The 112087-nt window shown below is 69.1% G+C and carries 102 protein-coding genes and 1 pseudogene (2 of these 103 cut by a window edge); 43 read left to right on the forward strand and 60 right to left on the reverse strand.

The genetic code is table 11. The annotated features are described in order from the left end of the window. The 3 genes from ABE85_RS05010 to ABE85_RS05020 form a co-directional block, all read left to right on the forward strand. On the forward strand, positions 1-635 hold the 3' portion of the coding sequence (locus ABE85_RS05010; protein ID WP_067270676.1) for an ABC transporter substrate-binding protein. Its footprint begins 322 nt before the window's first position; the window shows 635 of its 957 coding nt (coding positions 323-957); its start codon lies off the left edge, out of view; its stop codon occupies positions 633-635. A gap of 15 nt (positions 636-650) precedes the next feature. Further along, a complete protein-coding gene (locus ABE85_RS05015; protein ID WP_067270679.1) occupies positions 651-1526 on the forward strand; it encodes a helix-turn-helix transcriptional regulator in 876 nt (291 codons plus the stop codon). Between the two features lie 191 nt (positions 1527-1717). Beyond that, entirely contained in the window at positions 1718-2458 is a 741-nt protein-coding gene (locus tag ABE85_RS05020) for an SDR family NAD(P)-dependent oxidoreductase (RefSeq protein WP_067281906.1), read from the forward strand. Between the two features lie 67 nt (positions 2459-2525). On the opposite strand, the gene ABE85_RS05025 is transcribed toward ABE85_RS05020, so the two are convergent. After that, positions 2526-3404, reverse strand: a complete 879-nt coding sequence (locus ABE85_RS05025) for an SDR family oxidoreductase (RefSeq protein ID WP_067270683.1) — start codon at positions 3402-3404, stop codon at positions 2526-2528. Positions 3405-3525: 121 nt separating this feature from the next. Here ABE85_RS05025 and ABE85_RS05030 point away from each other — a divergent pair, with 121 nt between their 5' ends. After that, positions 3526-4419, forward strand: coding sequence for a LysR family transcriptional regulator (locus ABE85_RS05030; protein WP_067270686.1), 894 nt, complete (start codon positions 3526-3528; stop codon positions 4417-4419). Between the two features lies 1 nt (position 4420). Here the strand turns inward: ABE85_RS05030 and ABE85_RS05035 are convergent, their stop codons facing one another. The 3 genes from ABE85_RS05035 to ABE85_RS05045 all read right to left on the reverse strand — a co-directional run bounded on the left by ABE85_RS05035 (position 4421) and on the right by ABE85_RS05045 (position 6707). Next, positions 4421-4639 carry a hypothetical protein gene (locus ABE85_RS05035; RefSeq protein WP_067270690.1) on the reverse strand — a complete coding sequence of 73 codons (219 nt, stop codon included), beginning with the start codon at positions 4637-4639 and terminating at the stop codon, positions 4421-4423. A 134-nt stretch (positions 4640-4773) separates the two neighbouring features. Beyond that, positions 4774-6210, reverse strand: a complete 1437-nt coding sequence (locus ABE85_RS05040; protein ID WP_067270693.1) for an MFS transporter — start codon at positions 6208-6210, stop codon at positions 4774-4776. A gap of 23 nt (positions 6211-6233) precedes the next feature. After that, a complete protein-coding gene (locus tag ABE85_RS05045; RefSeq protein WP_067270696.1) occupies positions 6234-6707 on the reverse strand; it encodes a nuclear transport factor 2 family protein in 474 nt (157 codons plus the stop codon). Between the two features lie 256 nt (positions 6708-6963). Here ABE85_RS05045 and ABE85_RS05050 point away from each other — a divergent pair, with 256 nt between their 5' ends. Further along, positions 6964-7593: a TetR/AcrR family transcriptional regulator gene (locus ABE85_RS05050; RefSeq protein ID WP_067270699.1), complete on the forward strand. Its 630-nt coding sequence runs from the start codon at positions 6964-6966 to the stop codon at positions 7591-7593. Positions 7594-7614: 21 nt separating this feature from the next. On the opposite strand, the gene ABE85_RS05055 is transcribed toward ABE85_RS05050, so the two are convergent. Next, positions 7615-8307, reverse strand: coding sequence for an aspartate/glutamate racemase family protein (locus tag ABE85_RS05055; RefSeq protein WP_067270702.1), 693 nt, complete (start codon positions 8305-8307; stop codon positions 7615-7617). Between the two features lie 132 nt (positions 8308-8439). On the opposite strand from ABE85_RS05055, the gene ABE85_RS05060 reads away from it, so the two are divergent. Next, positions 8440-9021, forward strand: a complete 582-nt coding sequence (locus tag ABE85_RS05060) for a hypothetical protein (RefSeq protein ID WP_067270705.1) — start codon at positions 8440-8442, stop codon at positions 9019-9021. Between the two features lie 95 nt (positions 9022-9116). On the opposite strand, the gene ABE85_RS05065 is transcribed toward ABE85_RS05060, so the two are convergent. After that, positions 9117-11285 carry a TonB-dependent siderophore receptor gene (locus ABE85_RS05065; protein ID WP_231993232.1) on the reverse strand — a complete coding sequence of 723 codons (2169 nt, stop codon included), beginning with the start codon at positions 11283-11285 and terminating at the stop codon, positions 9117-9119. A gap of 404 nt (positions 11286-11689) precedes the next feature. Between ABE85_RS05065 and ABE85_RS05070 the strand changes: the two genes are divergently transcribed. The 6 genes from ABE85_RS05070 (at position 11690) to ABE85_RS05095 (ending at position 22150) form a co-directional block, all read left to right on the forward strand. Beyond that, positions 11690-13873, forward strand: coding sequence for a TonB-dependent receptor (locus tag ABE85_RS05070; protein WP_067270711.1), 2184 nt, complete (start codon positions 11690-11692; stop codon positions 13871-13873). An 85-nt stretch (positions 13874-13958) separates the two neighbouring features. Then, entirely contained in the window at positions 13959-15437 is a 1479-nt protein-coding gene (locus tag ABE85_RS05075; RefSeq protein WP_067270713.1) for a hypothetical protein, read from the forward strand. A gap of 14 nt (positions 15438-15451) precedes the next feature. Next, positions 15452-18115 carry an ABC transporter substrate-binding protein gene (locus tag ABE85_RS28705; protein WP_197507202.1) on the forward strand — a complete coding sequence of 888 codons (2664 nt, stop codon included), beginning with the start codon at positions 15452-15454 and terminating at the stop codon, positions 18113-18115. Then, entirely contained in the window at positions 18112-19074 is a 963-nt protein-coding gene (locus tag ABE85_RS05085) for an ABC transporter permease (RefSeq protein ID WP_082938336.1), read from the forward strand. Before ABE85_RS28705 ends, ABE85_RS05085 begins: the two co-directional genes overlap by 4 nt. Continuing rightward, entirely contained in the window at positions 19071-20840 is a 1770-nt protein-coding gene (locus tag ABE85_RS05090; protein WP_067270716.1) for an ABC transporter ATP-binding protein, read from the forward strand. Before ABE85_RS05085 ends, ABE85_RS05090 begins: the two co-directional genes overlap by 4 nt. Before the next feature lie 215 nt (positions 20841-21055). Next, a complete protein-coding gene (locus ABE85_RS05095; RefSeq protein WP_067270718.1) occupies positions 21056-22150 on the forward strand; it encodes a hypothetical protein in 1095 nt (364 codons plus the stop codon). A 27-nt stretch (positions 22151-22177) separates the two neighbouring features. Here ABE85_RS05095 and ABE85_RS05100 read toward each other — a convergent pair whose 3' ends face one another. The 3 genes from ABE85_RS05100 to ABE85_RS05110 form a co-directional block, all read right to left on the reverse strand. Then, positions 22178-22471, reverse strand: a complete 294-nt coding sequence (locus ABE85_RS05100; RefSeq protein WP_067270722.1) for a YMGG-like glycine zipper-containing protein — start codon at positions 22469-22471, stop codon at positions 22178-22180. Positions 22472-22675: 204 nt separating this feature from the next. Further along, positions 22676-23650 (reverse strand): serine/threonine dehydratase, encoded by a 975-nt coding sequence (locus ABE85_RS05105; RefSeq protein ID WP_067270725.1) that lies wholly within the window; start codon positions 23648-23650, stop codon positions 22676-22678. Beyond that, positions 23647-24636, reverse strand: coding sequence for a nitrilase-related carbon-nitrogen hydrolase (locus tag ABE85_RS05110; RefSeq protein WP_067270728.1), 990 nt, complete (start codon positions 24634-24636; stop codon positions 23647-23649). The genes ABE85_RS05105 and ABE85_RS05110 overlap by 4 nt, the downstream gene beginning before the upstream one ends. A 76-nt stretch (positions 24637-24712) precedes the next feature. Here ABE85_RS05110 and ABE85_RS05115 point away from each other — a divergent pair, with 76 nt between their 5' ends. Together ABE85_RS05115 and ABE85_RS05120 are read left to right on the forward strand one after the other, a co-directional pair. Further along, positions 24713-25444, forward strand: a complete 732-nt coding sequence (locus ABE85_RS05115) for an IclR family transcriptional regulator (protein WP_067270731.1) — start codon at positions 24713-24715, stop codon at positions 25442-25444. A gap of 93 nt (positions 25445-25537) precedes the next feature. Further along, positions 25538-26407 (forward strand): NAD(P)H-binding protein, encoded by an 870-nt coding sequence (locus ABE85_RS05120; protein ID WP_067270734.1) that lies wholly within the window; start codon positions 25538-25540, stop codon positions 26405-26407. Here ABE85_RS05120 and ABE85_RS27365 read toward each other — a convergent pair. From ABE85_RS27365 to ABE85_RS05150, 7 genes are all read right to left on the reverse strand, one after another. Continuing rightward, on the reverse strand, positions 26352-26753 hold the full coding sequence (locus ABE85_RS27365; RefSeq protein ID WP_157521948.1) for a hypothetical protein: 402 nt from the start codon (positions 26751-26753) through the stop codon (positions 26352-26354). The two genes, ABE85_RS05120 and ABE85_RS27365, sit on opposite strands and share 56 nt — an antisense overlap. A 17-nt stretch (positions 26754-26770) precedes the next feature. After that, positions 26771-27151 (reverse strand): hypothetical protein, encoded by a 381-nt coding sequence (locus tag ABE85_RS05125; RefSeq protein WP_157521950.1) that lies wholly within the window; start codon positions 27149-27151, stop codon positions 26771-26773. Next, positions 27145-27885, reverse strand: coding sequence for a hypothetical protein (locus ABE85_RS05130; RefSeq protein ID WP_067270742.1), 741 nt, complete (start codon positions 27883-27885; stop codon positions 27145-27147). The genes ABE85_RS05125 and ABE85_RS05130 overlap by 7 nt, the downstream gene beginning before the upstream one ends. A gap of 71 nt (positions 27886-27956) precedes the next feature. Next, the gene (locus ABE85_RS05135; RefSeq protein WP_067270744.1) at positions 27957-28481 is read right to left on the reverse strand and encodes a hypothetical protein; all 525 of its coding nucleotides are present in this window, start codon (positions 28479-28481) and stop codon (positions 27957-27959) included. A 115-nt stretch (positions 28482-28596) separates the two neighbouring features. Beyond that, positions 28597-29559 (reverse strand): alpha/beta fold hydrolase, encoded by a 963-nt coding sequence (locus tag ABE85_RS05140; protein ID WP_197507203.1) that lies wholly within the window; start codon positions 29557-29559, stop codon positions 28597-28599. Positions 29560-29680: 121 nt separating this feature from the next. After that, positions 29681-31165 (reverse strand): chitosanase, encoded by a 1485-nt coding sequence (locus tag ABE85_RS28710; RefSeq protein WP_082938338.1) that lies wholly within the window; start codon positions 31163-31165, stop codon positions 29681-29683. A gap of 200 nt (positions 31166-31365) precedes the next feature. Beyond that, a complete protein-coding gene (locus ABE85_RS05150; protein WP_157521952.1) occupies positions 31366-33891 on the reverse strand; it encodes a glycosyl hydrolase family 18 protein in 2526 nt (841 codons plus the stop codon). Between the two features lie 536 nt (positions 33892-34427). Between ABE85_RS05150 and ABE85_RS05155 the strand changes: the two genes are divergently transcribed. Then, positions 34428-36620, forward strand: coding sequence for a coagulation factor 5/8 type domain-containing protein (locus tag ABE85_RS05155; protein ID WP_067270750.1), 2193 nt, complete (start codon positions 34428-34430; stop codon positions 36618-36620). Positions 36621-36769: 149 nt separating this feature from the next. Here the strand turns inward: ABE85_RS05155 and ABE85_RS05160 are convergent, their stop codons facing one another. Continuing rightward, positions 36770-37222 (reverse strand): MarR family winged helix-turn-helix transcriptional regulator, encoded by a 453-nt coding sequence (locus ABE85_RS05160; protein WP_231993233.1) that lies wholly within the window; start codon positions 37220-37222, stop codon positions 36770-36772. 77 nt (positions 37223-37299) lie between these two features. Between ABE85_RS05160 and ABE85_RS05165 the strand changes: the two genes are divergently transcribed. Then, the gene (locus ABE85_RS05165; protein WP_067270757.1) at positions 37300-38877 is read left to right on the forward strand and encodes an FAD-dependent oxidoreductase; all 1578 of its coding nucleotides are present in this window, start codon (positions 37300-37302) and stop codon (positions 38875-38877) included. A gap of 125 nt (positions 38878-39002) precedes the next feature. On the opposite strand, the gene ABE85_RS05170 is transcribed toward ABE85_RS05165, so the two are convergent. After that, the gene (locus tag ABE85_RS05170) at positions 39003-41093 is read right to left on the reverse strand and encodes a TonB-dependent siderophore receptor (protein ID WP_067270761.1); all 2091 of its coding nucleotides are present in this window, start codon (positions 41091-41093) and stop codon (positions 39003-39005) included. 292 nt (positions 41094-41385) lie between these two features. Between ABE85_RS05170 and ABE85_RS05175 the strand changes: the two genes are divergently transcribed. Genes ABE85_RS05175 through ABE85_RS05185 form a run of 3 tightly spaced genes read left to right on the forward strand, consistent with a single transcriptional unit; the run spans position 41386 to position 42956 of the window. Then, positions 41386-42084: a YafY family protein gene (locus ABE85_RS05175; RefSeq protein WP_067270764.1), complete on the forward strand. Its 699-nt coding sequence runs from the start codon at positions 41386-41388 to the stop codon at positions 42082-42084. A 48-nt stretch (positions 42085-42132) separates the two neighbouring features. Next, positions 42133-42504, forward strand: coding sequence for a VOC family protein (locus tag ABE85_RS05180; protein ID WP_067270767.1), 372 nt, complete (start codon positions 42133-42135; stop codon positions 42502-42504). Continuing rightward, positions 42501-42956: an EVE domain-containing protein gene (locus tag ABE85_RS05185; RefSeq protein WP_067270769.1), complete on the forward strand. Its 456-nt coding sequence runs from the start codon at positions 42501-42503 to the stop codon at positions 42954-42956. The genes ABE85_RS05180 and ABE85_RS05185 overlap by 4 nt, the downstream gene beginning before the upstream one ends. Positions 42957-43013: 57 nt before the next feature. Here ABE85_RS05185 and ABE85_RS26790 read toward each other — a convergent pair whose 3' ends face one another. From ABE85_RS26790 to ABE85_RS05265, 17 genes are all read right to left on the reverse strand, one after another. Further along, on the reverse strand, positions 43014-43637 hold the full coding sequence (locus tag ABE85_RS26790) for a DUF4157 domain-containing protein (RefSeq protein ID WP_197507204.1): 624 nt from the start codon (positions 43635-43637) through the stop codon (positions 43014-43016). Positions 43638-43738: 101 nt separating this feature from the next. Beyond that, complete coding sequence (locus ABE85_RS05195) at positions 43739-46483, reverse strand: putative Ig domain-containing protein (RefSeq protein WP_067270772.1); 2745 nt, start codon at positions 46481-46483, stop codon at positions 43739-43741. A 5-nt stretch (positions 46484-46488) separates the two neighbouring features. Next, a complete protein-coding gene (locus ABE85_RS05200) occupies positions 46489-47889 on the reverse strand; it encodes an ATP-binding protein (RefSeq protein WP_067270776.1) in 1401 nt (466 codons plus the stop codon). After that, a complete protein-coding gene (locus ABE85_RS05205; protein WP_067270780.1) occupies positions 47873-49882 on the reverse strand; it encodes a contractile injection system tape measure protein in 2010 nt (669 codons plus the stop codon). Before ABE85_RS05205 ends, ABE85_RS05200 begins: the two co-directional genes overlap by 17 nt. Beyond that, on the reverse strand, positions 49875-52685 hold the full coding sequence (locus tag ABE85_RS05210; RefSeq protein ID WP_067270783.1) for a hypothetical protein: 2811 nt from the start codon (positions 52683-52685) through the stop codon (positions 49875-49877). The genes ABE85_RS05205 and ABE85_RS05210 overlap by 8 nt, the downstream gene beginning before the upstream one ends. Before the next feature lie 37 nt (positions 52686-52722). Further along, a complete protein-coding gene (locus ABE85_RS05215) occupies positions 52723-53523 on the reverse strand; it encodes a hypothetical protein (protein ID WP_067270787.1) in 801 nt (266 codons plus the stop codon). Then, positions 53520-57404 (reverse strand): hypothetical protein, encoded by a 3885-nt coding sequence (locus ABE85_RS05220; RefSeq protein WP_067270789.1) that lies wholly within the window; start codon positions 57402-57404, stop codon positions 53520-53522. The genes ABE85_RS05215 and ABE85_RS05220 overlap by 4 nt, the downstream gene beginning before the upstream one ends. After that, on the reverse strand, positions 57401-57871 hold the full coding sequence (locus ABE85_RS05225) for a GPW/gp25 family protein (RefSeq protein ID WP_067270793.1): 471 nt from the start codon (positions 57869-57871) through the stop codon (positions 57401-57403). Before ABE85_RS05225 ends, ABE85_RS05220 begins: the two co-directional genes overlap by 4 nt. Before the next feature lies 1 nt (position 57872). Then, a complete protein-coding gene (locus tag ABE85_RS05230) occupies positions 57873-58172 on the reverse strand; it encodes a PAAR domain-containing protein (protein WP_197507205.1) in 300 nt (99 codons plus the stop codon). Positions 58173-58191: 19 nt separating this feature from the next. Further along, complete coding sequence (gene vgrG, locus ABE85_RS05235; RefSeq protein WP_067270797.1) at positions 58192-59985, reverse strand: type VI secretion system tip protein VgrG; 1794 nt, start codon at positions 59983-59985, stop codon at positions 58192-58194. A gap of 1 nt (position 59986) precedes the next feature. Continuing rightward, positions 59987-60751 carry a LysM domain-containing protein gene (locus ABE85_RS05240; RefSeq protein ID WP_082938339.1) on the reverse strand — a complete coding sequence of 255 codons (765 nt, stop codon included), beginning with the start codon at positions 60749-60751 and terminating at the stop codon, positions 59987-59989. A gap of 1 nt (position 60752) precedes the next feature. After that, positions 60753-60920: a DUF5908 family protein gene (locus ABE85_RS27370; protein WP_157521954.1), complete on the reverse strand. Its 168-nt coding sequence runs from the start codon at positions 60918-60920 to the stop codon at positions 60753-60755. 61 nt (positions 60921-60981) lie between these two features. Then, on the reverse strand, positions 60982-61563 hold the full coding sequence (locus ABE85_RS05245) for a phage tail protein (RefSeq protein WP_082938340.1): 582 nt from the start codon (positions 61561-61563) through the stop codon (positions 60982-60984). Next, positions 61563-62021: a phage tail protein gene (locus ABE85_RS05250; protein ID WP_067270800.1), complete on the reverse strand. Its 459-nt coding sequence runs from the start codon at positions 62019-62021 to the stop codon at positions 61563-61565. Before ABE85_RS05250 ends, ABE85_RS05245 begins: the two co-directional genes overlap by 1 nt. Positions 62022-62125: 104 nt before the next feature. Further along, positions 62126-63742: a phage tail sheath C-terminal domain-containing protein gene (locus ABE85_RS05255; protein WP_067270804.1), complete on the reverse strand. Its 1617-nt coding sequence runs from the start codon at positions 63740-63742 to the stop codon at positions 62126-62128. 18 nt (positions 63743-63760) lie between these two features. Beyond that, positions 63761-64660 (reverse strand): hypothetical protein, encoded by a 900-nt coding sequence (locus ABE85_RS05260; RefSeq protein ID WP_067270806.1) that lies wholly within the window; start codon positions 64658-64660, stop codon positions 63761-63763. A 16-nt stretch (positions 64661-64676) separates the two neighbouring features. After that, on the reverse strand, positions 64677-65249 hold the full coding sequence (locus ABE85_RS05265; protein ID WP_067270810.1) for a DUF4255 domain-containing protein: 573 nt from the start codon (positions 65247-65249) through the stop codon (positions 64677-64679). 284 nt (positions 65250-65533) lie between these two features. On the opposite strand from ABE85_RS05265, the gene ABE85_RS05270 reads away from it, so the two are divergent. The 6 genes and pseudogenes from ABE85_RS05270 (at position 65534) to ABE85_RS05290 (ending at position 75127) form a co-directional block, all read left to right on the forward strand. Beyond that, entirely contained in the window at positions 65534-69166 is a 3633-nt protein-coding gene (locus ABE85_RS05270; RefSeq protein ID WP_067270812.1) for a winged helix-turn-helix domain-containing protein, read from the forward strand. Then, complete coding sequence (locus ABE85_RS05275; protein ID WP_067270814.1) at positions 69163-69663, forward strand: hypothetical protein; 501 nt, start codon at positions 69163-69165, stop codon at positions 69661-69663. The genes ABE85_RS05270 and ABE85_RS05275 overlap by 4 nt, the downstream gene beginning before the upstream one ends. A 287-nt stretch (positions 69664-69950) precedes the next feature. Beyond that, positions 69951-70111 (forward strand): annotated as a pseudogene (locus ABE85_RS28275) (IS481 family transposase); the annotation flags it as partial. A gap of 208 nt (positions 70112-70319) precedes the next feature. Beyond that, positions 70320-71057 (forward strand): hypothetical protein, encoded by a 738-nt coding sequence (locus ABE85_RS05280; RefSeq protein ID WP_067270817.1) that lies wholly within the window; start codon positions 70320-70322, stop codon positions 71055-71057. 259 nt (positions 71058-71316) lie between these two features. Continuing rightward, positions 71317-73077: a winged helix-turn-helix domain-containing protein gene (locus tag ABE85_RS05285; protein ID WP_067270821.1), complete on the forward strand. Its 1761-nt coding sequence runs from the start codon at positions 71317-71319 to the stop codon at positions 73075-73077. Positions 73078-73192: 115 nt separating this feature from the next. Then, positions 73193-75127: a hypothetical protein gene (locus ABE85_RS05290; protein WP_157521960.1), complete on the forward strand. Its 1935-nt coding sequence runs from the start codon at positions 73193-73195 to the stop codon at positions 75125-75127. On the opposite strand, the gene ABE85_RS05295 is transcribed toward ABE85_RS05290, so the two are convergent. The 7 genes from ABE85_RS05295 to ABE85_RS05325 all read right to left on the reverse strand — a co-directional run bounded on the left by ABE85_RS05295 (position 75066) and on the right by ABE85_RS05325 (position 79761). Then, positions 75066-75566, reverse strand: coding sequence for a GAF domain-containing protein (locus ABE85_RS05295; RefSeq protein WP_067270826.1), 501 nt, complete (start codon positions 75564-75566; stop codon positions 75066-75068). The genes ABE85_RS05290 and ABE85_RS05295 overlap by 62 nt on opposite strands. Then, positions 75563-76795, reverse strand: coding sequence for an EAL domain-containing protein (locus ABE85_RS05300; RefSeq protein WP_067270828.1), 1233 nt, complete (start codon positions 76793-76795; stop codon positions 75563-75565). The genes ABE85_RS05295 and ABE85_RS05300 overlap by 4 nt, the downstream gene beginning before the upstream one ends. A 140-nt stretch (positions 76796-76935) precedes the next feature. Next, on the reverse strand, positions 76936-77343 hold the full coding sequence (locus tag ABE85_RS05305; protein ID WP_197507207.1) for a nuclear transport factor 2 family protein: 408 nt from the start codon (positions 77341-77343) through the stop codon (positions 76936-76938). A 2-nt stretch (positions 77344-77345) separates the two neighbouring features. Next, positions 77346-77642, reverse strand: a complete 297-nt coding sequence (locus ABE85_RS05310; RefSeq protein WP_067270830.1) for a nucleotidyltransferase family protein — start codon at positions 77640-77642, stop codon at positions 77346-77348. Positions 77643-77699: 57 nt separating this feature from the next. Beyond that, positions 77700-78317, reverse strand: coding sequence for a hypothetical protein (locus tag ABE85_RS05315; protein ID WP_157521962.1), 618 nt, complete (start codon positions 78315-78317; stop codon positions 77700-77702). Between the two features lie 100 nt (positions 78318-78417). Next, a complete protein-coding gene (locus ABE85_RS05320) occupies positions 78418-79161 on the reverse strand; it encodes a DUF695 domain-containing protein (protein WP_067270834.1) in 744 nt (247 codons plus the stop codon). 147 nt (positions 79162-79308) lie between these two features. After that, positions 79309-79761 (reverse strand): ester cyclase, encoded by a 453-nt coding sequence (locus tag ABE85_RS05325; protein WP_067270835.1) that lies wholly within the window; start codon positions 79759-79761, stop codon positions 79309-79311. Positions 79762-80010: 249 nt separating this feature from the next. On the opposite strand from ABE85_RS05325, the gene ABE85_RS05330 reads away from it, so the two are divergent. The 7 genes from ABE85_RS05330 (at position 80011) to ABE85_RS05360 (ending at position 84704) form a co-directional block, all read left to right on the forward strand. Next, entirely contained in the window at positions 80011-80748 is a 738-nt protein-coding gene (locus ABE85_RS05330) for a 2OG-Fe(II) oxygenase (RefSeq protein ID WP_067270838.1), read from the forward strand. A gap of 4 nt (positions 80749-80752) precedes the next feature. Beyond that, complete coding sequence (alkB, locus tag ABE85_RS05335) at positions 80753-81427, forward strand: DNA oxidative demethylase AlkB (RefSeq protein ID WP_067270842.1); 675 nt, start codon at positions 80753-80755, stop codon at positions 81425-81427. Between the two features lie 125 nt (positions 81428-81552). After that, positions 81553-82656 carry a bifunctional DNA-binding transcriptional regulator/O6-methylguanine-DNA methyltransferase Ada gene (gene ada / locus ABE85_RS05340; protein ID WP_067270846.1) on the forward strand — a complete coding sequence of 368 codons (1104 nt, stop codon included), beginning with the start codon at positions 81553-81555 and terminating at the stop codon, positions 82654-82656. Continuing rightward, positions 82653-83291, forward strand: a complete 639-nt coding sequence (locus tag ABE85_RS05345; RefSeq protein WP_067270849.1) for a 2OG-Fe(II) oxygenase — start codon at positions 82653-82655, stop codon at positions 83289-83291. Before ada ends, ABE85_RS05345 begins: the two co-directional genes overlap by 4 nt. Positions 83292-83368: 77 nt before the next feature. Then, positions 83369-83812 (forward strand): hypothetical protein, encoded by a 444-nt coding sequence (locus ABE85_RS27380; RefSeq protein ID WP_067270852.1) that lies wholly within the window; start codon positions 83369-83371, stop codon positions 83810-83812. Positions 83813-83869: 57 nt separating this feature from the next. After that, a complete protein-coding gene (locus tag ABE85_RS05355; RefSeq protein WP_067270856.1) occupies positions 83870-84313 on the forward strand; it encodes a hypothetical protein in 444 nt (147 codons plus the stop codon). Positions 84314-84368: 55 nt separating this feature from the next. Next, on the forward strand, positions 84369-84704 hold the full coding sequence (locus ABE85_RS05360) for a YciI family protein (protein ID WP_067270859.1): 336 nt from the start codon (positions 84369-84371) through the stop codon (positions 84702-84704). A 132-nt stretch (positions 84705-84836) separates the two neighbouring features. Here the strand turns inward: ABE85_RS05360 and ABE85_RS05365 are convergent, their stop codons facing one another. Genes ABE85_RS05365 through truD form a run of 3 tightly spaced genes read right to left on the reverse strand, consistent with a single transcriptional unit; the run spans position 84837 to position 86683 of the window. After that, positions 84837-85232, reverse strand: coding sequence for a hypothetical protein (locus tag ABE85_RS05365; RefSeq protein ID WP_067270863.1), 396 nt, complete (start codon positions 85230-85232; stop codon positions 84837-84839). Between the two features lie 31 nt (positions 85233-85263). Further along, entirely contained in the window at positions 85264-85632 is a 369-nt protein-coding gene (locus ABE85_RS05370; protein WP_067270866.1) for a glyoxalase superfamily protein, read from the reverse strand. A 37-nt stretch (positions 85633-85669) separates the two neighbouring features. Next, complete coding sequence (gene truD, locus ABE85_RS05375) at positions 85670-86683, reverse strand: tRNA pseudouridine(13) synthase TruD (protein WP_067270870.1); 1014 nt, start codon at positions 86681-86683, stop codon at positions 85670-85672. A 92-nt stretch (positions 86684-86775) separates the two neighbouring features. On the opposite strand from truD, the gene ABE85_RS05380 reads away from it, so the two are divergent. Then, the gene (locus ABE85_RS05380; protein WP_067270873.1) at positions 86776-87273 is read left to right on the forward strand and encodes an HD domain-containing protein; all 498 of its coding nucleotides are present in this window, start codon (positions 86776-86778) and stop codon (positions 87271-87273) included. Positions 87274-87312: 39 nt separating this feature from the next. Here the strand turns inward: ABE85_RS05380 and ABE85_RS05385 are convergent, their stop codons facing one another. The 6 genes from ABE85_RS05385 to ABE85_RS05410 form a co-directional block, all read right to left on the reverse strand. After that, positions 87313-87582 carry a hypothetical protein gene (locus ABE85_RS05385; RefSeq protein WP_067270877.1) on the reverse strand — a complete coding sequence of 90 codons (270 nt, stop codon included), beginning with the start codon at positions 87580-87582 and terminating at the stop codon, positions 87313-87315. Positions 87583-87627: 45 nt separating this feature from the next. Continuing rightward, entirely contained in the window at positions 87628-88434 is an 807-nt protein-coding gene (locus tag ABE85_RS05390; protein WP_082938345.1) for a DUF4349 domain-containing protein, read from the reverse strand. Between the two features lie 166 nt (positions 88435-88600). After that, positions 88601-89317: a hypothetical protein gene (locus ABE85_RS05395; RefSeq protein WP_067270886.1), complete on the reverse strand. Its 717-nt coding sequence runs from the start codon at positions 89315-89317 to the stop codon at positions 88601-88603. A gap of 83 nt (positions 89318-89400) precedes the next feature. After that, entirely contained in the window at positions 89401-92427 is a 3027-nt protein-coding gene (locus ABE85_RS05400; RefSeq protein WP_067270890.1) for a serine/threonine-protein kinase, read from the reverse strand. A 41-nt stretch (positions 92428-92468) separates the two neighbouring features. Continuing rightward, a complete protein-coding gene (locus ABE85_RS05405; RefSeq protein ID WP_067270893.1) occupies positions 92469-93023 on the reverse strand; it encodes an ECF-type sigma factor in 555 nt (184 codons plus the stop codon). 109 nt (positions 93024-93132) lie between these two features. Beyond that, positions 93133-93930 (reverse strand): hypothetical protein, encoded by a 798-nt coding sequence (locus ABE85_RS05410; protein ID WP_067270897.1) that lies wholly within the window; start codon positions 93928-93930, stop codon positions 93133-93135. 250 nt (positions 93931-94180) lie between these two features. Between ABE85_RS05410 and ABE85_RS05415 the strand changes: the two genes are divergently transcribed. Together ABE85_RS05415 and ABE85_RS28280 are read left to right on the forward strand one after the other, a co-directional pair. Then, a complete protein-coding gene (locus ABE85_RS05415; protein WP_067270899.1) occupies positions 94181-96667 on the forward strand; it encodes a hypothetical protein in 2487 nt (828 codons plus the stop codon). 20 nt (positions 96668-96687) lie between these two features. Further along, a complete protein-coding gene (locus tag ABE85_RS28280) occupies positions 96688-98088 on the forward strand; it encodes a CapA family protein (protein WP_231993234.1) in 1401 nt (466 codons plus the stop codon). Positions 98089-98090: 2 nt separating this feature from the next. On the opposite strand, the gene ABE85_RS05425 is transcribed toward ABE85_RS28280, so the two are convergent. From ABE85_RS05425 to ABE85_RS05435, 3 genes are all read right to left on the reverse strand, one after another. Continuing rightward, complete coding sequence (locus tag ABE85_RS05425) at positions 98091-98519, reverse strand: hypothetical protein (protein ID WP_157521964.1); 429 nt, start codon at positions 98517-98519, stop codon at positions 98091-98093. Between the two features lie 184 nt (positions 98520-98703). After that, complete coding sequence (gene trhA, locus ABE85_RS05430; RefSeq protein ID WP_067281943.1) at positions 98704-99375, reverse strand: PAQR family membrane homeostasis protein TrhA; 672 nt, start codon at positions 99373-99375, stop codon at positions 98704-98706. Between the two features lie 114 nt (positions 99376-99489). Further along, positions 99490-100020 (reverse strand): hypothetical protein, encoded by a 531-nt coding sequence (locus ABE85_RS05435; protein WP_157521966.1) that lies wholly within the window; start codon positions 100018-100020, stop codon positions 99490-99492. Here ABE85_RS05435 and ABE85_RS05440 point away from each other — a divergent pair. After that, positions 100000-100362: a 5-carboxymethyl-2-hydroxymuconate Delta-isomerase gene (locus tag ABE85_RS05440; protein WP_067270911.1), complete on the forward strand. Its 363-nt coding sequence runs from the start codon at positions 100000-100002 to the stop codon at positions 100360-100362. The two genes, ABE85_RS05435 and ABE85_RS05440, sit on opposite strands and share 21 nt — an antisense overlap. 16 nt (positions 100363-100378) lie before the next feature. On the opposite strand, the gene ABE85_RS05445 is transcribed toward ABE85_RS05440, so the two are convergent. The 4 genes from ABE85_RS05445 to ABE85_RS05460 all read right to left on the reverse strand — a co-directional run bounded on the left by ABE85_RS05445 (position 100379) and on the right by ABE85_RS05460 (position 103696). Next, positions 100379-101560: a serine hydrolase gene (locus ABE85_RS05445; RefSeq protein WP_157521968.1), complete on the reverse strand. Its 1182-nt coding sequence runs from the start codon at positions 101558-101560 to the stop codon at positions 100379-100381. A gap of 51 nt (positions 101561-101611) precedes the next feature. Further along, on the reverse strand, positions 101612-102106 hold the full coding sequence (locus tag ABE85_RS05450; protein WP_067270914.1) for a GNAT family N-acetyltransferase: 495 nt from the start codon (positions 102104-102106) through the stop codon (positions 101612-101614). Positions 102107-102153: 47 nt separating this feature from the next. Next, on the reverse strand, positions 102154-102552 hold the full coding sequence (locus tag ABE85_RS05455; protein WP_067270916.1) for a RidA family protein: 399 nt from the start codon (positions 102550-102552) through the stop codon (positions 102154-102156). 109 nt (positions 102553-102661) lie between these two features. After that, entirely contained in the window at positions 102662-103696 is a 1035-nt protein-coding gene (locus ABE85_RS05460; RefSeq protein ID WP_082938346.1) for a S41 family peptidase, read from the reverse strand. A 295-nt stretch (positions 103697-103991) separates the two neighbouring features. On the opposite strand from ABE85_RS05460, the gene ABE85_RS05465 reads away from it, so the two are divergent. From ABE85_RS05465 to ABE85_RS05485, 5 genes are all read left to right on the forward strand, one after another. After that, positions 103992-105161 carry a hypothetical protein gene (locus ABE85_RS05465; protein WP_067270920.1) on the forward strand — a complete coding sequence of 390 codons (1170 nt, stop codon included), beginning with the start codon at positions 103992-103994 and terminating at the stop codon, positions 105159-105161. Between the two features lie 86 nt (positions 105162-105247). After that, positions 105248-106309, forward strand: a complete 1062-nt coding sequence (locus ABE85_RS05470; protein ID WP_067270923.1) for a cyclopropane-fatty-acyl-phospholipid synthase family protein — start codon at positions 105248-105250, stop codon at positions 106307-106309. 10 nt (positions 106310-106319) lie between these two features. After that, positions 106320-107165 (forward strand): DUF1295 domain-containing protein, encoded by an 846-nt coding sequence (locus ABE85_RS05475; protein WP_067270926.1) that lies wholly within the window; start codon positions 106320-106322, stop codon positions 107163-107165. Continuing rightward, positions 107162-107845: a DUF6134 family protein gene (locus ABE85_RS05480; RefSeq protein ID WP_067281952.1), complete on the forward strand. Its 684-nt coding sequence runs from the start codon at positions 107162-107164 to the stop codon at positions 107843-107845. The genes ABE85_RS05475 and ABE85_RS05480 overlap by 4 nt, the downstream gene beginning before the upstream one ends. A 13-nt stretch (positions 107846-107858) precedes the next feature. After that, positions 107859-108350 (forward strand): DUF2177 family protein, encoded by a 492-nt coding sequence (locus tag ABE85_RS05485; protein WP_067270930.1) that lies wholly within the window; start codon positions 107859-107861, stop codon positions 108348-108350. Here the strand turns inward: ABE85_RS05485 and ABE85_RS05490 are convergent. Together ABE85_RS05490 and ABE85_RS05495 are read right to left on the reverse strand one after the other, a co-directional pair. Beyond that, positions 108313-109035 (reverse strand): ChrR family anti-sigma-E factor, encoded by a 723-nt coding sequence (locus tag ABE85_RS05490; RefSeq protein WP_231993235.1) that lies wholly within the window; start codon positions 109033-109035, stop codon positions 108313-108315. The two genes, ABE85_RS05485 and ABE85_RS05490, sit on opposite strands and share 38 nt — an antisense overlap. Continuing rightward, positions 109035-109628 carry a sigma-70 family RNA polymerase sigma factor gene (locus ABE85_RS05495; RefSeq protein WP_067270937.1) on the reverse strand — a complete coding sequence of 198 codons (594 nt, stop codon included), beginning with the start codon at positions 109626-109628 and terminating at the stop codon, positions 109035-109037. Before ABE85_RS05495 ends, ABE85_RS05490 begins: the two co-directional genes overlap by 1 nt. A 317-nt stretch (positions 109629-109945) precedes the next feature. Here ABE85_RS05495 and ABE85_RS05500 point away from each other — a divergent pair, with 317 nt between their 5' ends. Both ABE85_RS05500 and ABE85_RS05505 read left to right on the forward strand, forming a co-directional pair. After that, a complete protein-coding gene (locus tag ABE85_RS05500) occupies positions 109946-111340 on the forward strand; it encodes an NAD(P)/FAD-dependent oxidoreductase (protein ID WP_197507209.1) in 1395 nt (464 codons plus the stop codon). Further along, positions 111337-112087 carry the 5' portion of a DUF1365 domain-containing protein gene (locus tag ABE85_RS05505; protein ID WP_067270940.1) on the forward strand. It continues 242 nt past the right edge of the window, so only the first 751 of its 993 coding nucleotides appear in the window; the start codon lies at positions 111337-111339; its stop codon lies off the right edge, out of view. The genes ABE85_RS05500 and ABE85_RS05505 overlap by 4 nt, the downstream gene beginning before the upstream one ends.

Raw genomic sequence — 112087 nt, forward strand, 5'->3', positions numbered from 1 at the left:
CCTTCGCCGTGAACCGCTCCGATGCCTACGGCACGGCGGTGCTGGTGCGGCCGGACTCGCCGTTCAAGACGGCCGCCGACCTCAAGGGCAAGTCCATCGGCACGAACCGCGGCTCGATCGGGCACTTCATCGCGCTGAAGGCGCTGGCGTCGGCGGGGCTCAAGCCGGACGACGCGCAGGTCCGCTTCCTGCCGCCTGCGGAGGCGAAGCTCGCATTGACGCAGGGCTCGCTGGACGCGTGGGCGACGTGGGAGCCCTACACCGCGCTCGCGGAAACCGCGGGTCACGCCCGCGTGCTGGTGAGCGGGCGAGGGCAGTGGTCCGGGCTCAGCTTCCTGGCGGCGACCGACAAGGCGCTTGCAACCAAACGCGAGGCGCTGGCCGACCTGGCGCAGCGCGTGAAGCGCGCTCAGGCCTGGTCCTATCAGCACGTGCCGGAGTTCTCCGCGGCGCTGGCACGCATCATCGGCATCCCCGTCGAGGCCGCGCGCCTGCAGTTCGAGCGCCGCGCCACGCGCTGGATCGCGCTCGACGACCAGGTGCTCGCGGACCAGCAGCGCAGCGCGGATTTCTATCTGAGCGTGGGGCTGCTGAAACAGCGCCTGGATGTGAGACCGACCATCACGCTGGTGTGAGCGTCAGAATGCGGCATGCAACCAGCTGCCGAACTCCCTGAGAACCTGCTGAGCGTGACCAGCGCCAGCCGCACGTGGGCGGGCGTGAACGTCATCGCGGCGGAATTCGTCTGTGCCGGACGGGTCATGTATCAGGTGCCTCACCAGGAAGAGGCGCGACTCGGCATGATCTACGAGGAAGTGGGCACCCATCGTTCCGAGCCTCGATTGAATCGGGATGCCGCGTGTCCGGTCGACTACAAGCCGCGGCAGATCAACTATGTGCCCGCGGGGATGACGATCTGGGGATTCAGCGAGGACGCGCGACACGTCAAGGACGTGAGGCTGGGTTTCGACGTGGCCGCGCTCAGCGAACGCTGCCACCTGTCGCACACCGGCGGACTGGCGCAGACGCCGCTCCTGCGTTTCTCGGACGAGCGGATCATGACCTTGATGAAGCTGCTGGCCGATGCCGTCCCCGATCCCGATCCTTCGGTCCAGCTGTACGGGGATGCGCTCGTCACCGCGCTCGCGGTCCGCTTCCTCGGCCGGACGGACCCTCGCGGCGCGAAGGCGGGATCGAAGCTGTCGCCGCTCCAGTTGAGGGACGCCTTGAGCTTCCTCGAAGCCCACATGCCGCAGCGCGTGGAACTGGCCGCCTTGGCGAAGCTCGCGGGCCTGTCACCGTCGCACTACAACCGGGCGTTCAAGGCATCCACGGGTCTCGCCCCTTACCAGTGGCAGCTGCAGGCGCGGATCCAGCGTGCCCAGGCGCTGATGCTGGACAGCGCCGGCTCCCTGGAGGACATCGCCGAAGCGACCGGGTTTGCCGATGCGGTGCACTTCGGGCGGACCTTCCGCCGGTTGACCGGAGCGACGCCGTCGGCGTGGCGGAAGGACCGTCTCAGCTGACGCGCTGATCCACGATCCTTCGCGTCGATCTGCGACATCGGGCGACACCGGGTGACGAGCAATTCCAGGCGGATTCGAGCAATCGCGATCATTGTCCCGACGGCCCACGCGGTCGACACTTTTCCTTTGTCGGCGGAGACGACGGCGGGTATTCCATCCGCCGCCGGCCCGACTGAATCGAAGGAATGGACATGATCGACTTGAAGGGAAAGCGCGCGTTGGTGACCGGCGGATCGCGGGGCATAGGCGCGGCCATCGCCACGGCCCTGGCGGAGAACGGCGCCGAAGTGGCTTTCACTTATCGGCATTCGGCCGACAAGGCGCTGGCGCTGGCGCGCGCCATCGAGGGCACGGGACGTCGCGCCGTGGCGATCCAGGCCGACAGCGCGGATCCCGAGGCAATCACGCGCTCGGTGCGCGAGGCCGTCGCGGCGCTGGGCGGGATCGACATCCTCGTCAACAGCGCCGCCATCGGCCACAACGGTCTGATCGCCGATCTGGACCTGGGCGACTACCAGACCCTGATGGACACCAACGTGCGCGCCCCCGTGCTGTATGCCCAGGCCGTGATCCCGCATCTCGCCGAAGGCGGTCGGATCGTCTCGATCGGATCGGGGCTGGCGGAGCGGGTGCCGTTCCCCGGCGTCACCGCCTACGCGATGACGAAGGCGGCGCTGCTTGCCTTCACTCGCGGCCTGTCGCGCGAGCTGGGTCCGAAAGGCATCACGGTGAACATCGTCCATCCGGGATCCACCGACACGGACGCCAATCCCGCGGACGGCCCGGCCGCCGATTTCCAGCGCGGCATGACCTCGCTGGGTCGCTTCGGCCAGCCGAAGGAAATCGCAAACGCGGTGGTCTTCCTTGCCAGTCCCGCAGCGAGCGTGATCACGGGCGCGTCGCTGGTCGCGGACGCCGGGGCGATCGCCTGATTTCGCGAAACGGGGGGCGCCGTTCACCGCACCTGCTGGAACTCGATGGCGACGGGTCATCTCTCGTTCATTCGGCAGACCTGTCTGCGGCCTTCGACTCGAACTTCGCCAGCTCGCTGTCCGTGAAGTCCGCCGACAGGGCGACGGCCTGCTGCCTTTCCAATTCCGCGAGACGTGTCGACAGCGCCTGCCTGACATTCGCGTACGAGTCCGCGCCCAGCACCAGGCGTCGGGGCAGCGGGTCGCGACGATCGACGATCTCCAGCATCGACGTCGTCATCCGGTCCGGGTCGCCTTTGATGACCCAGCTGCCATCGAGCCCGTCGCGCAGCTGCTGCACCGGCGTGTCTTGGTAGGCCGGCGTGGGCGCCGTCTTCACGAGGTTGGTCCCGAACTCCGTGCGGGCCGGCCCGGGCTCCACGAGCGTGATCTCGATGCCGAACGAGGCGACCTCCTGGCACACCGCCTCCACGAAACCTTCCACGCCCCACTTGGTCGCGTGATACAGGCTGAAGCCGGGATAGGCGCATTGGCCGCCTTCGCTCGAGATCTGCAGGACGCGTCCGCCGCCTTGCGCACGCAGGTGCGGCAGCGCCGAGCGGATCAGCGCGATGGCGCCGATGAGGTTCACGTCGATGATGTCGCGCAGCTGGCGATCGTCCGTTTCCTCGGCCGCGCCGAAGACGCCGTAGCCCGCGTTGCTGACCAGGATGTCGATGCGCCCCGCGCGCTGGAACGCGTCGTCCACGGCGCCGCGGACTGCGGCCGGATCCTTGAGCTCGAGGGCCACGATCCGCAGACGCTCCGGATGATTCGCGCGCAGATCGGGCAGGGCATTGGCGTTGCGGCTCGTGCCGATGACTTGATCGCCGCGTGACAGCGCCTTCTCGGCCAGCAGCCGGCCGATGCCGCTGGATACGCCGGTGATGAACCAGGTCTTGCTCATGCTTCGTTCCTGAAAGAATGGGATGGCCTTCAGCGTAGGTCCGCGTGCCTCCCGGATTGACCTGCCTCCGCGAACAGGCTGATGAAACCAGGCCATCAATCCCGCAGGAGTCTTCAACGACATGCCCCGTCCTTCCTTCAACGACCTGAACGCGTTCGTCCTGGTGGCGACGCACCGCAACTTCCGGCGCGCGGCGGAGGAGGTCGGGGTGGCGCCTTCCACGCTCAGCCACGCGATGAAGTCGCTGGAGAAGAGCCTGGGCGTGCGCCTGCTCAACCGGACCACGCGCAGCGTCGCGCTGACCGAGGCCGGCGAGCGGCTCTTCACCCGGCTGACGCCGGTGCTGGAAGACGTGGACGCCGCGCTGGCGGAGGCGTCCGCCACGCGCGGCGTGCCGGCCGGGACCGTGCGCCTCAATGCGCCGGAGACGGCGGCCTGGCTCCTGGTGCGGGAGGTGGTGCCGTGGGTGCTGGACCGGTTCGTCGACGTGTCGGTGGACCTGGTCACCGAGGGCCGCTTCGTGGACATCGTCGAGGCCGGCTTCGATGCCGGCGTGCGTCTGGGCGAGTCGGTGCCGCAGGACATGGTGGCGGTGAGATTCGGCGGCGACATCCGCTTCGTGACCGTCGCGTCGCCCAACTACCTGAAACGGGCGGGCCCGCCGACCTCGCCGCAGGACCTGCAGCGTCACGCCGGCATCCGGCACCGGATGCCGAGCGGCAAGCTGTACCGCTGGGAGTTCGAGCGCCGCGGCGAGAAGCTCGCCATCGATGTCCCGGGTCGCCTGACCCTGAACAGCATCGCGCTGATGGTGGAAGCGGCGCTCGAGGACCGGGGCATCGCGTATGTGCCGGAACCCGCGGTGGCGCCTTATCTCCGCAGCGGACGGCTGGAGACGGTCCTGGACGACTGGTGCCCGCCGGGGCCAGGTCTTGTCCTCTACTACCCGGGCCATCGGCAGGTGCCGTCGGCGCTCCAGGCGTTCATCCAGGTCCTGCGCGAGCGGCTGCCGTAGCTCAGTGCGGATCGGGGCGCCGGCGCGGGTCCCTGCGGGCCTGTGGCCTGGCGCTGCCATGCCAGGCGAGGGCGGCGCTGCAGGCCAGCAGCAGCGCCGATCCCAGGAAGTTGCCCAAGGCCTCTTCCGGCTGCGACGGTTGGAGTTCCCATCCCACCCGCGCATTCCACACCGCGATCGCCGCCAAGGCCACCGCCGCCACCGTGTGCGTGACTCGCATCCCGACTCCTCGTTCTTGTCAGGAAATCGTAGCCGGGAAATGTTCGGTAGCGAACATAGGACGTGGCGAAGTGGCCTCGTGGCTCCCCGGATCGAGGGGGATGGACCGCCGGCGAACACGCGGGAGGCGCCCCTTCAGGTCGACGCGAGCCTCGCCGCGACGCGAGCGCTCGACCTCGAAGCAACGATCGAGAAGATCGCCGCCACGCTCAGGCTGGCCCCGATGCACAGCATGGCGACCATCAGCGCCCGGGCCATGGACGCCGCACCCGGTGACGTGCCCGCGACGCTGAAGAACACGCCGCCGATGACTGCCACGCCGAGCGCCGCACTGATCTGCAAGGCTGAATTCGTGATGCCGGCGATCATCCCGGAACCGGTCGCCGGCGCGCGATTGATGATGGCGCGGACGAGCGTCGGCAACGCCCACCCTTGACCGAAGCCCAGCAGTCCGACCGCGGCGATCAGCGGACCTTGAGCCGGCATCTGTCCGGGCGTCGCCGCCACCAGCACGGCGAGGAGCACGCACCCGGCCACTTCGAGCAGCATGCCGATGGCGGGCATCCGGTCGCCGAAGACGCGGGTGGCCAGCGGCGTCGTCAACGGCCCGATGAAGGCGCCGACACCGAACGGCAGGAACACCAGCCCCGTCGCCAGGGGGCTCAAGCCGATCGCCGACTGCAGGTAGACGGAGAACACCAGGAAGAAGGCGGAGACGACGTAGAAGAAGAGCACGCCCGTGAGGCCGCTCATCAAGCCAGGCATGCGCACGAGGTCGACGCTGACGAGCGGAACGCCGCCCCGGCGTGCGAAGGCCTTCTCGTATTGCCAGAAGCAGAAGCCGGCGAGCGGACACGCGATCAGCATCGCGCAGGCCCACCAGGGCCAGCCCCGCTCACGCCCTTCGACCAGCGGCACGATCAGCAGGCCCAGCGTGAGCGCGCACAGCAGCACGCCGATCCGGTCGATGGGCGCCGGGCTGTCGCCGCGGACGTCGGGCAGCAAGGGCAGGCCGAAGATCAGGACCGCGACCACCACGGGCAGGTTGATGAGGAAGATGATTCGCCACTCGAGGTGGAGGATGTCCGCGGAGATCAACGCACCGCCCAGCGCCTGCGCGGCGACCGCCGCCAGCCCGACCGCCGCGCCGTAAAGGCCCAGCGCGCGTGAACGCTCCTGCTCCGGGAAGAGGGCGTGGATGGAGGCCAGCCCCTGCGGCGCCATGGCGGCGGCGCTAAGGCCTTGAAGCACCCGCCCGATGATCAGCATGGCGGGCGACGTTGCGAGGCCGCACATCACCGACGTCAGTCCGAAGCCGGTGATGCCGATCAGGAAGATCCGGCGCCGGCCGAAGAGGTCGCCCAGCCGTCCTCCGGTGATGAGGAAGACCGCATACGCCGCGGCATAGCCGGAGATCACGAGTTGCAGTTCTGCAGCGCTTGTTTGGAGCGTGCCTTGGATGGACGGCAGGGCGACATTCACGATGAAGAAGTCCAGCGGAGGCAGGAACGCCCCCACCAGCAACACCGCGAACGCCGACCACCGACGCGTGGCGGAGGTCGTCGTTTGCATGAGCTTGATGGCCGCGGTTCGGATCAGGCCGGGCGGCCGAAACGTTCTGTTCCCATGATGGGGACCCAGTTCTGGAGCGGGACGGCGTAGTGCATGGTGAAGGTGCGCTCCAGGAAAGCCCAGCGGCCGTCGCGCCGCTGATAGACGTCGCGGTACTGGCCGCTCACCTGCAGCGGCCCCTGGTCGACGTCGTAGAAGATGCAGTCCGCGGCGACCAGACCGTGGCCGTTGTCGCCGTCCACGGTGATCAGCGCATTCGCCATCCAGTGATGCATGTGGGGCATGCGTTTCATGTTGACGCTCGCCTGCGCCAGGATGGCCTCGAGTCCCTCGGCGTTGCCGTTCGCGCCCAGGAGCAGTCGCGACTCGGGATGCCAGAGGGTCGCCAGCAGTTCCTCGTTCATGGTGTCGAACGCCTCGGCGTAGTTGGCGATCAGCGCATCGATCGCGAAGCGGCTTTCGATCGCATCCAGGCGTGCTTCAAGTTCTTTGGACATGGGGGCTCCTGATTGAATACCGATTGGTACAAAAATAGAGAAAAAAATGCGAGGTCGTGTGAACACCTCGCCTGCGCTGATTTACGTATCGAGCGGTACAAATATAAGGCAGCGTCGAAGGCCGTGTCAACGGACTTGTGCGCGACGCGTCGTCGTGCGGAAGCGTATTGAGGACGACGGCATGGGGCGGAGGGCCGTGTGTTGTCCGATGATTGTGTATCGATTAGTATGTATCTTTTGACTGTGGGAGATCTCCATGGCTCAGCGGGGCCGACCACGCACCTTCGACCGCGATGCGGCGGTCACTTCGGCGATGCACCTGTTCTGGGAGCACGGCTTTGAATCGACGTCCTTGTCGCAGCTGAAGGCGGCGATGGGCGAGGGGATCTCCGCGCCCAGCTTCTACGCGGCCTTCGAGTCCAAGGAGGCGCTGTACAAGGAGGCCCTGGAGCGGTACATGGCGATCTACGGCAACCTGACCCGGAGCCTGCATGACACGTCGGTCCCGCCGCGGGAGGGCGTGTTCCTGGCGCTGCAACGGTCGGCGAAGATGCAGACGGAGAGCGGGCATCCGAAGGGCTGCATGGTGGCGCTGGGCGTCGTCGGCGCCGCCTCCACGGGCAGCGAGGCCGTCACCCAGCTGCTGCGGGAGGTGCGCAGTCGCACCCGCGCCGGCTTCCGCGCCTGCGTGGAGCGGGGCATCAAGAGCGGGGAGCTGCGCGACACCACGGATCCGGCGTCGCTGGCCATCGCGTTCGACAGCTTCTTCCAGGGCCTGTCGGTGCTCGCCCGCGATCGCGTCCGGCACGCCGTCATCGAGAAGGCCGTGACCGAGGCGATGGGGATGTGGGATGCCGCGACGGATCGGGCGACTCCGGCCCGATAGCGCGTGAAGCGAGGCGCCCGGTCAGGGCGCCAGCGCCAGCTCGATCGCGGACTCGCAGTGGATCAGCGTCGTGTCGAAGACCGGCACGGACACGTTGCCGGCGTCGAGCAGCATCCCGACCTCCGTGCAGCCGAGGATCATGCAATCCGCGCCGCCACTCACCAGGTGGCGCGCGACGTCCTCGAACCTCGATCGGCTGGGGCTCGTCGTGATGTCCTTGCAGAGCTCGTCGTAGATGATGCGATGCACGTCCGCGCGATCGTCGTCGTCGGGAATCAGGGGCTGCAGCCCGGCCGCCTTGAGGCGATCGACGTAGAAGCTCTGCTCCATCGTGAACGCCGTCGCGATGAGACCTGGTGTCTTGAGCGCGGACTTCCTGATGCGATCCGCCGTGGCGTCCGCGATGTGCAGCAATGGGATACCCACGCCAGCCATCATCTGGTCGGCCAGCTTGTGCATCGTGTTCGTGGCCAGGACGATGAAGTCGGCGCCGGCGCGTTCCAGGGCCTTGGCCTCCGCGTTCAGGATCTCGCCGGCTTCGTCCCAGCGTCCCTTGGCCTGCAGTTGCTCGATCGTCGCGAAATCGAGCGACCTGATGAGCAGCTCCGGGGAGTGCAGGCCGCCGAGACGCCGACGCGTGATCTCGCACAGCTGGCGGTAGTAGATCTGCGTCGAGGCCGCTGACATGCCGCCGAGGATTCCAATGAGCTTCATGGCGGTTCGGGTCGAATGTGGTTGCTGGGGTGGATGAGAGGCCAGCGTAGCACCCGGGCTCAGCCAGGCAACTCGGAGATGCGCGCAATCTACTAGTTGGTAGATAATGCAGTCAAGCCACGAGGATTCCCCATGACCGGCATCCGAGCACTTCCATCGACGCCTTACGTTCCGCCTACCGCCGCGAGGCCCGGCAGCGGGGCGCTGGCGAGCGCGACTGCAGCTGCGGCTGACTTCCCGACCGTGATGCGGGATCACCACAAGAAGCTGATATCGCCGACGGAGCCCACCAAGGCGCGCCCCAGGCCGGAGACGGACCTGCTCGCGACGATGTCGCGCCGGCCGGACATCGAAGCGATGATCGAACGGCAGCATGCGGCCAGGAAGGCGTCGTTGTGCGCCAAGGGTCCGGCCGTCGCGAGAGGTGATGACGACGATGCCGATCTCTGCGACGAGCACCACGAAGATCCGCCCGCGTGGCGGGTGGATCCCTGTGGGCACGGTCCTGTCCATGGCGCGCCGGTCGAATGCGCACCCATGGCGGAACCCAAGGCAACGCTGGTCACGAATTTCGTCCTTTGGTATCCGTTCGAAGCGGCTCGAACCACCCTGTCGACGGTCAAGGCTCAGCCGCGGCGCAGGCGCAGGCCGGCTTCGGCCGAGCAACATCGTGTTGATCAGCAGCAGGCAGAGGTGGACGAGGGCGAGACCTGACTGCGGGAGAAGGCGGAGGCCCTCGGTCGGACTCCCTCTCCCGCTTGCGGGAGAGGGCAGGGGTGAGGGCCAGCAGCCTCACGCAGGAACCGACTTCAGAGTTCGATCTTCGCGTTGATCCCCAGCGTCCGCGGCGCACCGACGAACGTGTACCCCGACGCCAGGAACCCCCAGTAGTTCCGGTTGAACACGTTGTCCACGCCCGCGCGCAGCGTCACCGGGTGGCTGGCGACGCGCGTCTGGTAGCTCACGCCCAGGTTGACCAGCGAGTAGCTCGGCAGCCGGTACTTGTTGCTGGCGTCCGCCGTGAGGCCGTCGAAGTAGTGCACTTCGGCATTCGCGCTCAAGCCGTCAACACCTGGCACCTTCTGAGTGACGCCGACTGACGCCTGCCACTTCGGGATGCCCTCCAGGCGGTTGCCTTCAAGGCTCGGATCGGTCCGGCGGTAGGTGCCGGTTGTGTAGGCGGCGCTCGCGGTCACGCGCGTTCCCGTGTCCACGTTGACGTAGCCGTTCAGCTCTGCCCCGCGCAGCCGCACCTGACCGTTGGAGACATAGTAGTTCTGTGCGTTCGCGTACTCCGCGCCGCGGTCGATCTCGAACAGCGCGCCCGTCACGCCCCAGCCGCGGCCGTCGTGCTTGGCGCCCACCTCGTACTGCTTGCTCTTCAGCGGCGCCAGCACCTCGTCGGCGTTCGCGTAGGTCGTGCCGACCGTGCTGCCTTGCTCGAGCGCCTCCACATAGCTCGCGTACACCAGCGTGTCCGCGCGCGGACGGAACATCACCGCCACCGTCGGCGTGACCGGCGTCTTCTTGTACTGGTTGGTCACCGCGCCGGCGGTGTTGTACGAGGTCTGGTCGTAGTCCGAGTAGCGCAGGCCCAGCAGCACCGACCACTGGTCCGAGAACGCCACCGTGTCGCTGGCGAAGACCGCCTTCTGCGCCGAGTGGTAGTTGTGATACTGCAGCGAGTCGTCGTAGCTGCCGTTCCACGGCAGCGGCGTGATCGGCTGGTAGAGGTTCTCGTCGCCGATCGGCGTGTAGAGCGACTTGGGCACCGTCTGCTTGTTCAAGCCCTGCCACGCCAGACCCGCCGTCACCTGGTGCTGGATGCCGGCCGTCGTGAAGCTGCCTTCGAGCAGCGCCTGCGCCTGCTCGTAGGTCGCCGCGCCTTGCGCCTTGTTCAGGTAGACCGTGTAGTCGCCGGACTCGTTGAGCAGGCCCATCCACTGGCCCGAGTAGCGGCGGCGATCCTGGCTGCGGCTGACGTCCACCTTGGCCGTCCACGTCGGATCGATCTTCCACTGCAGGCCCGTGGACACGAAGAACACGTTGGAGTTGAAGAAGGTCGTGTCGTGCGCGTTCAGGTCCTTGCGGCCGCTCGGTGCCTTCGGGATCTGCGTGCCGGTGAAGTCGTCCAGGAAGAAGTCCTGCACGCCGCCCTGGACCCGACGTGATTGATAGATCGCGTCCGCGGTCCAGGTCAGCGACGAGGTGAGCCTGGCATCCACCGAAACCGAACCCGAGTTGCGCTGCACCTGCGCGCCGTTGTAGGTCTCGCCCTGCTCGTGCGTGAGGTTGAGGCGATAGCCGTAGCGATCGGCATCTCCGTCGCCGAAGCCGACGCGGCCGCCCGCGTCGACGTGCTCGCTGAAGACGCCGTCGGACCGGTAGCCCACGTCGACGCTCAGCAGCGGCTTGTCCGTCGGCTTCTTGGTGACGAAGTTGATGATGCCGCCCGGCGCGCCGAAGCCGTACATGAAGCCCGACGAGCCCTTGAGCAGCTGCACCGACTCGAAGGTCTCGATCGGCAGCTCGACCGTGGTCATGAAGAACGGCAGGCCGTTGATCTTGTAGCCGTTGTAATCGTCCAGCGGAATGCCGCGTACGTTGATCGAATACGCGTTGAATGAATACGTGTCGCCCAGCGACATCACCGACGCATCGTTGGCGAAGACCTTGCCCAGCGACTTCACCTGGCGCGCGTCGAGGTCCTCCGCATCGACCTGGCGGACGGAGAAGGGCGTCTCCAGTTCAGACCTGGCACCGAGCGCGCCGGCGCCCAGCGAGCGCGTGCGCGTGCCTTGCACCGTCACGGTGGAGAGCGCCGTGCCAGCGCTGCTGCTTGTCCCTGCGGCGCTGGAGGCGTCGGGCGTGTTCTGAGCGCCCGTCGCGACGTCGGCGCCGGGCTGGGCCGACGCGCTACCGACCGTGCCGAACGAACCGGCGAGAAGGCTGGCGACCGCGAGGGAAACTGCTTTCAAATGGGCTTGCATTATTCTCAGGCGTTAATAAGACGTGAATATGTGCGATTACTGCAAAATGCTTTGCGGCTCACGTTTCACTCTATTCAGACGCTTGAAAATCCAGAGAAACCTTTCGGCGTATCGATATTCGATCGAGGGTGGTGGAACTGCGCTAGCCCCAGGGGAAATGAGCCGCAGAGCGCCCTGGGCCGCCGCTTGTGCGTATATCGATGCGCCGATTCCTTCGTCGCACGGAATCAGCGCGATTCCTAAAGTCGCCGCTGGCCCGGAAATACAACGGCCACCTTCGCCGCCCGCCACGGATGTGCACGGACCGGCCGGAGTCAGATCAACAAATGAAGAAGATCGGGATCGGTATGCGAGTGGGTAAACACGTGGGTGTGCGAAATGAATTGAAAGCGGTGTCGGCGGCCGTGCTGGCGGTGCTGGGCAGTTCGGCGATGGCGCAGGGCGCGCCCGCCGCCGCGGCCTCGGCGGCCACGCTGGACCGCGTCGAGGTGACCGCGCAGCGACGCGTCGAATCGGCGCAGGAGGTGGGCGTGGCGATTAGCGTGCTGTCCGGCGACGAGCTGCGCGCCAAGGGAATCACCAGCGTCAACAAGCTGCAGAACGAGATCCCCAGCCTGGAGATCGAGCCCGCCTTCGGCAGCGGCCAGCCGCAGTTCCGCATCCGCGGCATCGGCTTCCAGGACTACGGCAGCAACAACTCCTCGCCGGTCGGCGTCTACCTGGACGAGGTGTCCTTCGCCTTCCCGGTTCAGACGCAAGGCCTGCTGTTCGACCTCGAACGCGTCGAGGTGCTGCGCGGTCCGCAGGGCACGCTCTACGGCAAGAACACCACCGGCGGCGCGATCAACTTCGTGTCCAAGGCGCCGACGAAGCAGACCGAGTTCGGCGGCTCCGTCGGCATCGGCTCCTTCGGCGCGAAGACGGCGCAGGGCTTCGTCTCCGGCGCGCTCGGCGACACGGTGCGCGGCCGGCTCTCCGCCGCCACCGAGCAGGACGGCGGCTGGCAGCGCAACCGGACCACGGGTCAGAAGCTCGGCGACAAGAACATCAGCGCGCTGCGCGGCCAGCTCGAATGGGACGTGACCCGCGACCTGACCGCGAAGCTCAGCATCAACCACAACGTCGACAAGTCCGATGTCCAGGGGCTCTACCTCTTCACGGCGCGACCCACGTACGGCTTCGCCGCCGACACGAACCGCCGCGCGACCGGCTGGGGCTTCGCGAGCGACTTCGCCGCGCTGGTCGGCGAATCGGCCGACGCCAAGCCGCACAAGGACAACAGCGCCACCAACGTCGCACTGACCTTGAACTGGGACCTGGGCGCCACGCAGCTGACGAGCATCACCGCGCACCAGCGCTTCGATCGCAAGGAACTCGCGGACTGGGACGGCACCGAGATCAACCACTCCGACGTGTTCTGGAAGGACAAGGCGACCACGCTGAGCCAGGAGTTGCGCCTCGCGTCAAAGGGCACGGGCAGCTTCAACTGGGTCGGCGGCGTGTACGCGTCGCGCGAGAAGCTCAGCGAGGACTGGACCACCGACTTCCGCCGCGACTACGGCCTGATCACGCGAACGCGCTACGACCAGACCGGCCGCACCTGGGCCGTGTTCGGGCAGGTGGACCAGGCGCTGAGCAGCGATCTGAAGCTGGTCGCCGGCCTGCGCCAGGAGCATGAGAAGCGCGCCATCGACGACTTCAGCACCAACACCACGCCGGTCATCGCCGGGCTGGGCGTCAACGGCGCGGCGCAGTCGCTGTCGAAGAACAACACCTCGGGCAAGCTGGCGCTGGAATACACGCCGGCGGCGGGGCAGCTGCTGTACGGCTCGATCAGCCGCGGCGTGAAGTCCGGCGGCATCACCGCGCACAACACCTTCAACACGCTGGCGCTGGAGCCGTTCCAGCCCGAGAAGCTGCTGGCCTTCGAGCTCGGCTACAAGGCCGACCTGAGCCGCAGCCTGCGCGTCAACACGGCGATCTTCCATTACGACTACCGCGACCAGCAGTTCCAGGACGTGACCACGACCGCCACCGGCGCGCTGGTCGGCAAGATCATCAACATCGACAAGTCCAAGGTCGACGGCGGCGAGGTCGAGGTGCAGTGGCGTCCGCTGGCGGGGCTCAGCATCGGGCAGGCGCTGGGCTACAAGCGCGCGAAGTTCGACCGCTTCAACTCGCCGCTGCTGGGCGACCTGTCCGGTCGCGACCAGTTCCTGCCCAAGGTCAGCTACGGCGGCAACGTCGCGTATGCGTGGACGGCGGCCAGCTTCGACTGGCGCGTCGCGGCGGACTACAGCTATCACGCGAAGTACCCGTCGTGGCTGAACCTGCTCAACGTCGACGGCGGCAAGACCTACGACATCCCGAGCTACTGGCTCGCCAACGCGCGGGTGGAGGTGGCGCCGGTGAGCTCGCCGTGGTCGCTGCAGCTCGGCGTGCAGAACCTGTTCGACAAGCAGTACGACCTGACGCGCAACTTCTTCGGCAACCGGCCGAGCACGAAGGACGATTTGAATGTCGCCGCAGCGGGCGCCCCGAGGACAGTGACACTCACTCTGAGCTACAACTACTAGATCGCGGCCACGACCCCGCTTCGGATGCATCGCTGCACCTGAATCGGGGCGCGGCAAGGGTGTTGCTGTTCAGGGAAGGATCGTCATGCTGCTGAATGACGAATTGGGGAATCCGTTCCGTGCGGGGTCTGCGGACGTGCGCGCGGGGATCAACGATTTCATCGGGGGTCTGCTCGCGTACGAGACGCGCGCGGAGGGCATCCTGGCCGCCGCGCAGGCGCATCCGGATACCGTGCTGGCGCAGGTCTACGCGGGCTGGTTGTGGATGTTCCTGGAGTCACCCCAGGGACCGCCGCAGGCGCGGCCGTTCCTGCAGGCCGCCGAGCGGGCGCTGCGCGATCAACCCTCCGCCAGTGCCTCCGATGGCGCCGCCGCGTCGCCGGAGGCTCGCGCGGCCGCGGAGCGCGAGGCCCGGCACGTGAAGCTGCTGGCGCATTGGGTCGACGGCGACGTGCCCGCCGCGCAGCGCGAGGCCGATGCCTTGATCGAGCGCTTCCCGCGCGATCTGCTCGTGGTGAAGCTGCGCCAGTACTTCGCTTTCAACCGGGGCGACTCGCCGGCGATGCTGCGCGCGATCCTGCGCGTGCTGCCGCAGCATGCAGAGAACGCCTATGCGCATGGCATGGCCGCCTTCGCGTATGAGCAGTGCCACCTGCTGGAGGAAGCCGAAGCGGCCGCGCGTCGCGCGCTGGCGCTGCGGGCCGACGAGCGCGAGCCGTGGGCGCAGCACGCGCTTGCGCATGTGCTGCTGACGACCGGCCGGATCGAGGAGGGCACCCGCCTGCTCGAAGGCTGGCGCCCGGGCTGGACCGGCTTGAACTCGTTCATGTCCACGCATCTGGCCTGGCATCTGGCGCTGTTCTACCTCGCGCGCGGACGAGACGAGGAAGCACTCGCGCTCTACGACGGCGCGGTGTGGGGCGTGTCGAGGAGCTACTCGCAGGACCAGGCCGGCGCGGTGCAGTTGCTCGCGCGCCTGGAGTGGTGCGGCGTCGACGTCGGCGACCGGTGGTCGGAACTGGCCGGCTTCATCGCTGAACGCGGCATCGACACGGTCGAGCCCTTCCTGACGCTGCTGTATCTCTACGGCCTGGCGCGTGCCGCGCGGCCCGAAGCGGAGGCGCTGCTGGCGGCGGTGCGCGAGGCCGACCACGGTCGCCGCGCCGTGTGGGCCGACGTCGTCTGGCCCGCGGCGAACGGTCTGGTCGCGCATGCGCGCGGTGAGCCGGAGCGCGCCTGGCACCCGCTGAGCCAGGCGCTGCCCGGCCTCGTGCACATCGGCGGCAGCCACGCGCAGCGCGACCTGTTCGCGCTGCTGCACGTCGACGCCGCCACGCATGCCGGCGAGCTGGTCGATGCGCAGCAGGCGCTGGAAGCGAAGCGGCGCGTCGATCCGGATGAAGTGGCGATCAACCGCCGGCTCGCCGGGATCTATCGACAGCTCGATCTGCCAACGCTGGCGGACGAGGCGCGGCGGCGCGTGGCCCGAGTGACCAGAGAGACCCGAGTGACGGGAGTGACGGGAGTGACCGGAGTGACGGCAGAATCCGGTCCGCGCGCATGACGATGGGAGAGGGGATGACTTCAATGTTCGGGAACTGGGCCTCGCGAGCGAGCGCGGTGATCGCGATCGTGCTGATCGCGTTCTCGGGCGTGTTCCTCGGTACGTTCCCCGGCGCGCTCGCCGCGGCGCCCGCCGAGCGCGAAGTCCGCGTCGCGATGCAGCTGGAACCGCCCATCCTCGATCCCTCGTCGGGCGCCGCGGCGCCGATCGGCGAGCTGGTCTACGGCAACCTCTTCGAAGGCCTGCTCACCCTGGGCGAAGACGGTCAACCCAAGCCGCGCCTGGCCGCGAGCTGGGAGGTGCTGGACAACGGCTTGCACTACCGCTTCCAGCTGCATGACGGCGTGCGCTTCCATGACGGCACGGCGTTCGATGCGAGCGTCGCGAAGTTCGCGATCGATCGGGCGCGTGCGCCGGATTCGCCCAATCCGCAGCGCACGTCGCTGGCCGCGATCACGCGCGTGGCCGCGAGCAGCCCGCTCGTGCTCGACATCTGGCTGCGCGAGCGCTCGGGCCGCCTGCCGATCGCGCTGTCCAGCGCCGCGCTGGTGATGGTCGCGCCCGCCACCGCGGACAGCAACCGCACGGCGCCGGTCGGCACCGGGCCTTGGCGCTTCGAGCAGTGGCGCCGCGGTGACTCGGTGACCTTGCGTCGCAATGCCGACTACTGGGGGGCGGTCTCAGGATCGACGTCGAACCTCGAGCGCCTGCGCTACCGCTTCATCGCCGATCCGACCGCGGCGTATGCGGCGCTGATGGCCGGCGACGTCGACCTGTTCTCCAACTTCCCGTCGCCGGAGAACCTCGCGCAGTTCCACGCGGACCGCCGTTTCGCCGTCGAGATCGGCAGCAGCGAGGGCGAGACCATCCTCGCCTTCAACCATCGCAACCCGCTGCTGGCGCAACTCCCCGTGCGGCGCGCGATCTCCCACGCGATCGACCGGAAGGCGCTGATCGACGGCGCGATGTTCGGCTACGGCGAGCCGATCGGCAGCCACTTCCCGCCGCGCAATGCGGCCTACGTGGACCTGACGGCGGTGTCGAACTACGACCCGGTGCGCGCGCGGGCGGTGCTCGCGGAGGCGGGCATCGCGCCGTCGACCATCCCGCCGCTGCGGATGAAGCTGCCGCCGACCTCCTACGCGCGGCGTTGCGGCGAGATCCTCGCGGCGCAGCTCGCGGCGATCGGCCTGCGGGTGCAGATCCAGAACCTCGAGTGGGCGCAGTGGCTGGACCAGGTCTACACGCGGCATGACTTCGACCTCAGCGTCATCGTCCATGCGGAGCCGCAGGACTACGACATCTACGGCCGCGAGGGCTACTACTTCGGTTATCGCAGCCCGGCCTACCAGGCGCTGCTGCGCGGGCTCGACTCGACCACCGACCCGGCGGAGCAACGCCAGCGGCTCCAGGCGATCCAGCGCCAGCTCAGCGACGACGCGGTCAACGGCTTCCTGTTCCAGTACCCGCGGCTGCTGGTGCGTCGCGCGGACCTGCAGGGGCTGCGCATCAGCGGCATCGGCAACGTGGAGTTCGGACAGGCGTCCTTCGATGGCACCGGCACGACACGGGCGACCGGAGCGACCGGAGCGACCGGAGCGAGCGATGCCGCAGGAGGAGGGGCGGGCGCGTCGACCGTCGCACGTTGGCCTTTCCTCGCCATCGGACTCCTGGGCGCGGCGCTGGCGGCGGCGTGGCTCGTGTGGGTCGGTCGCCGCTGCGATCCGGGCTGGCTGGCGGCGCGCGGCGTGAGCCTCGCGCTGACCCTGGTCCTCGCGAGCTTCGTCGTGTTCGCGCTCGTGCAGTTGGCGCCGGGCGATCCGGCGCGGCAGATCCTCGGCCTTCAGGCCGATGAGGCGACGGTGGCGTCGTTGCGTCGGGAGCTCGGCCTTGATGCGCCATGGCCCAGCCGCTACCTCGACTGGGTCACCGGGCTGCTGCGCGGCGACTTCGGCAACAGCATCACCTATCGCGTGCCGGTCGTGGGCCTGCTGCTGGAGCGCCTGCCCTTGAGCGTGCCGCTGGCGCTGTACGCGCTGCTGCTGGCCATCGCGATCGCGGCGCCCGCGGGGCTGGGCGCGGCGTGGCGTCCCGGCAGCCGGCTGGACCGCCTCATCGACCAGCTCAGCCAGCTCGGCCTCGCGGTGCCGAACTTCTGGCTCGGCCTGCTGCTGAGCCTCGTCTTCGCCGTCGGCCTGCGATGGGTGCCCGCCGGCGGCTTCGAGGGCTGGGGTCAGGGCTTGTCCTCCGGACTCGCGGCGCTGACGCTGCCGGCCATCGCGCTCGCCTTGCCGCAGGCGGCCATCCTGGCGCGCGTGCTGCGCGGCAGTCTGCTCGACCTCGGCGGCGAGGACTTCCTGCGCACCGCGCGCGCCAAGGGCGCCGGCGACTGGCGCGTGCTGTGGCGCCACGCGCTGCCCAACGCGGCGCTGCCGTTGCTCACGCTGCTGGGCCTGCAACTCTCCTTCCTGCTGGCGGGGTCCGTGATCATCGAGAACGTCTTCTTCCTGCCCGGCCTGGGACGGCTGCTGTTCCAGGCCGTCGCGCAGCGCGACCTCGTGCTGGTGCAGAGCGTGGTGCTGCTGCTGGTCGCGACAGTGGTGCTGCTGTCCTTCGTCGTCGACCTCAGCGGCCGCGCCGCCGATCCGCGCCTGTCGCGCGCGGGAGGCCGGTCATGAGCGGGCGCTCCTCCGTCGTGCCGGCGGCAGGTCCGGACGCCGGTCCGGATGGCCGCTCGGACAACACCCCGGATGGCCGCCCGGGGAGCGGCACGGACGGCGGCACGGACAGCGACGCCCGGACTCGACTGGGCAGCCGGCTGCTCGCCGGTCTGGTGCTGAGCGCCGTGCTGTCCGCGCTGGCGTTGCTGTCGCTGTGGTGGACGCCTTGGGACCCCGCCGCGCTGGACCTGCCCGCGCGCCTGCAGGGGCCGTCGTGGACGCACTGGCTGGGTACCGACGCGCTGGGCCGCGATGTGCTGTCGCAGCTGATGCGCGGCGGTGCGACCTCGCTGGGCGTGTCGCTCGTGGCGGTGGCGCTGGGCGCCGGTGTCGGCGTGCCGCTGGGTCTGTGGGCGGCGGCGCGCGGCGGTGTGGTCGACGAGCTGCTGATGCGCGGCAACGACCTCGTCTTCGCGTTCCCGTCGCTGCTGCTGGCCGTGCTGCTGAGCACCACGCTCGGGCCGGGTGCGATCAACGCGATCCTGGCGGTGGGAGTGTTCAACATTCCCGTCTTCGCACGCCTCACGCGCGGTGCTGCGCTCCCGCTGTGGCAGCGCGAGTTCACGCTGGCCGCGCGCGTGGCGGGCAAGGGCGCGTGGCGCATCTCGATCGAACACGTGCTGCCCAATCTCGCCGGACTGCTGCTGGTGCAACTGAGCATCCAGCTCGCGCTCGGCCTGCTGGCGGAGACGGGGCTGTCCTACCTGGGCCTGGGCACGCAGCCGCCGCAGCCGAGCTGGGGCCGCATGCTGGCCGATGCGCAGACGCTGACGGCGCTCGCGCCCACGCTGGCGGTGTTTCCCGGCCTGGCGGTGGCGCTGTCGGCGCTGGCCTTCCAACTGCTGGGGGACGGATTGCGCGAGCGCTTGAACCCGCGACTCGCCCGCCTGGGTCGATTGGATCGGACTTTCCCATGACGGCGACGCTTTCTTCGACCCTCGATCCGGCCGCCGCCGCCGCCGCGTTGCTGCGCGTGCGCGACCTCTCGCTACGCGCTGGCGAGCGTCGCCTGCTGTTCGTGCCCGAGCTGGACGTGGCCGCCGGCGAGATCGTCGGCCTGGTCGGCGAATCCGGCTCCGGTAAGTCGCTGACGGCGTTGGCCTTGCTGGGCTTGCTGCCGCCGGAGTTGTCGCGGCGCGGCGCACTGCATCTGGAAGGCGTCGACCTCGCCGCACTCGACGAGGCTGGCTGGCGGCGGGTGCGCGGCGCTCGCGTGGGGTTGGTGTTCCAGGAGCCGATGACGGCGCTGAATCCGCTGATGCCCATCGGCGCGCAGATCGAGGAAGCGCTGCGCCTGCACGGCCGAGGCAACGCCGCCGAGCGGCGCGCGGAGGTCGACCGGTTGCTGGTGCGCGTCGGTCTCAGGACCTCAGGCGATGGCGCGGACGAAGCGACGGGCGTGGACGCGCGTCGTTATCCGCATGAGCTTTCCGGCGGTCAGCGCCAGCGCGTCGCCATCGCGATCGCGGTGGCCTGCCGACCTCGGCTGCTGATCGCCGACGAACCCACCACCGCGCTCGACGTCCGCAGCCAGGCGCAGATCCTCGATCTGCTGCGGCGTCTGGTGCGGGAGGACGGCTGCGGACTGCTGCTCATCACGCACGACCTCGGCGTGGTCGCGGAGATGGCGGACCGGCTGGTCGTGCTGCGGCAAGGCGAGGTGCAGGAGCAGGGACCGCTGCGGCAACTGCTCGATCCGCCGCGTCATCCGTACACGCGGGCGTTGGTCGAGCAATCACGGTTGAGTCCGGCGTTGCCTCGTGCGGCGGCACCGCCGGGTGAGGGGACTGCCGCGGCCGCTGGCCCTCACCCCCACCCTCTCCCGCAAGCGGGAGAGGGAGTAAGACAGCGCGGCGAGGCCGTCGTGCCCTTGCTGTCGTTGCGCGAGATCGTGTGCGAGTACCCGGCTGCCGATCGCAGCTTCTTCCGCCCGGGCCGGCGCGTGCGGGCCGTCGATCAGGTGAGTCTGGACGTGCTGCCGGGCGAGCGGGTCGGTCTGGTCGGCGAGTCGGGCAGCGGCAAGTCCACGCTGCTGCGCACGGTGCTCGGCCTGCAACGTCCGGCGTCGGGCGAGGTCCGCCTGGCCGGCGAGCGCTTCACCGGCGCGGAGACGGCCTTGCGCCGCCGCGTGCAGATCGTGTTCCAGGATCCTTATGGCAGCTTCGATCCGCGCTGGCGCGTGGAGCGGATCCTCGCGGAACCCTTGCATCTGCTGCGACCGGCGCTCGGCGGGACGCAGGCGCGCGAGCGCGCCGTCGAGCTGCTGCGGCAGGTGGGGCTGGAGGCGGACGCGCTGCGGCGCTTCCCGCACGAGTTCTCCGGCGGGCAGCGCCAGCGGCTCGCCATCGCGCGGGCGCTGATGGTCGAGCCCGACCTGCTGGTGCTGGACGAGGCGGTCTCGGCGCTGGACGTGTCCTTGCGGGCGCAAGTCCTGACCCTGCTGGAGCGCCTGTGCCGCGAGCGCGGCGTCGCCACGCTGTTCGTCACGCACGACCTGGCGGTGGTGCGCGCGGTCACGGATCGCGTGATCGTGCTGCAGCAAGGCCGCGTGGTGGAGGAGGGCGCCACCGCCGAGGTCTTCGCCGCGCCGCGTCATGCGTACACCCAGGCGCTGCTCGCGGCGGCGCCGGATCTGGACCGGGCGCTGGCGGCGAGGCGCCGCGCGGAGGCCGACGCCGCGTAGGCGCCGCGGCGGCACATCGCGCCAAATGGGTCGCCAATGGGTCGCCAAATGAGGCGCCGCGTGGGGCGTCACGGGGCCTCACATGACGTCACCTCACGCGGTGACGGCATTGCCACACGGACGCCACGGCACGCTCCTATACTCCGCGCCCAACACGCCAAAGCGGTCCCATCCGAAGGACTGCGGCGTCGGGAATATCAACGGGAGAGGAACCCATGATTTCAGCGAAGCGCACCCCTGCCGCCATCCTGGTGGCGATCTCGTCCCTCATCGTCGCGGCCTGCGGCGGCGGTGGCGAGGCCGGCTCGGACAAGGCCTCCGCGATGGCGGACAAGACGGGCCGGGCCCAGTCGGTCGAGCCGGTGCTCAGCACCAACCAGCAGATCTTCGAATCCTTCATCCTGGTGCCCAGCGAGGGCAGCTTCTTCCTGCACTGGAACCTGCCTTACGCCGGCGCCACCAGCCCCAGCGTGAACTACGCGTTCTCGGACTACGGCCTGCTGACGGCGTCGCCGCTGACGAACGGTCCGCAGCTCAGCGCGCAGAGCTCCCCCCAGAACATCACCACCACGCTGGGCTTGCCCACGCCGGGCGTGACGCGCGTGCTGAAGAACGGCGCCGTGATCGTCGCGGGCACGGTGAACCGGGTGTCGTACGTCGACGCCGACGTGCGCGTGGACACGCTCTCCGCGGACAACACCACGGTGGCCTTCTCCGAGATCCGCAGCAACTACGAGACCGTGCCGCTGACCGGCACCATCGCCTCGACGCCGGCGGACTTCGCGCACTTCCACAACTCGTTCTTCTCGAACGCGACCATCCTCGAAGCGACGGCGACTTACCTGCCCGGCGCCGCCTACCTCAAGTTCGCGCAGACCAACAAGGGCGACCGCTACAACGCCTTCGACTGCACGACGGCGACCACCGGCGCCAACGTCTCGCCGTGCCGCACCGGCACGACGCTGACGGCCGCGCTGACCGCCGGCATCGTGTCCAACAGCGACGGCACCACCTACCGCCTGGCAAACGGCAGCATCACTGTGGTCGACGGCGTGTCCGTCTGGGTGGCCACCAATCCGCGTCCGCAGTCGGCCACGCTGAGCGCGACGGTGCAGTACCGCGTCTACTTCGCGCTCAACGGCAACGTCTACACCGGTGCACTGACCAAGGACGGCGCGGTGCTGGGCGGCAGCGCCTACGTGTCGAATCCGGCCGGCACCACGGCCGTCGACCGGCTCACCTTCCTGCCCTTCGACATCCGCCTGAACAAGGCCGCGCACGACAGCATCGTGGCGGCGATGAAGATCTGAGGATGATTTGAAGGGAGCGCCACGCCGTCAGCGGACGGCGTGACGACGACCGTCGTTGTCGACCCAGTAGCGGCCGCCGTTGCCGTCCGAGTAGACCTCGCGCTCGCGGCCGTCGACGACCAGGCGTCCGATGACGGCGCCCGCGACGGCGCCGACCACCGCCCCCGTCACCGCGTTGCCGCCGGTCACCGCGCCGATGACCGCGCCGCCGACGGCGCCGACCCCGGCGTTGCGCACATCCCGGTTGTCCGAGGCGCAGCCGACCGTCAGGGCGGCACAGGCAGCGACCAGCGCCGCGCTTCTGAAGAATGACGTGTTCATGGGAACCTCCAACGCTATGGGTTGATTCGATGCCGCAGCGTGCCGTCCCATTGCTCGATGTTCATCGAACGTCGGGGACCGCAACGCCTGCGGGCGCTTGTTCCGGGGATACGGCAAGCGTCGTGCCGTGCGCCGTGATTCCGTTGAAAGGCCCCGCGCAGCGGCGTTTCGAGCCCGTGTGCGCGACGTGAAGCGGGGACCCGCTCAGAACACGGCGGGTGCCACGTTCGCGCCGCAGAGGACCAGGCAGACGTGGGCGCCAAGGCGGAGTTGGAGATCACCGCTTCGAACGGCGGCGAGCGGCACTGCCGCGGCCGGCTCGACCATCAGCCGGCACTCTTCCCACAAGGCCCGTTGAGCGGACAGGATGTCCTGTTCCGACACGAGGCTGGTGACGATGTCGTGGCCGCTGAGGACGCGGAACGGCGTCCGGCCGAGTTCGCGGCAACCCAGCGCGTCGGCCGCGATGCCGCCGGTCTTCACGGCCACCGGACCGCCCGCGCCGAGTGCGGAGTTCAAGGTCGGGCACAGCTCGGGTTCCGCGCCGACGACCAGGGTGGTGTCGCCGAACCATCCCGAGACGCCGCCGATGAGGCCGCCCCCGCCGACGGCGACCACGACGGCGTCGGGCACGCCGATCTGCTCCTCGATCTCCTTGGCCAGGGTGCCTTGCCCGGCCAGGGTGTCCGCGTGATCGAAGGCATGGATGGACAGGGCGCCGGTCTCCTGACTGCGGCGCTCGGACGCTTCCAGCGCCTCCACGTACACGTCCCCGTGCTCGATGACCGTGGCGCCGAAAGCGATCAGGCGGTCCCGCTTGAACTGCGAGGTCACGCGGGGCACGTAGACCTCGCAGGGCACGCCGAAGCGCTGCGCCGCGTAAGCCAGGGCGGCGCCATGATTGCCGCCGGACGCGCAGACCAGCCCGGCCGCGGGAATCCGCGCCTCAGCCAGACGGTTGAACACGCCCCGGGGTTTGAATGAGCCGGTGCGTTGCAGCTGCTCCAGCTTGAGCGTCAGCTGATACGGCGATCCCAGCGAACCGGCGGGCAGGGTGACGCAGGGCGTGCGGACGATGAAGGGCGCGATGCGCTCGTGTGCGGCGGCAATCCGCTCGCGCCAGCCGGACGAGAAGGAAGAGGAGGACGCGGGGGACGCGGGGGACGAAGTCGGGTTCATGCGAAGGGTCCTCCATTCGTCGTGACAGGTGCCTGGACGCGCTCATTGACGAACAGCTGGAAGACGTCCGGACGGGCGTAGTGACCCGTGACGTCCAGGTCGTACTTGCCGCGCACGATGTCCTCGCGGTCGATGGTGGCCAGGAGCACGGCTTCGCCTTCGAAGTCCGGACCTGCCAGGAAGTTGCCGAAGGGATCGACGATGCAGCTGCCTCCGCGGCTGAAGGGCTGGGTCGGGTCCGCGGTCCCGACACTGCCGACGCCGCCGGCGCTGCCGACGTTCGAGGCGATCGCGGCGTTCACGTACCCGGCGGGATAGTCCGCCGCGGTGGCGTACTGGTTGGCGCTCAGGACGAAGCAGCGTCCCTCGATGGCGATGTGCTGCATCGAGGCCGGCCACGAGTCCCGCCCGTCGAGCGTGGGCGCGCAGTACAGCTCGATGCCCTTGGCATACATGGCGGTGCGCAGCAGGGGCATGTAGTTCTCCCAGCAGATCACCGCGCCCAGCTTGCCGAGGTCGGTCTCGTAGACCGGCAGGGTGGAGCCATCGCCGAAGCCCCACACCGTGCGCTCGCTGCCGGTGGGCATCAGCTTGCGGTGCTTGCCGAGGAAGTTGCCGTGCCTGTCGAAGAAGACGACGGTGCAGTACAGCGTGCCGCCGGCGCGCTCGATCACGCCGGTGACCAGGTGGACGCCCAGGCCCTTGGCGAGCGCGGCGAGTTCGTCGATGAAGGGGCCGGGCACGTCGATCGCGTTCTGGTGGTAGCGCAGGAACTCGTCGCGGCCCTGAGGGCTTCTTCCGCCGACGAAGGCGCCGAAGGTGCTGCCTTTCGGATACGTGCCCAGCATGGCCTCGGGAAAGACGACCAGCGAGGCGCCCTGGCTCCGCGCCTGATCGGCCAGGCCTTTCATGCGGCGCAGGGTCTGCTCGTTGTCGAAGGCGACGGCTGCCGACTGCACGACGGCTGCGGTGAATGGTTTTTGCATGGTATCTATAGTGAACCAGTGGTATAAATAACGTACTTCACGGATCCGGATTATGCATACCGACGACGAGTCTTCAATGGCGCGCGATGAAAAGCCGCTGGTCAACACCGTCAGCCACGCCGTGCTGATGCTGGAAGCCTTCAGCGCCCAGCCGGTGCAGGGCCTCAATGAACTGAGCCGGGCCGTGGGCATTCCGCGGGCGAGCGCGCTGCGCATCCTGCGGACCCTCATGGCCCACGGCATCGTGGGCCGGGCGGAGACCAAGTACCGGCTGACGCGACGCCTGATGGAACTCGGCGCGTCGGCCGGCTCGCCGCAGGCCATGCAGACGGCAGTGGCGGAGGTGCTGCAGGCGCTGGTCGCGAAGACGGGCGAGACCTGTCACTTCGCGCAGCTGGCCGGCGCTCAGGTGGTGTACGTGGCCAAGCAGGATTCCCCGCATCCGATCCGGATGAACAGCCACGTCGGCTGGCACGGGCCGGTGCATGCGACGGCCGTCGGGAAGGTGCTGCTGGCGCTCAAGCCCGCGGCGGAGGTGCGTGCGCTGCTTCCCGGCAAGCTCGAGAGATTCACGACCAGGACCATCGTCTCGAAACCGAAGTTGCTGGACGAGCTGTCGCGGATCGCCAGCCAGGGTCATGCGGTCGACGACGAGGAGCTGATCGACGGCCTGCGATGCGTGGCGGTCGCCGTGCCGCAGGCGGGGGGCGCGATCTCGGTGGCTGCGCCGGCGAGCCGGATGGACGACAAGCGCCTGATCGCCGTCGTGAGACAGATTCAGGCCACAGTGAAGGATTGGCGGCCGTAGCGGCGTCGCGCACAGTCGGTGTCCGGGCAACGCGTTTGCCCCGATCGGATCGGGCCGCTCCACGGTGGACGGCCGTCGGAAAGGAACACGACGATGATGATCATCATGGGTGCGTTCGGGCATGTGGGATCCGAGGTGGTGAAAGCCCTGCTTCGAGAGGAGCAGGACGTCATCGTCGTGACGCATGACCCGGGGCACGCGTGGCGATGGGAAGGGACCGGCGCGCAGGTCGCGCTGGCGGACGTGAACGATCCCGATGCCTTGCGCGCCGTGTTCAAGGAGGGGCGGCGGGCCTTCCTCCTCAACCCGCCGGCGGCGGTGGACGGGGACACCGACAAGACCGAGCGGCGCACGGTGGCTCGCCTCCTCGAGGCCTTGCAGGGCAGCGGCCTCGAGAAGGTGGTGGCCGAGTCCACCAGCGGCGCCCGCCCCGGCGAGCGCCTGGGCGACCTGAACGTGCTGTGGGAGCTCGAGGAACGGCTGCAGCATCAGCCGATTCCCGCGGCGATCAATCGGGCCGGGTTCTACATGTGCAACTGGGATGCGCAGCTCGACGCGGTGCGGGAGTCGGGAGATCTCGTCTCGCTGTTTCCCGCCGATCTGCGATTGCCGATGGCCGCCCCGCGCGATCTCGGCGAGATCGCGGCGCGCCGGCTGATGTCATCGCTCGACGATGTCGGCGTCCAGCACGTGGAGGGCCCTGAGCGCTACAGCGCGAACGACGTCGCCGCCGCCTTCGCCGCGGCGTTGCAGCGGGACGTCCGCGTGGTCGTCACGCCGCGCGAGCAGTGGGAGGCGTCGTTCCGCGGACTGGGCTTCTCGCAGGCCGCGGCGGAGTCCTACGCGCGGATGACCGGCGCCACGCTGGACGGCCTCGATCTGCCCGAGGTGTCCATCAAGGGACGCGTCACGATCGACGAGTACGTTCGCGATCTGGTGGAGGCGACGCGTCCGTCGGTGTGAGCAGCGTGGAGGGTAACGCCTCCAGTGCGTGACGTGCGAGGACACGAAGCGGAATCCAGGCCGGGTGCTGCATGGCAGCGAGGTTCGACGCCCGGTCTGAACCCGCGGGCAGTGTCGTCGCGGGCACCGCATCGAGCGCGCAGACGAGGGCTGAAATCCAGGCTTCCTGCTCGGCGTCGAGGTGACCTTTTCCAACGAGGTATCGGCCAGCCTGCACCTCATCCTTGAGCTCCCAGGCGACGTTGAAGTCGCCTACGGATTCGCATTGCTTCTCAGCTGCGGAGGCGAGGACGGCAAGCGCGTCGGCGAAGACGCGGTAAGCGTCGGGGAAGGTGTCGTCGGACATGCGCGATCATTCCTTGCTCACAAGCAGCGTCCCTGTACCGTGCATGCCGCGATCAGGAAAAGCACTGGTGCCACCGCGCCGGCGAAAGCCGAGAGGGTCAATGCCGCGGCGATCTTTCCCGGCAAGGACCAGCCTCGTAGCAGCGTCCGCATGAGGACGGACGTTCCCAGCAAGGGAGCGGCATACGCCGCCGCGAACGTCGGGAAATGAATCAGGCCGTCGTTGGGCGTAACCGCCCGCATCGCGACGTAGAGCACTGTTGTCGAAGCGAGCAGCGCGGCCATTGAAACGGCGCAGTACGCCTGCAGCGTGGAGTCGCGCATCCCGAACCATGCCAGGCCGATCATCGCGATCGCGAGCGGCACGAAAAAGAAGAGTTGCGCCCGAAGCATCAGCAACCGACCGACGTCAGATACGTCGTCGGCGCGTTCTTGCCGGGCTTGGCCTGGCTCGACAGCACCAGAGCGGAATTCAACGCATTCGGCCCGCCGATGTAGAACAGGAAATCTGGCCGCCCATCGCCGTCGAAATCGCCCAGCGCGTCGATCCGCACCTCCCAACCGTAGCCGCCGAGGTCGTACTCAAAACGTTGGCCGCCGACTTCCAGCGTGAACTGCGTGCCCTCGCCATACGGACGGCCGTCGGTCGTCCGGAATCCGTTCTGCAGCGTGAAGGCGTAGGGCAGTTCGCCGAGCTTGAGCTGGAAGCGGTAGCCCAGTTCCGGCACGAGGCTCGTCGTCCCGTTCTTGAATCGATGCAGCGGCACGACGCCGGCCTTCAGGCGCGATCCGGGGATCCGGACGTACAGGTCCCCGAGGTCGGAGATGCCGGATCGATCGCCGAGGTCGAACGACTCGGCCTGTTCTGCGATCTGCCGGTGGGCCAGGATGGGCTTCAGGGCGGACCTGGCCTCGGCGGGCTGGAGCGGCTGGAGCGTCATCGTGGCGGACTTGGGGTCGAGGCTCATCGACACCCAGCCGTCCATCGGCCACTTCGCGACGGGGATCTTCTCGAATGGCGGCGGCACCAGATGGCTGCCCACATCGCCGCGCCATTCGCCGTGCTGCAGCATCACGCCGGGCGGCGACAGCGCGGGCTCCGCGGCGTGGACCGCCGTGACCGCGGCGATCACTCCGACGCTCCATGCGAGGCATCGCAGCTGATGGCGACGAACGGGTGAAGGCAGGAGTCGAGAGAGGCGGTTCATAGGGTCCTGGGACGCTGACGTTCAGTGGTCAGGCGCCCTGTATTGTCTGACGGCGGACGCTTTCCATTGAGCTGCAACAGGATCGTTTCGTCCGGCGACACGAGGTCGAAGCGACCATCGGAGCGGGGATGGATTTCTCCGGAGAGCAGGCGGACGACGTCGCTTCCGATCGCAAGCCAAGCTTCCACGATGGCTCCTGCGGGGTCCCGTTGGACGCTCACTGTCACGGTGCCCGTCGGCAGTACCTCAAGCACACGGGTCCGGAAAATGTGGCCGGGCTTTTCCGGCTCCGGTGCCATCGGCGCTTCGGACCTCTCGAGAAAGAGGCCGTACTCGCGCCCGTCGCCGTGGTTGAATTCGGAAAGCAGTCGGTAGACGGTGCCGCCGCTGGTCTCCACGTCGATCGCCACGAACTGCCAGAACGGAACGTCCTCGTGCGTCCAGACGACGGGCGACTTTCCTGCAAGGTCGCTGACGACGGACTCGTCCATCGCCACGTCTTCGCCGCCGTTCAGTGCCATCTCATGCCCTGTCCATCGGGTGATGTGGGTGCCGGCTAGTTGCGTCAGAGTCTCAAAGTGAATCAAGGATGCGTTCGACGTTGGGATGGCTGTCGAGTGTATCGACGGCCTTGCCCTACCGTTGCCTCTCCAGGAACTGCCCCACATCCTTCGCCGACTGCTCCGGAATCTCCCGCTGCGGCAGGTGCCCGACGTTCGGGTACACGATCAACTTCGCGCCCGGGATCGCCGCGGCGAAGCGGCGCGAATGCTCGACCGGGATCAGCGGGTCGAAGTCGCCGTGCAGCACCAGCGTCGGCACCTTCACGGTGGCGAGCAGCTCCTTGGTCGCCGTCGCATGACTAGCGGGCGAGGCCGACATCAGGATGTCCCGATGACCCGGATAGCGCTGGTAGCGCGCCCAGCGATCGATCACCGCGTCGGTGATCAGTGCCTTGTCATGAACCTGCGCGGTCAGGCCCTGCTTGATCAGCGGACGGTTGTCGATGCTGGCCAGCAAGTCCCGACCCCACTTGTATTGCAGCAGCCGGAAGGCGAGCGAAGGACTTGCACCAGTGGCATCGCTGGGCCAGCCGGCCGCGGACACCAGCACCAGTGCCTGCACGCGCTCGGGCGCCGCCAGCGCGAGCTTCCACGCCACGCCGCCGCCCATCGAGTTGCCCGCCACGGCGAAGCGCTTCACGCCGATCTTGTCGGCGAAGCCCAGCACGATCGCGGTGACCGCGCCGCCATCGAGCACGAACCCGGCCGGCGCGGCCGTCAGGCCGTGACCCGGAAGGTCCAGGCTGATGATGCGCCACTTGTCGCGCAGCACGGGCGACCAGCCTTCCCAGGTGGCATAGGAATCGCCGTAGCCATGCAGGAGCAGCAGCACCGGCGCATCGGGCGGACCTTCGTCGCGGTAGTGCAGTCGCAGGCCTGGGCTGACCTCGACGTAGCGTTCATGGGCAGTCTGGAACTCGCGCTCCAGTTGCTCGGCGGGCAGGTCGGGCGCGCGCAGCGACCACCAGGCGATCGCCGCGAGCGCGACCAGCGCCAGCAGCACGATGAGGACGGTGTAGGAAAGGATCTTCAGCAAGGCGGCACTCCACTAGGAGGCGAGAGCCTAACCATCTAAGCGCCCCTCGCGCCACCGCCCCTTGGACGCATGCCGCATATGCAGATGCGGACGGCGTCCTTGGGGCGGTGTCAGGCCTCGATCACTTGATCGAGAAGCTGTCCCCGTACACCTTCCAGTTCAGCGGCGTCTTCAGGTCCAGGTTCCCCGCCTTGAGCCACACGCGCTGCGCGGTCTCCACGCGGGTCACGTCGCTGTGCGCCTCTTCGGTCTTCATCGCGGCCATGCGGGCGTCGAGGAAGGCGTTGAGGTAGGCGACTTCATTGCCGCCCTGCGCCGGCGTCTTGGCTTTCGCCATCGCCGCCTTGCGGATGCCGCCGAAGCTCACGCCGCTGTTGCCCGGGCCGTGCATCACGATCGCGTCGTAGTAGATGAACTGGCCCAGCGCCTTCAGCCCGTCGTTCTTGGCCTGCTGCACCGAGGGGTTGAAGTAGACGCGGTCGCGCTCGTGGTCCTGCGCCTGCTGGAACAGCGTGTCGCTCGCGGCCGTCTTCCAGTCGCCCTGGAAGTTGGGATCGAGGCCCGCATGCGAGTCGCTGCCGTTGACCGAGCGCAGCGCGTTCAGGTACTTCGCCAGCACGTTGTTCGGCTTGACCGAGTTGTAGTACTGCACCAGCTCCAGCATGTCGCCGGTGCCCGAACAGAACCCGATGATGCCGGCCGTGTAGCCGCGACCGTCGCGGATGTCCTGGATGTAGCGGTACTGCGCCTTCCAGTCCAGCGACGAGTTCTCCGCGCTGGAGACGATCTGCATCGCGATGTCCTTGACCTTGGGGTCGGACAGGCCGGCCGACGGCGCCGGAGCGGGCGCCGGAGCCGGTGCGGGAGCCGGCGCAGGAGCAGGAGCAGGTGAAGGCGCGGGCGCCGGCGAAGGGGCCGGTGCCGGCGACGGTGCGGGCGCGGGAGCGCCGACCGCCTTCAGCTTCCAGCGCTGGTTCGCGCCACCGGTGCAGTCCCACTGCTGGATCGCGCCGCCCGCGGCCGTCGAATGGTCCTTCACGTCGACGCACTTGCCGCTGTGGCGCGCCTTCAGCGTGTAGCCGTCGGCGGACGGCGCGACCAGGAAACGCTGGTTGTCGGTCGGCGCCGTCGCCCATTGCTGGATCAGCGCGCCGTTGCCGGTGGAGACGTCGGTCACGTCCAGCGACTTGCCGCTGGCCACGTTGACCAGGCGGTAGCTGCCGCCGGTGTCGGCGCGCAGCTCGAAGCGCTGCGAGGTCGACGTGCCGCAGCGGTTCTGCTGCGGCTTCGTGCCGTTGGCGCCGACGTTGCCGGCGATGTCCAGGCACAGGCCCGACTCGCCGGATTCGATGGTGTAGATGCCGGCCGCGACGGTGACCGCGCCGGCGGCGAGGGCGCGCGCGTCCGGCGCGTTCTCGCTGGCGGCGGCATCGGCGGCCGAGGCCGCCTCGGCGGCGGACTGGGCGAAAACGCTCTTGCCGGCGTCGTCACCGTCACCGCCGCCGCAGGCGGTCAGGCAGGCGCTGGCGACCGCGAGCAGCGCGGGCAGGGCCAGGACACTCGAAGCACGCGGTGGCCGCGGAGCGGCGGGGAAGCGATGGTTCATGGCGGAGGTTCCGGAAAGAGGGGGGAGGTGCCGGCAGGACCCGCCGCGTCACCGCGGGCTCGGCGCCCGGGTGCCGCGGACAGGTCTTGCCGGCGGGGGTGGCGCGCGTCGGTCGACGCGCGCCGGGTCGGGCGTACCGGATGGGCGCGCCCGGGGTGCGGATCGGACGACGCCCCGAGGGGCGCGTCATCCCCGCGGACTTACTTCCACTCGGAAGACTGCAGCAGCGGATCCGCCGTCAGGCCGAACGACGAACCGACCTTCTGGCCGACGGTGCCAGGTGTTGCCAGCGGCGCGGAGCCGCAGGTGCCGCCGCCCGTCTTGATGATGGCCCACAGCATCGCGCCGTCCCGCGCATTGCGGTTGGACGCGCTGCCGTTCAGCACCGCGGTCGTGTAGCGCTGCACCGAGTACGGCTGGTTGAGGTTGGCGCCGTACTGGCTCTTCAGGTTGCGCGAACCGGTGCACTGCGCGTCGGCGTCGTTGACCACCAGCAGACCGCCGGCCCAGCCTTCAGGCGACGGCTCCAGGCCGATGGACACGATGGTCTTGGCCGGGAACAGCGAGCGGTAGTCGTTGTACGCGGTCACGCCGTCGTAGTTCTCGAAGCGCGCGTCGTAGCTCATCACGTTGACCATGTCGAGCATGTTGGCCACGGCCGGGAACTTGCGCACCACCGCGCGCTCGCGTCCGGCGTTGCCGCCCCAGAACGACAGCCGGCCCGAGCAGCTCGGATCGGCCGAGGTCGCCGAGGTGCAGTCCGCGCCCGTCGACCAGCCGGCCAGCGTCAGCACGCGACCGTTGCCGGCGATGTCCACCGCGCGGCGCAGCGCCTTGATGACGTTGGCGTAGCGGTCGACGTCGCCGTCGGTCTCGTAGTCCACGTCCAGGCCGTCGAAGCCCAGCTCCGACTGGATCTTCGCCAGCGCGTTGATGGTCGGTCCGTTGCCGGCCGCGCCTTCCGCGGCCAGCGTGCCCCAGTTGTTGTAGGTCGCGCCGCCGACGGCCAGGATGACCTTCTGGTTGCGCTGGTGCAGCACGTCGATCGCGGCCTTGATGTCACGCGGCGTCGCGTTGAAGTTGATGCCGGTGCCCGAGAAGGTGTTGGCCGACAGCCCCGCCCACGAGAAGGCCGGATCCGCGAAGGACACCATCACGTGGGTGTAGGTGGCCGGCGTGCGCGCGAACTTGCTGGCCTTGTAGACGTCGTTGGCGGATTTGCCGGTGGCGTCGAACCAGTTGTCGCTCCAGGTCGGGTAGTAGCCGACGTAGACGCGGCGCGTCTGCACGGCCTTCAGCGCTTCGGGCAGCGTCAGCGCGCCGCCGGGCGAAGGCGCCGGCGCGGGGCTGGGCGACGGCGCAGGCGAGGGTGACGGAGCCGGGGACGGTGCGGGAGAAGGCGAGGGAGCCGGCGACGGCGCCGGTGTCGGAGCGGGCGCAGGCGCCGGCGAGCCGCCGCAGCTCGCCGAGGTCGGCGTCCACAGCGACGGCGTCGAGGCCGGGTTCCAGCCGGTGCCGACCCACGCGGTGTGGGTCACCAGCGCCTTGTAGGTCTTGCCTTGATAGCTGACCACCTGGCCGGCGGTGAAGGTCTTGCCTTCGGCCCAGGCCACGCAGGTGCCGGGGTTCGGCGCGGGAGCGGGCGATGGGCTAGGCGCGGGGCTCGGGCTCGGAGCCGGCGTGGGGGAGGGGGCAGGAGCCGGCGGCTGCGGGGCCGGCGGCGGAGTGGGCGTGCCGCTCTTCGCCGCGGCGAAGGCCTGCCAGTATTCGTAGTCGCGCGTGTTGGCGCGGCTGTATTCACCCAGGGCGCCGTTGCCCACGCGGTCGCGCTGCGCGGCCCAGTAGGACAGCAGGCCCACGCCCTTCTGCCTGGCGAAGTTGGCCACCGTCACCGCATCCGCCGGGGTGAAGGTCTCGGACGCCACGTCGTTCTGGCCGATCATCGGCGTGATGCCGATCATGGCCCACAGCTGCGCGTCGGTCTTGGCCGGATACAGCGACTTCAGCTGCGCCACGGTCTGCGTGGCGGCGGAGATGGCCAGGTCGCCCATCTTCTTGCCGCCGCTGTAGTAGCTGCCGTAGTCCATCGTCATCAGGTTGACGATGCTGATCTTCACGCCCGACTGCGACGCGCCGCGCAGCAGCTCGACCGCTTCGCGCTGCAGGCCGCCGGTGTCGTTGGCGTTGACGTAGGGCACCACCGGCAGCGTGAACGAGGTGTACAGGTCCGGATAGATCGATTGCAACTGCAGGATCGCGGCGTTGCGCACGCCGTTCAGGCGCGTGTCGCCGAGCTGGCCGCCTTCGATGTCCCAGTCGATGGAGCGCGTGCCGTTGGCGTCGATCAGGCGGCGCAGCTGCGCGACCAGGTCGTTCACCGAGCAGGTCGATTCCAGGTAGGTGCCGTTGGCGCCGCCGAAGGACAGGATCACCCGGCCGCCGGCCTTGATGTAGGCCTTGATGTCGGCCTGGAAGCTGGGGTTGCTGACGGTCGTTTCCAGACCGCCGCCCACCGTGCAGCCGCCGCCCGACACGCCGAAGGCCAGCGTCACCGCGTCGATGCCGGCCTTGGACTTGGCTTCGCTCAGCGTCTTGATGCCGTAGGACCCGCTACCGAATCCCCAGGTGAAGAAGTAGGGCGCGACGATCGTGCCCGCCTGGGCCTGCGATCCCGCGGCCAGCAGCGCGGCGGCCAGCGCCACCGCCTTGATTTGTCCAGTACGCATGTGAAATCACTCCTGCTGTCCTCGCACCGGTGGGCGTGCGGGCTTGTTGTTCGCGATAAAACCACCATGAAACCAGTGGCGGAATGTAGGAACAGCAGGAGCCGGGTGCTGTGACAAGCAGTATGCGAAGGCGGTATCGAACTGTGTCTGATACTGCAAAACATCGCCAGCCGTCAGCGCTGATGTCAGACCTGAGGCTCGAATATGGGACGGCGGCACCTGAGCGGTGCATTCACGCCGACGAGCGGCGGAAGCCATTGATGTGTAAGGGATTGAAGACCATCCGACGAACGGCGGATCAGGCCGATTCTCGTGTGGCGGATCTTCCTACCTCTTTAGGGCGGAGAATTGACAGGTTTGAAAACATTTGTTCCGGGCCGGTCTGTCATGAGCGGGGGAATGAGAGGGGGAGGAAAGGGGAAATCGGGTGGGAATGGGGTATTCCCGACCGTCGAGCGGAAACAGCCGGACACGGTCGGAGTATTCAACTGGTATTTCTTCTTCCTAGACTCGCGCCACTTTCAGGAGGATTCGTCATGGCATGGAATCAGGAACGGGCGTGGCCCGTGCACGCGCTGGTCGCGGCGGGCTGGATCGCCGCGCTGACGCTGTCGGCGCAGGACGCCGACGCGGCCACGCTGCGCGCGGTGGCCAACAACAACTTCGTGAGCGCGACGGCGACCGGCACGTCCTACCTCACCGCGACGGCGGGCGCGGCGCAGAGCTGGGAGCAGTTCGACGTCGTCAACAACGGCAACGGCACGGTGTCCTTCCGGGCGCGCATCAGCGGGAACTTCGTCTCCGCCGACCTCAACCTGACGCAGCCCAACACCGGCCGCCTGATCGCCAACCGGCGCACCGCCGACGCATGGGAGCAGTTCACCGTGGTGCCGCAGTCCAACGGGACGGTGGCGCTGCGCTCGGCGGCCAACGGGCAGTACGTCTCCGCCGACCTGAACCTCGGCGGCGTGCTCGTGGCCAACCGCAACGCGGTCCAGGCCTGGGAGCAGTTCGTCATCGCCGACCAGCCGACGACACCGCCGCCGACCAATCCGCCGCCGACGACCGGCACGCCGCCGGACTTCGGGTCCAGCGTGCACATCGTCAGCCCGACCACGCCCAACCTGCAGGGCGTGATCGACGGCATCTACAACGCGCAGCAGCCCAATCACTTCGGTCCGCGCCGTGACGCCATCCTGCTGACGCCGGGCACCTACAACAACCTGCGCATCCCGGTGGGCTTCTACACGCAGGTGCTGGGCCTGGGCAGCCATCCGGACCAGGTCCACGTCAACGGCGACCTGCGCTCCAACGCCTTCCTGGGCGGCGACAACGCGACGCAGAATTTCTGGCGCGGGGCGGAGAACTTCTCGGTCACGCCGAGCCTGGGCATCGGCAACAACACGATGCAGTGGGCGGTCTCGCAGGCGATCCCGTTCCGGCGCATGCATGTGCGCGGCAACATCAAGCTCAACCAGAACGGCGGCTGGTCCAGCGGCGGCTGGTTCTCCGACGTGCTGGTGGACGGGCAGGTCAACTCCGCCAGCCAGCAGCAATGGATCTCGCGCAACAGCCAGTGGGGCAGCTGGACGGGCTCCAACTGGAACATGGTGTTCGTCGGCGTGCCCAACGCGCCGGCGGGGAGCTTCCCGACCGCGGGCCAGCGCTACACCAAGATCGCGCAGACGCCGGTGATCCGGGAGAAGCCGTTCCTCTTCATCGACACCGACGGCAGCTACGCCGTGCGCGTGCCCGCGCTGCGCCAGAACAGCAGCGGCATCTCCTGGAACAACGGCGGCGCGACGCCGGGTCGCACGGTGCCCATCGGGCAGTTCTACATCGCCAAGCCGGGCGACACCGCCGCCGCGATCAACACGCAGCTGGCGGCCGGCAGGCACCTGCTGTTCACACCTGGCACCTACGTGCTGACGCAGCCGCTGCGGGTCAACAACCCGGACACGGTGGTGCTGGGCATCGGCTTCCCGACGCTGCGCTCGGACAACGGCCAGCCGCTGATGCAGACGGCGGACGTGGACGGCCTGACGATTTCAGGCCTGTTCTTCGACGCGGGCGCGACGGAGTCCGGCGTGCTGCTGGAGGTCGGCCCGAACGGCGCCGCCGCCAACCACGCGGCCAATCCGACGGTGCTGCACGACCTGTTCTTCCGCATCGGCGGCGCGGCCGCGGGCAAGGTCCGCATTGCGCTGAGCGTGAACGCGAACAACACCATCGTCGATCACACCTGGCTCTGGCGCGCCGACCACGGCGCCGGCGTGGGCTGGACGCAGAACCCGTCGGAGAACGGCCTCTGGGTCAACGGCAACGACGTGACCATGTACGGGCTGTTCGTCGAGCACTTCCAGAAGCATCAGGTGGTCTGGAACGGCAACGGCGGCCGGGTGTACTTCTATCAATCGGAGATCCCGTACGACCCGCAGAGCCAGGCCGGCTGGAACAGCCCGACGGGCCGCGGCTGGGCCTCGTACAAGGTGGCCGACAACGTCACCAGCCATGAGGCCTGGGGCCTGGGCGTCTACAGCGTGTTCACCAACGGCGGCATCCTGCTGGACCGCGCGATCGAGGCGCCGGTCAACGGCAACGTGCGCTTCCACAACATGATCTCGGTCTGCCTGGGCAACAACGGCGGGATCGTGCACGTGATCAACAACACCGGCGCGCAGACCGGCTGCAACGCGTCGTTCACGCCGACGGTGACGAACTTTCCCTGAGCCACCCTGAAGAACCGCCTGGGCCTTGCCTGCTCCCTCTCCCGCTTGCGGGAGAGGGTGGGGGGTGAGGGCCAGCGGCCTCGGCAGTCAACGATCGCCGACAGACGCCCGCAGGATGCGAGTCCTGCGGGCGTCTTGCGTTCCGGGCTTCAGCGCGACTCGGTCGCGCCCTCCAGCGCGTCGACGAACTTCGTCATCAGATGCACGAGGTCGTCGAGCTCCTCCTTGCTCCACTCGCCGAAGATCTCCCGGCCCATGCGCTGGCGCGCCGTGTCGATGCGATCGGTCATGGCCTGACCCTCGGCCGTGACGACGGCCTCGCGCACGCGGCTGTCCTGCGCGCTCTTCTGGCGGCTGACCAGGTTCAAGGACTCCAGCTTCGCCACCTGGCGGCTCACCGTCGTGTAGTCGCGCCCCACGCGCTCGGACAGGTCGACCACGCCGATCGGGCCCAGACGCTCGATGCCCACGAGCAGCGGGAACAGCGCCCGGTCCAGCAGCACGCCCGCTTCCTCGATCAGACGCTCGTCGTTGCGCGGGCGGTTCATCACGCTCGCGATGCGGATCAGCGCGCCGTGCAGCGCCTTCAGTTGGGTCGACATATGTGCATCTTGCACATTCTTTCGAGCCGGCATACCATCCCTTCAGTTATGTGCAAACTACACTCAATTGGAGCGACATGAACGAATCCATCCTCCCTGGCGCCTTGCCCGGCACCTTGCCTGACACCACCCAGGTCCTCATCGTCGGCGCCGGCGCGGCGGGCCTGACGCTCGCCATCGACCTCGCCCGTCGGGGTGTCGATTTTCAACTGATCGAGCAGGCATCCCAGCCTTTCCACGGTTCGCGCGGCAAAGGCATCCAGCCGCGCACGCAGGAGGTGCTGGAAGACCTCGGCCTGCTGGAGCGGCTGGTGGCGACCGGTGGGCCATATCCGCCGCAGCGTCACCATGCGGCGGACGGCAGTGTCACCGAGACGGCCTTCGAGACCTCGCCGCCGACGTCGGCCGAGCCGCATCAGATGGCGCTCATGGTGCCGCAGTTCCTCACCGAGGCGGCGATGCGCGAGCGGCTGGCGGAACTCGGCCATGCGCCGCGCTATGGATGCGCGCTGGTGGACTTCGAGCAGGACGAGGAGGGCGTCACCGCACGGGTGGCCGTCGGAGCCGACGGGAACGGCGGGGCCGTCCGCCAGAAGCGGATCCGCGCGCGCTACCTCGTCGGCGCCGATGGCGGTCGGAGCGACGTGCGCAAGCAGCTGGGCATCGAGTTCCCGGGCAAGACGCTCGGCGTGCGCGCCGTGGTGGCGGACGTGACCCTGACCGGATTGCCGCGCGATGCGTGGCACCAGTTCAACGACGGATCGATGGCGCGGCAGCTCGCGCTCTGTCCGCTGGCGGGGACGGCGCTGTTCCAGCTGCAGGCGCCGGTGCCGCTGGAGGGCGAGGTCGACCTCGGCGTCGACGGGCTCAACGCGATGGTGAAGGACCGCTCGGGCCGCGACGACATCCGCATCGAGGCCGTGTATTGGGCCTCCGCCTACAACATGAACGCGCGTCTGGCCGATCGCTATCGGGTGGGTCGGGTGTTCCTCGTCGGCGACGCCGCGCACATCCATCCGCCGACGGGCGGGCAGGGCCTCAACACCAGCGTCCAGGATGCCTACAACCTGGGCTGGAAGCTGGGCGCCGTGCTGCGCGGCGCGCCGGATGCGCTGCTCGACACGTATGAGGAAGAGCGCCGGCCGGTCGCCGAGGGCGTGCTGAAGCTGTCGTCCCGTCTGCTCGACGCAGCCAAGCGCGGAGACAACCGGCGTGGTCGCGACGTGCACCAGCTCGACATCGGGTATCCGGACTCCTCGCTCGCGCTGGAAGCGCCGGCGCGTGAGCGCGGCCTGCTGGCCGGCGACCGCGCACCCGATGCGCGCCTGCGTGGCGCAGCGGGGCAGGGCTCGCGGTTGTTCGAGCTGTTCAGGGGGCCGCAGTGGACGCTGCTGGCGTACGGGACGTCACGGACGGCGTTGAACTCGCTCGGCCTCGTGCCGGCGAGAGCCGGCCTGCGCATCCACGCGATCGGCGAGGCCGGCGATGGCGGCGACTACGTCGATGAGCACGGCGATCTCCGTAACGCCTACGCGCCGCAAGTCGGCGACTGGATCCTGGTGCGGCCGGATGGCTACGTCGCCGCGATCGTGGGGGAGGGGGCGCTCGATGCGCTGGAGCGGTTCATGGCTGCTTGCGGTCTGCAGCGCCCCTGAGTCGGGCCAGGGGCAAGCCGAAGGAGAGGGCTGAACGGCTGGCAAAAAAAGACCCGAGCCTCGGCCCGGGTCATGAATTGCAGGAGCTTCAGGAACCTCTCAGACGCGCGTCGAGCGCGCGTCGATCAGAGCTTGTAGTCCAGCGACACGCCGTAGTTGCGCGGTGCGCCGTAGATGGCGCCGTAGGCCAGGCCGCCGATGTACTTCTTGTCGAAGAGGTTGTTGACGTTGGCACGCAGCGTGGCGGCCTTGGACAGCTCGTAGGACGCGAAGGCGTTGGCCACGACGTAGGCGCCTTGCGTGGCGCTGCCGATCTTGCTCACCGCGGACTGCCAGCGGCCGCCCAGGCCGACACGCAGCGCCGGCAGCATAGTCACGCGGGTGTCCGCGCGGAAGTTCACCGTGTGGCGCGGCACCCATTCGTAGATGTCGTTGCCGTCCGGGCCGGTCAGGATCAGTCGGGTGTAGCCCAGGGTGAGCTTGGTGTCCTTGCCGACGCGTCCGGTGGCTTCCACTTCCCAGCCTTTGGACTTCACGTCCTTGGGCTCGTACCAGCTCTGTCCGTTGTTGGCGCCGCCGACGAACGTGCCGCCGAAGGTCGCGAGCCCCTCCTGCTTGGCCGTGAACACCGCCGCCGTCGTCAGCAGGGCCTTGTCCAGCCATTCCGCCTTGACGCCGGCCTCGGCGTTGACGCCCTTCATCGGCGCGAGCTGGTCGCCGCGGATGTCCGACTGCTCCTGCGCCTGGAAGATGTCCGAATAGGACACGTAGGTCATCAGGTCCGGCGTGATGTCGTAGGTGACGCCGACGTAGGGGCTGACCTTCTGCGTCTTCGGGTCCAGCAGCTGTCCGCTGCTGCCGTAGCGCGAGCCCCCCTCGCGGACGAGACGCGCGGCGTTCACGCCGAGCACCGTCTTCAGCGCGTCGGTCAGCGACAGGCGCGTCGCGCCGTAGAGGCGGGTCAGCGTCTGCCCGCCGCTGGTGGCCGGGGCGCGGGCGCCCCAGGCGGGTTCCGGGTACACGTCGCCGCCGTAGGGGAAGGCGGGCAGCGGCAGGAAGTTGTTGCTGAGCGCCGTGTAGGTGTCGGTCTCGTTCGTGGACTTGGAGCGGCTGGCGCCGAACTGCACCGTGTGCGCGCGGCCGAAGGCGTTGAACTGGCCCGTGACGTTGCCGTCCAGGATGCGGTCGTCCGTGCTGCCCTGGCTGCGATACGGCCAGCCGATCAGGCCGGTGTCGTCGGCGTTCAGCACGCCGGTCTGCGAGTAGGCATACAGCAGCCGCGTCGCCTCGTTGCTGTGGCGGTAGTTGTAGGTGAGCTTGGCTTCCCAGTCCTTGCCCAGCTGATGCGTGTACTCGGCGAAGGCGTTGTAGGACTTGGTGTTCCAGTAGGTCCACTTCTGCGAGGTCGACGAGCCCACCGGGAACTCCGCCTGCGAGCCGTCCGAGCGCAGCAGCGTCAGCGAGCCCCACATCGGCGAGTCCTGCTTCGCGTCCACGGCGGTGATGCCCACGGTCAGCACGCCGTTCGTGCCGATCTGGCCGTCGACGACGCCGTAGACCGAGGTGCGCTTGTCCTTGAGGTCGCGCAGGTAGGAATCCTTGTCCTCGGTCGCCACGACGAAGCGGCCGGCCCACGAGCCGTCTTCCGTCAGCACCTTGTTGTAGTCCAGCGCCGCGCGCTTCTTGCCGTAGGAGCCGAAGCTGACGTTGAACTCGCCGCTGTCCTCGTTCTTCGGGCGCTTGCGGATGTAGTTGATCGTGCCCGAGGAGTTGCCCACGCCGGTCAGCAGGCCGTTGGCGCCGCGGATCAGCTCGATGCGCTCGAACAGGAAGGTGTCCTCCTTGCCGACCACCGTGCCCCAGGAGTTCGTCATCCCCAGGCCGTCGACCTGGGTCAGCTGGATCTCGAAGCCGCGGGCGTTGAAGGTCGCCCGGTTGGTCTCGTACTGCTCGACGTTGATGCCGGTGGCCAGCGCCAGCGCGTCGTTGCTGCCGGTCACGCCGAAGTTGGCCATGTCTTCCTGGTCGATCGAGCTGATCGTCTGCGGCGTGTCCTTGATGTCCATCGGCAGGCCGGTCGCGCCCTTGGAGACGCGGTTCGCGCGCTTGCCGGTCACGACGATCTTGTCGAGCGTCGCGTCCTGGGCGTAGGCCAGGTCGCCGATCGCGAGGGACGCCGCCAGGGCGCACGCGGTCATCAGGAATTGCTGCTTCATCGAGGTGTCCGGAAGAGGTAGGAGGTGACTTTCGGCCGGGACTCTAACGCAGGTGAGAGTGATTCGCATTAAGAGAAATGACAAAAACGAGTCACGTCGTATCGCGCGTGGTAGCGATACCACGGTGCCGCCGTGGGCGCGGCCCAAGCGGCGGGCTGGACTTGGGGCAGGTCTTGAACAGGTCTTGAATCGGAGCCACGCGTGAGCGCGTGGGGCCAGGTCTTGCTCAACTGCAAGTGGCGCGAAAGCACCTATCCTCCCGCCAATCTCCCCGACCCCCTGGAGGACTGAGTTGTCCCGTTCCGCCCGCCTGCTCGACCTGATCCAGACCTTGCGCCGCCACCGTCGCCCCGTCACCGGCGAGGCACTCGCGACCGCGTTGGACATCAGCCTGCGCACGCTCTACCGCGACATCGCGACCCTGCAATCGCAAGGCGCGCGCATCGACGGCGCGCCCGGCCTGGGTTATGTGCTGCGCGAAGGTTTCGTCCTGCCGCCGCTGATGTTCTCCGTCGACGAGGTCGAGGCGCTCGTGCTCGGCTCGCGCTGGGTGGCGGGTCGCAACGATGCGCGATTGAGCATCGCGGCGCGCGACGCGTTGGCCAAGATCGCGGCCGTGCTGCCGCCGGCCATGCGCCATGAGTTGGACAACACCTCGCTGCTCCCCGGTCCCTCGGATCCGCCGGACGTCGACCGCGACGTCCTGTCGCTGATCCGCCGCGCGATACGCCACGAGCACAAGCTGCGCATCGCCTATCGCGACCTCAAGGGCAAGGACAGCGAGCGCACGGTCTGGCCCTTCGCGCTGGGCTATTTCGACCGGGTGCAGGTGCTCGTGGCCTGGTGTGAGCTGCGCGAGGAGATCCGCAGCTTCCGCACCGATCGCGTCACCGATCCCCTGCTGATCGAAGAGCGTTATCCCGAGCGCAAGGCCGCCTTGCTGAAGGCCTGGCGGGAACGCGAGGGCATCGCTGCTGCTGACGGAAATTGACAGACCGGGTTCCTAGCATCCGCTGCATCAACCAGCCAGGAACCTGTCATGAGCCATCCCAATTTCATCCTCCTGTACGTCGCCAGCCCGGCCGAGAGCAGCGCGTTCTACACGCGCCTGCTCGGCAAGCCGCCCGTCGAGAACTCGCCCACCTTCGCGATGTTCGCGTTGGACTCCGGCGTGATGCTGGGCCTGTGGGCCTCGGCGGGCGTCGAGCCCGCGGCCACTCCCGCAGGCGGCAGCGAACTGGCCTTCGCGGTCCAGGACGCGGCCGCGGTCGACGCGCAATTCGAAGCATGGAAGACCTTCGGGCTTCCCATCCTGCAGACGCCGACTGAGATGGACTTCGGCTACACCTTCACGGCGACCGATCCCGATGGACACCGCCTGCGCGTGTTCTCGCCGGGAGCGCGGGGATGAGCGCGCTGTTCGACGAGGCAGTCGTCCGGCAGCCGCGCTCGTGGATCGCCGTCGCTTCGGCGGAGCACGTCCGCCGCGGCCGGGCCGAGGGCTTCATGCAGGTCTGCCACGGCAAGGTCGCGCCGCTGCGCCGGGTGCGGCCGGGCGACCGGGTGGCCTACTACTCGCCTGCCACGCAGATGGGCGGCAAGGACCGTCTCCAATGCTTCACCGCGCTCGGCACGGTGCGCGACGGCGACGCCTACGAGGTCGACATGGGCGGCGGCTTCCGCCCGTTCCGGCGCGATGTCGATTGGCAGGCGTCCGTCCGCGAGGCGCCGATCCAGCCGCTGCTGGATCGCCTCGCGTTCACGGCCGGGAAGTCGAACTGGGGCTACGCCTTCCGCTTCGGACTGATCGAGATCGACGCTGACGACATGGGCCTGATCGCCGCCGAGATGGCGGCGAGGTGAGCACCGGACTGACGACGGTGGGGAGCCTCGCCGAGTCCCTGAGGAGCCCGGCTTCCCTCAACCGTCGCGCCCGATGCTCAGCGCCTGGTCGCCCATCCGGTCCGCCTCCGACTCCAGCCCGACGTCGTCGTTGATGTCGACGCCCTGCATCTGCATCGTCGGCTGCACGCGCCCCTCGCGCTGCTGCACGACGTGCCAGGCCTCATGCGGGAGGTGCTGCTCCTGACCCGGGCCGAGGTGGATGTCGTTCCCCTGCGCGTAGGCGAGCGCATTCAGCTGCGCCGGCTGCGAGGAGTTCCGATGCACCCGCACGTCCGACAGGTCCGCGCCGGACAGCGACTCCAGTCCCGACTTCAGGCCGTCCGGCATGCCCGTCCGGTTCTCCTGACGCTGCACCGGCGCGGCCTTGGCCTGCGCGGTGCCGAGCTCGTCCTCATCGAGCTCGTCGGTCGCGCGCTGCGCCACCTTCGCCTGTGCCGTGCCCAGTTCCTCCTCATCGAGCCCGGTCTCGCGCTGGGCGACCGGACCGAAGGCTGCATCCATGCGCCGTCGCTGCGCCAGCTGCCGCGGCGATCCGTCCAGCATCGCGGAGAGCTCGCCGCCCTCCTGCTCGCGCCGCTGCAGGGGCGAGGCCGCCGGCGCGTGTTCGAACGCGCCGCTGTCGTTGGTCGAGTCCTTCATCAGATGCTCCTTTCGTGATGGGTCTGCGCGTGGACCTCGTCTGTACTGCACATGTACTGCACATGTACTGCGTTTGTCCTGCGCGCGTCTTCCGGCGGCGCTCAGGGCGCTTCCACCCGGGGCTTGAAGGTGACGATCAGGCCGCCCACGATCAGCACGATCATGATCACGACCAGCAAGGTGTTGCCCGTCCTCAACTGCTCCAGCACCGGGTCGCAGGAGAAGATCGCGCTGGCCACCGCCAGCGTGATCAAGGCCCCGGCCCACAGCACCACCAGGATCACGTGGCCCATCCGCCGCACCCGGCAGTTCCAGCCGTACAGCAGCATCGTCGTGCCCACGATCAGCAGCAGCGCCTCCAGCGCCAGCCGCAGCGGCATGCGCATCGGACACACGATCTTGCAGAAGCGCGTGTCCTGGTCGAGGAAGGACCAGAAGCGGTCGTCGAGCTTGCCGAGCACGCTCTCGCCCGCGCCGATGCTGGCCACCGGCACCGGCCAGAACGCCACGCCGCCGAAGGACCAGCCGACGTAGACGAGGTCCCGGTCCAGCGCGTCGAGCGAGGCCGGCGGCAGGTCCAGCTTCTTGCCGCCCGGATACACCAGCACCGGCATGATGCTGCCCACCACCGCCATGCGGTCGGTGCCCGTGAGCTCGTCGTTGAAGTCGGTGCGGTTGCGCAGCTGCATCTTGTTGACGTCCGTCGCCAGTCCCAGCGGCGTCAGGAAGCGCACCGTGACGTCGGTCGTGCCGACGTAGTCCGGCGTGGACTTGTACGAGCCCGTCGCCGCGCCGCGCTCCTTGTGGTCGCCCAGGTCGGCCGTCCCGCGCTGGTGCTCCGCGCTCTTCATGATCGCCAGCAGGTTCCTGAACCGGAACGCCGTCGCAGTCTCCCCCACCAGGTGCTGCGGAATCACGAGGTTGAGGTTGAAGGCCCGCGACGGGCGCTTCTGCATCACCGCCACGAGGCGCTGCACGTACTCGAGGTAGAAGCGCTCGAACTCCGGCGCGGCCGCCTCGCGGTCGGTCGGCTCGAAGAAGACCGTCATGCCGCCGTAGACGTAGGCCGCCTCGCGCCAGCCCGGCGGCAGCAGCATCTCGAGGTCGCCCTGCAGGTCGCGGTGGCGCAGGTCCAGCAGCTCGCCGAGCCTGGCCTCGGTGGCCTGGAACATGCGCTCGCGCGCTTCGCCCTCCAGTCGCATCAGCACGTGGAAGTCGCGCCGGTACAGCACCAGGTCGAGTCCGACGCCGTGCTGGTCCACGCGCCGCGCGAAGCCGCCGCCGGGGCTCTCGTAGCCGGTCGGCAGCAGGTACTCCCCGTTGCTGCGCAGCAGCGCGCCCATGTACTGCATGCGCGTGAACTTGTCGAAACGCACCGGGATGGGCGCGTCGCCCTCGCCGTGCATCCAGTAGGGCAGGAAGGCGTAGACGTCGTTCTCGATGGCGGGCAGGCTGCAGCCGCAGCCGTCCGCCGTGAGATTCAGCGCCTTGGCCTGCGAGACCGGATGCTCCTCGCCCGCGGCATCGGTGATCTCCTCGCGCAGCGTCGCCGGCATCAGCATGTCGAGGAAGACGTTCACCGGCAGCGTGCCGGGCGGCAGCTTCGCCGACCCCGACCCCTTGTCCTGGACCGGCGTCGGCGCCGCGGCGTGGCCGGGGATAGGCGCGCGGTCCCGGACGGCGAGGTCGTCCATGCGCGGGCAACGCTCGATCGCGGCCTTGTTCTGCTCGAGGGCGACCTCGTTGACATGCCGCAGGAAGTAGACGCATTGCCGCGCCCGCAGCGAGTCCTGGAACACCGCGCGCGTCGGATGCTCCACGTCCTTCAGCGGCATCAGCATCTCGCGCAGCTGGTCCAGCGTCGGCCCCATCACCGGCGGCTTCACCGCGAGCGCCTTCGGGCCCGGCGTTTCGCCTTCCGCCGCCGCTTCGCCCGCCGCGGCCGCCGTCATCAACGACTCGCCCGCGGAGGCCTCCGCGTTCTTGAAGATCGCGTCGAGCTTCTCCTGCGTCAGCACGTAGGTCATCGGCGGCGGCGGGTCGTCGGGCACCGTGAAGGAGGTCTGGTCCTCGGTGATGGTCTTCAGCGCATCCGGCTTGCGGGCCTTGGCCGACGTGGGGGAGCGGCCCGTCGGGACCGACGCCGCCACGGCGGGTGCCGCGGCCGCGACGGGCTTGGGATCGATGACGCGGATCTCGTACAGCGCCTGTTCGAGGTTCCTCGTCCGCGACGCGTCGGTCGCGGTGAGCAGGAAGCGGAAGCTGCCCGTCTTCGTCGGCGTGCCGGCGAGCGCGCCATCCTCCTCGACGAACATGCCTGGCGGCAGCGCGCCGTCGATGGTGATGCGGTAGGGCGGCTTGCCGCCGCGCACGAGATCACGCGCCTTGTACGGACGGTCGAGCCGGCCAGTGGGCAGCGGGATCGTCTGGTAGACCAGCCACATCGGATCGCGACCGGCAGCCGAAGCCGCCGACGCCGCCGACGCGGACGACATGGTCGCAGGCAAGGCGGCCGATGCGATCGGTTCTTCGGGCCGCGGCGGCAGGGCGCGCGGCGTCGCCACGTAGATCGTCGCGTCGGAGGCGGCGGATGCAGCGACAGACGCGGAAGCCGAGGCCGCCGTCGGCTTCGATGCAGGCGCAGATGCCGGCGGTCGCGACGGCGACTGGGCGCCTGCGTGCAGCACCAGCAGCGCCGCGGCGAGCAGCGTGCCGCCGACGAACCAGCGCACGCGGGCGCAGTGGCGGCATGGCGTGTTCGTCCGGTCGGACCCGGGCGCGTCATCGGCCCATTCGTCGACGGATCCCCGCCGACGCAGCGATTGGAAGAAGGAGCGTGTTCCCATGGCGGCTACACCGTGCGTCCTTCCTTGCGCAGTTCCTTGGCGATGCCCCGGCGCAGGTCGGCCGACAGGATGCGATCGCGTCCCGCCTGCATCGCGTTGATCGCGCCGAAGCGCACCACGTTGGCGATCGCGCCGCCGGCGAGTTCATGTCGTTCGGCGAAGTCGGCCAGGTCCACGTCCACGTCCAGCCGTCCCGTGTGCCGCACCATGCCTTCCCACAGGCGCAGGCGCTGCTCGGCGTCCGGCATCGGGAAGTACACGGCGGACTGGAAACGCCGCGCGAAGGCGTCGTCGATGTTGCCCTTGAGGTTGCTCGCCAGGATCACCGTGCCGGGGAAGTCCTCGACGCGCTGCAGCAGGTAGGACACCTCCTGGTTGGCGTGGCGGTCGTTGCTGCTCGAGGTCGCGGTCCGCTTGCCGAAGAGCGCGTCCGCCTCGTCGAAGAACAGGATCCAGCGCCGGTGCTGCGCCTGGTCGAAGACCTGCGCGAGGTTCTTCTCCGTCTCGCCGATGTACTTGGAGACCACCATCGAGAGATCGATGCGGTAGACGTCCGCGCCCACCTTGTCGCCGATCAGCGTCGCGGTCAGCGTCTTGCCCGTGCCGGGCGGTCCGAAGAACAGGCAGCGGTAGCCGGGCTTGAGCGCCTTGTCGAGCTGCCAGTCCCGCATCAGCGTCTCGCCGTGGCGGGCCCAGGTGATGATGGCCTCGACCTCGTCCATCACGTCGGGGTCGAGCACGAGGTCGTTCCAGCCGAGCTTGGTCTCGATGAGCTTGGCGGGGAACTGCGTGCTGTAGTCGGGCTTGCGGGCCTCGCCGGTGCACAGCAGGTCCAGCGTGTCCGCGCCTGCGAGCAGCGCCGATCCGTACCAGGGCTCGCCGGGCGCTTCATGCGCGAGCCGCACCAGCCCCAGCCGGCGCAGCGGCGCCGTCTCGTCGAGCATCTGCCGCAGCGCGAAGCGGCGCGCCAGGTCCTCGCCGGCGATCAGGAAGGCGGCCGTCTCCACCGTCGGCAGGAAGCCGCCGTGGTGCCGGCCCTTCCAGCCGCCGAATTCGCAGAAGCCGCGATCCAGGTTGCGGTTGCTGACGAAGAGCAGATCCATCAGCTGCGGCCGCAGATGCGGCGCGAGCGCGAGCGCGAGCACCAGCCGCTCGGCCGGGCCGAGTCCGCCTTCGTGGATCAGGCGCGTGAGGTCGTCCGCCGGCTCGGCCGACGGCGCCGGGAGCGCAGGCGGCGGCGGCAGTTCGCCGCGATCCGTTGCGCTGAGCGGCGACGCCACCGCCTCGTCCTGTCCGAAGTGCCCGGCCAGGCGCAGCTGCAGCACGCGGTCCAGCCAGTGCAGCTCGGCTTCCAGCGCGCGCGCGTTGGTCGTCGCGCGCGGCGACGGGTCAGCGCCAGTCCACATGAATCACCCTTTCCATCCACGGATGACGCACGGTCGCGTAGCCCCATGGCAATTGATCGATCAGCATGTCGAAGGGGCCGGGCTCCACCGCGAGCTGCCATGCGTCGTCGCGGCGTTCGAGCACGCCGGTGCGGCGCAGGAAGCTGCCGCGCAGCCCGTCCATCGAGGTGGTGCCCAGGATCCGCCAGTGCTGGATCACCGCAGCGATCAGGCCCTCGATCGCCTCGCGTTCGGGGTCGGACAGCTCGATCAGCCGCGGCACCGTCGTCTCCAGCGGGATGCCGCACAGCAGCTTGTTGAGCGCGAGCTCCGGCTCCGGCGCGGCGGCATGGCCGGTCGCGAGCGCCTGCAGCAGCAGCGCGCCGCGCGCGGCCGCCTCCGGTCCGGTGAAGGCGCGGTCGTCGGCGAGGCCGAGCATCGAGAACAGCCGGGGCAGATAGGGCGAGACCAGCACGAGTCCCGCGTTGCCGACGGGGATCTGCTCGGCTGAAGGATCGATGCCGGGCATCTCCGCGGGGATCGTCGACGGGCGCGCCTCCTCGGCCGCCGGCGCTGCGGGGCCCTTGCGCCACGGCAGCCGCAACGACTTCAGCGCGGCCGCCAGCACCGACGTGGCCGCGCGCACGGCACGGTCATACCAACGCGCTGCCGGCTCTGCGCCGGGCGTCGCATGCCGTTCCAGATCCTCGCGAACCTCCGCTTCGTAGCTGGCCGGATCGAAGCTCGACGTCGGATGTCGCACGGCGTGGCCGAGTGTTGCCTGCCAGAGCCGGCGCCGACGCGCCTCGATCGTGGCGCCGTCCGTTGTCGACGGAGGAGGGCGGATCGACGAGGAGAACGGACTCGCCCCGCGCGATCCCGGCGCTCCTGCCGCGAAGCCGCCGGGCCGGTCGCCGGACACGGTGCCCGACGCCACGGCGGCGATCCACGCGGCGACGGCCTCGGCCGCGGGCTCGGCCATCCACAGGCTGAGCAGACGCGGCAACAGCGGCTCGGGCAAGGCCTGCACCAGGCGCTCGCGCACGGTCGCGGTCTCGCCGACGCGCTGCAGCGTGGCGCGCAGCCAGTCGCGGTCCTCGCGCAGCAGCGGCGCCCAGGCATGCGCGACGGCGTTCAACGGATCGCTGCCGGTCGAGAAGGATGCGCCCGCGTCCAGCGCCGCGAGCAGCTGTGCGCGCAGCAGCATCAGCGCGGCAGGCCGTGGGGCGATCGCATGGTCCATCGCCTGGCCGAGCACCGACTCCCACAACGCTGCCCGCGTGCGCGGCGACCGGCCGTCGCGACGGGCCTGCGCGACGATGTCGAGCAGCCGCGCCGCCGCCGCCGGCTCGCCGGGCATGAAGGCGTGGACCAGCGTGCCCAGCAGGTGCTCGTCGAATTGCGCGGCCAGACGCTGCAGCAGCGCCGCACGGTCCGGCGCGGCGCGCAGCGCGACGACAAGCTCGCCCGCGTCCTCGCGCAGCGCGTCGCGCGCGAGGCTGACCGGATCGTCTCCGCGCCCTTGCCAGGGCAGCCGGCCGTGTCGCAGGAAATGCAGCAGCGCCTCGCGTCGCGCCTGCGGCCGCGTGCTCACGCGCAGGCCGGTCGCGCGGCCGGAGGCGCTGGTCGCGCCGGGACCGCGCAGTTCCTCCAGCACGCGGCGCAGGCGCTCGCGCAGCAGGCGTGGCGCTTCGGTCTCCCACTCGGCCTCGGGCAGTTCGCCGAGGTCGATCTCCAGTTCATCCAGACGCCAGTGCTCCTCGGGCGGGCAGCAGGCATCGAAGACTTCGTCGATCACGCGCAGCATCGGCCCTTGGACGCAGGCGAGCAGGCGCGCCTCCAACTCACCCGGCGTCATGCCGATGCCCTGGCCGAAGCCCTGGCCGATGCCATCGCCGGAGCCCGGGCCGATGCCCGGGCCGCTCCCCTGGCCGAGACGCAGGCCCGCGCCGAAGTCCGCGTCGATCGTCATGCGTTCGACGAGGTGCGAGGAGGGGCGGTCGGACTCACGCATGGCCTTGCACGATCGGCCCGTGGCCGTCGTCCTCTCCGCGTCGCCCGCTACCGCTAACGCCGCCCAAGGTCGGGTCGTCGTCGACTCCCAGGCGCTCGATCACGCGGCACGCGGTCTCGTCCGCCAGCGTCCGCGCGCGGTCGTCGCCCGGCGCTTCCGTCCAGGCCAGGCGCGCCTCCAGCCAGGCGGCATAGGTGTCTTCGAAGCGCTGCATCGGCTCGGCATCCAGCCACAGGCAGCGCAGCGTCAGGTGCGACGGGCAACTGATGCGCAGCGTCTCTTCGGCGAAGTTCCGGAACGCCGGTTGCGAGGTGCGCTGCGTCCACCCCGGCAGCACCACCGTCACGCGCAGCTGATGGAAGTCCTTCGACAGTCCCAGCCGCGCATGCGAGAGCCCGTCCTGCCGCAGCGGACGCAGCAGCACGTGCTCGACGACGTGCAGGCCTTCGCTCTCCTGGTCGAGGTGACGGAGGAACAGCCGCAGGCTGGCGGCACCGCGACGCGCGGCGGCGGCGTCGGGGAAATCGCCCAGCAACCACCATTGCCTGTTCTCGTCCGGCCCGAGGATGAGGCGGCGCGCTTCGCCGCCGCCGCCTGCGCTGCCTGCACCGCCCGTGCCGCCCGTGCCACCACGGCTGCTCGCGCTGCCGAACCCGCTAGCCACCGGCATCAACCGGAAGCGTGCGCTGTGCTGGCCGGCGCGCAGCAGCCCCGCAGGAATCGGCAGACGCAGCCAGGGCATGCGCTGCAGGTCCTCGCGCACCTGCTCGCGGCCGGCCGGCTGCACCGCGTGGCCCGCGGACGGGGCGAGGCGCACCGCCTCGTCCTGGCCGTCGAGCAGCCAGGGCTGATGCGCGGCGCCCGGCTTTGCGACGAGGGTGAAGCGCTGCTCGCGCAGCGCGCGTGTCAGCGGCCGGTCGTGCGACTGCTTGAAGCCCAGCAGCAGGCTGGCGCGGCGCTGCAGCCCGCCGCAGTTGTCCACGACGTCCCACGACGGCCGGGTCGGATCGAAGCCGCCCGCGCGGTCGCGCGTCAGCTGCACGATGTCGCGCAGCCAGGTGGCCTTGTTCTCCAGCAGCAGCGTCTCGGACTCCTCGGGGCTGAGGTGGCCGAGGAACTGCCGCATCGAGTTCTGCGTGTAGGTCTCGCCGTGCAGCGCCAGCAGGTGGTCGAGCGCGCGGTTCTTGCGCCGCGCCGAACGGTCGAAGGGCTTGTACACGGCGTCGGACACGACCTCGGGCGCCTCCTTGTAGAGCTCCTTGAGGCCCGGCACGACCTTGGGGCCGATCATCTGCGTCCACAGGCCCTGGCGCGCGCCGGGCGCGACCGAGAACAGCTCGCGCAGATGCTGCAGCTGTGCCAGGCCTTGCGCGATGGCCTGCTCCTGCATCACCAGGTAGGCCTTGAGCTGCCTGGCGCGCGCCTGGCGCTGCGCCGGCGCGGTGGTCGGCACGCCGTAGCGCCCCAGGCCGTAGATCGCGGGGAGGTGGTCCTGCACCGAGACGTAGGTGTCGAGCTTGCGGTGCACGCCGCGCGGCAGCAGCTCGGCGGCGCGCGCGGCCTGCTCGGTGAGTCCGTGCGCCCGATGGGAGCGGCCGGCCGAGCGCAGGTCCTCCAGCCGCCGGCGCAGGTCGTTCCATGCCACCGGCACGACGTTGCCGCGGCGGCGCACGCTGATCGTCGAGGGCACGTCGCGGTCGGGCAGGCGCAGCGACAGCGCCCAGTCCGGGCCGCGCCATTCGACCGAGCCCGCCGTGGCCTCGCGGCCCTCGGCCCGCAGCGCGACCACGCGGGCGTCCACGACGCCGGGCACGGACAGCACCACCGTCGTCAGGTCCGAGAGGAACAGGCGCTCGGTGGCGTAGCCCGCTTCCGGCGCCGGTGCGTCCTCGATGAAGCCGTTGCGCAGCGCCGGCCCGGTGTAGATGCGCTCCAGCGGGTGGCCTTCGCGCAGCAGCTCGTCCAGCGTGCGCGAGACCGCCGCGCGCGCGATGTGCCGCGCGCAGCGGTCGTAGACCTCGGCCAGGATGTCGACGGCGTCGCGCGGGCCGGCGACGTCGATGTCGGCCTGCAGGTCGCAGGGCACGTCGCGCATGCGGACGATGTCGGGATGCAGGTCCTCGCCGAGGTTGCGGCGCTCGAAGTAGGCGGCGCGCGCGGCGGCGATGCGCTCCGCGGCGACGTCGTCGGAGAGGGCGGGATCGCGGCGTGATCCGCCCGGCGACGACATCGCCGATCCGCTCGTCAGGCCACTCGTCAGGCCGCTCGTCGATCCGGCCATGGATCGCCCTGTGTCCTGCGTCAGCTGCAACTGCAGCCGGTACAGGCCGGTACCGGGCTCGGGCACCAGCGTCGCGTCGTCCAGGCCGGGTGTGGCGTCGAGCAGGTGGCGCCGGTAGTCCGCCGGCGTGGTCGGCCGGCAGGGGAAGACCTCCGCCGGCGGATGCAGCGACAGGGCCTCGTAGTCGATGCTGCCGTCCGGTCCGGTCAGATGGTCCGCCACCGGGAAGCCCGCGCGGTAGACGACGTCGGTGAGTCCGAAGCACAGCTGCTCCAGCATCGTGATGCCGGGGTCGTGCAGGTTGTGGTCGGTCCACACGCCGCCGCTGAGCTGCTGCAGCAGCGTGATGCCGCGGGCGCGCAGTCCGTCGAAGCCGACGTCGCGCTCCTCGTCCGTCGTCGGCGTCAGCTTGGCCGGCGTCGTCGGTGGGGGCTGCACCACCGGACGCACGACCGGTCCCGACGGATCCGACGGATCGGACGGGAAGGCCGACGTGCGCGTCGTCGCGCCGCCCGCGCTCATGGCGTGCCTCCGAGGGCGATGCCGCCTGTCCGTGCGCTCATGGCGTGGCTCCCGACATCTCCGGGTCGAACCACAGCTGCGACACGGAGGCCTGGATCACCTTGCCCTCGCCGTAGTCGCATTGCGTGCGGATCTGCAGCCGGTAGCTCGCGCGCCGGCCGTGCTTGCCCTCCCAGCGCAGCTGGATGCGATCGCAGCGGCGGCCGTACCAGGCGTGCTGGCTGCGGATCCGCTTGCGCGGCGACAGGAACTCCAGCCAGCCCGGCAGCGGGTTGTAGGTGTTCATCGCGATCGCATGCAGCATCGCGAAGCGCCCGCCGTCCTTCTGCCCGACGCCGGCCATCACCTCGAAGGCCTGGCAGCCGTTCAGCGGACCGGTCAGGTTGTGCCATTCGCCGTCGGCCTTGAGCGGCTGGCCGACATCGTCCACGCTCCGCAAGTCGCCGAGCCGCCCCGTCGACGCGACCACGCCCGCGACCTCCAGCGCCTGGCGCGGCCTCGCGGTGCCGATGCCGACGCGGCCTTCGGTGTCCAGCGCCAGCACCGGGTCCCGCGTGCCGGCGGCGCGTGCGTCGCCGTGGTGGAACAGCAGCTGGTCGCGGTCGCCGCCGTAGGCCATCGACCAGATCGCCTCGCGGCCGCTCTGCTCGCGGTAGAAGCTGATCAGCGCGTCGTGGCTGACCGGCGTGGAGACCTCGAAGCCGTTCTCCGGCGTCTTGCGGAAGCCCTCGTCGCTCATGTTGAGCGTCGAGTCGATCAGGTCGCCGAAGTGGTCGCTGGTGGGCAGCCGGCCCTCCTGGAAGAACTGCTTGAGCGTGTCGCGGTTGCGGGTCGTCATGGCGCGCCCCTGCCGATCACGAAGGCGGGCCCGGCATCCTGCCGGTCCGGTCCGCCAATGACGAAGGTGCTGCCGACGGCCAGCCGGTCGACGCCCGTCGCGCGCGGCGACACCGTCTCCGGAAAGCGGTCGACCGCGGTGAGGATGTGCTGCGGCATCGGCAGCGCGATGCTCCACGGCAGCTGCGCGCGCGCATGGGCGGCGCCCGTGGCGGGCCGCGCGCCGTCCTGGCCGGGCGGATCGGCGCCCAGCGGCGCGCGGGCGGTGTCGGCCAGCGTGTAGACGTCGCGGTCGTCGCAGGCGATGGTGATCAGCGACAGCTGCGTCACGAAGCTCACGCCTTCCAGCGCGCGCAGCCGGGCCTCCAGGTCCTCGCTGCGCACCAGCCAGTCGAAGCGCGCGCCGTAGCCGTCGTCGAACCACGGCGACAGGTAGTGGACGATGGCCTCGTTGACGCGGCGCAGCGTCGCGCCTTCATGCGCGCCGCGGGTCAGGCCGAGCGTGGCGCGCAGCTGCAGCCGGTCGTAGGCGGGATTGCGGACCTGGAAGCGCGCGAAGGGCGAGCCGATCTCCGCCAGCGCCGCGGTCATGCGGGCCAGCTCCACGGCGTTGAAGCGGGGCGCGGCGCAGGCCAGGGCGGGCAGGTTGCGCGGCAGCGTCGGGATCACCACCGCGGTCACGCCGCCGCTGCCGTCCTGCGCGGGCAGGCAGCGCGCCTTCATCACGTCGGGGAAGCGCGAGAGCAGCAGCCGCTCGACATCCCAGCCGACCGAGGCGCGCCCCTTGTGCTGCAGCCGCTCGCCGGCGCGCGTGATCATGGCCCGCTCGTCCTCCTCGCGCTGCAGGCTGAAGGAGCGCCCGACCTGCGTCACCGAGGCCAGCCCCGGCAGCGTCGCCGACGGCCGCACGATGACGCCGTCGACCAGCGGCTCCGGCGGCGCGGGCGGCGCGCTGCCGTTGCGCGGCGCGGGGACGCTCCGGCCCGTGTCCCCGGCATCGCCCGGCATCTGCCGCCGCAGCCGCACGCCCTGCGTGCGCACGGACACCAGGCCGGCGAAGCTGTCGAACTCCGCGCGCGCCGACAGCCGCAGCCAGTACAGCCCGGCCGGCATCACGGTGTGGTCGGTGCTCATGTCGCGCGGCAGGTCCAGCGTCACGATGCCGGAAGTCAGGCAGCCGTGCGTCGTGTCGCCCAGCACGCGCGAGGGCGCCAGCGGCCGCCATTCGTCGTTGGCCAGCGTCGACCACTGCACCGTGCGCGGGCGGCTGCCGTTGAGCAGGCTGCGCGCCGACGACTCGCGCAGCTGGAACAGCAGCGTCAGCACGCCGCCGGGATCGCAGGAGGACAGGCCGATGTAGAGGTTGCCGTCGGCGCCCAGGCGCGGCAGCAGGTCGTGCCCGCCGCCCGACATCGCCGAATACAGCGTCTGCAGGCCGAAGGGATGGAGGTGGAACAGCCGCTCGCCGTCGACGCCCTCGGGCGGATCGTCGTCGCGGTCGAGCGCGATGACGCTGGCGGCCTGGTAGTTCAGCGAAATGCGCTCGATCACGGGGGTGTACGGCGGATTGGGCAGCGGGCCCGGTCGCTTCGTGCGCGCGTTGGCGGCCACGGTGGCGGCCAGCTCGATCGGATAGGCCGTGTGGCCGAAGGCCGCGCGCGGGCCGCTGAGCTGCAGCCGGCACAGGCCGTTGCGCGGGATGGGCATCGTCGACCAGTCCTCGTCCGTGGCGCGGCTGAGCTTGCGCACCGAGCCGGGATCGATCTCGATGTGCTGCGTCGCGATCAGCTCGCCCGCCGGGTTGGTGCCGGCGAACAGCGGCTGGTTGGCCGAGCGGTTGGCGCAGGCCTGCCACTGGCTGTCGCGCAGCCAGGAGATCTCGGTGTTGAAGTGGCCTTGTCGCAGTTCCTTGCCGGCGGGGCCGCCGTAGCCCGCGTAGTGCGTGTCGAAGCCGCCGGGCTCGAGCGGCAGGCCGCCCCATTCGATGTCCAGCGAGAGCCGCTCCAGCGTCTTGCGCGCCGCCTCGGGCGAGCCGACGACCAGGTAGGACGACAGGCCCGGCAACGGCCCGAAGGGCGCGAAGGCCTTCGACGGATCGAGCCGGCCCAGGCTGTTGGCCAGCCGCACGTCGCGCACGCCGCGCACGCAGACGCGCAGGTCGACCTCCGCCAGCGGCAGCCGCGCGAGCAGCGAGTACGGATAGAGCCGCCCCTGCGTCGCCACTTCCAGTCGCAGCACCGGCAGCCGCGTCGGCCACTCCGCGCCATGCACCCCGGGATCGACGCCGGTGATGGCCGGCGCGTCCGCGCGCAGCCGGATCAGCAGCGAGAGACCGGCGCCGGCGGCGCGGTCGAGCCGGCTCTCGACGGTCCACCAGCCCGTCGCCGTGCTCAGGCTCAGGCGGAACGCGCCTTGCAGCAGCCGGTCGAAGATCAGCGCGCGGTGGGGCGGGCCCGAGCCGTCGAACATCGCGGGCAGGCCTTCGCCCAGCAGGCGGTGCGCGGCGTTGCGCATCGAGACCCAGTCGGTGTCGCGGAGGTCGTCGGGGGAGGGCGTCGCCGCATCCCCTCCGGCCAGCAGCCACTGCGGCACCAGATCCCCGAAGGCATCGCGGAAGGCGTCCGCGGTCTTGGCGCGCAGCACCGCGTCGCGCAGGCTGCGCAGGTCCGGCGCGGCGCCGGACGAGGTCTGGCGCAGGATCACGCGGATCTCGCGCTCGCCCTCGCGCAGCAGGAGCAGCGGCGAGGCGATGGCCAGGCCGATGCGCGCATCCTCGGCGCCCGCGCCGCCGGCCGCGCCGAACAGCGGCCAGACCGTGCGGCCGTCCGCCACCGGCCGCGCGACCTTGGCGCGGGTGACGTAGTTGAGGTCGCGCTCGGGCGCGATCAGCCGGTCCCGTTCCAGCCGCAGCGTGCGCAGGGTCTCGACCTTCGCGTCGGTGACCGTCAGCGGCCCGTCGCTGACGAAGCGCACCGGCCGGCCCGCCGCGTCCTTGCCCGCGTCGAAGGCGGTGCCCGGCGGCAGGTGCACGTCGCCCGGCGCGCGCAGGTCGCGCTGGCAGGCGAGGTAGACGGTGTCGGCCCGCGACGGCGCGGGATCGAATCCCAGGCAGTCGCGGTAGTAGAACGCGGTGTGCCGCGCGGGGAACCGGTTGACCTCCTGCTGCGCCGTCTCGCACACCTTCAGGAAGGCGACCAGCAGCGCCGCCGCGGGTTCGTGGTTGGCCGTGGCGATGCTGTCGGGCAGCAGTTCGCGCGCCAGCCGGCGCACGTCGTCCACCGCGCTGAGGAAGGCGAAGAAGCGCTCGCGCAGCCGCTCGCGGTCCTCGCGCTCGGCGTCGGGATCGGCCGGCGCCTCCTCGCCGATCTGGCGATGCCACATGCGCGAGAGCTCGCGCTCCACCGGTCCCGGCGGCCGCGGGGCGGCGGGAGTGTCCTCGCCCTGCAGGAAGCGCCGTTCCACCCAGCGCAGGTCGGCGGCGAGCTGCTGGTCGACCAGCAGGTGGATGCGCTCGCGCAGCACGCGCGGCGCGGTGTCGCTGATGCCGGCCAGCGCGCGCCACCACAGGTCCAGCCAGCCGGCCAGCGTGAGCACCTGGCGCGCCAGCTGCGGCAGCGGCGCCGAGTCCACCTCGCGCCCGAAACGCTGCTGCAGCGGCCACGGATCGACCGCGGCGATGCGCGCCATCACCAGCGTCGGATCGGTGGCGAAGAGCGTGCTCCAGTCGCCCGCGTCGTGGTCGTCGAGGTCGATGAAGCGCAGGTGGCGCGCCAGTTGCGCCGTCATCTCCACGCGCTGCTCGAAGTCCAGGTCGTCGGGGCGGAAGTAGCCCGGCGCCAGGGCCATCGGGAAGCGCTCGCGCTGTTCGGTGCCGGTGCTCATGCGACCCCCCGTCCGGCCGTTTCGCCCCTGGTCATGCCGCTCCGCGGATCGTCCATCCCCAGCACCTCGCCCTCGCGCAGGTAGAGCGGGAACACGAAGTTGTGGCGGCTGTTGCTGCTGCGCAGCGTGTAGTCGAGCTGGATGCGCAGCACGCCGTCGTACAGCCCGGAGGTGTCGATGGCGATCGCGTTGAGCGTGATGCGCGCCTCGAAGAACAGGATGGCCTGCTCGATCAGGCTGCGGATCTCCGTCAGCGTGCTGTCGTTCATCGTCTCGAAGACCATGCGCCGCAGCGGGCAGCCGTAGCTCGGGTGCATCACGCGCTCGCCGGGCGCGGTGGTGAGCAGGATGCGCAGGCTTTCCTCGACGTCGGTCACGCCCGACACCATCACGCCGCCGCGCGTGCGCCGGTCGAAGGCCGGCGGGAAGGCCCAGCCGGTGCCCAGGAAGTCGTGTTGGCCGTCCATTTCAGCCCCCGATCAGCACGGTCGGCAGGCCGATCGCGATGTTGCCGCCGTGCGCGGTGGTGTCGCCGACGCGCGCCGCCGGCTTGTTGCCGATCAGCACCGTGGCCGAGCCCTTCACGATCGCGTCCGGCGGACCGACGCAGGTCGCGTTGTCGCCCACGACCGCGGCGGGCAGCATGCCGATGAGCACCGTCGGCACGCCCGGGCCGATGACCGGGCCGCCCACGTGCGGGATGGGCGGCAGGCCGGGCGTGACCATGGGGCAGACATGCAGGTCGGTGAGGCGGGCGGCGGGTGGCACGGGGACTCCTGACTCGGTCTCAATTGATCATGACCATCGCGCCCTTGACCACGGTCTGACCCGAGGCCGAGAGTTCCGCGGAGGCGTTGCCCTTGGCGGAGAAGGCGATCTGCGCTTCGCTGTTGACGTTCAGGCCGCTGGTCTTCACGTCGGCCTTGGACGTGATGGAGACCGCGCCGACCGCGTCCAGCTTGATCTGTCCCTTGGCGGTGACGGTGATGTCCTTGGGGCTGTCGAGCGCGATGCCCGAGGGACTGAGCTCCACCGTGTTGCCGTTCTGGTCCGAGAGCAGGATGGACTTGTCCTTGTCGCTCAGCACGATGCGGTTGTTGCCCGGCGTGGTGACGGTGATGACCTTGTCCTTCTCGTCGAACTCGAGCTTGTGCTTGCAGCGCGTGACGAAGGCCTTGGTGTCGTTGGGCGCGGCCAGCGCGTAGGGCGGCGCGCGCCCGCTGCTGTAGAGGCTGCCCAGGATCACCGGATGCGAGGGGTCGCCGGCGAAGTAGCCCAGCACGACCTCGTCGCCGACCTCCGGCAGGAAGAAGGCGCCGAAGCCGCTGCTCGCGTGCGACTGCAGCAGCCGCGCCCAGACGCCTTCGGTCTCGGCCTGCAGCACCGGCACCTTGACCTGGACGCGCTGCTCGCCGGCGGGGTCGGCGTCGAGCTTCATCACCACGCCGACCTGCAGCCCCGGCACCGGCGGCAGCAGGCCGGCGGCCGGTTGCGCCGGCACGTCGGCGCGCGCGCTGAACCAGTCGGGATCGAGGCCAAAGTCCGCCTCGGTCGTCCACGCGCCGTCCTCGATGTGGTGACGCAGCCCGGTGATGAAGACCGTGCCGCTGAAGCGCTTGCCCACGCCCTGCAGATCGATGAGTCCGCCGACCTTGGCCTTGGCGCTGCCCTGGAAGCTCAGCCGGCCGCGCAGCCGCGCGAGTCCCGACTTGAGCTGCTGCGCCTTGGCCCACTGCGTCAGCATGTCGCGCGACTGCGGCGCGCCGGCCTGCATCCGGAAGCTCGCCAGGCCGATGACCTCCGACAGCGTGCTGGTGTCCAGGTCGCCCTGCACCGGCAGAGACGCCGGATCGGCGGCGGTGCCTTCCAGCGCGGCCTGCGCCTTCGGGTCCCAGGACACCGCCATCGCGCTGCCGTACTGGTGGCGCGCGTCGACGTCGCCCTCGAAGGAGATCAGGTCGATGCCGTAGGTGACCGACAGCGCCGCCTCGCCCGTGGCCTTGGGCGCGACGACGGCCAGCGTGCCGTCGTTGACGAGCACCAGCATGCCGTTCGCATCGGCCCGCGTCAGCAGGAAGTCCCAGTCGCTGCAGAAGTGCTGCACCAGCTCGGGGTGCGTGATCGTGGTCGCGTCGATGTCGGTCGACAGGCCGTGCGCGCCGGCCAGCGTGCTCATGATGTCGCTGTCGAGTTGGTCGATGTAGTTCACGTTGCGGCGGCCGACCGTCATCTTCACGGCCTTGTCGCGGCAGTCGACGACCAGGCGCGCGTCGTTGTCGCCCTCGACCCGCAGGCCGTGGCGCACGACCAGGCCTTCGAAGATGGTCTCCTCCTGCTGGCCGTAGCCGGCCTGCACCGTCAGCGCGGCGCCCGGCTTGAAGTGGGCCGCGTCGCTGAGCGGGAACTCGCGGTCCGGCATGTCGCCGTCGTTGAACACCAGCCGCGCGCTGGGCACGGTGTTGGCGGCGCGGCGCACGGTCACCGACATCAGGTCGGCGCTTTCGGGCAGGCGCTCGCCGTCGATCAGCACGCTGAGCGTGACGACGCCGACGGTGTCCTGGAGGGGGGAGACGCCGGGCATGTCAGGTCCCGATGGGGGGGAACTTCAGCACCGTCCCCGCGGGGATGTTGCGGAAGTCGGTCAGGCCGTTGTAGCGGGCCACCTTCATGAAGGCGGAGGGGCTGCCGTAGACCTCCTCGCAGACGGCGCCGAGCGAGTCGCCTTCCTTCATCGTCACCGTGCGCGTGTTGGCGGCGCTGCTGGTGCGGTTGGTGACGCGTTGTTCCTCGTGCTTGCTCATCGCGCCGACGAAGGCCAGGTCGACCTTGGCCCGCAGCGGATCGCCGCCCGGCTTGAACAGCGTGTACTGCGCCTTCAACGACTCCAGCCGGCCGAAGAAGATCAGCGTGCCCCAGAGCACGCGCACATAGGGCGGCTCGGCGCGCAGGTCCACGTATTCGTAGACCACCTTGTTGAGCTGCGCGAGCTGGCCCTTCACGTCGGGCGGCTGGCCGGAGACGGGCGGCACGACGCCGGTGCCGTCCAGCACGATGCTGAAGTTGACGCGTTCGTCGCCGACGCTGGCGAACTTCGGCTCGATGCCGGCCGAGCCCTGCGACTTGGTGGTGTCGTACTTGATGCCGAAGCTGTGGCTGACATCGGCGGGGTTGATCTGCGCCTGGAAGTTGGTGTCCTTGTCGAGCTGGACCGTGCCCACCTTGCTGAGGCTGTAGCGCGTCAGCAGCAGCCGGGTCAGCTCCGGCGAAGCGCCGTCCACGGCGGGGCCGCGGGCGGTCGACGCGGAGGCGGGCGCGTTGTTGGCCGTGGCGTTCGAGGCGGCCGCCATCTCAGCGCTCCCGCTGCGCGCGCAGCCGGTCGGTCAGCCAGGCGCGGCATTCGGCGAGCAGCTGCTCCCGCAGGCGCTGCAGGTCCCGCGGCGCGATCGCGGGCGCGGGCGGCGCCGGGGCGGGCGTCACCTGCGAGCGGATCAGCAGTTGTCTGACTTCGATGCTCATGATGGGTCTCTGTCCTGGTCGTCTCACGCGGCGTCACACCGCGGTCCGTGCACCGGGGTCGTCACACCAGTCGGCTGGAGCCGGCGTAGGCGAACTCGATGCGCTCGATGGCGACCTCGTTGCGCGTGGCCTGGAAGGCCTCCACCGACCACTTCACCGGATACGCGTTCTGCACCGACCACACCCGCAGCGGGCCGCCTTCCTCGTCGAGCAGGAAGACGTGCAGCTGCTTGGGGATGATCCGCTGCGCCAACCCGCCTTCCAGCACCGTCTGGCACCACAGCAGCAGCCGCGACTCCATGGTCGCGATGCCGCGCGAGAGCACCAGCTTCGGGTGCTTCACCGCCTTGGGCAGCAGGTGCACGAAGGCGTTCTGCCCGCCCTCGACCACGCTCTCCGTCTCCATCTCCGGCCCCAGGCCGGTGACTTCGCGGAAGGCGCCGTCCGCGTCCTTCGCGCTGGCCCCGAAGGTCACCGCGAAGTGGAAGGCCGGGGGCGGGTAGAGCGCCGCCGCCTGCGGTCCCTGCGGACCCTGGGAAGGCGGCGCCCCCGTCGCGCCTGCGGGTCGCGGCGCCGGCGCGCGGGTCACCCGCGCCGACGGTCGCGCCGCGGGCGGCAGCGGCGGGGCGGGCGGGACCGCCATCAGGCGTTGGCGATGACGAGGCCTTCGTGCGCGATCACGATGGTCTCGATCGCCACCTCGTTGCCGGTGGACTTCAGGTCGGTGCTGGTGATCTTGGTCGGCCAGGCGTTGGTCAGCGTCCACACCATCGTGGGTTTGCCGGCCTCGTCCAGGAGACTGATGGTCACCGGCTTGCGCTTGATGGTGTTCATCTTGATCTCGTTGAACCAGTCCCAGAACTTGTTGTCGCCCTTGAAGACGCCCTTCTTCATCGTGACGTCGCTGTACTTCTTCATGCCGGGCATCTTGAGCACCGAGAACGCGGGGCTGTCCCCGTGCCGGTACTCGATGGGTTGCGCTTCCACGTCCAGTCCGGACACTTCCTGGAAGGACATCACCGCCGAATCCCACTTCACTTCGAAGCGGAACTTGGGAAGTGGCCATACCGTGGCCGATTGCGCTGATCCGTCGTCTGCCATTGCCTGCCTCCACGAGGGTTAAGAGGTCGAAAACTTGAGGGGTGCGCGATGCCGCGCCGCGGGCCGGATGCCCACGATGCCGATGGCATCGGGGCTTCGTCCCGTCACGACTTCTGCATCTGCTGCTGGAAGGTGATCTCGATGAACTCGGCCGGGCGGCTGATGGCGACCAGGACGGTCACGCGCAGGATGCCCTCGAGGATGTCCTCGGGCGTCATCGTCTCGCCCAGGCCGACGTGCACGCTGAAGGCGTCGTCGGGGACCGCGCCGGCCAGGCCGCCGCGCTTCCAGATCCCGGTGAGGAAGCTGGAGATCATGCTCTTGATGGTCACCCAGGTATTGGCCACGTTGGGCTCGAACACCATGGCCTTGGAGGCCAGCCGGCAGGACTCCTCCAGCATGATCATCGTGCGGCGCACGTTGATGTAGCGCCAGTCCAGGCTGTTGCCGTCCAGGGTCCGCGCGCCCCAGACCAGCACGCCTTCGCCGATGAAGGAGCGGATCGCGTTGATCGACTTGCCTTGCGTCGTGACGTTGAGGTCTTCCTGGTCCTCGTGCGAGATGGTGACCTCGGGCGACACGACGCCGTTGAGGCTGACGTTGGCGGGCGCCTTCCAGACGCCGCGGCTGTTGTCGACCATCGTGTACACGCCGGCCATCGCGGCCGAGGGCGGCAGCAGGTTGAGCCGGTTGCGCGCCTCGGTCATCACCGTGTTGTAGAGCGGGCTCATCGAGACCAGGCTCTTGTGCAGCAGCGACTTGTGCGTCTCCACCGCGACGGCGAGCGCGGCGGGCGTCAGCGCCTTCTGCTTCTCCAGGTCGGACTTGGTGGAGGTGTTCACCATGTCCGTCACGTACTTCGTCCAGTCCTCGTCGGTCTTGACGATGTCGGCCACGGCCTGCGTCTGCTGCGCGGTGCGCGGGGGCATGGCGGGGTCGACGGCCTCGGGCAGCGACAGCTCCTGGCGCAGCAGCTGGGCCAGCAGCGCCGGGTTGGCGATGCGGGTGTAGTCCAGGTCCTTGTCCTGCACGACGGTCGTGTTGACCCACGGGTAGTAGGCCGTCGCGAAGTCCAGGAAGTTGACGCCCAGGTCGTTGCGGAAGCCCTCGATGGGATCGCCGCCCGGGTCCTTGCGGTCCAGGTAGCCGTTCCAGACGTCCAGGATGGCGATGCGGTTGCGCATGCGGCCGCCGCAATGCTGCAGCATGGCCTGCTGGACCGCGACGCAGTCGGCGCGCTTGAGCAGCACCGCGTCGGGGATGACCAGCATGGTCGGCTCCTGCTCCTTGATGAGCGTGTCGATGCCGTCGGTCAGTTGCTGTGCCTCCACCAGGCCGCCGTAGTTGCCCACGGAGACGATGTAGCAGGGGCCGCCGCCGTTCTGGAAGAAGTGCACCATGCCGTGGTACAGCAGGAAGCGGCCGCCGTCGGCGCCGTCGGCCTGCGTCAGGGCGTAGTCCTTGTCGTCGCCGCGGAAGTCGGAGCGCGTGTTGGCCGGCGCCTCGGCGATGGTCAGGTGGGGATCGGGTCCGTGGCCGAAGTAGGTGTGGTACTCCGCCATCGAGCTGATGCGCCAGGGCTTGTTCAGCAGCGACTTGCCGCCGTTCTCGGCGCGCCGGGTGTAGCCGACGAAGGCGGGCACCGCGGTGGCCACCTCGACGACCGAGTTGGGGAATGCATTCTTCTCGACGATATAGACACCGGGTGTCTTCATAGCCATGGCGGCCTCCTCTGCGGGTTAGCGATGCACGTGGATCTCGGAGACGATCGCCGGTCGGCCGGCTATCGTTTCGCGGGCGAGCAGTTGCGCCGCTGCCGTGGGCAGTCGGCGGATCAGCACCTTGTCTTGAACCTTGCCGTTGCCGCCGGCCGGGCCGGCGGTCGTTCCGTGGGCCGGGGGCTCACCGCGGCTGCGCAGCTGGAAGCGGTGCGGCGAGCGCTGCGCCAGCGGCACGCGGACCAGCGAGCGGATGGCCAGCATGGGCGTGCCGTCGTCCAGGCGCTCGGGCACGGGCGCGGTGAAGCCGGTCTCGCCGGCCAGGTCGACCACGGCGAGCGCGGGCTCGGTCCAGTCGCCCAGCAGGCAGTACTTCCAGACCGTGGCGCGCGGCGCCAGCGGCCAGCGGTAGCGGACCGGCCAGGCCGCGGGATCGCGCGACGGTCCTTGTGACGGCAGGCGCGCCAGCGGCAGGTGGATCAGCGCGAAGGGCAGCACGCGGCGGTCGTGGGGCGTGAGCAGCGCGTGGAGCTCCGGCGTGTCGAGCGCCTTGGGGCGCGCTTCCATCGTCACCGTCGTCGCGTCGTCGCCGGTCTCGACCCACAGCAGCTCGCGCGGCCGGTCGGCCGCGTCCTCGGTGCCGCAGGCGAAGTCGTCGTCGGTGGCGAAGACGCGCCAGTTCAGCGCGTGGCCGTCGTCGAAGGCGCCGGACGCGTCCTCGGCGTCGGAACGCAAACGGGCGATCGCCTCGGCGGGCCCGTGGACGCGCAGCGATCCGCCGTCGGTCCGCACCAGCGCGTCGGCGCGGCGCAGCCGCTCGGCGGTCGAGCCGGCGGGGACGAAGCGCAGTCCGCGGCAGCGGCCGTCGGCGTAGTAGCCGTGGGCGACGTCCACCTGCAGCAACGGGAAGTAGGGACCCATGTTCCGCTCCCGCCGTTCAGCCGTGGACGCCGACGGCCGGCGTGCGCACCGACGGCAGTTGCGCGTCGGGCTTGCGGGCATCGATGGAGAGCAGGCGCACGCGGTAGAGCACCGACGGCACGTAACGGCCGCCGAGCACGCCCCACAGCGTGGCCAGGTCATGGATGCTCAGCGGCTCGATGTTGAGCGTGAGCTTGTCGATGCGCGGATCCAGCCCGGGGGAGTTCTGCGGATCGAGCACCGGCGTGGCCTGGAAGCAGGCGATGGTGCTGCTGATCAGCTTGAGCGCCTCCGGGTAGGTGCTGCCGCCGTAGTTGGCCGCGAACATCATCAGCAGGTTCAGCTGGACCGGCGGCGCGGCGCGCGCCATGCGGTCGCCGCTGCCCAGCGTGTGCGACGGCATGCCGGGCACGGCGTCGCGTTCCAGGTTGACCAGGAAGGCGCAGAGCCGGTGCGCCGCGCCTGCCGCCGGGGCGCCGTCCGCTTCGTGCAGCGCGGTCACGGCGACGAGGTCCTCCGCCGACTGGTGCGAGCGGCGCAGCACGGCGTTCAGGTGGCCGGCGATGTGGAGGAGGGCGGCGTCGATCATTGGGGGGCCGGTCGGTGGAGGAGGTGGGACACCGGGGTGTCGATGCGTTGAACGATAGGAGGGCGGGACCTCGCGTCCCATCCGACGGATGCCGATGTTGGGGGCCGGGTTTTCGGAGATTCGGCTAGTCGCTCCGGCGCTAGCGCATCGCGGCCTCAACTCAAGCGCGAGTTGTCCCCTGTCAAGCTGTCAATCCTTGCGGGGTGCGGATGCACACGCGCGGGGCTGCCGCTCCTAGACTCCGCGCTCACGGTCCGAAGAGACCGGGCTCAGGAGGTGAAGCAATGGATCCGAGGATCGAGGAGGGTCCGCTGCCCGCGACGTCCGCTCGTGGGATGAAGGCGGGCGAGCCGCTGAGTTTCCTGCTCGGCGACTGGATCGTCGACGTGCCCACGCGCCGGTTGCGCCGTGATGACGAGACCGTGACGCTGGAGCCCCGCCCGATGGCGGTGCTGGCCGCGCTGTGCCGTCATCCCGGCGAGGTGGTGTCCGCGGAGGCGCTGCTGCAGGACTGCTGGCCGGAGGCCACGACGCTCGGCGACAACCCGGTGCACAAGGTGGTGGCGGGACTGCGCCGGGCCCTGGGCGACAGCGCCACGACGCCGCGCTATCTGGAGACCATCCGCAAGCAGGGCTACCGGCTGGTGGCGACCATCGGCGTGCTGTCGGCGGAAGGTCCGCGCAGCCTCGCGGGCGGCTGGCGCGGGCTGTCGCCGTTCCGCGGGCTGGAGCCGTTCGACGCGGCGCACGCGAGCGTGTTCTTCGGCCGCGACGACGCCGTCGCCGCGCTGCACGCGCGTCTGACCCGGCAATGGCGGCTGGGGCATCCGCTGGTGCTGCTGCTGGGGCCGAGCGGCTCGGGCAAGACCTCGCTGGTGCAGGCCGGGCTGATGCCGGCGCTGACGCGGCCGGCTCCGGCGGCGGCACCGGCGGCGACGCCGATGGACAGCGGCGGACTCGGCAACGGCAACGGCAACGGCAACGGCGATCGGACTAACAAAGACAGCGGAGGCAGCGGCAGCAGCAGCAGCGGCGGCAGCGGCGAGCTGCTGCGCGTCAGCGCCGCGGCGCTGGTCGACCTCGGCGCGCTGGGCGGGCTGGACGCATGGGCGGGCGTGGCGGGCGCGATGCTGGATTGGGAGTGCCAGGGCGTGCCCCTCCTGTCGGGCTACAGCATCGACACCTTGTCCGCGGACCTGCGCAGCTCTCCCAAGGACGTGCTGCGGCAACTCGCGATCGGGCTGGACGCCACGCGCGCGTTGCGCGGTGGCGCGCAGGCGCCCCCGCTGCTGGTGCTGGACCGGCTGGAGGCGATCTTCCAGGACGACGACGCGCGCACCGGCGCGTGGCTCGAGATGCTCGACCGCCTGGTGGGCAGCGGACGCATGGTGGTGCTGGCGATCTGCCGCAACGATTTCTACGCCGCGCTGGCGCGCTGGCCGTCGCTGATGCGGGGCAAGGAGGGCGGCGCCCATCTGGACCTCGCGCCGCCCGATGCGCGCGCGATCGCCCAGATGATCCGGCTGCCCGCGCGCGCCGCGGGGCTGAGCTACGGCGCGGACGAGAGCGGGCTCAACCGCCTCGACGACCGGCTGTGCATCGACGCGATGCAGGCACAGGATGCCTTGCCGCTGCTGCAGTACACGCTGCAGCAGCTCTACCTGAACCGCGCGCCGGGGGATGTGCTGGCGTGGTCCGCGTACGAGGACCTCGGCGGGCTGGAAGGGGCCATCGGCCGCCGCGCGGAATCGCTGCTCGAGGAGCTGCCGGCGCCGCAGCAGGACGCGCTGCCGCGGCTGCTGCCCCGGCTGGTCTCGCTGGGCGACGACGACGCCTCGCCGACCAGCCGCTGGCTCGCCGCGTCCGAGCTGACGGACCCGCAGGAGCAGGCGCTGGTGCGCGCCTTCGTCGACGCGCGGCTGCTGGTGGCGGACCTGGCCGGCGGCTTGAACGGCGGCATCAGGAACGACACCAATGGCGGCACCAATGGCGGTTTGAATGGCGGTTTGAACGGCGATGCACGGGGCGGCGTGAGCGGCTACCGCGTCGCGCACGAGGCGCTGCTGCGGCGCTGGCCGCGCGTGACGGCGTGGGTCGCGCAGCACCGCGTCGCGCTGACGGCGCGCGACGAACTGCGGCCGTGGGTGGCGCGATGGATGGCCGCGGACCAGGCCGGCCCGCTGCTGATGCCGCGCGGCTCGACCTTGTGGACGGCGGCGCGCGCGCTGGCGGAGGCGCCGCAGCTCTTCGGCGATCTGGAGCGCCAGTTCATCGAGCGCTCGCAGCGGCGCCTGCGCCGCCAGCGCTGGGGACTGGGCGCGGCGAGCGCGGGCGCTTTCCTGCTGGCGGGCATCGCCGGCATCGCCGCGATCGGCTACGCGCGGCAGGCCGACGTCGCGGCGGAGCGCCAGCGGCAGAGCCGGCAGCTGGCGTCCTTCATGCTGGGCGAGCTGGCGGACAAGCTGCGGCCGATGGGCCAGCTGGACGTGCTCAGCCGCATCGGCGAGCAGGGCGTGAGGCTGCTCGCGCCGGCGGAGGGCGGCCGCGAGACGCCGGGCGACGCGCTGCAGCGCGCGAAGGCGCTGGTGGTGATCGGCGAGGTCAACAGCAGCCGCGGGCAGGGCCGCACCGACATCGCCGCGGACGCGCTGCACGCGGCGCTGCATCTGCTGACGCCCCTGGATCGCGCGGCGCAGCAGGATCCGGCCGCGTATTACAAGACGCTGGGGGCGGCCTCGTTCTGGCTCGGCCAGATGGCGTTCGACGCCGGCGACCTGGAGACGGCGTCTCTCGAGATGGCGCGGTACCGCGAGGCCTCCGAGGCCTGGCGCCGGGCCTTGCCCGAGGATGGCGACGCCCAGGCCGAACTGGGGTTCGCGGTGAACAGCCTCGGCTCCATCGCCTTCCGTCGCGCGTCCTGGGATGAGGCCCAGCGCTGGTTCGAGCAAGCCCTGACCCTCAAGCTGGCGGCCTTGGCGCGCAAGCCGGGCGATGCCGATGCGCAGGAGGCGGTGGCCAGTTCGCGCCTCTGGCTGGGACGGGTGGCCCATATCCGCGGCAATCCGGTGCAGGCGCTGGCCTTGTTCGACGTCGCGCGCCAGCCCCTGGCCGCGCTGGCCGCGCGCACGCCCGATGCGCTGGTGCGTCTGCGCGAGCTGGCGGCCGTGGACGGACGTCGCGGCGATGCCCTGCGGTCGTCGGGGCGGCTGGACGAAGCGATCGAGGTGATGAGCGCGAGTGTGGCGCTGCTCCGCGACGCCGAGCGCCGCGACGCCAGCAATCGCTTCTGGCTGTCGGACCGGCAGCATGCGCAGGCCAACCTGCTGCTGCTGCGGACCGATGCGGGCTTGGACGTGCGCGAGGCGCTGGACGCGTTGCGCGCGGAAGTGCCGCTGCGGCCCGAATCCGAGCCCGGCCGCGAGTTCCTCCGGCGCGAGGTGCTGGCGCGGCTGGCGGTGGCGGAAGCGGCGATCGCCGCCCGGGTGGGCAGCACCGGGGATTTCAATCGACGTCTGGCGGCCGCCGGCGCGGAGGTCGAGGCGCTGCTCGTGTCGGCGCCGCGGCACTGGCAGAGCCTGGAGCTGTCGGCGCGGCTGGGATTGCTGTCGCTGGCCGTGCCGGTCTCCGCGGAGCGCGCGCCGCGTGTCGGGGTGGAGGTCGGGGTCGGGGTCGGGGTCAGGTCTCGCGCGAGCTGCGAGCGCCTGCGGGACGGCCTGGCCGCGGCCGTGACGGCCGGGCAGGGCGGCCTGGTGCTCGAGGCCTGGCTCGCCGCCCGGCGCTGCCTGGGCGAGAACACGGACGCGGCCGCCCTGGCGCGACTGCGCCAGGGCGGTTACGTGCCGCTCTCCCCCTTGGTTTCCACGATGGTTTCAACCAACCGATTCACTGTTTCAACCGAAAGGAATGGGTCCTCATGACTGAACTTGCAAACACCGGCACCGACACCGGCACCGACCAGGCGGCGGCTGACACCGTCCAATTCTTCGTGGTGCCGTGGGACATGACGATGAACTCGGTGGGGGAGCCGGTCACGATCACCTGCCGCTATTTCGACAAGGACTGGAAGCAGGTGGAGACGATGCCGATGACCAGCAAGCTGCAGTTCTTCCGCATCGAGCAGCGCAAGACCACGGGCCTGACCTCCGCGCCCAAGCCGCCGGTTGAACTGGACGTCACGCTGTTCTCAGGCGTGGCCAAGACACTGAAGGAGACGTGCGGCCTCAACAACTCGTTCATGGCGACGGGTCCCGATCAGGCGACCGCCATCCTCGTTCCTGTCATGAAGGACACGACGCGCGGTCTCATCCTGGTGTTCCGCTACCCCGGCACGGGCTCCGATGTCAAAGCGCTCGTGGCCACCACCGACCCCGAGATCAAGAACACCAGCAATACGTCGGCGCTGCCGACGGGCTGAGCGGCCCCTGGCAAGTCCTGACCCCGTCCGCTCTCGCTGACGTCCGTTGTCTGAAGGCGAACCCGCGGCGTTGGTCCACGAGGCGGCGCTGCACTTGACGACTCGCCCTCCCGAGAGCCGGGGTGATTCATTGCGTCGTCCATTCGTCTATTCGTTCATTCGTTCGTTCATTCGTTCATTCGTTCATTCGTTCGTTCGTTCGTTCGTTCGTTCGTTCGGACGACTGGCCTTGCTGCTCACGGCACTGTCGCTGAGCGCCTGCGCAGTGCAGAAGCAACTGCGCGTCGTTGGCCGTGCGGATCAGCCGTCTCATGACCGACCACCGCGCTGCCTTCAGATCGCGCGACGTCGCAGCCGTCTGCAAGGACCTGGGCATCCCGCATCGCTTCACGCGACCCTGTCGACCGCAGACCGACTTGGCAAGGCGCAACGCCTTGTCCAGTCGGCGCCATTGCTTCAGGACATGAGGTCTTGACGCTTCACATCCAGGGTGGATCCGGAAGGTTTCAGGAAGGACACGGCATCGCGCCGTGAATAACCTGCATCCGTCGCCTCTCTTCGCCTCGGCAGCAGCAGCGACACCACGACGCCACGTCCACCCGTCGCAGCGGGCGCAGCGTCATTCCATTCCCTGCGGCATCGACAAGGAAACTCTCATGGACAGCCAAACCATTCAGCAACAGGCCCAGACGGTCCTCAACAATCCCTACATCAGCGTTCCGACACCGGTCAGCGTGCAGTCCAACGCCACCGGCTACCACCTCTTCCACTCGATCATCAACACCGGCGACGAGCCGAGTGTCGATCAGGTCCTTCCGGGTTCGATCGTTGTCAATCCGGCCATTACAGGGTCCAGCGCGATCGTGGTCCCCTGCTCGGGCCTGGTCAACGGAAAGCCGAGTCAGCGGCTGCTGTTCTCGGCACAGGGTCCGAACGGACCTGCCCAACTGAAGACCGTCGATCTGGTGCTTCCGGGTAGCAACTCGTCCGTCGGCGATAGCGGCTCCATGATGCCGGTCCTGTCGCTCCACGTCACCGATGGCCTGCTGCCCCCGTCGGAGGACATCGCCCACAGTTGGAGCAAGCTGGGCAGGGTCGGCGTGGCGGTGCCAGGTCTTTCCCTGACGGTGGCGCCGGACTCCGCGGTGATGGGTCCGCTCGATTCCCAGAGCCAGGCAACGCTGGCCCAGGTCGGCATCGACTTCTCGAGCATCCTGAACGTGGCCAAGGTCGTGGTGCCCGCTCTTGCGTCGACGGGCTATCAGATCTACCAGGAGCTGAACAAGTCGAAGCAGGCGTCCGCGACGGCAGACGTTGACGGATGGCTGGACGTCGTGGGCTCCATCGCGAAGGCCGCGGTGCCCATTGCCGGCCAGCTGCTGCCCCTGCTCTGAGCCGCCGATTGCGCTTGAGCCCTGGGGGCCGTCGTCAGGGCCCCCAGGGCAGGCGTTCCGCCCGCCCGACTCTGAACCGCGCATCGCGGCGGCCTTGGGTCGCCACGCGAGTCCCGCGACACGGATCCGAGAAGACCGATGAAGCTGAAACGGCCCATCCGTTCGAGGAGATCACGTCTTGTCCGCTATTACGTCACCTCCTTCGAGGTCGGTCGCGACACACCCGAAAGCCCCAGGGCTTTCCTCTTCCACACGGTTTTTGCTCGATGACTGGGTCGTCGATGTGGGCGCGCATTGCATTGAGCGTCAGGGCCAGCGCATCCGGCTGGAACCGCTTCCCGTCAGCGTCCTGGCAGCGTTGTGCCGGCGCGGTGGCGACATCGTCGGCAAGCAGGAGTTGCTCGATGCCTGCTGGCCTGATGACTCATGCGGGGACAGCCCGATTCACAAGGTCATTTCCGGACTTCGCCGCGCCCTGCAGGACCCCAGCGCCAAGCCCCGCTACATCGAGACCATACGCAAGCGCGGTTACCGCCTGGTCGCTCCGGTGCATGTGCTGTCGGCAACAGGCCCACGCAGCCACCGCAGCGCGTTGCGAGGGCGTTCGCCGTTCTGCGGGCTGGCGCCGTTCGACATGTCCGACGCGGGGACCTTCTTCGGTCGGGATGCCGCCATCGCTGCCCTGCACGGGCATCTGGATGCGCAGTGCAGGACAGGGTATCCAGTGGTGACCCTTTTCGGGGCCAGCGGATCCGGAAAGACATCGGTGGTGCAGGCCGGCCTGGTGCCTGCACTGCTGGCGCAGTCCCGGCCGGAATCCGGTTCGCCCGCGCTGCGCGTGTCGTCAGTGGGCTGGGTCGATCTCGGCATGGTGTCCGGCGATGACGCCTGGATCATGCTCGCCGGCGCCTTGCTCGATTGGGAACACGACGGCACGCCCGTGCTGTCGGGCTACAGCATGACGACGCTTGCCGACAAACTGCGTCTGGCTCCGGCGGAGGTACTTCAATCCCTCGCACTGGCGTTGCACGCGATCGCCGACGCTTCGTCGAGGGTACGCCGCCCACTGCTGGTCATCGATGGCTTCGAGGCCCTGTTCGGGCGCCAGATCTTTGCCAGCCGGTTCAGCGAGACGCTGCGCGCACTGGCGGAAAGCAAGCTGTTTGCCACGCTGCTGGTTTGCCGCAGCGACGCCTACGCCACGATGGCAGACCACGACATCTGGGCGCCCGCCATGAGGCGCGGCGCGCAATTCCATCTGCCGGCACCTGACGGCGTCTCGCTCGCACAGATGGTCCGCATGCCGGCACGCGCGGCGGGACTGGCATTCGGCAGCGATGCCACGGGGCTGGTCCAGCTCGACGACATCCTGTGCGCGGACGCGCTCATGGCGAGTGAAGCGCTGCCCCTGCTCGAACATACGCTGCAGCGACTCTACGACATGCGCACCGCAGGAGACGAGCTCTCGTGGGATGCCTACATGAGGCTGGGCGGCATGGACGGCGTGATCAGCCATTACGCGGAATCTGTCTTCGCGGCGCTGCCGCAGGACAGTCAGGACGCCTGCCTGAAGCTGATGCTGCGCTCGACCTGTATTGCCGCCGAAGATGCCGAGCCGATCGGCCGCTGGGTCAACGCGGAGGACTTGTCTGACGGCGGCGAGTGCCACCTCGCCGATGTACTTGTCGATGCACGATTGCTGCTGGTGGACCGCTGCGGACCCGCCCGCAGCTATCGCCCCGCGCATCTTGCATTGCTGCGCACCTGGCCGCGCATGGTGGCCACGGTCGCGCAGCATCGGGCGGCGCTGATTGCACGTGAGGCATTGCAGCCGTGGATCCGCCACTGGAAAGACGGCGGCCGATCGAATGCGCATCTCATGCCGCGCGGAGCGCTGCTCCAGAAGATCGCTTCAGCCATGGAGGCGTCGGCCGTCCTGTTCGGCATGGACGAGCTCACGTTCGTCCGCCGTTCCACTTCCCTTTCGCGGTGGCGCAGCGGCAAGCGCCGCCGCTCCTGACCGCGCGGCATGCAGAGAGGGCGTCACACCCTTCTGCGCGGCGTGCTTGTGCGGCTGCTCCGGATCCGTCGCCACCCGGAGCAGCGATTCCCGGCGATACCACCAGGAGTTCATCATGTCTTCCAGACTGACCATGACAGACACGTTCACGGCCATTGCCGCCATCACCACGACACCGCCGCTGTCCGTCGGCGCCTTCTACAGTCCTGCAGGACCCACCCCGGGGAATGTCGGGCTCTGCCTGTCCGGCGGGGGCACGCGGGCCTGCGTCGCCGGCATGGGCCAGCTGCGCGCATTGGCGCACCTGCAGGCCAACGGTGCCAGCCTGCTGTCACAGGTCAGGGCCCTGTCGACGGTATCCGGGGGATCGTGGCTGGGCGTGCCCTACCTGTTTCTCTCGTCAGGCGGGACGAGCGAGGCCGACTACCTCGGGGTCTACAACGCAGATCAAGGGACGTTGACACCGCATGAGCTGGGAGAACTGCCCACCGGCAATGCCGGTGCGCCCATGACCTCGCGCGCCTTCTCGATCGGGGGGATCGCGGCGAAGGCCGTGATGATCTACGCCTTGGCGTGGCTCAAGTCTCCCAACGACCCGCTGCCCGCCAACATGCTCTGGCAGTCCGTGATCGCACTCAATATCCTGACTCCCCAAGGCCTGTACCTGCACGGGAGCAACTATCTGCCGAGCGACATGTTCACGGCGACCGAAGGCAGCCTGGGCGACATCAAGGAGAGAAACCCCGACCTGTCGCTGGACACGGCCTATACCTTCGCCGCCGGCGCCTCTGATACACAGAGGCCCTTCATGATCTGCAACATGGCGATGTTCGATGATTCCGGCTCGCAGCTGGTGCCGGTGCAGGCGACGGGATTCTTCAGCGGGATCGTGGGGGCGCCTGGCGTCGCCGATGCCAACGACCTCAGCGTGGGTGGCGGTGGGGTGGATTCGTTTGCCCTGAACGCCACCTTCGTCAGCGCGTCCAATGGCCTGGCGACGGTGGAACAGCTCCGTCCATGGTCGCTCACCGACATCATGGGAACCAGCAGCGCCGCGTTCGCTGCGAAGGTCCAGGAGCTGATCAGGACGTGGCAGCGGGACAAACAGGCCTTCCGTGAGTGGATGGCAGCCGAGAGCAGTGTGTTGCACGACTGGATCGACCAGCATCTGCCACCCGAGCACCAAGCGGATGCCAAGCGTCTGGCGGACGGCGATCCGATGCTCGAAGATGCATTGGACAAGCTGTCGCTGGGCAGCCTCATCCCTTCATACCCGTCCTGGCCGGTGGCCGATCCGGGAGTGAATCCCGAGCCCAATCAGTATGCCGACGGAGGCAACCTCGAAAACACCGGCTTGCCCAGCATGCTCGCGTATGAGGACATCGACAGCGTGATCGTGTGCGTGAACTCGATGCAGCCGATCACCGTTGTGAACCGCGGCGTCGCGGACGGCCAGGGCAAATGGGTGCAAGGAAGCCAGGTGCTCGTCGACGATGCGATTCCTCCGCTATTCGGGTACCGGCCGTACGACGTCGACAGCGGCTATGTGCCCTACGCTCAAGGCAAGAGCGGCATGACCGGCGACTCGCAGGCGTACGCGAACAATCAGGTCTTCGAGTCCGGCGAGTTTGCTCCCTTCCTCTCGGGTCTGCTGGCTGCGGCCAGTGCCGGGAGCAGGTCGCCCAACAAGGCGCCCGCCATCCTGGCGCAAGCCTTGGCCGTGCTCAAGAATGACTGGTTCGGGGTGCAGGCGCGAGACGGGGTGAACATCGTCTGGGTCTATCTGAACTTCAGCCACGACTGGCGCGCGCAATTCGAGAATCCGCAGACGCAGGCGCTCATCGACGCTCAAGCGCGAGATGAAACGTTCCCCAACTACAGCACTTTCTCCACCCACCTGAGCGCCCAGCAGATCAACCTGTTGGCCCATCTTTCCTCCTGGTCCCTGGTGAGTACCGAGGAGAAGGAACAGGTGTTCTCGCCGCTGTTCAGGAACGCACCGCCGCCATCTGGATCAGCCGCTCTTCCACCGCGCTCGCGGCGCCCTTGAGCATGCGGATCTGCGCGTCGTCGAAGTCGGCGTGCGGCCGATGGTCGATGACGCACAGCGAGCCCAGGCACACCCCGTTCAGGTGGATGGGCGCGCCGGCGTAGAAGCGGATGTGAGGCGCGTCCACCACGAGCGGGTTTCCCGAGAACCGCTCGTCCTGGCGGGTATCGAGGACCACCAGGGGCTCCGGCCACCACAGCACGTGGGCGCAGAAGGAGCAGCTCCGCGCGGTCTCGCGCACGGCCAGCCCGGTGATCGCCTTGAAGAACTGGCGGTCACGGTCGATGAAGGACACCGCGCTGATCGGGACCCGGAACGAGCGGGCCACCGTGAGGGTCAGCGCGTCCAGGAAGGGGTCGTGCGATTCCGACAACAGGCCATGGCGTTGCAGCGTGTCCAGCCGCCAGGCTTCATCCTCCGGATACGGCGCGCAGATCACGGCGCTTCACCGGGCGGTACGTGCACGCGCAGGTCGCCGCACAGGATCGCCGTCCGGCCCTCGAGCTCGAAGGCGATGGATCCGGTCAGGCACATCCAGCCGCCCTGCAGGGTCAGGTAGGGCCGTGTCAGCTGGACGGAGCCCGGGAAGGACACCGCGCGCCGGAAGTACTGGCGCCGCGACCAGCGGGCGCCGGAACAGTTGTGCAGGGGCTCGAACTGCTCGACGCGTTGCAGCCGCTCCCTCGCCGCATCGTCCCGGAAGGCGATGTCGTCGAGCTGCCGGCCCTGATCGTCGAGCAGGTAGCACATGGTCGCGTTGGGCGCGGACAGGAAGTCCGCGCAGGCCTCGTCCATCGGACGGCCCGCGGCCAGGGCGATGCTGGCCAGGCGAAGCCGGTCGCAGTGCAGGGCCATGGACTCCCGCCACCGGTCGTCCTTGCGGGACTGCGCGTCGTCGAAGCTGCTCCACGCGGCGTCCAGCGCCTCGCTGCCGTCCTCCGGCGCCAGGGCGGCCGGCTGCGGCCTGCCGAAGTAGTAGCCCTGGACGAAGTCGGCGTCGCAGGTGAGGGCGATGTGGGCGCCCTGCAGCGTCTCGATGCCTTCCACGAGGACCAGCGACCCGCATTCCTGCAGCAGGGACACCATGCGCTGGAGGATGCGCAGCGCCTTCGCGTCCTGCTTGGCCCGCATGAGCACGCGGCGGTCCAGCTTGACCAGGTGCGGGGCGAGGTCGAAGACGCGCTCGAAATTCGAATGCCCGGCGCCGAAGTCGTCGAGGGCGATCAGGCAGCCCTTGGCGCGCAGTTGCTGCAAGGCCGGGTAGACGCGTTCGTCCTCGAACAGCGGGGACTCCAGCACTTCGATCACGACGCGCGACGGCCGGATGCCGCTGGCGTCCAGCGCGCGTTCGATCTCATGGAGGGCGCCGGTCGACTCCAGCAGCGTCGCGGGATGGAGGTTCAGGAGCAGCCATTCGGACGCGTCGCGCTTGCCCATGGCGACGTAGGCCTGGAGATGCTGCCGCACGGCGCGGACGTCGAGGTCGGCGCGTGCGTGGTGATCGGGCAGTCCGTCGAAGAGGAGGTTGGGCGCGATGGGCCGGCCGTCGGCGTCGCTGGCGCGGAGCAGCGCTTCATGGCCGACCAGGCGGCCGTGGGTGAGGCTGAAGACCGGCTGGAACGCCGTGGCGAGCTCGCAGGACGCCAATCCTTGGGTGATGGGACTCATTGCGAGGACGCCGTGGCAGCTTTCATGCCCGCATCATCGGAGTCCTGCGGCTTCCGCGGCAGAGGGCAGTGTAGGAAGGGCGTGTCTGGCGTTTGCCTACAGCGAAGCCGGGGGCCGCGCAGCCTCATGCACCGGTCGGATCACTTCATTGGGGCGGTGGTGGGGACGGCCGTTGCCTTGGACCATACGGCCATCCAGCCGGCCGCCCGGCGCTCGTAGACATCCATGTGCCAGCAGTCGACGACCTTGCCCGACGGGAAGCTCAGTCGCGCGCGGTAGCGGAGGACGGCGAGGTCCTCGGAGGCGCGGACCTGCATGTCGCTGTGTTCCCAGCCGGAATAGAAGGGCGCCTCGGCGATCAGCGCGAGGTACTCGTCGCGGCGCAGGAGCCGGCCTGCGGGTGAGATGAGCTCGTACTCCGGCGCGTGCAGCGATTCGATGACCGGCATGTCGCGCTCGACGAGGGCGCGGGTGCGGCGGATCTCGAGGGCGGGGAAGAAGTCCTCGGGGGCGAGGGCGTTGGGGAGGGCATCGATGGATTTGCTCATCGTCAGCTTTCGACAACGACGCGAGGCCATCGCTCGCTGTAGCGCTTCGCGGCCGTCCGGTCCTTGAAGTTCTGGGCGCTGGCCCGGGTCGGGTCGGGTTGTGGCGCAAAGAAGGCCACGTCCACGTCCGACAGGGCGGACGGCTCGCGGTATCCGCTGAGGGCGTCCCACACCAGATTGCGGATGGCACCCGCCCCGATGCACCACGAGGTCAGCTGCAGCGAGCGCACTGCACGCAAGGCGCTCATCATCCAGGGACTGCCGTTGACAAGGCGTACCAGCCGCTCGGTGTCTTGCACGATGTCGTTGTTCCTCAGCCTGCACGCTCAGCCCTGTCTTGCTGCCACGGCATGACTTCACTTGCCCTTGGGCATCTCCAGGCCGAGTTGCTTGAAGGCAGCCACCAGACTGGTCCGGAAATTCTTGTGTTCTCGGGAGGGGCTGCCTCCCATCTCCGCCTTGCCCTTCCACACCAGGCGGCCGGTGGCGCGCTCGAAGATGCCGATTTCCATGTCCCCATAGGCGGCGCCCGGCTGATAGGTTCCCCAGGAGATCGGCACGACCTGCACGATGTGCGAGGCCCTTGCCAGCGTCGCGGGTGTCAGGTCACGCCGCTCCGAAGCACTCGCCGCATCGCCGTTGGCCACGAACTCCTCGTTGATGTCGGCTGTCGCCCGCCGGACGAACACGGCCATCGACGACGTGGCGCGACCCATCGCGTCCCAGTTCTGGTCCGGACGCAACAGCCGCTGGATGCTCCAATCCGACCGGGTCATGGCGCCGCTCGAGTCGACGATCACCACGAGCACGCGGGTCGCCGGCACGGTCGACGATGCCTCGATGCCAGTCACAGGCTGACCTTGCATCGATCCCCACGAGGTACAGGCGCTCAATGCCGCCAACACGAGGATCGCCGAGATGCGCTTGAGGCGACCCTGCATGCGAAAGGCAGTCTCGGCGCGGCGTTCTTTCATCGGGACACCGGGGCTTCGATCGATGGGCATGGCGTGGACGCAGTGCGTGCGAGTGGCAGTTGCGGCGATCATAGGGGCGGGCCCTGTGCCGCCATTGAGTTCAGGCGATGACGGTGCAACCCCAGCCGTCGTACTCGCCGCCATGGCGTTGCGCAGCGTCATACACCGGCTGGATCACCTCATCGATCTCCCGCATGGACGGCACGTCCACGCGCGCGAGGTGCACGCGGATCGCGTCGCGTTCGTCGTCATGCGTCGGCTCGTGCTTGAGCTGGTAGCCGAGCGGGCGCAGTTCGTCGATGAACGCGGTGGCCGAAGCCGCGTTCGGCAACCAGGCCAGGTGATCGATCTCGCGCGGCGCCGTGAGCTTGTCGCCGTTGTGCTCGAGCTGCTCGCAGACGCGGCGGTTCTGGATTCGCTCATGGTCCCAAGGGCTGGGCTGCAGGAAGTTCCTGTAGCTCGACCACTCGCGGTCCTCGCGGACGCCTTCCTGGAACTCGTAATCGGGGAAGGACTTCATCGTCGCCGCGACACGTTCCGTCCAGGTGTCGGGCGCGGAGACGTAGAAGTAGAAATCGCGGCAGCCATCCGACGTATTGCGGCCGACGTAGGCGGTGAGATCGTCGCAGAGTGCTGCTTCCAGCGCGTCCTCGATCACGATGAGCTGGTCGAATTCGGCCTGGCTGGAGAGCCCGTCATCGCGAGGCTGCCGCATGCGCAGGCGCAGGTAGGCCATGTGCGACAGCGCCGCCACCGGCGCCAAGGCTTCAGCGCCGAGGTCCACGTAGATCGAGGCCGGCTTGTCGTCGACAAGCGCGGAGTAGAAGTCCCAGTCGTCGGTCATGAGGCCGCCGTGTTGCGGAGTGAAAGTCGACGCGGATCATAGGGGTGAGGAAAACCACCTCGAATCGTCACTTGTCTGAACCGCCCGACTGACTCTGTTCTGCTCAGCCGGCCGCGCGTCCCGACTCGGGAGCGCAGCCGGCTCGAATCAGACCGTCGTCTTGATCAGCCCCAGCTGCGTCAACGCCTTCACGCCGTCATCCAGCCCGATCTCCTCGACGATCTTGCCGTCCCTGAGTCGCAGCACCGTCGTGCCGGTGAATCGCATCTTGCGCCCCGTCGCCGCCGGCAGCCCGCCGACGAGGAAGTCGTCGAACGCCGGACCGGTGTGCGTTCCGCCCCCTTCCCATCGACCGACGACATAGTCGCCCTCGGCGATCAGCTCCGCCGCGCCCCAGAAGTTCAAATCGGGGAAGGCCTCGCGGAAGTCGGTCATGAAGGCCTTGATGTCGTCCCGGCCGCGACGGGGCTCGTGGAGCGAGTAGTGCAGCAGCATGTCGGGCGATGCGATCTCGTCGACGATGGACAGATCGCAGGTCTCGCCCCAGAAGCTGGTGAACCAGCGACCGACGATGGCCTTGTTGTTTTCTTCGATGGACATGGAGAACTCCTTGGGAGTGGTGGTGGGGAATCAGTGGGGGAAGCGTAGACATCGCGAGCGATGCGAAACATCCGTTTCTTGCCACCGAATCGCCAGAATCGATGCCACTTCAGACCTGACCCCAAGACCACGCCAAAGCCCACGTCACGCCCACGCCGATGCGATCCGAATTCGACCGCAAGGATCGGAGTTTCTGAATTCCGGGGCGTTCCTAGACTGCGTCCATCCCATCGACTTGAAGGAACTGAGATGACCGATGCCACTGTCTCCGCCGCCCGCGAGAGCGTCCGATCAGGGCCGGCTTCGCGGGATTGGGGAGCGGTCGAACGCGCGCTCGACGCGGACGGCAACGCCGTCCTGCCGCGTCTGTTGACGGCGGACCAGTGCCGGCGGCTCGCGGCGCTGTACGCGCGGGAGGACGGCTTCCGATCGACCGTCGTGATGGCTCGCCACGGCTTCGGCCGTGGGGAGTACAAGTACTTCTCCTACCCGCTGCCGCCGCTGTTGCAAGATCTGCGTCACTCGCTGTATCCGATGCTGGTGCCCATCGCGAATCGCTGGAACCGGCAACTCGGAATCGACGTGAGTTATCCGGCCACGCTGACGGAGTTCCTGGACCGATGCCATCGCGCAGGACAGCAGCGGCCCACGCCGCTGATCCTGCAGTACGGGGAGGGCGACTACAACTGCCTCCACCAGGATCTCTACGGCGAGCACGTGTTCCCGTTGCAGGTCGCGATCCTGCTGTCGCAACCCGGGGAGGACTTCCATGGCGGAGAGTTCGTGATGACGGAAACGGGCTCGGACCGGCAGCGCGCGGAGGTCCTCCCGCTGACGCAGGGCGACGCCGTGGTGTTCACCGTGAACCGGCGCCCCGTCGCCGGCAAACGGGGTGGCTCTCGTGCCGTCGCCATGCGTCACGGCGTCAGCCGGATCAGCAGCGGGCGGCGTCATACGGTGGGCTTGATCTTTCACGACGCGAGGTGACGCCATGAGCACACGGGGACTGTTCGACGACATGCCCATCGATGGAGGCATCGATGGAGGCATCGATGGCAGCCAGGAGATCGGCCCACGGGCGCGCGTGCTGCGGGCATTTGCGCGGCCTGTCGCCGGCGAGTTGCTGAAGGCGATCGCCGCGGTGGAGAGGATCTCTCCGTTCCGGCATCTGGTGACGCCGGGCGGCTACACCATGTCCGTCGCGATGACCAACTGCGGCGCGCTCGGGTGGACGTCGGATCGGCGGGGGTATCGGTACTCGTCGATCGATCCCGAGACGGGGACACCTTGGCCGGCGATGCCGGACGTGATGAGGCGCCTCGCGCACGATGCCGCGGCGGCGGCGGGCTTCGAGCGCTTCGAGCCGGACGCCTGCCTGGTCAACCGCTACGTGCCCGGCGCGAAGCTGAGTCTCCATCAGGACAAGGACGAGCAGGACCTGGATGCGCCCATCGTGTCCGTGTCGCTGGGCATGCCGGCCGTCTTCCTGTTCGGCGGGCTGCGACGCGACGACCCGACCGCGAAGGTCCCGCTGTTCCACGGCGACGTGGCCGTCTGGGGCGCCGAGGACCGGCTGCGCTATCACGGCGTCATGGCGTTGAAGGACCACCCGCATCCCGATCTGGGTAGCCACCGGATCAACCTGACGTTCCGCAAGGCGGGATGAGCCGTCCGTGATCAGGCGTCGATCAGACGTCGATCAGGCCGCTGATCCGACAAGAAATTCGATCGCAAGAAACGAGGTGCCTGCGACCGGGCGCCGTTCGACACTGCGTTCACAGGATTGAGACCATGAACACCACCAAGCACCTTCTTCCCGACAACGGCACGGATGAGTACGCCAGCGAGGCGCAGCGCTGGGCTGCCGTCCAGGCGCGCGACGTCCGTGCCGATGGGCACTTCGTCTACGGCGTCCGCACGACGGGCATCTACTGCCGGCCGAGCTCCTCGGCCCGCTTGCCCAAGCGGGAGAACGTCGAGTTCTTCGACACCGAACAGGCCGCCGTGGCCGCCGGTTACCGGGCCAGTCAGCGCGCGTCCGGCGATCGGACCGCGATGGCCAGACAACACGCGGCCGCGATCGCGAAGGCCTGCCGCATGATCGAGCGCGCGGAAACGCCGCCCAGCCTCGATGAACTGGCCGGGGAAGCGGGGATGAGTCCGTTCCACTTCCATCGCATCTTCAAGGCCGAGACAGGGCTGACGCCCAAGGGCTATGCCTCGGCATTCCGCGCGAACAAGCTGCGGCAGGAGCTGGGTCAGAAGGGCGCGAAGGTGACGGCGGCCATCTACGACGCCGGCTTCAACTCCAACAGCCGCTTCTACGCGGAGGCGGACCACATGCTCGGCATGCAGGCGCGCGAGTACCGCGCCGGTGCGCCCAACATGCAGATCCGGTTCGCGGTGGCGCAATGCTCGCTCGGCGCCATCCTGGTCGCGCAGAGCCAGGTCGGCATCTGCGCCATCCTGATGGATGACGACCCGGAGCAGTTGGTGGAAGACCTGCAGGACCAGTTCCCGAAGGCGGAGCTGATCGGCGGTGATGCCGACTTCGAGCTGCTCGTGGCGCAGGTCGTCGGATTCATCGAGGCGCCGTCGCTCGGACTCAACCTGCCGCTGGACGTGCAGGGCACGGCCTTCCAGGAACGGGTCTGGCAGGCGCTGCGGGAGATTCCCCCCGGCGCCACCGTCAGCTACGCGCAGGTGGCCGCGCGCATCGGGCAACCGAAGGCGGTCCGCGCCGTCGCGCAGGCCTGCGGCGCGAATCCCCTGGCGGTCGCCATCCCTTGCCATCGCGTGGTGCGCCGCAACGGGGAGCTGTCGGGCTACCGGTGGGGCGTCGATCGCAAGCGTGAGCTGCTGCTGCGTGAAGCGGCGCCGGTCACTCAGCCATGAGCCTGGACGACGCCATCGCCCGATTGGATTGGCCGCGGATCGAGGCGCAACTGAACGAGGAGGGCTGCGCGATCCTTCCCGGTGTGCTGGATGACGACGTGATCGCCGAGCTGTTGTTGCTGCCGGCGGTGATGCCCGTATCCATCGCGGATCTGCGCCGCCGCTGCTACGAGCGCCTGGTGCCGGTCGCCAACCACTGGAACGCCCTGCGCGACGTGTCGGAGAGGTTTCCGGACACGCTCGACGAGCTCACCGCGCATCGCCACGGCGTTGCAGGCGATCAAGCGCATTCCGCCTTCACGCGTCTGGGCGCCGGCGACGATGAGGCGCTCCATCAGTTCGCGGGGAGTCCGGACGCATTTCCCTTGCAGCTCGTGGCCTTGCTCAGCGAGCCCGGGAAGGATTTCACCGGCGGCGAGTTCGTCCTGACCGAGCAGCGGCCGCGCATGCAATCGCGGCCGATGGTGTTGCCGCTGCGGCGCGGCGACCTGGCCGTCATCGCCGTGGCGCAGCGCCCGCACAAGGGGGCCAAGGGCTATTACCGCGTGAACCTCAAGCATGCGATCAGCCGGGTGCGGAGCGGCGAACGGATCGGGCTCGAACTTCTCTTCGACGACATAACGCCAGGCGTCTGACCCTGGCACCTTGCTTGCTCACTCACCGTTCCTGCCCCGGGTTCGACCGGGCACGCCCCCATCAAGGAGAACTGGACATGAGCATCACGAAGTTCACGGCCGCCTCGGCCATCGTGCTGGCCGCGGGACTCTCCAGCTGCGACCGCTCGGCCCCCACCACATCGGAACCGGCTTCCCCGACCCCAGCCGCCTCAGCGCCGGCCGCAGCCACGTCAACGGCCCCTGCAACGTCGACGGCAACGCCTGACCCCGCGCAAGCCTGGCTGGGCCGCTGGAACGGACCGGAAGGCACCTACCTGCAACTCAACGCCGCCGACGCCGGTTACGAAGTCCGCATCAAGGACCTGGACGCGGAACGGACGTTCAAGGGCGTCGGCAAGGACGGCGCCATCCAGTTCGAGCGCGATGGGAAGCAGGAGTCGATCAAGGCCACCGACGGTGATGCCACGGGCATGAAGTGGCTGGCGGGCAAGAAGACGTGTCTGACGGTTCGCACCGGGGAGGGCTACTGCCGGGACTGAGGCGCCGCCGCTTCTGTCTCCGACCGGAGCGGGTTGCTGCGGTGCTTTAATGCGTTGATGCGAATCGCTCACCGGTCCATCGTCGTCTCGCCGCTGCCGGTCGGGCAGGGGCAGCCTCTCCTGCGAGGCGCTCTGCTCGCCCTGGCGATATGCGCGGCTGGAACCTCAGTCCGCGCGGAGGGGCAGTACCCGTCCGCGCAGGACATGGTGGCGATGATCGAAGTGGTGGCCGTCGAGTGTGTGCGGCAGGACCATCTGAAGATCGAGGACGTGAATCAGATGCGGCGCAATCTTCCCCGGCACCTCCACCGGGCGACCTATGCGCAGTACCTGGCCAGCCCTGCGTACGAGCGTAGCGCGGCAGCCTTTCGCGCGGACATCGCCAAGGACGGCGTGACGAAGAAGTTCTGCGAAAGGCTGCGTGACCTGAGAACGGTCGAGCCGAACGACATCATCTTTGCCGAGCGCGGACTGGACTATCCGGACAGGCCGGAGCGCTGACCAAGGCGCGCGGCTTGCTCCCTTCGAAGCGGTTGACTTCGACAAGGAGACGTCAATGGCAAAGTTCATCACCGTGGGGTACGGCGACGAGGCCGGCTACAAGCGGACCGATGCCGCCGTGCGCGACGCGGCGCATGCGCACGACGCGCGGCTCAAGGCGGGCGGCGCGCTGATCGGCATCGCGGGCGCGCCGGTGCAGGTCCGCAACCCTGACGACTCGGGTGTTCAGACGACATCGGGCGCCTACCTGCGCAGCACCTTGCCCATCGCCGGATTTGCCGTGATCGAGGCGAGGGACCTGCAGGAAGCGATCGCGATGGTGTCGAAGGCGCCTTGCGCGGTGGCGCACGGCGTCGTGGAGATCTGGCCGCTTCAGGAGCCGCCGCATTGAGGCGGACAGCCAGGAAGAAGCGTTGCGCATCGCCTCCATGCACCCGGCCGCCACGCTGGGCGAAGCGGGCGGGTGAGCCGTCGAGCTGATTCCGATGGACTTCTACCTGAGCCGCTGAGGGCTCGCGCACGCTCAGTTGCGAAGCCAGAACCTCAGCGTCTGCGAAGCCCGGCGCTCATGGGGCGAAAGCCCCGCACGTTCCAGACGATCGAGCTCGGCGAGGATCTGCTCCGTGCCGACGAGCCAGCCCAGGTACTGCGGGAGTTGCTCCACGCTCAGCTCGTAGCGGCCGAGGAGGGGAGGAAGCACCTTGCCGAGGTCGATGTCGATCCTTGGACGGAGCACCGCGAGCAGTTGGCCAGCAAGCTCCTGAGCGGCTGAACCTTCCGGCGGCGCGGGTCCGTCCGTGAACACGCCGAGCAGGCCCTGTGCGACCGCCTCTTCCTCGACGGCGCGCAGTCGTGCGGTCAGGTATTCGAGCTGCTGAGGATCCCGATCACCAAACCGAGACGCCCTGTCGGCGATCAAGGCGGCGATCTATGCGGCGTTCATGTTGGCGTCAGGTGCTGATCGCGTTCGTGAACGTCAACCGGTTCCCGAACGGATCGTTCACCGTGACGTCCTTGGACCCCCACGGCGTCTCCTCCAGCCCGGGACGGGCGTAGCCGTACTGCCGGGCGATCAATTCCGCGTGGAAGCCTTCGATGTCGTCCGTCTCGATGCGCATCGCCGCACCCGGACAGCCGTCGCCATGGTGTTCCGAGAGGTGCAGCAGGCAGCCGTCCCGGGAGACCTGCAGGTAGAGCGGCAGTCCGGGTTCGAAGCGATGGTCCCAGTCGACCTGGAAGCCCAGGAACTGCACGCAGAACTCCAGCGCCTTGGCTTCGTCGAAGATGCGCAGGATCGGGGTGGTCTTGGCGAATTTCATGGACGTGATCTTCCTACGGCTGCAGTTGCCAACACCGTCATTCGACAGCCGCGGGCTCGTTCTCCGTATGCCGGTCGGGCTCCGTGGTGCGGAGGATCTCGTTCAGGACGGACGTCGCGTAATTCCCTGCGGGCAGGGAGAACGTGATCACCAGTTGATCGGCTTGCGGCCATTCCCAGGACATGTCCAGCGGGCTCGCCACCAGGGAGCGACGCTCCTGGTCCAGGCCGGCGTGTTCCATGCCGTCGCACAAGGTGGCGTGAGGTTCGGCCACGCCGTTCTCCAGGGCCTGCGCTTCATCGGTGGTGCTCACGCGGCCCCGTCCCCAGAGCGGTCCGGTGGGCCGGCCCGCCTCGTCCATCACGTCGCCGGGCAGGGTCTTGCCCCAGAGTCCCTGACGGATGCGCAGCGCCAGCACTTCATTGAAGACGAAGGAGCGCACCGCCGACAGGTAGATGCCTTTCTTCTTCGGATTGCGCACGCGGATCTCGCGCGCCAGCATGGCGCGGCCCTGCTCGACGTTGCCGCCCTCGAAACCGAAACGCTGGGCGCCGAAGTAGTTGGGCACGCCCTGTGACGCCACGGCTTTGAGGTTGGACTCGATGGCGTCTCGGTCGCCGGTCACGTCACGCAGCACGATGCGGAACCGGTTGCCCTGCAGATCACCGGGGCGCAGCTTCTTCACATGGCGGCTCTGGCTCAGCACCTTGAATTCGGGGTGCTGAAGCAGGGTCAGGTCTGGTGTGTCGCCCTTGGGCAGATAGATGCTGAACCACTGACGGGTGATGGCGTAGCGGTCCTTGAGGCCGGCATAGCCCACGTCCTTGTCCTCGACGCCGGCGGCCTCGGCCAGTTGCTGGGCGACGAAGGCGGTGTTGGCGCCGTTCTTTTCGATGTCGAGCCAGATGTGTTCGCCGGCACCGGAGGGCAGTTGCAGCGGCAGTTCGGTCACGACGAAATCCTCGTTGAGGAGTTTCAGCGTGGCGGTGGCGCCGCTGGCCGGATAGGCGTTCGGCCAGAGCGGCAAGGTCGTGTATTGAGCGTCGGTCATGAGTGGTGCGGATTCTCTCCTACCCGCATGCCTTGACGAGCGGCGATAGATGCGAGGTCAGTGGGGCGAGCTCGTCGCCGATACTGCGCGTCATGACGACCTCCCTCCCGCATCAAGCCCGTGCCTTCGCCGTTGCCGCGCATGGCGCGCAGAGGTACGGGGAGCATCCCTACGTGCATCACCTGGACGCCGTGGCCGCGATCGCCGAGCCGTTTGGCGAGGCCGCGGTCGTCGCCGCGTACCTGCACGACACGGTGGAAGACACGGCCGCGACGCTGACGGAAGTCACCGAGCAGTTCGGGCCTGAGATCGCCGCCTGCGTGTCCCTGCTGACCGATGAGCCCGGCGCCGACCGCAAGGAGCGCAAGGCGAAGACCTACGCGAAGCTGGCCGAGGTCACCGGCTCGCTGGAGCTGGCGTTGATCGTGAAGGCGTCGGACCGCCTGGCCAACGTGAGAGCTTCCGTGAAGGACCGCAACGAGCGCATGCTGCGGGTGTACTGCAGCGAGCATCCGACGTTCCGGAAGGCCGCTTATCGGCCGGGGCTCTGCGATGCGCTGTGGGCTGAACTGGATGCGCTGCTGAGCTGAAGTCGCGGGAACGCATCAGGGTTTCAGAGTCGCTGGTTCTCAGCGACTCAGCCAGGACGCGAGGACATCGAGGACGCCGCGCTCATCGAGCCCGAGCAGTTGCACTTCTCCGACCCGCTCCTGCTTCTGGTCGGGCAACGCTCTCCAGAGTGTGAGCCACCCCTCGCGATGGTCGCAGACCACTTCCAGTCGATCGGAACCTGTCTGGATCCGAGACCGCCAGTTCCCGAAGAAGCCCGGATGGTCTTCAAACACGAGCACCTGTCCGCCTGCGCGACGGATGCAGTCATAGAGCGCCGCTTGATCCATAGGCTGATTGTGCCGATTGGACGGAGGGTAAGCCGGGCAGGAGACTCAACGCGGCTTGCGTCGCCGCCAAAGCTTGCGACCGATCCAGAACAGCAGCCCGAGGACGACGGACCAGGGCAGCAGGTAGGCCACGCCCGTGATGGCCGACGAGATGCCCTGCGAAAGACTCCCGCCGAAGTCCGACGCGGCAAGCGAGATCGGCCGCCAGAACGACTTGTCGCGCCCGGCCTGGATGTTGATGGTGAGGATCTCCGTCTCCACGCGGCGCAGCAGGTTGGCCTGTCTGCCATCCGCGGCCTCCAGCTCGCTCTGCACCTGCGCCAGTTCGCGGGTGAGCTTGATCAGGGCATCCGCGTCGTTCCCCGGGCGCTTGCGCAAGGCTTCAAGCTCCGAGCGATAGGTGGTCAGCATGGCCTGCTTCTTCTCGACGTCCTGGATCGGTCCGGCCAGATCCTCGGTGCTCGTGGACTGACCGGTGATCTCTCCCTGTTTGCCCATCGAGGCGATCAGCTTCTGGATGCCGCTCGGCTTTGCGCGCAGGCGCAGGCTCGAGGAGGCGTACTTGCCCGTGTTGATGCGCGAGTCCAGCACCTCGCACAGATCCGCGGAGGCCTCGCGGCAGGCCGCCAGCGCCGCCTGATGAGTCGCAGCGAGCTTCTCCTCGGCGATCTCGATCTGGAGGGTGTGTTCGTACGCGAGCGTGCGGCGCGGTGCCGCAGCACCGGGAGGGCGTACCACCTCAGCCGCAGTGGTCCCTTCTCTGGCTATGACACCGGCAGGAGCAGACTCGCTCTTCGGGGAGCACCCGGTGACGACAACGAGGAACAGGCACGCGATCAGCAGACGATGCATCGGCACTCCGACGGGGAGGGACAGGGGGCGCGTTGGTGCAGGCGTCTTGCACAGCCTGAGTTCCAACTTGAGAGGCTCCGCAGTTTGCCTCACCCATTCGGGAGCCAGAGGTCTCGGCCTCTGGTCGGCTTCCGTTTCGGCACGACCCGCAGCCGTCTCATTCTGATCACCTCATCGTGCCTTGAGCCAAGGCCCGAGGGGGCGCACGCAGTCGCCAGGGCTGTGTCAGCAAGATCGCCGCCAAACCCAACGCCGCACCCGCCGGCACATCCAGCACATGGTGCTGATACGTGGTGAGTACCGAGACCCCGATCAGCACGAACCACGCATGCAGGCCCACGGCCCACCCGCCGCGCAGCACCGGCGCGAAGCGCGCCCACATCAGCACCAGCACGCCGATGTGCAGCGACGGCGCGCGGTTGTAGGGCATGTCGCAGTGGCCGAGCAGATCGAACATCACACCGAGCGCGCCTTCAGTCGCCGGCCGCTCGAACGTGAAGCGCAGCGGGAACGCCGCGTAGCAGAGCACCGACACGACGAGCACGATGAGCAGCCGCAGCACATGGCGGCGCAGCCGATCGCCGTCCGCGTCGATGAAGAACGACAGCACGAAGAAGACGCAGATCGACAGGTAGGGCACCACCGTCCAGCTCACGAAGGGGATCGCGCGTTCCCACGCGAACACACCGGCGCCCACGTCCGTCCGCAGACTGGTCAGCTGGTTGGACAGCGTGTACAGCGCGGCGTAAGCCGCCGAGGTCGCCACGGCGCAGGGCAGGGGGCGCCAGTGCAGCGGTTGCATGGCCGGTGTGGTACGGCCTTCGGATCTGGCACGGCCCTCGGATGCGGCGCGGGCTTCGGGCCACGGGATCGGATAGCTCATCGGGGATCTCCGGCGCGGATGCCTTCATCCGCCTATCCCTGATTACGAGATCCCGATCTCAAAGCGGACATCGCCGCCCCTCGTCACGGCAGTTCGACCGGCTTCCGCTGAGCGGCACGAATCGCGCGGACCTGCTCCAGCAGGCGGTTGGCCTCGGCGTCGTTGCGCAGCGCGCGTTCGGTTTGCGCCAAGGCCTCGATGGCATCGGCCAGCGCGAGACTCAGCGCCGGGTCGTAGAGCTGACGGTGCAATCGCACGGCGTCCCGCAGCAGCGGTGCCGCGGCCTCGGCCTTGCGTTGCCGGAGCAAGGCCTGACCCAGCACCAGCGTGGCGATGGCCTGGTTGTCCCGTTGGTAGTCGGCATTCCCGCGGCTGACGATGGCGGCGAGCGCCTGTCGCGCCTGCGCTTCTGCGACCTCGAGATGGCCGGCGTTCAGCTCGAGCCACGCGGACTCGGCCTGCTCCGTCACGGGCTCGCTCGCGGCGGGGGCGGGCGGCACCTTCCTCGCGGCGCGCTGCGCCTGCAGGCCCGCCAGCGCCTCGCGCGCCTGGCCGCTTGCGACCTGCCAGCGCCGCAGCGCCAGGCTGTAGAGCCTGCCCGGCGGCTTGCCGGCGGGGGTGGCCTGTCGCTGGCGCTCCAGCAAGGTCTGCGCTTCGGCCAATCGACCGAGGCTCGTCAGCGCCAACGCGCGGTCCGTCAGCACCTGCTCGTCCATGCCGTCGACCGGGTGGGGCTTGTCGAGCACTGCCACGTCATCGCTGCTGACGGCCAGCGCGGCTTGCGTCTGGCCGTAGTTCGCCAGCGCGCGCGCCTGCCACATGCGGACCCATCGACGCTGCGGAAGATCGGCCGGCGCGGTCCCGCTCCAGCGCCAGGCCGGCGCCAGCGCCGTCAGGGCGTCGCGGAAGCGCCCGCCCAGGTTGAGGAAGATCGCGAGGTGCGTCTGCGTCTCCGCCACGCGCACCGCGTTGGCGTTGCGCGCGACCTCCGCCTCCACGCCCTTGCGCATGCTGGTCTCGGCTTCGGCGTACCGGTTCAGCGCGCGCTGGGAGTGGCCGAGGAATTCGTAGAGCAGCGACAGCTCGCCGGCACCCAGCGGCGGGTTCGCTTCGCAGAGCTGGACGGCTTCGGCATAGGCCGCCTGCGCGCGCTCGAACGACCGGTCGTACAGGGCCGCGTCGCCCAGGATGTGCAGCACCAGCAGCAGGTCGGCTTTGGAGTCGCCGCGGCGGGCGATCGCCAAGGCGCGCTCGGCGAAGGCCATCGCCAGGACCGGTTCCGCGCGTCGGTTCAGCGATGCCTGGCCGATCTCCACCTGCAGCCGCGTCGGCGAGGTGCTGTCCTGTCGCGCATCCAGCAGGGCCGTGGCTTCCTTCAACAGCGCCGTCGCTTCATCCCGCTTGGTGTTGAGCGCCAACGCGTTGGCCAGCGCCGTCATCGCCAGCACCGCCTCGTCGCTGGTCGGTCCGTGCCACTCGCGCGCCACCGTCAGGCGCTGACGTTGCAGGTCGACCTCGCGCTCGTTCAAGCCCAGGTCCTGGTACATCGAGGCCAGCACCGTCAGCAAGCGCAGCCGCGCCGCCGGCGCGTCCTTGAGTTCGGCATTGATCCGGTCCGCGCCGCGGTCCAGCAACTCACGGGCGGTCGTGTCGCGGGCCTTCGCCGGATCGGCCTGGTCGGCCGTGTTCGCGCGGAACACGCCTTCCAGGAAGCCCTGCACGGCGCGCGCGGTGGCGGCCTCGGCCTGCGCGCGTTGTGTCTGCAGCCCGGCCTGGTGCGCCTGCCACAGCGCGACCGACGCGCCACCGATCAGCGCCAGTGTCGCGATGGCGCCGGCCGTGACGGGGAGCCGGTGTCGTCGCACGAGCTTGGCCATCCGATAGGCCAATCCATCAGGCCTCGCCTGGACCGGCTCTCCGTCCATCCAGCGGCGCAGGTCCTGCGCGAACGCTTCCATCGTCGGGTAGCGATCGGTGGGGGACTTCTTCAGCGCGTGGTTCAGGATCGCGTCGAGGTCGCCGCGCAACTGCCTGCGCAGCGCGCGGTCGGCGCTCGCGTCAGGCGTGCCGGCCCCGCTCGCACCGGTCGTACCGCTCGGACCGCTCGAACCGGTCACACCGATGGCACCGGCCGCACTGCCGATGCTGCTCGCCAAGGGAATCTCCGCCGCGGCGATCACCTCTTCCAGCTCGGCCGCGCTGCCGCGCTTCAGGCGATACGGCCGTGCGCCTGCGAGCACTTCATACGCGACCACGCCCATGCTGTACACATCGCTGGGCGTGCCCAGCGGGTCGCCGCGGATCTGCTCGGGGCTCGCGTAGTCCAGCGTCAGCGCGCGGCCGGAGAGCTCGGTCAGCGCGGTGCGCTCCGTGCTGTCGCCTTCGAGCAGTTTGGCGATCCCGAAGTCCAGCAGCTTCACGCTGCCATCGGGCGTCACCAGGATGTTGCTCGGCTTCAGGTCTCGATGGACGACCAGCCGCGAGTGCGCATGCCCGACCGCCGCCATCACCTGCAGCAGCAGCGCGACCCGCTCACGCACCGACAGCGCGTGCGCGCGGCAGTACGCGTCGATCGGCAGGCCGTCGACATGCTCCATCGCGAGGAAGGGCCGGCCCTGCGCGTCGACGCCGGCGTCGTACAGGCGGGCGATGTGCTCGTGCTCGAGCGTGCCGAGGATCTCCCGCTCCCTGTCCATCCGCTCGGCCAGGCTGCCGCCCCAGACGATGCGCGGCAGCTTGAGCGCGACCCGCCGGTTCATCAGGCCGTCCGCCCGTTCGGCGAGCCAGACCGTGCCCATGCCGCCGCGGCCGATCTCGGTGATCAGCCGATAGGCGCCGACACTGCTGCCCGGAAGGAGACCGTCGAAGGGCAGGGGCGTGTCGGCCGGGCCTTCCGCCGGGAACAGCCGGGGCAGCGTGTCGAGGAAGTCATCGGTCTCCACCTCGGCCTGGTGCGCGAGCAGCATGCGCAGCGTCTCGCGATGCGCGGCGTGCTCGCCGATCAGGCCCTCGAGCCAGGCCTTGCGCGAGGTCGGCGAGAGGTTGAGCGCCTCGTCCAGCAAGGCGCTGATCGCGGGCCAGTCGCCTTCGAATTTCGAGAGCATCGTCATGGGCGGGCCGTCATCGATTCATCCGACCCGCGACGGCGTCGTCAGTCCCGCAGCGCGTGCGCCAGCAGCAGCCGCGCCTTGTCCCAGTCGCGGCGCACGGTGCGGGCCGACAGGCCCAGCGCCTCGGCGATCTCCTCGTCCTCGAGGCCGCCGAAGTAGCGCATCTCGACCACGCGCCCCAGCCGCTCGTCGACGCGGCCGAGGTCCTCCAGCGCCGCATGCACGGCCAGGATCTCGTCGGACGCGGCGGGCAGGGCCCCGATGAGCTCGGAGTTCAGCGTGACCTGCTCGGCGTCGCCGCCGCGGCGGTCCGTCTTCGCCTGACGCGCCGCGTCGACGATGATCGATCGCATCACCGTGGCCGCGTAGGCCAGGAAGTGGGCGCGGTCCGAGGGCGTCAGCGACTCGCGCTGCAGGAACTTGAGGTAGCACTCGTTGACCAGCGCCGTGGTCGCCATCAGCCCGTCGCCGGAACCGCGCGAGAGGCGCCGGTGGGCGACCTGACGGAGCTCGGGATAGAGCAGCTCGAAGATCCTGTCGAACGCTTCGCGATCGCCTTCGCGCGCCTGTCCGATCAACTGCGTCACTTCCCCCATGCCGTGCTTCCGTCCAAAACCAGGTTGGTGACGGCGATGGTAGCGCGCGCTCCTGACGGTCCGGACGGCCGCACGTCCCTGAGTCCTGACGGGCTTGTGTCATCTCGTGTCACTCCGTCCGGCGTGAGGGGCGCAGCGTCCAGGGCGACGCGCCCGGAGGGGGCAGTCGAAGTCGTACGGTCGACAGCAGGCACGCGCAGGCGCAGGCGAGGGTCAAGGCCGCGATCGCTCCCGTGCGAGGAGCGAGCAGCACGAACACGGTGCCGAAGGCCGCCTTGCCGAAGAGCCCGCCCACATAGCCGCGCAGGAAGTGCGCGGCGGCGCGGTGACCGCCGTTGGCGTGCTCGGCCATGGCGACCGGACCGGTGATCAGCGGGAGCGACGACAGCAGTCCCGCCGCGAAGCCGCCCATGGCGGGACCGATGAGCGTCGCGATCGCGGTCAGCCCGCCGGCCATCGCGGCGACGAGCCACATGGAGCAGCGGGCCCGCTGGCGCGACACGATCTCCGCACCGAGTCGGGGCATCGCCACGAATGTGATCGCGCAGCTGCCGAGCGCCAGCATCAGCGCGGCGCTCAGGTCGGCGCTGGCGGCTTTCGCGGGGAGCGCCATCGCGACCGCGCCGCCCAGCCCGCAGACCAGCGCGATCGCGCCGCCGCCGTAGCGTGCGGCGCGCGCATAGCCCAGCGCGAAGACCGCCAGCATCGCGCAGGCGGCGACGCTGCCGATCGCCGCGCTGATCGCGAAGGCCATGCCCTCGTCGTGCGCCAGCCACGCCAGCGTCGGCGCGGTGATCGTCGGCAGCGCGGCGACAAGACCTGCCACCCGGCGACCGCCGTGTCGCGCCGCCGCCATCACCAGCACCACGGTGCCTGCCGTCAGCAGGCCCTTGAACAACTCGTCCATCGCGCTCGCTCCCCTTGGGGACGGCGGGAAAACACGCCGTCCTGCCCAGATGAACGAGATGGGCGGTCGAGGACGGCCACGTGTCCGGAACCTCAAGCAGGGGACAGGGATTCCGATCGTCGACGGCCGTCGGATGTCCGGCGCGTGGCCGGGACTTCGTTCAGTGAGGTAGCAGGCGCTGCGACGGTGTGACGGTGTGACGACGCGGCGCTCCCTTCCCTCGCTCCTCTCTCCTCATTGCGGAGTCGCCATGTTCAGTGTTGACTGGTTCTCGGTGGAACGGCGGCTGCATGCCGCCGCGGTCGCCGTTCTTTGCGCCCTCCTGGTCGCCTGCGGGGGCGGCGACGATCCGGCGCCCGTCGACGGCGCGGCGCCGACGGCCCCGCCCGTGGTGACGCCGCCTGTCGTCACACCGCCCGTGGTGACCCCGCCGGTGGTCGCGCCGCCGGTGCTCACCATCACGCAGCAGCCTGCCGACGCCGCGGTCATCGCGGGCGCGCAGGCGAGCTTCGTCGTCGCCGGGACCTGCAGCGCGGGCACGCTCAACATCCAGTGGCAGCGCAACACCGGCGCCGACGGGGCCTTCGTCGCGATCGCCTCGGCGACGACGCCGAGCTACGCGCTCACCAGCGCCATCGCCGACAACGGCGCGAAGTTCCGCGCGGCGCTGGACTGCGGCGGCGAGAGCGCGACCACCAGCGCGGCGGCCACGCTGAGCGTGACCAACCCCGTGGCCAGCGTGCTGTCGCCGGTGGCGGTGACCGGCCTGCGCTACCAGGCACCGATCACGTTCTCGCGGGGCATCGTCCGGGAGAGCTCGGGCAGCTACGCCTTCGTGTCGGGCAATGCGGTGCTCCGCCTGTCGGCGGATCTGCAGTCGATCACGCCGATCGCCGGCTCGGTCGCCGACACGTCGGGCACCACGGTGGACGGCCTGGGCGCCGCCGCGAAGTTCAACACCCCGTACGGCATCACGGTCGACGCCGCCGGCAACCTCTATGTCACCGAACGCTTCGGCTACGTGATCCGCCGCATCGCCACCGACGGTGCGGTGACGACGATCGCGGGCGCCGCGGGCCAGCTCGGCAGCGCCGACGGGACCGGCGCCGCGGCCCGGTTCTATCTGCCCAGCGCGATCGCGATCGGTCCGGACGGGGATCTGTACGTCGCGGACCGCAGCAATCATCTGGTCCGTCGGGTCACGACCGCCGGGGTCGTGAGCACCTATGCCGGCTCGGCGGGCCAGGCCGGTTACCTGGACGGCGCTGCCGGCGCGGCGAAGTTCTCCTACCCGTCCGGCCTCGCGGTCGGGAGCGACGGCACGGTCTATGTGTCCAGCGAGGACAGCCGCGTCCGCCGCATCCTGCGCAACGGCAGTGTCGCGGGGGCCGTCCAGACCCTGGCCGGCAGCGGCAGCGGGACGGTGTCGCCGACGATGGACGGCACGGGCACCGCGGCGATCATCGTGGCGCCGCAGCAGATGGCGATTGCCGGGACCACGCTGTACGTCCGTGACAGTGCCGGCCTGGTGCGCACGATAGACACCGCCACCGCCGTGGTCACGACGCTGGCGGGAACGGCCGGTGCGACCGTGCCCAGGGATGGGCCGAAGGGGGCCGCCACCATCGATTCGGCGTTCAACGGCGGCGGTCTGACGCCGACGGCGGACGGCGGGCTGATGCTCACGGAAACCAACCTGTTCCTGGGGGCCGTTCGCCGGATCGACGCGAGCGGCGTGGTCACCACGCTGGCCACCGCGCATCCGCTCGGCTTCAACGGCACGACGCCGGGTACCGGCGTGCTCGCGCAACTGCCGTTCGCCTGGTTCCCCGAGGACGCCATGATCGACGGGCTCAGTCACTTCAGCCGCGCGGTCGCCGTCGCGGGCGCGCCCGACGGCGGCCTGGTCGTCGGCTCGATCGCCTCGCTGCGCCGCATCGCACCGGGCGGTGCCGTCTCGCCCATCGCCGGGCTCTTTGGCTTCGGCACCTTCGACGGCATCGGCAGCGCCGCCGATGTGGTGAACGCGAGCCAGGCGATCGTGGTCGATCCGGCCGGGGTGATCTACTTCTCCGACGTGTCGACCATTCGCGCCGTCGACTCGACCCGCTCGGTGCGGACGATCGCGGGTACGCCGTCCGTCTTCGGCGATTCATCGGGGCAGGGGCAGGGCGCGGTGGACGGACCCGGCGCGACCGCGCGCTTCTCCAACGTGACAGGTCTTGCCCGTGCCGCGAATGGAGACCTGTTCGCGTCCGACTCGACGAACTGCGCCATCCGCCGCATCGACCCGGCCGGCAACGTCAGCACCTATGCCGGCGTGATGGGGGAGAAGGCCGCCACCGACGGCCCGCGGGCGACGGCGCGTTTCACGGGACCGCTCGACCTGTCGCTGTCGCCGGACGGCTCGCTGTGGCTGCTCGACGGCGGCAGGAACGAGACGCCCACGGTGCGCCGTGTCGCGCCGGACGGGACCGTCAGCTCGCTGCCCGCGAAAGTCCGGCGACTGACCGTCGACCCGGCGGGGAACATCTACGTGATCTCGGAAGGCGGCGACCTGGCGAGCCTGGATCCCGCCACCGGCGCGCTGACGGTGCTGGTCCCGCAAGGAACCCGACTCACCTTCGGCAGCGATCCGCGCGTCGGCGGCGACGCCGGCTGGGCGTTCAACGCGGTGGGGATCAAGCAACTGGTGCTGATGTCGGAGCACCAGCTGATCCGGGCGACGCTGCCGTGAGGGCTCGGTTCGATTGGCCCGTGCGTGTCGCCTTGATTGCCGGCTTGGCATCGGGTCTCGCGGTCGCCGCACAGCCGGTCGCATCGACTGCATCGGCTGTCTCGACCGAACTGCTCTGCAGCATGCGCACCAGCGGCACGACCGCGACCCTTCGCGTGGCGGCGGGCAGCGATCCGCTGGCGGCGTCGACGGTCAACGTGGGGGAAAGCTTCGAATTCCGTGCCGTCGCGTTGCGCGACGAGCCGGAGGCTGCGGCGATCGGCCGCGTCGTGGTCACGGTGCTGGGTCGCTTTGGCGCAGAGGGCGCTGCGGGCCGCGTCGTGCTCTCGCAGAGTCGATGGGCAACCACGGGCCAGGAAGTCGTCGCACAGCACGCGCGATGGCGACCGACCTTGTCGGGCTGGCAGCGCGCCTACCTGCCCGGGCTCGGACGGGAGCTGGCCTGGGGCTGCGCCCTGGTCCGACCGGGCGCGACGCCGGAAGGCTGGGATCTGGCCGACGCGACCGGCGACATCGCGATCCCCGCGATACAGCCTGCTCGCGTGGCCCGGCCGGCTCCCAGCGCGGCGGCAGTACAGATCGCGTGGATGGGCGATGTCATGCTGGCCGACGGGCCGGGCCGTGTGATCGCCCGCGGCCACGATCCCTTCGGCGCGGTCATGGGCGCGATGAAGGGCGCGGACCTGCGCATCGCCAACCTCGAGTGCGTCGTCGCCACCGGCGGCCGGCCGATCGACAAACCTTGGACCTTCCGTGCCCACCCGCGCGTGCTGGACGTGCTGCGACGCCATGTCGACGCAGTCTCGCTGGCCAACAACCATTCGGGCGACTTCGGTCCCGAGGCTTTCGCCCAGATGCTGACCCGGCTGGACCGCGCCGGCCTGCCGCACTTCGGCGGCGGGACCGACCTGCGCTCGGCGCATCGCCCCGTGATCATCGAGCGCCAGGGCTTGCGCATCGCCTTGCTGGGCTACAACGAGATGTTCCCGCGCCAGTTCGAGGCCGGTCCGGACAGCCCCGGCATCGCCTGGGCGGACGAGGAACAGATCGTCGCCGACATCGACGCGGCGAGAGCGCAGGCCGACGTCGTCATCCCCTTCATGCACTGGGGGGAGGAGCACAGCGAGACCTCGCACGCCCGTCAGCGCGCGCTGGCCCGCGTGATGATCCGGGCCGGCGCGGATGCCGTGGTCGGCACGCATCCGCATGTCCGGCAGGATACCGAGGTCATCGACGGCAAGCCGGTGATTTACAGCCTGGGCAACTTCGTCTTCGACGGCTTCAAGGACGCGGACAACAACACCGGGTCCATCCTGTGGATGACGGTCACCGCGGACGGGGTCAAGGACTGGCACCTGCAGGAGGTGCACATCGATGCGGCCGGGCGGCCGCATGCGGGGAGGGTGGCGGCGGCGCCGTGAGGTCAGGCAGGCCTGTCAGGCCCTGGTTCGCCGGCGGCATCCAGCGCTTCGGGCCAGTATTCGTGAAGATGGGTCTTGAACTGATGCCCGTCGGAATCCTCGATGGACAACAGGGTCGTCTCGGCGAGAGCACTGCCGCCATCGAGCGTGACCAGCGCGGAGTGAAGAAGACCGCCGAGCAATTCATCGATCACGGTTGCCCATGCGGCCTGATCTTCCGCCGTGCAGAGACGGGACCTCAACCGGGCCCATGCCTCGGCAGTCTCGCTCCACGGCTCGGTGCCCTGCTCAGAGGCGAGGGCGCGTTGCGCTGCGGTGAGCCAGCTGTTCTTGGCCACCGCGAGTTGCGCGAGGAATGCCGACTCGGAAGGGTGAAGGGACATCGTTGGATCTTCCGCGACCTCAATGGCCGACTCGTTGAACCCGTTCAAGACCGAAGGGTCGGCGCCGCGAGCGATCAGGAGCGCCGCGATGAAGCGGTGTTTCTCCCAACCCGGTTCTTGCGTTCAGCAACTCGGGGCGCTGCGCTGAGCAGCGCATCGCCTTCAGAGAGAGCCGCCTCGTACGCACGAACGAGCGTCACGATGGCTTCGTCATGCATGGGCAGATCGCCCCTTACGCGTAGGCGTAGAACAGCGCCGCGAAGAAGTGGCAGACGCTGCCGCCCAGCACGAACAGGTGCCAGACGAAGTGGGCGTAGCGCAGCTTGTTGTCGAGCAGGAAGACGACCGCGCCCAGCGTGTAGCTCAGGCCGCCCGCCACCAGCAGCGCAAGACCCGGCCCCGGGGTGCGCTCGACGAGCGGGCCGATCGCGAAGACGACCACCCAGCCCATGGCGAGGTAGAGCGCCGTCGACACCAGCGGATGGCGCAGGCGGTTCAGCAGCTTGATCGTGACGCCGAAGGCGGCCGCGGCCCAGACCGCGATCAGCAGCGTCACGCCGGGTCCCGATTGCAGGACGCCCAGCGTGAAGGGCGTGTAGCTGCCGGCGATGAAGACGTAGATCGCCGCATGGTCCAGGCGCATCAGCCAGGCTTTCAGTCGGCCGTTGGCCAGCTTCGCGGGCAGGGCGTGGTACAGCGTGGAGATGCCGTACAGCAGGATGCCTGTGGACGCGAAGATGGCCGCGGCCACGACGTCCGCGGCCTCGCCGTGATGCATCGCGCGGATCACGAGGATGGGCAGGGCGGCGATGGCCAGCAGCGCGCCCAGCCCGTGGCTGATGGCGTTGGCGATCTCTTCGCCCAGGGTCTGCGGGCGGTCGGCGGGGAGGGTGCGGTGCGTCATGAAGCGGGTCATGTGATCTTGCGAACGGTCCAATGATCGCTCATCGGCACCGGGTCGAGGAAGTCGGCCTGCTCCGATGCCCGACGCAGGCCCGCGACGTGATCGCGAGGCCGATCATGCCCGGTTGAATTCCTTGACCTCGACGTTGCCCGTCTGGATCCGCACGCCGGCCTGGGCATCGACCAGGAGGAACCCGTCGACGTCGTCGACCGCGATCTCGATGTCCGCACCGGACCAGGACACCGGCGCCTGGATGTACAACGGATCGATGCAGGCAATGCTCAGGAATCCGCCTCGGTCGGGCGATTGAAGGACGAGCCGGAGCGTTCGATGACTCCAGGTCATCTCCCGTAGCAGCGCATCAGCGCCTTGCCATCGCTTCAGAAGCGCGGGGATGTGCCTCAGCATGTCGTTGCGGCGATCCGGACTGCGCGGACCTGCTGGACCGGTCGACACGTGATCGGGGTTGGCCGTCGCCATCGTCTTCTCCAGGTAGCCAGCGATTGAGCGCTCGAAGTTTATGTCCGCGACCCGCAGATGGCTCCAACGTGGGCAGTGCTTCCGGGCGCAGCGCGGCGCGTCGATCGAGGTCGACCTATCATGGGCAAAACCTGGAGTTCCGCCTTGCCACATTTCATCCTTCATCACAGCGCCAACCTGAACGAACTCCACGTGGGTCGCTGCCTCACGGCAGTGAACGCCGCGCTCGCGGCGTCGGGCCACTTCGAGGAGATCGACATCAAGAGCCGGGCGTTCCAGGCGGAGCAGTTCCTCGTCGGCGTGGAGGCGCGCGGTCGCGCGTTCGTGGCCGGCACGCTCTCCGTGCTGACCGGGCGCAGCGACGACACGCGGCGCGAGATGGGCGCGATCGCCCTGAAGGCGCTGGTGTCGGCCATTGCGCCGACGTCGGAACTCCACATCCAGGTGTCCGTCGAGGTCGTCGAGATCCAGCGCGAGACCTACGCGAAGGCGGTCATCGCCGGCTGAGCGTGAGCCTCTTGTCTCAGGTGCCCAGCAGCGCCTGATACGCCTGCCGCTTGAACCTCAATCCATACGGATGGGCGTAGCCGAAGTAGCGCTGCGTGAGCAGCACCGCCGAGATGTTCAGGCGCGGATTGATCCACCACAGCGTGCCCGCGAGGCCGCCCCAGCCCACTTCCCCGATCGTCTCGGCCGGCTCCCCCGGATCTGCGAACGCGCGCACCGCCGAGCCGAGGCCGAAGACGCGGCCCGGTGTCGGCGGCGTGTCATCGAAGCGCACATGCAGCCCCGGTGCGAGCTGATTGCTGAACATCATGTCCAGCGTGGTGGGCTTGAGCAGCGTCGGACCGCCGGGGGTCAGGCTTTGCATCAGGCGGATGGAATCGTCCAGGGTGCTCACCAGCCCGCCGCCGCCGGACTCGAACGGCACGCGCTCGACATACGCGCCGGGATAGGGCTTGTCGTCGACACGAGGCAGGCCGGGCTTGTCGGGGTCGTTGAAGTCCGCGCCCTCATACAGCACCGTCAGCCGGTCGCGTTTGGCAGGCGGCACCCAGAAGTCCGTGTCCACCATGCCGAGCGGCTCGAAGATGTGCCGGGCCAGGAACTGGCCGAAGCGCTCGCCGCTCACCACCTCCACCAGGCGCCCCAGCACGTCCATGGACACCGAGTACTCCCACTGCGTGCCCGGATGGAAGAGCAGCGGCAGGTCCGCCAGCGCCTTCATCATCCCGGCCAAGTCCTTGCGACGGTCGAGGACGCCCGCACGGTTGTAGGCGTCGAACATCGGCGAGCCGGGATCGAAGACACCGTAGGTGAGGCCCGAGGTGTGCGTCAGCAGGTGGCGCGTCGTGATCGGCGAGCGGGCGGGCTCGGTGTCCGACAGGTCCCGCGCGCCGGGGCGCAGGACCCGGCGGTTGGCGAGCTCGGGGAGATGGACGTCGACGGGATCGTCCAGCCCGAGCCGTCCTTGTTCCACGAGCAGGAGCACGGCGCAGGCCGTGATCAGCTTGGTGCTGGAGAACATGCGGAAGAGGTGGTCCTCCCGCAGCGCGATGCCGGCCTCGCGGTCGGCGGCGCCGTAGCAGAAGCGGTCTACGACCGTGCGTCCGCGCAGCAGCGCGGTCGCCACGTTCGGCAGGAACTGCTGGTCGACCTCCGCGCGCAAGGAGGCGTGGAGGGCGTCGAAGGTGCTGTCCGTCATCTGGGGTTTCCGGCGTTGAAGCGGCGACTGTAAAGGCCGCCGCGGGCTCGATCACACCAGCAACAACCCCAGCACATGCTCATCGACGTAGTGCGCCTGGTCGGCGCGCTTGTAGAAGTCCCTGAGCGTGCCTTCGACGACGAACCCGAGCCGCTGGTAGAACGCCAGCGCCTGCTCGTTGTCGGTCTCCGCGTAGAGCTCGACGCGGCGGATGCCGGCGTCGCGGAAGTGGCGGAGGGCGTCGTCGATCATGGCCCGGCCAATGCCTTGTCCATGCCGACCCGGATCGACGGCCAGCGTGCCCAGCAGGAGCACGTGGCTCACGCGACCCGGATAACGCGTCGCCCGGTAGAAGCCGGCGATCGCGCCGTCCACCTCCCAGATCCAGAAGGCGCCGCTGCGCACGAGCTCATCGAAGATAGTCACGAAGGACGCGAGGTCCATCGGCTCGTAGGTCAGGTAGGGAACGACCTTCGGATGGGAGTAGATCGCGAAGACCGGTTCGAGGTCTTCGGGTCGGGCGAGGCGTCGTGCGGAGGTGGTCATCGTAGGGATTCAACCGGGGACAGTCGTTGCCCCAGTGTCCCTCAGCTTCAAGCCGTTTCAGGCAGCTTGGCGATGACCTTGATCTCGAACTGGAAGCCGGCCAGCCAGGTGACGCCGATGGCCGTGGCGGTCGGGTAGGGCGCTTCGCCCCAGAACTCCGCGGCGACTTCCCAGGCGCGCTCGAAACGGGTGTGCGGGTCCACCATGAAGACCGTCACGTCGATGACGTCCTTGAAGGTGCAGCCCGCCGCGGCGAGGATGGCGTTGAGGTTCTTGAACGCGAGGCGCACCTGGTCGTCGAGTTCGGGTTCGGGAGAGCCGTCGGCCCGGCTGCCGACCTGGCCCGACACGAAGAGCAGACCGTTGGACCGGATGGCCGGGGAGTAGCGGTGCAGTTCGTACAGGGCGTGACGGTTGGGCGGGAAGACGACGTCGCGGGTGGTCATGAAAGGCGTTCCTTCAAAGTGATGGCAGATGCAGTCACTTTAGGAATTCGCCGGTCGCCGATAAACAGGCCGTCCGCACAATCACTTTTTGTGGTCGCCAAACAATCCATCAAGGCTTGGCGGGCGCGTCCAGCGCCGCCAGTGCCCGCTCCAGCGCACCGCGCTTCTCGGGGTGCGTGGTCGTCGGCAGCAGCTGTTGGATGGCCAGTCGCTGCGCGACGGCCAGCGCCTCGGGCGCGGGCACCGCGTGGTCGGGTTCGACGCCTTTGCCTTCCCAGTTGCCGCCGATCAAGGGGTCCACCGAACGACCCGTCGGGATGAAGACCACGAGTTCCGGGCTCAGCCGGAAGATGTCGCCCGGGTGCGCACCGCCGCCCGTGGTCTCGCCCACCAGCGTGGCGCGATGGCGGAACTTCATGCCCCACGCGAAGTCCTCGGCCGCCGAGAAGGTGTTGCGCTCGGTCAGCACGTAGACCGGGCGGCGCTGGCCGTAGCGCGGGCCGGGCACCTTGGCGCTGGTCCAGTGCGTCTCGACGCGGTTGCCGGCGCGCCAGTGGATGTCGACGAGGTGCGTGGGCTTGTCGAACAGGTAGCTGGCCAGCAGCGCCACGGTCTCGGGCTCGCCGCCGCCGTTGCGGCGCAGGTCGATGATGAGCGCGTCGGACTGCGCCAGCAGGGTCATCGCCGCGGTGAGCGCCGGGCCGGCCTGGCGCGCCGGCGCGAACTGGCGCAGGTCCAGGTAGCCGATGTTGCCGCGCAGACGCTCCACGCGCGCCACGCCGTAGTTGCCGTAGCGGAAGCTCTCCGCCATCTCGGCGGCCTCGGCCTTCGCGCCGCCGGGCATCTCGGGCATGGGATCCACGCGCAGGTGCTTGTCCTGCGTGGCCTCGGCCAGCGTGGCGCTCAGCTTCCCGGCGAGCTGCCGCGCATCGGCCTCATCCGCCGCGGCGGCCTGCAGCTTGGGCTCGATGTCCTTGATGCGGTCCGGGAAGACGTAGCGCTCGCGCAGTTGCTTGGCCAGCTCGCGGGCAATCTGGGCGCGCGCGGCGGGGGCGAGGGGCTCCGCGGGCGGTCCCTCGGGCGCCGGCTGGCTCCATGCGTTCAGGCTGACCAGCAGCAGGGCAACGAGGGCGATGGGCTTCATGTCTTGGGGTTCCCGGTGATGGATGAAAGCAGCGATGAGGCGAAATTTATAAGCGCTTATGCATTCATCCGAAAGTCACGGCAGCAAGCGATCTCCCGTGCTCGGCCTGTCGGTTTCCGCCGATCGCCTGGCGGCTCGGCCGCGCGGCCTTCTTCTCGGTGTTCCTGAACCCCGAAATTGGCTTTCTTCCGATGTCGCATGTCGCGTTATCGCTCTAGATTCGGCCAGCCCATGCGTGCAATGCAGCCCGCGCCACGTGGGTGTTTCCGATTCTCAAAGCTTGGAGATCCCTGCGATGGAGCATGCCGCGAAGCCTCGATCCGCCAGCCAGAGCCATGGCCCCGCTGCCGAGCCCGTCTCCCAGGCTCGCGCGGTGGCAGGGGTTGCCGGCAGCAGTCAAGCCTCGATCGCCCAGCGCAAGCTGGCGGAGGCGATCGAGGCGAGCCCGCGCGTCGCCGGTCAGCGCTCACGGATGGCCGCGATGCAGGGCAGATCCGATGGCGGAGCCCCGCACGAAGGCCTCGCGGGCAGCGATGGCGACACCGCGCAGCGGATGGCCTCCGCCGCCGTCGTGCAACGGGAATTCGTGCTGGATCAAATGTTCACGGCCAACACCGGAGTTCTTGCCAGCTACCTGGAGGATCTCAAAGGGCTGCAGGAAATGGTGGCAGCCATCGAAACTCATCCGCTGAACAAGGCCATGCGAATCGACATTTATGTCGAGGGCGGGGTTCAGGACCAGAAGACCAAGGCGGGCTCAACCATCGTGAGTGTCATCGACGGCGAAGAGGCGCCGCTGCGTTTTCATGAAGTGCCGATGGTCAAGCAGCTCATCGACGCCAAAGACATGACGATCAAGGTGAAGATCAATGTGTCGAAGGCGGACTACGAGCTATTCGAGGAGAACGATGCGCACGATGCTCCCCAGACCACGGGCGACATGATTGCCACTCTTCTGCATGAGACCTATCTGCACGTATTGCCGGCGATGGATCACATGCTGACGCTGAAAGGCCGACACCTTGGGAAGGGTCTCGTGCTTGATTTCGGGGCGGAGGAACTGGGCGGCAGTTTGAAGAATCTGCAGGAGGCGATGACCCATGTCATGGGGGTTGATCGCTCTGCGGAGCAGCAGCACGAGAACTCCGGCAACTGGTTCAAGGTTCTGGGAAAGGTGACGGAAATACGCGATCAGCTGATTCAAGGCGATGACCAGCAGCAGTGGGACCTGGCGTATGCCATCGTCATGAGCGCCGTGAACGACGTGATGACGCACACGGCGCCGGATCCGGGCAAACTCGGGCTGCCAAACCTGACCCCGAACATGCCCCCGGAGCTCAAGCTGCAGCTTTTCACCGCGGCGGACAAGCTTGCCGAGGCCTTCAAAGAGACCTACGCGTCAAGATTCCCCGACTCAGACAGCAGCGAAGAATCGGAAAGTCACGGCTCGAACGAGGAGTTTTGAGTCCGCCTCGGTAAAAGCCTCGACGCCGGAGATCCAGATCGCCTTTGACGACGTATAGGCAGCGTCCTCCGCTTCTGGGCGCCCCCATGGATCTCGACATTTCCTCGATCGCCGTCCGGCTCGCCGAGCGCGGCCTGCTGCCGCAAGCCGCCGTTCGGCTGGGCATCCGCCGCCTGCTGCGCCAGCGGCTCGATGAATCGCATCACCACGACTACGAGACGGCCGCGGCGCTGACGCAGTCCTTCCTCGCCTCGCTGCGCGCCGCGCCGCTCGCGGTGCAGACGGAGAAGGCCAACGAGCAGCATTACGAGTTGCCCGCAGCGCTGTTCGAAGCCATGCTCGGCCCCCAGCGCAAGTACAGCTGCTGCTGGTGGCCCGAAGGCGTCGACACGCTCGAAGCGGCCGAGGAGGCAGCGCTCGAAGAGACCGTCTCCCGCGCCGGGCTTGCTGACGGGCAATCCATCTTGGAGCTCGGTTGCGGCTGGGGCTCGCTGAGCCTGTGGATGGCCGCGCGGTTTCCGGCGGCGCAGATCCTGGCGGTGTCGAACTCCGCCTCGCAGCGCGCCTTCATCGAGGGCCAGGCCCAGGCGCGCGGACTCCGCAACCTGCGCGTGATGACCTGCGACTTCAACGCGTTCGGCGAGGACGGCAGCCTCGACCGCCGCTTCGACCGCGTCGTGTCCGTCGAGATGTTCGAACACCTGCGCAACTGGCCGCGTGCGTTCCGGAAAGTCTCCGGCTGGCTGCGCGACGACGGCCGATTCTTCATGCATGTCTTCGCGCACCGCGAGGCGCCTTACACCTTCGAGGTCCGTGACGCCACCGACTGGATGAGCCAGTATTTCTTCTCCGGCGGGATGATGCCCAGCGATGACCTCGCACTGCTGTGCCAGGATGACCTCGCGCTGCAGGAGCGCTGGCGCTGGGACGGACGCCACTACGCGCGCACCGCCGCCGCGTGGCTGGAACGCTTCGACGCGCATCGCGCCGCCCTGTGGCCGGTCTTCGAGTCGGTCTACGGCGCTGCCGACGCGCCGATGTGGTGGCAACGATGGCGCCTCTTCCTGCTGTCCGTCGAGGAGCTGTTCGGCTATGACCACGGGCAGCAGTGGTGGGTCAGCCACTACCTTTTCGCGCCCAGGCGCTGAGGCCGTCGCCATGGCATTCCTCGAATCGCTGCCGGCAGTGGCCGCGCTGGGCCTCACGGGTCTGTTGATCGCCGTCGCCATCGCGGTGCCGACCTGGCTCGCGAGTCTCCCGCTGCGCGATGCAAGCCTCGCCGATCGCGTCTGGTCGGCGTTCATCGCGGTGCCCGTCGTGTTCTACGTGTGGAAGACCGGCGGCGACGCCCGCGCGAACGTCATGCTGATCATCACGCTCGCCTGGGCGGTGCGGCTTGGCGTCTATGTCACGGTTCGCAATTGGGGGCATGGGGAGGATCGCCGCTATCAGGCCATCCGCGAGCGCAACCAGCCGAACTTCGCGCTCAAGAGCCTGTGGCTCGTGTTCCTGCTTCAGGCCGTGCTGGGATGGATCGTCGGCTGGCCGATGCTGGCGGCCAGCGTGGCCGGGATGGCCGGCGCTGCCGCCGGCGAAGCGGGCAGGGCGACGTGGGGCATGTGGGACAGCCTCGGTGCCGCGCTGGCGGCCGGCGGGCTGCTGATGGAGACGGTCGCCGATGCGCAGCTCGCGCGCTTCCGTCGCGATCCGGCCCATCACGGTCAGGTGATGGACGGCGGCCTGTGGCGCTACTCGCGGCATCCCAACTACTTCGGCGAAACCTGCGTCTGGTGGGGCCTCGGCGTGATGGGGCTGGCCGCCGGCGGATGGACTTGCGCCTGGGTGCTGGTGTCCCCGTTGCTGATGACGATCCTGCTGTTGAAAGTCTCCGGTGTCTCGCTGCTGGAGAAGGACATCGGCGAGCGCCGTCCCGCCTATCGCGACTACATCGCACGCACGAGCGCCTTCATCCCGTGGCCGCCCAAGCGGGGGGCCGTGCGATGACCGCGATCTCATCGTCCCGCGCATTCCCCAAAGCCGCCGTCGTTGCGGCCTTTGTTGCCGTCGGGGCCTTAGGCGCTGTCGGGCTGGCGGCGCCGGCCAGGGCCGAGACCTGGAACTTCGAGGTGCGTCTCGACGGCAAGCCGATCGGCACGCATCGCTTCACCGTCGATGGTCCGGCCGAGGCGCGCGACGTCACGAGCAAAGCCGCCTTCGACGTCCGGCTGCTTGGCATCACTGTCTTCCGCTATCGGCACGAGGCCCGAGAGCGCTGGCGCGGCGATTGCCTGCAGGAGATCCACAGCCGCACCGATGACGACGGGAAACCCGTCGAAGTCGATCGGCGACTGGAACCCACCGCGGCCGGCGAGGCGACCTGCCTCATGAGCTACGCGTATTGGCATCCTGCGCTGGTCCGCCAGCAGCGTCTGTTGAATCCGCAGACCGGCGACGTGGACGAGGTCCGCATCGAGCGCCTGCCCGATGCCAGCATTCCCGTCGGCGGTCGCGACGTTGATGCGTCGCGTTGGCGGATCACGTCGACGTCGACGGCGACATCGGCAGGAAAGTCGCCGCCTGCCCGTCAAGTGCTCACGCTGTGGCGCGACCGCGCGGACGGACGCTGGATCGGCCTCGATGCCCAGGTGAAGGGCGACCGCCTGTTGACCTACCGCCTGCCTTGAATCGGAGATTCCCATGAGCTTTCGAGACGATCCGATCGCCACGCGCGCGCCGGCCTGGCGCTGGCCGCTGGCCTATGTGCTGACGCTCGTCGTCTTCCTGGCGATGGATGCGGTCTGGCTGAGCACCACGTCGAGCGCGCTCTATCAACCGGCCATCGGTCACCTGATGGCGCCCGTGATCGACTGGCGCGCCGTGGCCGTGTTCTATCCGCTGTACGTCGGCGGGCTGGTGTTCTTCGCCGTGGCGCCTGCGCTGAATGAAAGACGCGCCGTCGTGGCGCTCTGGCGCGGCGCGCTGTTCGGCTTCCTCGCCTATGCGACCTACGACTTCACCAACCAGGCCACGCTGCGCGACTGGCCCTGGCACATCACCGCCATCGACCTCGCCTGGGGCGCGATCGTCAGCGGCGTGTCGTCCGGTACCGGCGCGGCGATCACCGCGGCGATCACCGCGGCCATCACTGCGGCTACATCCCGACGAGCGATCCGAACCAACGGGCGATGAGCCCGTCGAAATGCAGCCGGCCTTCGACGGCCGCCACGCAGATGCACTCACAGCCGTCCTGCACCACCGGCTGATGGTGGACGTCGCCGTCGGCGAGGTCGAAGTCGCCCGGCCCGAACAGCGCGCGGCCGTCGTGGAAACGGCCATAGATGATCTGCGTCAGCTCGGTGCCGCGGTGCGTGTGCTGCGGCAGGTACTTGCCGGCACCGATGCGCAGCAGGAAGACGTTGGCCTCCGGCGCGTCCGGCACGGTCACGCGGCTCCAGCGCATGCCCGGGCCTATCCACCGCCAGCGCGTCGCGCTGCAGCCTTCCAAGGCCTTCGGCCACAGCGCACCGGCCGGCAGCGGCGGCGGGGCCGGCACCTTGCGAGGCAGCCATGTGCCGGCGGCTCTCTGGGCTCTTTCGGAGTGCTCCAGCTGGTCGATGCGGGCCAAGGTCCGCGCCAGCGCGTCCTCGTGCATCGCCGCCTCGGGTTGTTCCTCCAGCACCACGCCGCCCAGCGCGCGCAGCATCGCCACGCGCTCGCGGCAGGCCGGGCACAGCTCCAGGTGGGTGTCCGTCACCAGCCGCAGGCCGATCGGCAGCGCGCCGCTGACGAGCGACAGCAGCAGCTCGTCGGCGGGGTGGTGGCGGATGGCGAGGGGCGGCAGCATGGTCGGGGAGGGCAGCGGGATTCTGGACATCACAGATCGATCAGCCGGCGCAGGTGCGCCACGGCCAGCCGGATGCGCGACTTGACGGTGCCCAGCGGCAGGCCGAGCTCGGCCGCGATGCGGGCATGCGGTTCGTCGTCGTAGAAGGACAGGCGCAAGACCTGGGCCTGCTCGGGCGGGAGCCGGTTGAGCGCCTCGCGCACACGGCGGGACAGGCGCGTCGCGTCGGCGTGTTCGGCGACGCCGGGCTGGTCGGCCTCGAGCCGGTCGAATTCGAAACACTCGTCGCCGGCGCCGTCCAGCTGGTGGCGCCGCGCGGCGTCGATGCGCAGGCGGCGGGCGATGGTGAAGATCCAGGTCGACACCGCCGCCTGCGCGGAATCGTAGAGCGCCGCCTTGCGCCAGACCATCACCAGCGCGTCCTGCGCCAGGTCCTCGGCGGCGCCGTCCGTGCTGCCGGTGCGGATCAGGTAGCTCTTCACCCGCGGGGCGAAGTGCGAGAACAGCTGTCCGAACGCCTCCCGGTCCCGCAGCTCGGCCACGCGGTGCATCAGCGCCGGCCAGTCGTCCCCGGCCGGGGTCGGCGACGCGCTGCGGTCGGGATCGATCGGGACGATCTTCAAGTGGCGGGCTTTCGGGGCCGAGGCCCGCGTCGATCCGGCGTTGGACGCCAAGGTCGGCACGGTGGTCGGCGCACAGGGCAATGACAAGGACGCGACGCCCGGCGAAAGGGCCGGGGCCGGGGAGGGTTCGTCGCGTCTCAAGGGGCCCATGGACGCTCTTACGCGGCGAACGGCGTCCCGGATCATCGCTCGGCCCGCCGAGGAGCGCCATGCGGGCGATTCTCGCCCGGGCGATGGGGAGATCCTTCACGCGGGAGGAATCCAAAACGCGGGCGCCCGCGTAGAAGCCCGAAACCAGAATGAACAAGGACGCGCCCATGGACCGCCCCGACCACCGACCGAGCCTGCCGATGCCGCTCCTTGAGGAAGGACGCCGGTTGCGGGTGGCCGTCGTCGGCGCGGGGATCTCCGGCTTGTCCTGCGCCTGGCTGCTGTCGCAGCGGCACGACGTGCAGGTCTTCGAGGCCGACGGTCGCATCGGCGGCCACAGCCACACCGTCGACGCGCCTTGCGGCTTGCTGCAGGTGCCGGTCGACACCGGCTTCATCGTCTACAACGAGCCCGCCTATCCCAACCTGAGCGCCTTGTTCCGACACCTGGACGTGCCGACGCGGGCGTCGGACATGTCCTTCGCGGTCAGCCTGAACGACGGGGGGCTGGAATACGCGGGCACCGACCTCAACGGCCTGTTCGCGCAGCGCGGCAACCTGGTCCGCCCGCGCTTCTGGGGGATGCTGCGGGATCTGCTGCGCTTCTACCGCGAGGCGCCGCGCGATGCGGCCCAGTGCGGCGATCTGGCGCTCGACGACTACCTCGACGCGCGCGGCTACGGCCGCGCCTTCCGCGACGATCACCTGTACCCGATGGGCGCGGCGATCTGGTCCTCGGCGGCGGCGGACATCGGGCGCTATCCGGTGGCCGCGTTCGTGCGCTTCTGCGAGAACCACGGCTTGCTGAAGCTGACCGACCGACCGGTCTGGCGGACCGTCGACGGCGGCAGCCGCGAGTATGTGCGTCGGCTGACGCGCGGCTTCGAGGATCGCCTGCATCGCGACGAAGCGGTCATCGCCGTCGCCCGCGACGCCGAGGGCGTGCGGCTGCGCACGCGGCGCGGCGCCTGGACGCCGGTGTTCGATCACGTCGTGCTGGCGACGCACGCGGACCAGTCGCTGCGCATGCTGACCACGCCGACGTCGGAGGAGCGACGGCTGCTGGGCGCCTTCCCCTACACGCGCAACCTCGCGGTGCTGCATCGCGATCCGGCGCTGATGCCGCGTCGCCGGGCCGTGTGGTCGAGCTGGAACTACCTCTCGGCGCGACGTGACGATCCCTTCCAGCTGCCACCGACGGTCACGTACTGGATGAACCGGCTGCAGCCGCACCTGCCGCAGGGCCGCAGCGCGGCGCCGTTGTTCGTGTCGCTGAACCCGTCCGTGGCACCGCGCCCCGAGCACCTGATCCGCACCGACGTGTACGAACATCCCCGCTTCGATCTCGCCGCGATCGCCGCGCAACGCGAGTTGTGGTCGTTGCAGGGCCGCCAGCGCACCTGGTTCTGCGGCGCGTACTTCGGTTCCGGATTCCATGAGGACGGGCTGCAGGCGGGACTCGCCGTGGCCGAGGCCCTCGGCGGCGTGCGCCGGCCGTGGACCGTCGCCGGCGAGTCCGATCGCATCCACCTGCCGCAAACACCGCAGGCGGTGTCCGCATGAGCACGCGGCCCGATGTCGCCCTGCACTCGGCGATCTATCGCGGGCGGGTGATGCATCAGCGCCTGAAACCGCTGCGGCACCGGCTGCAGTACCGGATGTTCACGCTGCTGCTCGACATCGACGAGTTGCCGGCGCTGCACGCCCGGCTGCGCTGGTTTTCTGTCGGACGCTTCAACCTGTTCAGCTTCCGGCCGTCCGATCATGGCGACGGCACGGCCACGGACGTGCCGGGTCTGCGCGCCCACATCGACGCGCGGCTGGCGCTGGCCGGGCTCCCGATAGGCGGCGCGATCCGGCTGCTCGCGATGCCGCGCCTCCTCGGCTACGCGTTCAATCCGTTGAGCGTCTGGTTCTGCGACGGGCCCGACGGCGCCTTGCGCGCGATCGTCTACGAGGTCAACAACACCTTCGGCGAGCGGCACAGCTACCTGATCGAGGTCGACGAGGCGCAACGCACGGCGCCGCTCATCGAGCAGCGCAGCGGCAAGCGGCTGTACGTGTCGCCCTTCCTCGGCATGGCCCTGCAGTACCGCTTCCGGATCGAACCGCCGCGGGAGCGGCTTTCCATCGGCGTCAGCGTGCATGAGCGCGGCGAGGGCGTTGGAGAGGCCACCGTTGGAGACGGCGTTGGACGCAGCGCTGGAGAAGCCGATCGCACCACCGAAGGCGCGGCGGTGCTGAACGCCCGGCTCGACGCCGCCCACACACCGCTCACCGATGGCGCGCTGCTTGGTCTGCTGGTGACGC

The sequence above is a fragment of the Mitsuaria sp. 7 genome (assembly GCF_001653795.1).
In the GTDB taxonomy this organism is placed as follows: domain Bacteria; phylum Pseudomonadota; class Gammaproteobacteria; order Burkholderiales; family Burkholderiaceae_C; genus Roseateles.

Excerpts from the sequence above, each read along its gene's own strand:
- ABE85_RS05015 (WP_067270679.1), top strand. The coding sequence starts at position 651 with ATGCAACCAGCTGCCGAACTCCCTGAGAACCTGCTGAGCGTGACCAGC.
- ABE85_RS05020 (WP_067281906.1), top strand. The coding sequence starts at position 1,718 with ATGATCGACTTGAAGGGAAAGCGCGCGTTGGTGACCGGCGGATCGCGG.
- ABE85_RS05025 (WP_067270683.1), bottom strand. The coding sequence starts at position 3,404 with ATGAGCAAGACCTGGTTCATCACCGGCGTATCCAGCGGCATCGGCCGG.
- ABE85_RS05030 (WP_067270686.1), top strand. The coding sequence starts at position 3,526 with ATGCCCCGTCCTTCCTTCAACGACCTGAACGCGTTCGTCCTGGTGGCG.
- ABE85_RS05035 (WP_067270690.1), bottom strand. The coding sequence starts at position 4,639 with ATGCGAGTCACGCACACGGTGGCGGCGGTGGCCTTGGCGGCGATCGCG.
- ABE85_RS05040 (WP_067270693.1), bottom strand. The coding sequence starts at position 6,210 with ATGCAAACGACGACCTCCGCCACGCGTCGGTGGTCGGCGTTCGCGGTG.
- ABE85_RS05045 (WP_067270696.1), bottom strand. The coding sequence starts at position 6,707 with ATGTCCAAAGAACTTGAAGCACGCCTGGATGCGATCGAAAGCCGCTTC.
- ABE85_RS05050 (WP_067270699.1), top strand. The coding sequence starts at position 6,964 with ATGGCTCAGCGGGGCCGACCACGCACCTTCGACCGCGATGCGGCGGTC.
- ABE85_RS05055 (WP_067270702.1), bottom strand. The coding sequence starts at position 8,307 with ATGAAGCTCATTGGAATCCTCGGCGGCATGTCAGCGGCCTCGACGCAG.
- ABE85_RS05060 (WP_067270705.1), top strand. The coding sequence starts at position 8,440 with ATGACCGGCATCCGAGCACTTCCATCGACGCCTTACGTTCCGCCTACC.
- ABE85_RS05075 (WP_067270713.1), top strand. The coding sequence starts at position 13,959 with ATGCTGCTGAATGACGAATTGGGGAATCCGTTCCGTGCGGGGTCTGCG.
- ABE85_RS28705 (WP_197507202.1), top strand. The coding sequence starts at position 15,452 with ATGACTTCAATGTTCGGGAACTGGGCCTCGCGAGCGAGCGCGGTGATC.
- ABE85_RS05085 (WP_082938336.1), top strand. The coding sequence starts at position 18,112 with ATGAGCGGGCGCTCCTCCGTCGTGCCGGCGGCAGGTCCGGACGCCGGT.
- ABE85_RS05090 (WP_067270716.1), top strand. The coding sequence starts at position 19,071 with ATGACGGCGACGCTTTCTTCGACCCTCGATCCGGCCGCCGCCGCCGCC.
- ABE85_RS05095 (WP_067270718.1), top strand. The coding sequence starts at position 21,056 with ATGATTTCAGCGAAGCGCACCCCTGCCGCCATCCTGGTGGCGATCTCG.
- ABE85_RS05100 (WP_067270722.1), bottom strand. The coding sequence starts at position 22,471 with ATGAACACGTCATTCTTCAGAAGCGCGGCGCTGGTCGCTGCCTGTGCC.
- ABE85_RS05105 (WP_067270725.1), bottom strand. The coding sequence starts at position 23,650 with ATGAACCCGACTTCGTCCCCCGCGTCCCCCGCGTCCTCCTCTTCCTTC.
- ABE85_RS05110 (WP_067270728.1), bottom strand. The coding sequence starts at position 24,636 with ATGCAAAAACCATTCACCGCAGCCGTCGTGCAGTCGGCAGCCGTCGCC.
- ABE85_RS05115 (WP_067270731.1), top strand. The coding sequence starts at position 24,713 with ATGGCGCGCGATGAAAAGCCGCTGGTCAACACCGTCAGCCACGCCGTG.
- ABE85_RS05120 (WP_067270734.1), top strand. The coding sequence starts at position 25,538 with ATGATGATCATCATGGGTGCGTTCGGGCATGTGGGATCCGAGGTGGTG.
- ABE85_RS27365 (WP_157521948.1), bottom strand. The coding sequence starts at position 26,753 with ATGTCCGACGACACCTTCCCCGACGCTTACCGCGTCTTCGCCGACGCG.
- ABE85_RS05135 (WP_067270744.1), bottom strand. The coding sequence starts at position 28,481 with ATGGCACTGAACGGCGGCGAAGACGTGGCGATGGACGAGTCCGTCGTC.
- ABE85_RS28710 (WP_082938338.1), bottom strand. The coding sequence starts at position 31,165 with ATGAACCATCGCTTCCCCGCCGCTCCGCGGCCACCGCGTGCTTCGAGT.
- ABE85_RS05150 (WP_157521952.1), bottom strand. The coding sequence starts at position 33,891 with ATGCGTACTGGACAAATCAAGGCGGTGGCGCTGGCCGCCGCGCTGCTG.
- ABE85_RS05155 (WP_067270750.1), top strand. The coding sequence starts at position 34,428 with ATGGCATGGAATCAGGAACGGGCGTGGCCCGTGCACGCGCTGGTCGCG.
- ABE85_RS05160 (WP_231993233.1), bottom strand. The coding sequence starts at position 37,222 with ATGTCGACCCAACTGAAGGCGCTGCACGGCGCGCTGATCCGCATCGCG.
- ABE85_RS05165 (WP_067270757.1), top strand. The coding sequence starts at position 37,300 with ATGAACGAATCCATCCTCCCTGGCGCCTTGCCCGGCACCTTGCCTGAC.
- ABE85_RS05170 (WP_067270761.1), bottom strand. The coding sequence starts at position 41,093 with ATGAAGCAGCAATTCCTGATGACCGCGTGCGCCCTGGCGGCGTCCCTC.
- ABE85_RS05180 (WP_067270767.1), top strand. The coding sequence starts at position 42,133 with ATGAGCCATCCCAATTTCATCCTCCTGTACGTCGCCAGCCCGGCCGAG.
- ABE85_RS05185 (WP_067270769.1), top strand. The coding sequence starts at position 42,501 with ATGAGCGCGCTGTTCGACGAGGCAGTCGTCCGGCAGCCGCGCTCGTGG.
- ABE85_RS26790 (WP_197507204.1), bottom strand. The coding sequence starts at position 43,637 with ATGAAGGACTCGACCAACGACAGCGGCGCGTTCGAACACGCGCCGGCG.
- ABE85_RS05195 (WP_067270772.1), bottom strand. The coding sequence starts at position 46,483 with ATGGGAACACGCTCCTTCTTCCAATCGCTGCGTCGGCGGGGATCCGTC.
- ABE85_RS05200 (WP_067270776.1), bottom strand. The coding sequence starts at position 47,889 with ATGTGGACTGGCGCTGACCCGTCGCCGCGCGCGACGACCAACGCGCGC.
- ABE85_RS05205 (WP_067270780.1), bottom strand. The coding sequence starts at position 49,882 with ATGCGTGAGTCCGACCGCCCCTCCTCGCACCTCGTCGAACGCATGACG.
- ABE85_RS05210 (WP_067270783.1), bottom strand. The coding sequence starts at position 52,685 with ATGAGCGCGGGCGGCGCGACGACGCGCACGTCGGCCTTCCCGTCCGAT.
- ABE85_RS05215 (WP_067270787.1), bottom strand. The coding sequence starts at position 53,523 with ATGACGACCCGCAACCGCGACACGCTCAAGCAGTTCTTCCAGGAGGGC.
- ABE85_RS05220 (WP_067270789.1), bottom strand. The coding sequence starts at position 57,404 with ATGAGCACCGGCACCGAACAGCGCGAGCGCTTCCCGATGGCCCTGGCG.
- ABE85_RS05225 (WP_067270793.1), bottom strand. The coding sequence starts at position 57,871 with ATGGACGGCCAACACGACTTCCTGGGCACCGGCTGGGCCTTCCCGCCG.
- vgrG (WP_067270797.1), bottom strand. The coding sequence starts at position 59,985 with ATGCCCGGCGTCTCCCCCCTCCAGGACACCGTCGGCGTCGTCACGCTC.
- ABE85_RS05240 (WP_082938339.1), bottom strand. The coding sequence starts at position 60,751 with ATGGCGGCCGCCTCGAACGCCACGGCCAACAACGCGCCCGCCTCCGCG.
- ABE85_RS27370 (WP_157521954.1), bottom strand. The coding sequence starts at position 60,920 with ATGAGCATCGAAGTCAGACAACTGCTGATCCGCTCGCAGGTGACGCCC.
- ABE85_RS05245 (WP_082938340.1), bottom strand. The coding sequence starts at position 61,563 with ATGGCGGTCCCGCCCGCCCCGCCGCTGCCGCCCGCGGCGCGACCGTCG.
- ABE85_RS05250 (WP_067270800.1), bottom strand. The coding sequence starts at position 62,021 with ATGGCAGACGACGGATCAGCGCAATCGGCCACGGTATGGCCACTTCCC.
- ABE85_RS05255 (WP_067270804.1), bottom strand. The coding sequence starts at position 63,742 with ATGGCTATGAAGACACCCGGTGTCTATATCGTCGAGAAGAATGCATTC.
- ABE85_RS05260 (WP_067270806.1), bottom strand. The coding sequence starts at position 64,660 with ATGGGTCCCTACTTCCCGTTGCTGCAGGTGGACGTCGCCCACGGCTAC.
- ABE85_RS05265 (WP_067270810.1), bottom strand. The coding sequence starts at position 65,249 with ATGATCGACGCCGCCCTCCTCCACATCGCCGGCCACCTGAACGCCGTG.
- ABE85_RS05270 (WP_067270812.1), top strand. The coding sequence starts at position 65,534 with ATGGATCCGAGGATCGAGGAGGGTCCGCTGCCCGCGACGTCCGCTCGT.
- ABE85_RS05275 (WP_067270814.1), top strand. The coding sequence starts at position 69,163 with ATGACTGAACTTGCAAACACCGGCACCGACACCGGCACCGACCAGGCG.
- ABE85_RS05280 (WP_067270817.1), top strand. The coding sequence starts at position 70,320 with ATGGACAGCCAAACCATTCAGCAACAGGCCCAGACGGTCCTCAACAAT.
- ABE85_RS05290 (WP_157521960.1), top strand. The coding sequence starts at position 73,193 with ATGTCTTCCAGACTGACCATGACAGACACGTTCACGGCCATTGCCGCC.
- ABE85_RS05300 (WP_067270828.1), bottom strand. The coding sequence starts at position 76,795 with ATGAGTCCCATCACCCAAGGATTGGCGTCCTGCGAGCTCGCCACGGCG.
- ABE85_RS05305 (WP_197507207.1), bottom strand. The coding sequence starts at position 77,343 with ATGAGCAAATCCATCGATGCCCTCCCCAACGCCCTCGCCCCCGAGGAC.
- ABE85_RS05315 (WP_157521962.1), bottom strand. The coding sequence starts at position 78,317 with ATGAAAGAACGCCGCGCCGAGACTGCCTTTCGCATGCAGGGTCGCCTC.
- ABE85_RS05320 (WP_067270834.1), bottom strand. The coding sequence starts at position 79,161 with ATGACCGACGACTGGGACTTCTACTCCGCGCTTGTCGACGACAAGCCG.
- ABE85_RS05325 (WP_067270835.1), bottom strand. The coding sequence starts at position 79,761 with ATGTCCATCGAAGAAAACAACAAGGCCATCGTCGGTCGCTGGTTCACC.
- ABE85_RS05330 (WP_067270838.1), top strand. The coding sequence starts at position 80,011 with ATGACCGATGCCACTGTCTCCGCCGCCCGCGAGAGCGTCCGATCAGGG.
- alkB (WP_067270842.1), top strand. The coding sequence starts at position 80,753 with ATGAGCACACGGGGACTGTTCGACGACATGCCCATCGATGGAGGCATC.
- ada (WP_067270846.1), top strand. The coding sequence starts at position 81,553 with ATGAACACCACCAAGCACCTTCTTCCCGACAACGGCACGGATGAGTAC.
- ABE85_RS05345 (WP_067270849.1), top strand. The coding sequence starts at position 82,653 with ATGAGCCTGGACGACGCCATCGCCCGATTGGATTGGCCGCGGATCGAG.
- ABE85_RS27380 (WP_067270852.1), top strand. The coding sequence starts at position 83,369 with ATGAGCATCACGAAGTTCACGGCCGCCTCGGCCATCGTGCTGGCCGCG.
- ABE85_RS05355 (WP_067270856.1), top strand. The coding sequence starts at position 83,870 with ATGCGAATCGCTCACCGGTCCATCGTCGTCTCGCCGCTGCCGGTCGGG.
- ABE85_RS05360 (WP_067270859.1), top strand. The coding sequence starts at position 84,369 with ATGGCAAAGTTCATCACCGTGGGGTACGGCGACGAGGCCGGCTACAAG.
- ABE85_RS05370 (WP_067270866.1), bottom strand. The coding sequence starts at position 85,632 with ATGAAATTCGCCAAGACCACCCCGATCCTGCGCATCTTCGACGAAGCC.
- truD (WP_067270870.1), bottom strand. The coding sequence starts at position 86,683 with ATGACCGACGCTCAATACACGACCTTGCCGCTCTGGCCGAACGCCTAT.
- ABE85_RS05380 (WP_067270873.1), top strand. The coding sequence starts at position 86,776 with ATGACGACCTCCCTCCCGCATCAAGCCCGTGCCTTCGCCGTTGCCGCG.
- ABE85_RS05385 (WP_067270877.1), bottom strand. The coding sequence starts at position 87,582 with ATGGATCAAGCGGCGCTCTATGACTGCATCCGTCGCGCAGGCGGACAG.
- ABE85_RS05390 (WP_082938345.1), bottom strand. The coding sequence starts at position 88,434 with ATGCATCGTCTGCTGATCGCGTGCCTGTTCCTCGTTGTCGTCACCGGG.
- ABE85_RS05395 (WP_067270886.1), bottom strand. The coding sequence starts at position 89,317 with ATGAGCTATCCGATCCCGTGGCCCGAAGCCCGCGCCGCATCCGAGGGC.
- ABE85_RS05400 (WP_067270890.1), bottom strand. The coding sequence starts at position 92,427 with ATGACGATGCTCTCGAAATTCGAAGGCGACTGGCCCGCGATCAGCGCC.
- ABE85_RS05405 (WP_067270893.1), bottom strand. The coding sequence starts at position 93,023 with ATGGGGGAAGTGACGCAGTTGATCGGACAGGCGCGCGAAGGCGATCGC.
- ABE85_RS05410 (WP_067270897.1), bottom strand. The coding sequence starts at position 93,930 with ATGGACGAGTTGTTCAAGGGCCTGCTGACGGCAGGCACCGTGGTGCTG.
- ABE85_RS05415 (WP_067270899.1), top strand. The coding sequence starts at position 94,181 with ATGTTCAGTGTTGACTGGTTCTCGGTGGAACGGCGGCTGCATGCCGCC.
- trhA (WP_067281943.1), bottom strand. The coding sequence starts at position 99,375 with ATGACGCACCGCACCCTCCCCGCCGACCGCCCGCAGACCCTGGGCGAA.
- ABE85_RS05435 (WP_157521966.1), bottom strand. The coding sequence starts at position 100,020 with ATGAAGGATGAAATGTGGCAAGGCGGAACTCCAGGTTTTGCCCATGAT.
- ABE85_RS05445 (WP_157521968.1), bottom strand. The coding sequence starts at position 101,560 with ATGACGGACAGCACCTTCGACGCCCTCCACGCCTCCTTGCGCGCGGAG.
- ABE85_RS05450 (WP_067270914.1), bottom strand. The coding sequence starts at position 102,106 with ATGACCACCTCCGCACGACGCCTCGCCCGACCCGAAGACCTCGAACCG.
- ABE85_RS05455 (WP_067270916.1), bottom strand. The coding sequence starts at position 102,552 with ATGACCACCCGCGACGTCGTCTTCCCGCCCAACCGTCACGCCCTGTAC.
- ABE85_RS05460 (WP_082938346.1), bottom strand. The coding sequence starts at position 103,696 with ATGAAGCCCATCGCCCTCGTTGCCCTGCTGCTGGTCAGCCTGAACGCA.
- ABE85_RS05465 (WP_067270920.1), top strand. The coding sequence starts at position 103,992 with ATGGAGCATGCCGCGAAGCCTCGATCCGCCAGCCAGAGCCATGGCCCC.
- ABE85_RS05470 (WP_067270923.1), top strand. The coding sequence starts at position 105,248 with ATGGATCTCGACATTTCCTCGATCGCCGTCCGGCTCGCCGAGCGCGGC.
- ABE85_RS05475 (WP_067270926.1), top strand. The coding sequence starts at position 106,320 with ATGGCATTCCTCGAATCGCTGCCGGCAGTGGCCGCGCTGGGCCTCACG.
- ABE85_RS05480 (WP_067281952.1), top strand. The coding sequence starts at position 107,162 with ATGACCGCGATCTCATCGTCCCGCGCATTCCCCAAAGCCGCCGTCGTT.
- ABE85_RS05485 (WP_067270930.1), top strand. The coding sequence starts at position 107,859 with ATGAGCTTTCGAGACGATCCGATCGCCACGCGCGCGCCGGCCTGGCGC.
- ABE85_RS05490 (WP_231993235.1), bottom strand. The coding sequence starts at position 109,035 with ATGTCCAGAATCCCGCTGCCCTCCCCGACCATGCTGCCGCCCCTCGCC.
- ABE85_RS05500 (WP_197507209.1), top strand. The coding sequence starts at position 109,946 with ATGGACCGCCCCGACCACCGACCGAGCCTGCCGATGCCGCTCCTTGAG.